We start from the raw sequence: 115,343 nt of genomic DNA on the forward strand, positions 1-115,343 counted from the left end.
ACGAAGCAATCTTACTACTATAGGTTATAGCGATCGTTGTAAGATTGCTTCGTGCCTCGCAATGACGGTACAATACAGGTCTTAGTTATTTTTGCCACGGAAACACAGAAATCACGGAGACCAGCCTAAAGCTTAATCTTCACTGATAACTTATAAATATCATAAGCCACTTTCTGGATCAGGTCGAATTGTTCAGGGATCAGATCTTCACCTTTTTTTATTGCTAAACTGGTATCATTTAGCCTGATTAATGGCACATTATCGATTGTACTGGTTCCCTGCACCAGATTTTCAATAGCTGTATCCAGCAAATAGTTGGTGTTATTCGCAATCGGTTTTAAAGCCTCGAAACTTTCAAAAATAAATTCATGTTCCTTATTATACAGCGAAAGGGTGGCTACATATGAAGATAATAAATGGCTCAGCGCGGTAAACTGATGGACTTCTTTAATAAATAACTGTTTGCTTTTCGGCTCTGAAAACATCCGCTGAAATAAGGAAGCCAAATTTGCGGTACTCACATAAACTTCTTTCCGGGCGAGTTTATATTCCGTTCTGTTGTAATTTTTTTCGAAATACAATTTGGTTACCTGCTCATAATAAGCCTTATTGGCTTTCAGGATATTGAGCATGGCCTCCTTAAGCTTTTCATACTCCCAGGTCGGAAATAAAGAATAACTGGCCAATAAGGCAATGCCGGAGCCTATAAAAGTATCATAAATCCTTTCACGTGCCAGCGCGATAGATCCCATGCCCAGAAAATCGAAAAGGATGAGGATATATGGTGTCATAAAGAGTACGCTGACTACGTAGTTTTTCCTTTGGAAACTATAGCAACCGATCATACAGATCAGCAGGATGACAAACAGTGTATTTTTATCATCGATGTAAGTTACCACACCCATACCAATAAATGCACCAATGGTGGTGCCAATCAAACGCTGATAGTTCCGCTCTTTAGTTAAACTAAAGCCAGGTTTCGATATCACCAGAATGGTAAGGAGAATCCAATAACTGTGCGAAAAATTAAGCAGCTGTGATACCACAAAACCCAACAACATCACCACAGTAACCCGTAGCGAATGCCTGAAAGTAGACGAGCTATAAGTTAAATTCTCCGTAAAAAGCTTGAAATCAAATTTTTGCCGAGTAATAAATTTCTCGGTATCTACTTCAGCCTGACGGATATCTTTGCTGTTCCGCATTTTGAAATAGCTGAAAATGGTTTTTACCCTCGCCAGTATATTTTCAATATTAACTTCAATATTTTTTAAGGCTATAATGCCTAACGTATTGTATTCCTGATTTTGATTGTTTTTCTCCAGGTCATTGATTTTGATCTTCAAACGTTCTATTTCAATCAATAAACGCTTCGAAATTACTGGTGTCCGGCCACTTTTTAAGCCAAAAGCAATATCATCCAGGGCATAAGAAATCCGTTTAATGGCCATTTCATAATCCGATAATATGCCTGCTTTATCAAACTGATCATGCAGCTGCTGATAATTGTAATAGGTCGACATTACCTGTTCAAACAGATCGACCATATCTACAAACACCAATAAAAGAAAACGGCCTTCAGGCGTAGAATCCCTTACAATTTCGCGTGTTCTGAACAGCAATTCCCTTACGGCATCCTGTTTCTCATGAACTGAAACCTGAAGCTGTAATAAATCAGAATAGGTTTTATCGTAATTATTGTTCTGATGATAAAATTTGGCTTTCTCTCTTAAAAACTCTGCCACCTCTAAAATAGAATCGCTTAACGATTGCTGTACAATGCGGAAGGGGCGGAGGCGGTACACAAAATAACTTAATCCAGTGTACCAAAGACTACCTGCAAGTACCATTACGCCATGCAACAATACATCCTGCCAGGGCCTGATATCATCAATGCTCAGCACCATGATCAGCAAAACCGCAGTACCAACTGATGCTGCCCTGATGCCGTAAATGTAAAACATTGAAAATACAAAGCTTGATGCGGCCAAAAGAAAGCCGATAAAATAATGGCTTCTATTGGTTAAACCAGTCAGGATGGAAAAAGTAAAAATTAATGCGGTAGTAACCAGCATGGCATTTCTCCGGTGTACCATTGGCCCCGGACTATCAACCACGCTTACACACAATGCCCCAAGTGATAAGGTCATCCCGTACTTTAACATACCAAACTGGGCAAGAATTAAAGAGGGGAGCAGCACACCAATAGTAATGCGGAGACCGTCGGCAAAATACGTACTCAGTAAAAAGTCTTGTATATTTCTAATGGGTTGCCTGATCTGCATGTTACAAAAATAACATAATAGCGAAGTTTTTTGTTGCGAATAAAATTAAGTTTTTTGCTTTTTTTAAGTTTTCAAGCAGAAAACCACTAAATAACTGACTAACAAAACAATAGATAATGTTTATAAGTGCTCACAAGAGAATTGTTAATAAAGTTTTCCAAAGCTAAAACAAACGCTTAAAAATGGCTATTTAAAGAAATTAAGCTGTTGATAAACAGCTGTTTTAAGTTAACAACTTTGTTTATAAAAACGCATATTTTTCTCTTGACAAATGGGTGTTTTGGTGCTAAATTAGATTATATCAAATACGAAGTACTTTGAATTCTGATAAAACAATCCAAAAGAGATAAAGAACCGAAAGGGGAATTGTTTCGGATAGTTTACAGGGAAAACGATTAATTTCAGAAAGGGTTAAACCGAGTAAGAATATACATGACCACCGCAAGGTTGGAGCATAAGAAAATCGAACAGGCCCAAACAGAGCTTATGGAAAACTAAGAAGTTTACGGACGGAAGAGTTGGAAATAAATTTTCACGGATCGCAAAAGTTGCAAAACCTAACGAAAACGGAAAAATCAAAGTAACAAGAATTAGATGCTTTAAAATACAGCTATGGTTGTTTTTAAAGTTAAAACGGGGAACAGAATCGAAAGAGGATGGTCCCCGTTTTTATTTTGCCAAAAAATGGCTCCACTCTTAAATATTAAAATAATGTATATTTGTATATAAATACATCATTATGGAAAGCTTTGTAATACATATACCTTCTAAAAAAGCTAATTTAGTTAAAGAGCTTTTAAAGGAACTTGGGGTTACTTTAAAAGCATTAGACCCAAACTTAGAGGATTGCAATAAAAATCATGTTCCCAACGAGGAAACCATTAAAGCAATGACAGAAGTTAAAGAGGGTAAAGGCGTAAAATTCGCTACAACAAGCGATTTATTTGCAAGTGTTAAATAATGTATCAAATTGTTGCCTCTAACAAATTTATTAAAGATCTAAAACTACTCAAGAAAAGATCATTAAAGGATTTTGCCCTGCTGCAAGACGTTGTAACAGTGCTAACCTAAAAGGGACATTTAGGATTAAATAGAAAACATTTCGCCCATAAATTAACTGGAAATTTTAGCGGTTATTGGGAATGCCATATCAAGCCAGATTTACTTTTGATCTGGGATGAAAACGAAGCGATAAAATTGATAGAATTAATTCGAACTGGTACTCATTCAGATTTGTTTTAAACATTAGAACCAAAAAAGAATAGCCAAATCTTCTGCTAATTATCCCTAAAATATTAAATTTACCAAATGGCCAAAAAAGGTAAATCAATCTCCAATCCGTCAAAAAAGATATTCGTTTTAGATACCTCGGTTATTTTATACGATCATGATGCGATAAACAACTTCCATGAACATGATGTGGCCATTCCCATTCAGGTTTTAGAAGAGCTTGATAATTTCAAAAGCGGTAATGATACCAGGAACTTTGAAGCAAGAAGTTTTATCCGCCTGATTGATGAAACCTCTAAACAAAAACTCATCAGCGACTGGATTTCGCTAAAAAGTCCCGATTCGGGTAAATTTAGGGTGGTACTGAACGAAAAACCTTTAATTGTAGATGCAGAAGAAGTTTATGGCAAAGGCAAAACAGACCATAAAATTTTAAATGCCGCTTTAAGTTTAAAAGAAGAACATCCTGATAAAAAAGTAGTGCTGGTATCGAAAGATATCTGCCTGAGGTTAAAAGCAAAAGCACTCGATTTAAATGCTGAAGATTACGAAACCGGTAAAATAAAAAATGTAGATGAGCTTTATGCGGGCAAAACAGAACTGATTGATTTCCCTATCGAAGTGATCGAAGAAGTAAAAAAAGAGCGCTTTATCGATGCAACTGAAATTGGTTTACCACCTAAAAACGGCAATCACTTCTATGTACTTAAAAACAAAAGAAAAACAGCCAACGTATTTTACAATAACAGCTTAAAAACCGTTTCGACTGTTTCTACTGATGCCATTTTTAAAATCAAACCAAAAAATATTGAACAGGCTTTTGCCATTCATGCCCTTTTAGATCCCGAAATCAAGCTGGTAAGCATACAGGGTAATGCCGGAACTGGCAAAACCTTATTGGCCTTGGCCAGTGCCTTAGAACAGCGTAAAAATTTCAGGCAGATTTACGTTACCCGACCCATCGTTTCGCTGAGCAATAAAGATATTGGTTTTCTCCCTGGCGATGCCAAATCGAAAACAGATCCGTTTATGGCCCCGATCTGGGATAACTTACGTTTTATTAAAGAACAGTTTATAGGTGATGATAAAATGTCGGAAAAAATTGATGAACTGATTACTACTGAAAAAATAGCCATCGCTCCATTAGCCTTTATTCGTGGCAGAACCCTGACCAAGATTTTCTTTATCATCGATGAAGCACAAAACCTTACCCCACATGAGGTTAAAACCATAATTTCGAGGGCAGGAGAGCATACTAAAATTGTTTTTACAGGTGATATTTATCAGATCGATACACCGTACCTCGATTCAGAAAGCAATGGCTTGTCTTATCTAATCGAAAACGCTAAAAATCATCCATTGTATGCTCATATTACCTTACAAAAAGGGGAGCGGAGCGAGTTGGCTAATTTAGCGAATGAGTTGTTATAGCGAATGCTCCCAGCGTATCGTCATTTCGACCGCAGTGGAGAAATCTTTTAAATTGCATTTCAATAATTTGGTTCAAAGATCTCTCTCCCGAAAGTTTGGGATTGCCCTCCAGTGGATATGACGATTTTTCTTATTGGAGAAACAATCTCATTTGTAATTAATGATATTTCTTTAAACTTCTCAAACAAATAAACAGCCCAATCAACGTTAACACCGCGCTCAATATAAACGGTGCACCCGGAAAATAAACAGGTGCTTTACCTTCTATAAAATAAGCAAAAATATGTGTCATTGCCCAGGGCGCAAATATGGCCGCCAAACTTTGTAAACCTGTTAAAACACCTTGCATCTCACCTTGCGCATTTGCAGGAATCTGATTAGAAATTAAACCCTGCATTGCTGGTCCGCCTATGCCGGCCAAACCATAAGGCACCATAAAGGCAAACATCATCCAGCCTTTGCTGGCGAATGCAAAAGCAACGAAACCGATTACATATAAAATCAAACCAAAATAAACCGCTTTTTTCTCTCCAATTTTTGGCAGGATTACCCTGATTAATCCGCCCTGCACAATTCCGATCACCAAACCCACAAATCCTAACGAATAACCTACCCAGGATGCATCCCAGTTAAATTTTTCCATGGTATAAAATGTCCAGTTTGATTGAACCGAGTGACTGGCGAAATACAATAAGAACAAAGTAATCATCAACCCCAGTAAGGCCGGATATTTCCCGATGCTTACCAATGAACCAATTGGATTTGCCCTTTTCCATTCAAAGGCCCTGCGTTTTTCAACCGGTAATGATTCAGGTAATATAAAATAACCATAGAGCCAGTTGATTAAAGATAGGCCTGCAGCAATCATAAAAGGAACACGGGTACCGAAATGACTAAATGCACCACCCAAAACCGGACCTAAAATAAAGCCTACACCAAAGGCAGCACCAACCAAACCGAAATTCTGTGCTCTTTTTTCAGGAGGCGAAACATCTGCGATATAGGCCTGGGCAGTGGTAAAACTTGCTCCGGTAATTCCAGCGATAATCCTTCCTACAAATAACCAAACGATGGAGGGCGCAAAAGCCAGAAAGATATAATCAATCCCCAATCCGAATAAAGAACTCAATAATACTGGTCGCCGACCAAAACGGTCGCTTAAAGCTCCAATAATCGGAGAAAAAATAAATTGAACGGATGCATAAGCCAAAGTAAGCCAACCTCCATATTCTGCTGCCAAACCAAAGCCTCCACCGGTAAAATCCTGTATAAGTTTTGGCAAAACCGGAATAATGATTCCAAATCCTGTAAAATCGATCAGGAGGGTAACCATAATAAAACTCATAGCAGATTTTTTCTCGTTTGCCATCTTATAAAAGGTTGAAAAGCAAAAGTATCAGAATTACTTAAGAATATAAATTTTAGTTCAACAAACCTATTTTGTTTTTAAATCGGCATATAAAATACAGAACCCAAGTTTATAAACCTGATAAAGCGGAAAGCCCGCAACCCGATTTTTCATCGGGGAGGACTTGCAGCGATAGCAGGACTGCAAACTGCCATTAACACTGAACCCATCATTTCCAAAAAAATATCAATCCAATCCGGCAAACCTATCAGGTTTAAATCACCATATAAATACAGAACCCCAGTTTATAAACCTGATAAAGCGGAAAGCTCGGACCGAGGAACGAGGGAGGACTTGCAGCGATAGCAGGACTGCTAACCTGCCATCAACACCGAACCCATCATTTCCAAAAAACATAATTATCATTTATTTTCATTATAACGAAATGCGTTAAATTAGCCTTCAATAAGTTAAAATCCCATCGAATGTAAAAAACCTATAACTAAGGTCAAAAATTTTCCACAATGCCTTAATTCGGCATAATTTTGCTAAATTCGCAAGGTTATAGTAATACCCTTTTTTAATATCGTTTTAAGTAGCGAGAATAATAATTTATGGCAGAAGATTTAGAAAATCAGCAGAACGACAAAATCATTCAAATTAACATAGAAGAGCAGATGAAATCGGCCTACATTGATTATTCAATGTCGGTAATCGTATCAAGGGCTTTGCCTGATGTACGCGATGGATTGAAACCAGTACACCGCCGTGTGCTCTACGGCATGTTGGGTTTAGGTGTAACCAGCGGAAAACCTTATAAAAAATCAGCCCGTATTGTGGGGGAGGTTTTAGGTAAGTATCACCCACATGGTGATGCTTCCGTATATTTTACGATGGTTCGTATGGCTCAGGATTGGAGTTTACGTTATCCGATGGTAGATGGTCAGGGAAACTTTGGCCATATTGATGGTGATTCGCCGGCTGCAATGCGTTATACCGAGGCACGTTTTAGCAAACTTGCTGAAGAAATGGTTGCAGATATTAATAAAGATACGGTAGATTTTCAGTTAAACTTTGATGATACCGAGCAGGAGCCAACAGTTTTACCTGCAAAAATACCTAACCTTTTAGTTAACGGTTCTTCTGGTATTGCCGTAGGTATGGCCACCAATATGGCACCGCATAATTTAACTGAAGCAATTGATGGTGTTATAAACTATATCGACAACAGAGATATTACCATAGAGGAATTAATGAAGTTTGTAAAAGCTCCCGATTTCCCTACAGGTGGTATCATTTATGGTTATACAGGCGTAAAAGAAGCATTTGAAACCGGTCGCGGACGTATTGTAATGCGTGCAAAAGCCGAAATTGAAAACATTAAAGACCGTGAAGTAATTATTGTTACCGAAATTCCTTACCAGGTTAACAAAGCACAGATGATTGAGCGTACTGCTGAATTGGTTGGTGAGAAAAAACTGGAAGGTATTTCGAATATCAAAGATGAATCGAATAAAGATGGTATCCGTATCGTTTACGAAATCAAACGTGATGCAAATGCCTCTATCGTTTTAAACAATCTATATAAGTACACAGCGCTACAAACTTCTTTTAGTGTAAATAACATTGCATTGGTAAAAGGCCGTCCACAGATGTTAAATCTTAAAGATTTAATTGTGCATTTTGTGGATCACCGTCATGATGTAATTGTTCGCCGTACCAAATACGAATTAGCAGAAGCTGAGAAACGTGCACACATTTTAGAAGGATATTTAATTGCTTTAGATCATTTAGATGAGGTAATTAAACTGATCCGTGCATCCGAAACACCAGAAGAGGCCCGTTTAGGCTTAATTGAAAAATTCGGATTAAGTGACCTTCAGGCACGTGCCATTCTGGATATGACCTTGCGTCGTTTAACTGGACTGGAGCGCGATAAGATTAAAGAAGAATATGCTGAATTAATGAAAACCATCGAATACTTGAAATCTATTTTAGCAGATGAAGGTTTGCGGATGAAAATCATTAAGGATGAGCTGGAAGAAGTGAAGCAGAAATTTGGCGATGAGCGTAGAACTACGATCGTTCACTCGGCTGAAGATATGAGCATGGAAGATTTCATCGACGATGAAGAAGTTGTGATTACCATTTCTCACGAAGGTTATGTAAAACGTACTCCGGCAAGCGAATTTAAAGCACAGGGCAGGGGTGGTAAAGGATCTAAAGGCAGTAACTCAAGAAATGAAGATTTTATTGAGCACATGCTGGTAGCCACCAACCACAACTATATGTTGTTCTTCACCGAAGCCGGAAGGTGTTTCTGGCTAAGGGTGTACGAAATTCCTGAAGGCTCCAGAACCAGTAAAGGAAGAGCCATCCAAAACATCATTAATATCCCGAAAGAAGAGAAAATTAAAGCCTACATTAAGGTTAAAAATCTTAAAGACCAGGAATATTTAGAGAACAATTTCATTATCATGTGTACTAAAAAAGGTACCATTAAGAAAACTTCTCTTGAAGCATATTCCCGCCCACGTGTAAATGGTATCAATGCCATTAACATTAACGAAGGTGATATTTTATTAGAAGCTTGTTTAACCAACGGTGAAAGCGAAATTGTAATGGCTTTACGCTCAGGAAGGGCTATCCGTTTCAACGAAAAAACCGTTCGTCCGATGGGTAGAACAGCTACCGGTGTTCGTGGTGTAAGGCTTGCACACGATCAGGATGAAGTTGTTGGCATGATTGCTGTAAACAATCCTGAAGTTACCGTGTTAGTAGTATCAGAAAAAGGTTACGGAAAACGTACCGATATTGAAGATTACCGTGTAACCAACCGTGGTGGTAAAGGGGTAAAAACAATTAACGTTACTGAAAAAACCGGACAATTAGTATCAATTAAAGATGTTACCGATAACGAAGATTTAATGATCATTAACCGGTCTGGTATTGTAATCAGAATTCCGGTATCGGCTTTAAGGGTAATGGGACGTGCCACACAGGGGGTTCGCTTAATATCTTTAAAAGGTGATGACGAAATTGCATCGGTTACCAAAATTGACCACGAAGAGGACGAAGAAGAAACAGTAGATTTAACAGATGTTGTAGTTACAGACGGCGAAGAAATAGAAGCCGATACCACTCCGGAAGCTGATGACACTGAAGAAGAAGGCGAATCAGATAATGAAACGGAAGAAGAAAATTAACTAAAATTAAGATTAGAATAAAAATTATGAAAAGAGTATTTCTAAGTATATTTCTAGCAGGTGCGGTAAGCGCTGCTTTTGCTCAGAAAAGTGAAATAACCGCGGCAAAAAACGACTGGGGTTTATTCCAGCTAACTTCTTCAAGCGCAACAACACCGTTGGCAAAAAAACTTGAAGCACTAGCTAAAGGCTTGGCCCATACCGATAAAGCCATTGCTGATGAGAAATCTAAAGTAATGCCGGAAGCATGGTCGTACCGCGCTTTATTTGCTTCTTCTGCAGCCATTTTAGATTCTACCAGCACCGCAAATGCTGATGCAAACCTTAAAATTGCACAGGATGCCATTGTTGAAGCTAAAAAACTGGATACCAAAGGCACTGAAAAAGACAACATCAATTCAGCTGAAACCAACATTATCAATGCAGTTAGAAACGGTGGTGTAATTGCTTACAATAAAAAAGATTACAAAACTGCTTACGAAAAATTTGTTGCAGCTACTGTAATTAACCCACAGGATACCGCGATGTATTTAAACGCTGGTATTGCAGCAAGAAATATCGAAGATTATCCAGGTATGATTACCCAGTTTAAAAAAGTAATTTCTTTAAACTCACCACAGTCTAAAGATTTATATTCTGAAATCATTAACGCCGCTTTAAGCAAACAAAAAGATACAACAGCAGCCTTAGCAGTGATCAAAGAAGCTTCAGCAAAATTCCCGGAAAATACTGACTGGATTAAAACTGAAACTCAGATTTATATTGATAGGGGTGATGCTGCAAAATCTGAGCAAATGTTGGTTGCTTTAGCTGCAAAAGAACCAAACAACCCTAACTATCAGGTTTTATTGGGTAACATTTACTTCAGTCAGGCTTTAAAATTACAGGCCGACAGAAATAAAATCGATCCTAAAAAAGTAAAAGAATTTAACGAAGTAACCGGTAAAATGAATGCTTTGTTAGATAAATCACTTCCTTTTTACAAAAAAGCCTTAGAAGTAGATGCTAAAAACCAAGGTGCATTAGAAACCTTAAAAACCATCTACGCTTTTAGAAATGATACTAAAAACTACGACGAAATAAAGAAACGTTTAGACGCATTGCCTAAACAATAATTTATTCACCACCAATCTAAAAAAAGAGCCCTGAAATTTCGGGGCTCTTTTTTTTATGTTTATTTTTATGGTTTATTACGGTTTTATCACATTAATACATTATGCAGAATTGCCTTAAAATATCTTTAGCCGCCTTAATTTTTGTCTCTTTTAATGCTGTAGCCCAAAAAAGTCAAATTTTGATTGCGAGAAATGCTGTTGGGAAACTTCAGGCGTCTATAGCCAATAAAGAAGATGAGAAAAAGCAGTTAAGTATTATTACAGAAGGTTTAAAATCAATAGAATCTGCCGAAAAAGACAATAAATCTAAAAACTGGACCGAAACCTGGTCGATAAAATCTTACCTTACTTCATTTGCATCACTGATTGATACCGACCCAAATAATGCGAATAAGTTTTATGATAGCGCTGTAGAGGCGGTTGCCAAAGCAAAATCATTAGACCGCTACAACGATAATGGGGGGCTTATTAAAGCATCCGATCATAACATTCTGATCAAAAAGCAGGATAAAGGCAATGAAGCCTATTTTAACAATGAATTTAAAGAGGCATTTGCTGACCTTAAAGAAGTATCAGATAATTTTCCTGCCGATACCACTTTGGCGTTAAATACCGCAATATGTGCGTTAAACATTCAATCTTACGATGAATCTTTAACATATTTTAAACGTGCAAAAGAAAATGGTATTAAAAATCCATCTGTTTTTCAGAAAATGGCGCAGATGTATGTGGTAAAATCAGAGAATGAAACGGCCATCAAAACGTTAGAAGATGGATTATTGCTGAATCCATTTAACCGCTTTCTAACAAACGATTATATCAATCTTTTATTAGATACCGAAAATTACAGCAAAGCACAGGGATTGATTGAAAATAATTTAAAAGTTGAAAAAGGAAGTAAGTTGCTTTATTTTCTATACGGTTACCTGCAACAAATTGGTGGAAATAACGCCACTGCAATATTAGCTTACGATAAAGCTTTATCTACCGATCAAAATTATTTCGATGCATTGTACCAGTTGAGTTTGGCTTACATTAATACAGCCAACGAAACCTTGAGCAAAAACGATGCAGATAAAACGGAAAAATATAAAGGTTTAATTAACCGTGCACAATTTGCCTTACAACGTGCCAATGAAATTAATCCAAACGATAAAAAAACTGTACAGTTGCTGATTGATATCTACAACAAAAAGGGCGCAACAAACAAAGTACAGGAACTTAACCGCAAACTTCAGGAACTATAATTTTATAGGTAAATTGTAAGAATAGGATAGTGTTGGGAAATACAACTTAACATAATATTAAATAATAGAATAAATTTCTACTTATGTTAAGTTGGGAGGAGAGATTTTAATCTAAAAGGTTTTGGTTTGATGATAATTTTATTTGCCTGTTTTTCCTTATTGATACGATTGGGTCAACTTTAGTCAACATTTCTACAATCTCCAACAGTGTTTTTTTACAGGTCGCTTTGCGCACCAGTCTCAACTGATCGTCAAGGGGTAGGCGGTTAAAAGTCGTAACCATTTTTTTTAGAAAATCTTAAATAAATAATGAACGTGTCTGTTTGTTGATCAAAAGTAGAAGATTGTTTTGATATAACAAAACTTTTACAGAAATATTTTATTACAAAAAAAATGCGGAATAAATCCGCATTCCTGTAAGTTTTAAATTACTAATATAGTCTTTTATTAACAATACACTTAATTAAGTATCTCGAGATAAAGAACGTCACAGTTAAGGGGATCAATAAGGTAGGTAAAAAGTTTATCAAATTGCTTTTAATATCATTCTTATAATTAAAAAGATTGGCAAAAAGATACTCCATTCGAATAATCAACCAATTGAAAGTAGTAGTAAATGTTATAAGAATAAACATTAATCCAACGTAAAACCAAGGTGTTTTAAATAATTTCATAGTGCGTTTTATTTGTAACGAAAATATAACTTTTTCCGATTAAACAAAATTAATTTTTTATAGCTTTTATGATATTTACAAGGGCAAGCACAACGCCCGTGATCACATCAATAACCTGTAATGATTTCAGGGTTTTACCTGTTTTAATTTTACGGGCTTTAGCCAATTCGAGGCTATCAGCCTTAATAAAATCCGATGAACCATCGGTAAAAGTTCTTTTAATTTTCATAATTATAAACTAAATTGTAAATAGGAGATAACAAGAGGAATAAAGTCGCTAGTGCTTTTACTTTCTGCAACAGCAAGCTGAAAGCCTTTAAAAACTCTGCTTTTCGCCTGAACAACATCTAAAACACTATACTGGTAATCACTGGAATTGAAAGCACGGCATGCAAGTTCATATGGAAGCAAGTTGGATTTATTTAATATCTCCTCAACTTGTTTAGAACCCTCCGGCAAAATTATACCAACAACTAGATGAGGATTACCAAATGATGTTTCAATGATATCGTCATTTTTAGACAACTCAAAATATTTAGTTTTTAAAACAGGGTATTTATCTTTCATTATTATAAATTTTAAGTCTCTCCGCCATCCAAAGGAGGATTAACGGGAGGATTAGGTGCAACAATAGGGGGGATAATAATCGTTTGTGTTTTATGTAGGTAATCAACAAATTGCTCGGCATCATCATACAAAGTTAACGAGCCAGTTGTCAAAACATCCGCAGGAATAGCCACAGAATAAGCATACTTAATAAATATTTTTACATACTTAGAAGTCCATTCAACTGGTAACGCAACAGTGATAAATGGCTGAAAATAACTATTCAAAGCATAACCGTAAAACGGGCTACCGTGCTCACAAGAGGACATTGAAGAATTTACCAAAGCAGACCAAATTTGCGTATAATTATTATAATCTGCTCCGTCTCTTAATGGGAAAAAAGTCCAAAAATCATTAATACTTAAAGATATTAACTCATTCGTTCCATCAACTTTAACACAGTCAAATAGAAAATTCTTTAAAATAAACGGTGTGGCATAAAATTGCTGATTTGCATCATTTACAGCCTGATTTTTATACTCGGTAACACCATTTGAAACAAGAACCTCCGTTAAAAGCTGAATGTAATGAAGAGTCTTAACGTGCCCACCATTGGCAAGTATATTTAATGAACCTTTCATATTAATTAATAAAATATTTGGTTAAATTATTATCCCAAGCAGAACTACCTGCAAATCCAGTTAAAGCAGCCCTTACATCCGTTTGCAAACTCCTATTATCCGTATAAACAGTTCTATAAACCTCCTGAACATAACGCCTGAATGAAGCAGGGTAATTTGGGTTTAGTATACGCTTCACACGGGAAACACTGCCTAATCCAAAAAATGAAACAGTCATACTATACCACTTTGCCCCCCTGTATGTTTTAAGTAATGCACTTAAATCTTCCGCATGTTGGCGAGCCTGTGTAATCCTGTATTTGGTTTTTTGACCCAAGCCATTGAGGAAATAACCGTCCGAAGTAATAGACTTACTATTCAAATAAGCCTTATTGGTGTTGGTAACCTTGATAGCTTCGTCTTTCGCAGTAGGATCACTTTTGAAAATGGCAACGATTTTTGACCAAAAGTAAATCACAGTAATTAGAAATATCGAAAAATAAAGGAATACAATAGGGTTTATCGTAGCAATACGATTGCCAATGTTATTGGCATGCCTTTTTAAATTATCTATCATTATTTAACCTTTGTAGTGTCAATTGTTAATGAAAAAGTTTGCAATAAAGTCTTAAACCAACCCGAAGAGGAAGCCGTAAGGAGTGGAGCCTCCAATTTAGGAATCAGTTTTTTTTTTAATTCGTCATCCAATTTGGTGAGATTATAAGTAGTAATTTGACTGTAGACACGGGAAACATATTGAACATCAGTTGCGTAACCTGCCTTTTTCAATGCTACAATTTGCTCATAAGGCATTTTAGCATTAAAAACACCTGCCTTATCATAACCACGATTACGTTTTAAAAAGATTGTACGCCACTTTAAGAAATCCTTAAAGTCAGAAAACACACAAAAATCAGCCTGTATAACATAAGGAACACCGTTCTTTGTGTCTTCACCAGTCTTCATCTTTACAGACGAGCCACTATAACCCGACCATTTTTTGATACCACCATAGTTATTATACTTATAAGCCAAATAACTCAAACCATAATCACCATACTGGCCGCTACTTTCCTGAATCAATTGCCCCATCAATACAGACGGAAACAATCCGGTACCCACACAAGCCGAAACAATATCAGCACCGTTCAACTCCAAAAACTTCTTAATATTTTTCATTACCCCTTATCCTTTTTCTGAAATTTAGCCGATATATAAGCTACCGAAATGGTAACAACCGCAGTTATCAAAGCATTCGTTATATCAACTACCATTTTTGAGTTAACTACCTGTACAATAGGTGTAGCCTTACCGAATGCAAACAACGCCCAGTTAACAGCCGCAAAATTTGTAGTAATGAACTTAAACATTTTCTACAGGTTTTTCGGTCGAATCGTTAGAGGTAGCAATGCCACGGCTTTGGCACTCATCCTGAAAGTATTTCAGCGTATCAACAATCAGAGACAATAAAAGGGCAATTTTTGCAACCCTTGCCGAACCAGTTAAAAGTTTTTGAAACATGATCTTTTTTTAAAAAACACCCCCTTTCCGAAGAAAGGGAGCATCTAACCTAAAACAAAATGAAAATATGAACTAAGAGAAAAAGAATTAATTACCCCACTTACCGCAGTAACCCCCGTTTGGGGCTTTGGGATTGATAACAATACCCAATTCTTTTACGAATACCCTGCCAGTGTGACGTTCCATAAGACCCGAAACAAGTTCATCTTTTGACATAGCCTTACTGATCTTAACCATAACATTAAGATATTCGACACCTGCCTTTGAAGTATGTACTGATGTCGCTTTGGTAGTTACACAAAGAAAAGTAACAAGTCCATGCCTACGGGAATAATTCCATCCAGTGGTAACGGGAGTGCCATTTTTGCTTGTAGCTTTATATTTCGCTCCACTATGTTTTTTAGCAGGACGGTTATTGTTGCTGTTGTTGTTATTGTTGCTATAACTCCTAGAGTTATTAGAACGTGAATAGCTACGACCAGCCATTACTTAACGAACTTTGCTTTAACCGTTGCAAACCACGCTTTACCTTTTGCGGTAAAAAACGTCCATGCAATACCGCCACCGATAACAACCAACGCAGCTACTGCGTAAAGAGTTGTATTTTTGTTTTTATTGTAAGCCACTTTAAAATCTTTTTTTATTGTTTTTTTTAGATTGTTTATAAATAAAATAACCGATAGCAACAACCACCACGATTACCCCAATGATTAACCATTTTTTACCAAAGGTTACAGGGTGATCTATCAATTGTGCAGGCATAGCCTCCGCACCAAGTTCTGAATGGTCTATAGCCATATCATTAACATTATAGGGTTTAGCTTGTACAGCCTGATCGGCATCGGAAACGGTTAACATCATATTATTGTTATTTAGTGCAGGCAGTTCGTCTGATACCGTAGATAACCCGCCACCACCACCCGTAGGAACATCGTAAATGTTACTATCCAAAGGCCTCATGGTATCGTCAAATACTGCAAGCATTTTAAAATTTCTTTTTAAATAGTTTATCCTTAAATAGAACTAATAGCAGGGCTAAACCGCCAACTATCCAACCAACGGCACCCCCAATACCCTTATTAACCAATGTGGGATTTGCATTTAATAACGCTGAATCACCAATTGCCCCACCAGCCCTAGAAGCTAATTCCTGCTGTTGACGGGAAATTTGAGCCTGTAAATCTGCGCTTTCTTGAGCCAATTGAGCATTGGTTTTAGTTTGGCCTAACTCAATACGGTTTGCACCCGTACCAAGCATACCGCCTGAAGCCTTATTTACAGCACCACGCAGAAGGTTTCCAAAGAACGTACCGCCTGGCTTTTTACTGAACAACCCCATCTTAGTAAGCGTATTTGTTTACCGTGATAAAGGTTAATTCAATACCACCGTTGGTAGTTAATTCGAAGCCTTTATAAGCTTGGGTTGGCAACCAAAAAAATTCAGAAGCACCGCCAGAAAAAGCTTGATTAATCGTATCTCCCTCAATTAATTTATCAGGGCCGATAGTCATACCATTAATCTCTCGGGCAATGGCAGATAGTTCGTCCGTTGTGTACGAAACTTCTTTACCATTGTAACCGAAAAGGCGGATTTTCTTTAAAGCACCGTTGTTGCGGATAGACAACGAAACAGAGTTATCGCCTAAATTGTACATTTTCTGTTGACTTTCAGAACCTACGATTTGAGTGGAAACATACTTGATATACTCACGAGCCTCTTCCAAAACCTCAACACCGAAAACTTCGTATGTTGCAAGTTTTTCCAAACCGTCCAAACTTACAGACAGATACGTCGAATCTACCAGCTGTAAAGCAGCACCGGTAGAAAGTTCAATCATAAACGCACACTCAATAGTCGCATCGGCAAGTAATTGCTGCAACATATATCCGTTTTCAAACTGGGATAAAATTGCAAAGTCACGGATTTTACCTAAAGGCAATACAACCTGTTCGTTTGATGCAGTTTTCAAAACAGCAGAAATCTGTTCGTTTACGATAGGGTTTGCAGTACCTTTTTTGGTTACTAATAAATGGGAAACGGCTTTCTGTACCTGTAAATCCGATACGCCTAATGAGTTTGTAAGACTTTTAACAATTTGCATTTTCTAAAATGATTTTTTTGTTTATTTCGAAGATTTTTTCTTGCGTTTTTGTATAATATTTAAGCAAGTTTACAAACATGGAGTACCCCCCGTCAAGGGATAGGGTTATAACACGATGGGTTTGCTCCCTTAGGGTAGCATAATAATCTTTAGCGCATACAATTGCTCCCGTCCATAGTCGGGAAATGTTTTTGCTACAGTTCCAAACTGTGGTAAAGATTTTACTTTCATTCTTTGTTATGTATTTGGTTACATACCTAGAGACAGCCTGTAAATTGTAAATGGTTTCAACGTCGCACGGATTAGGTTTGTTAATGTTTTTGGTCGGTTTAACGAATTTGTTTGTCTTAGGGTTTACATACCCTGAATTGCCTTTATAAGTTTCCGCTGATCTATAGCGCCTCATTGCTTCGTTTACGCCCACCTGTTCCGTTACCTCGGTAACATAATCGTGAGAGGGAAATGTATAACCGTTATCGCCCAATATTTTACACCACACAGAATTACAGCGCTCATAATTGATATACTGATCGATAATGATATGCGCATGAATATTGTTTGTCTTTTTAGTCTGCCTTTCGAGAACATACAGATAGTTTTTAAGGCCGCAGTATTTGCGGAGGTAGGTAAAAAACACATTAAGCATTTTGGTAAAATCCTTATCAGTACCAATCTGTTTAGAGGTAAGTGTCAGCGTGATAAAATTGTACATGCCTTTATGGCCGTTGGCCTTATTTGCCCTTATCCATGCAGTTATTTTATTGGCAATTTTGGTTTTACTTTTTTTACTTAAAACATGTTCAATTTCTTTAGAATCCTTTTTAGGCTCGGGGAATATCTGCCTATCGTAAACCGCCTCCTTTGTGAAATCTGATAGTTTTTTACTTTTTCTCTGTAAGCTTGAACCGATATAGGTTGTGCCACGGTGTAAAAGGTCTGTTGTATAGTCAGGGTTTACAAAATCGTGAAATTCCAATGTATCGCCATTTTGATACGGTAGAAGATTGATTTGGTTATCATACCGCTGTTTAGGTTCGTAAGTTCCGTTTAAAAGCGCAGTAAGTTCAGGCTTCGCAATAACGAAGCAGTTCTGTTTTAAGATCATGGTTTGAATTATATTCGGCAGAAAGGGGAGGGGGTTTATTTTGCAATCGGCAAAAAACCGCCTGAACCAATGCAAGAGGGGTTAAAAAGGGTAGAGTTTGAATTGTTGCATACTTGATAAATCCATTACTTTCTATAGTATTATAGCAAGTTTTGAGAACGGACTAAATCGTCTATGTTAGTAGACCTTGCTTCAAGTTTTTTTAATTCAATAGACTTTTTTTTGTCGGCAACAGAAATATTAACCTGATGGTTATATTTTCCACCATAAACAAAAGAACGCATAAGATTGCCGAAGACAGTACCGCCCGGCTTTTTCGTAAATAGTGACATAGCAAGAAAATGTTTGTTTGGTTATTTGATGAATGGTTTAAAAGAGATGTATAGCAGGTTTAGGACTTTAGTCTGTAGCCCGACTTGTGACTGTAAGAGCCAATTTGATCGTAAGGGGATATTCGGGCATAGTAATTAAACCACCTCCAACCGCTATAGGTGCGGTCGAGGTAGTTAATCATTGAATTAAAGTTAGTTACACCACGCCATTTTATAAAATGAGTATCGTTAACCTTAACAATCACATTGAACGAAGGCTTTTTAGTAACAACTGATGTTTGTTTATTCTGCTTTGACACTATGGTAAAAATGAGGCCACAAAAAGCGCAGAGAATAGCACACAGACAATAACAAAAATCAGCAATGCTAAAGCAGGATAAACTATAAACGCCATTAATAAGCGTTTAGGTAAGCTTAAAAGATACGTTTTCATGCTTCGCTTTGCTGATAGTTTCAAATACATTATCATTAGCCCAAATGGCATAGGTTTGACTACAAAAACCAATTTGAGCGAACATTAAGCCCAAAGTGTTATCCGGCTTTAGAGTACGTTTATATTTCTTTTTTAGAAGCATGTTTGTTGAGTGTTTGAGGGTTTAGAAATAGGCTTTTGATAGGGGGTGTTGTTGCCCCCATAAACCGGAATAGTTTTGATTGTAAACAAACCGAGTTCATTGATTTTAAAATGCAATAGACGATTGCAATTTGTGTGAACGGTGTAGTTGAGGAATGGAGCGGTAAACTCCAACTGCACGACAGTTTTAATTGGGTAGGTTCTAAAAATTGTTCGTACGGCAGCATCTTGCAAAGCAGACCGACCATCAATCATAGATACACCATAAAAGGCGTTCCGCTTGGCTTCACAAGCCGCATTAAACGCAGTTGTGATAATTTTAGCCATTGGAAGCGAGTTTTTTTAAAATCCTTACATAATTAGCTTCACTAAGAATATGGTATTTGTGAAGCTTAAATAAGAACACTTCAAAGGAATAATTTACTTCAATATCGAGTGATATATGAACCTTATCCCAATCATGTTGCCTTTTTAGTACACAGGCGTATGTTTTATCAGGGATGATAGTAACACCATTAAGAAAACCACTTGTAACAATAATGTGTTTACTGTTAATGGTGATAAATTCAATTTCGAGACGTCGAAACGCTCGGGTGAGGATGTTAAAGAATGCCTCTTTCTTTGTTTTTTTCATTTTAATCTCTAGGTTTAAAAAACCTCAAGACTAAAACCTAGCCAATCAACTTAACATAATATTAATTATAAGACAAACGAATAAGTACAAGCTTAGAACAAAAAAGTCAGATGGATTATTATTTCAAACTATCTCTGGGAATTGTTTCAATATTGAAATCCCTGTAGTAAGTTGGATTTGTAACCCTCATGTTTTCTAATTGAATATAATAAGGCCTTGACGGTATAAATTTTACAGTCCCGAAACTGCTGTCTATTTCTTTCCATTTACCATCTTTTTTAACATAACTAAAACGAAACAACATACCTGACTTATAATAAGATACACCAACCCTTGCGGTATCATTTTTTATGTTTAAGGCAATCGAATAAAATTTGGTATTTCTGTCTTTCAACAGTTTTTTTGCAGATAAAAACTGAGTACAAAACATTTTGTAGTCTATCTGTTTTCCATTAATCTCATTATATATAGTCCTATTTAAGCTTAACGAGAATAAACTAATTTTCTTCGATGAAAGTGCTCTAGAGATAATTTCCTCTTCATCACTTTTGGGGTTAAATACTATCGCCGTGGGAAAAAAGCACAGCATCAATATTGATAGTACAAGCAACACTAAAAGTATTTTTAATGTTTTTTTCATTTCTCAATAAGGCAGATCTTTATTACAGGCTGCGATAATGAACAGCATGCTTAGACAAGTTGCCCCTATAATCTTTAAAGGAGCATAAAATGCATTAATTTTTTTAATCATCATTTTAGAATTAGGTTGAAATTATTCTTATTTTAGGGATGATGATTACACGAATGTATTTCTATAAATTGGTAAAACAAAATTTATTTTTATCAAAGCGTATATTTATGAATACATAACACTAAAAATATCTGTGTATATCTGACCTCAAATAATCTTGTCATAAAGTCATGTACGACCATTATAGTTTCGAAGATGCCGCTGCTTATCAGATTGAACTTGCCAGGCAATTAAAGTTTCAGCCGCTGGATAAAATTGAAACAATTGCAGGCGCTGATATCTCTTTTAACAAAAACAGTTCAACCATGTATGCTGGAATTGTAATACTCACATATCCAGGCATGGTTTTGAAATCATTTGCATTAGAAACTTACGAAACCAATTTTCCATATAAAGCCGGATTTTTGGGCTTTAAAGAAGTTCCCGCATTATTAAAAGTGTGGGAACTCATCAACAATAAACCAGATGTTGTGGTGCTTGATGGGAATGGAATTTTGCATCCCCGGCGCTTGGGCGTTGCTTCTCATTTTGGGATTCTGGCCAATCAAGCTACCATTGGCTGCGCTAAAAGTCTTTTACACGGCAAAAACCATATTCCTGAAAACATAAAACTGAAAACCACAGAAATTAAAAATAACGCAAATGAATTGCTCGGTTTTGCATTTAGAACAAAAATTAATTGTGCACCGGTATATGTATCAGCAGGCCATTTAATTACTGCAGAACAAAGCCTTGATATTATTAAAAACTGTGTTGGAAATTATCGCATTCCTGAACCTACACGCATGGCTCACAATATTGTGAATGATTTTAGGATTGGCAAATTAAAAGCTGGTTTTCATGAGGTATCAACACCATTAACTTTGTTTTAGAGCTTGCTATATTTACATATGAACGCTTATTTAGTAATCCTCGCCATTATCGTAATGTTTATCATGTTGGTAAACATTTATGTTATTTTAGAGATCTCTAAATTTCCATATAGCAAAAGAAGGCAAAAATGGATGTGGACCAATTTGGTGTTGTTTTTGCCGCTTTTTGGTTCTTTGATTTACTTTTTGATTGGAAAAAAAATGCTGAGAGAAAATTAAACCCGACTTAATTTAAACTGCAATGCGCCAAATTACCGTCCCAATTTTCTTTTTCGTTTGTTAAAATTTCTAAAAAATCTATTTTACCGTTTGTAATGTCCAGGCAATAAGTTAATTCCTTTTTGAGGCTCGGATTAGTTAGCTTAGGTTCAGCACTGAGTAAACCATTGGCAAATTCTTCCTCTTCAAAGTCTTTTAAGTACACAAAATTTATATACAAACCTGTACCTGTTAACCTGGTAGTTTCAATCCTTATGAAGTCTAAATGCGTTAGCAAATAATTAAATTTATCTGAATTATCATTTATTATTGTTTTAAGCAGCAATAGCTCAAATTCGCTTAATTCAGTCATTTAAACCCAGTTAATTCCTTTTTTTAATAGTTGCACTGTTTTATATTCCTCCGAATCAACTTCCGGCTGAACATTATAACCCCAGTTGGCCTGTGGCGGCAAACTCATTAGAATAGATTCAATCCTTCCATTGGTCTCCAAACCGAATTTGGTTCCCGAATCGTAAACCAGGTTAAACTCTACATAACGGCTACGGCGTTGGTATTGCCATTCTTTATGCGCTTCAGTAAATTCTTTATCGCGGTTTCGATCAATCAGTTCGGTATAAACAGGTAAAAATGTTTCGCCAACATTCGCAGAGAAATCTAAAATCTGCTCCCAGGATAAATTGGTATTTTCAGGCTTTAATCTGTCGTAAAAAATACCACCAATGCCACGGGTTTCTTCACGGTGTTTGATGAAGAAATAATCATCGGCATGTGTTTTAAATTTTGGATAAAAATCAGCGCTGAAATCGTCGCAAGCCTGTTTTAATTTGTGGTGAAAAAAACGGGCATCGTTTTCGAACACGTAATGCGGGGTTAAATCGATGCCACCGCCAAACCATCGGGTTTCTTCGTTTAATTCGAAATAACGGATATTCATGTGGATAATCGGAACCAATGGATGGTTTGGATGGATCACAATGGAAACACCCGTTGCAAAAAAATCATCTTCAGTAACATTAAAAGCTTTTTTTACGGCTTCAGGCAATTTGCCATGTACTGCAGAAAAATTAACACCACCTTTTTCGATAATGGCGCCATTTTGCATGATCCGCGTGCGGCCGCCTCCCCCACCGTTTCTTTCCCATAGTTCCTCTTCAAATTTTCCTTTGCCATCGGCAATCTCCAATCCACGGCAAATTTCATCCTGAATTTGCTTATATCGCTCTGCTACTTCTTCTTTAAACATGATGGCTCTTTCTAATTCATACAAATTTACGCCTATTGAAGCAGCTATATTGATTTATGTTTAGATAGTACATTTTATTGACATTATTTTTTAGTCCGGAGTCAAAAGTCGTGAGTTTAGCGTTCGAAAAACTTCTAATTCTCTAAATAATCAAGGTCTTTATTGAAACTTTCCTTTAAATAAGATACCGAAATCATGGCAATTACCGTTACAATCCCCATTACAATAAATCCGGCTGAAACAATGTTATAACGGTGAACAAAAAATTCGAAAACAAATGTGATTGGAATTAAAGCACCGCGTACAAAGTTTGGTGCTGTGGTTGTTACGGTTGAACGGATATTTGTACCAAACTGTTCGGCTGCGATGGTTACAAATGTTGCCCAATAGCCAACCGCAAAGCCCATAAATAAACAAATCAGAATAAAACTGCTTTCGGTTAAACCTGTACTGGTTAAATAAACAATTACAGTAATTACAGAGAGACTTTGAAAAATGAGTACCGTTTTCTTACGTGATTTTAAAACCTGTGCCAGAAAACCACACACTACATCGCCGATGGCAATGCCAAAATAAGTGTACATAATTCCCGTACCGGCATTTAATAAATCTTTTGCACCCAATGCCTTTCCTATTTCTGGCGATTGGGTTACCAAAATACCCACAATAAACCAAAGAGGGAGACCCAAACATATACAGGCAAGGTATTTTAAAAACCGTTTTCTATTGGAAAAAAGCATAAAGAAATTGCCTTTGGATACTTCTTTACTCTGCTCAGCATGTTTGAACATCCCCGATTCGAAAGTACCAACGCGTAAAAGCAATAGCAATATTCCCATTCCTCCACCTACAAAATAAGATGTTTGCCAGGTAAAATGTTTTCCTATCGTTGCCGCTGCCGCTGCACCTAACAATCCAATTCCAGCAACAACCATGGTTCCATAGCCACGTTTTTCTTTATCCATGGTTTCAGTAACCAATGTAATTCCGGCACCAAGTTCACCTGCCAGACCAATACCTGCTACAAATCTGATAATTGCATAAGTATGCACATCTGTAGCAAAACCATTGGCTATATTCGCCAACGAATACATCAATATTGACCCGAATAATACCTTAATACGGCCAAATTTATCGCCGATAATGCCCCAGAGTAAACCTCCAAGTAATAAACCGAACATCTGCATATTAATCACATACTCCCCTTCGGTTCGCATGTGCTCGGCAGAAACACCGATATCAGTAAAGCTTTTAAGACGGACTACAGAGAATAAAACAAGATCGTAAATATCAACGAAATAGCCTAGAGCGGCTACGATGACTAAGAAAATTACATTACGGTTGTTGGTTTTTGCTTGATGATCCATTTAATTATTTGGTTTAAATGCTGAAAGTACGCAATAACACAAATATTTAAAATAGATTTTAAAAATAAAAAGCCACCCTGTTTAGAGTGGCTTTTAGGATCCTACATAGGAGGATTCTTTTTTGTTGTGTCAGGTGGCATTTTCGTTGTCGTGTCTGGCATCTTTTTAGACGTTGTATCCATCGGTGCCGTAGTTGTTGAATCCGCCTTAGTACTGTCTGAAGAACCAGCCATATTTTTTGACGAATTGCATGCTGATGTGGCTATCATAAGAGAGCCTGCAAAAGCAAGACTTAAGATTATTCTTTTCATAGTTTTTATTGTTATCTATCAACCTAACAACCTTATAATCATTTGGTTTTATTTTTTTTCTTCAAAAAAGTTTTTATTTCTTTGATTACCTTGATTATTAAGCTTTTGCGAGGATTAACAATAGACTATTCGTGATGGATTTTTAACTTATTCAATAATTCCGGAGATACATTTTCGGCGTATACCCCATAACCATCAACTAAAACACCTTTCAGATTGCCAACATTTGATGAAATGGCATAAACTACCGAACTATCCGCAGGATCGGTCATGCCTTCAAAACGGTAAACCTCCTCAATTTCAAATTCCTCGGGCATCAGGAACAGATCAATTGATTTGCACTCCAAACCATCAGGTGTCAAATTGAAATCCAAATTGTAACCGCGACTATCTAAATCTGTTAAAGCGCCGCTAATCGTATCGTAAACATGCATAACCTAAATTACGGAAATATTACTAAAACAACATGGCCAAAACTTTAAAAGGTGATAAAACTTTCTGATATTAGTAAATATGATTATTTCTCAAAACACCCTGAAATGGGTAATGCGCTTTTACCCGCCTTTGTTTTTCCAGCGCATTTGGGTTCAGAAATTTGAAAATGAATTTAGAAGCTGTACGGTTAAGCTCAGCAAGAGTTTACTAAATAAAAATTATAATGGTTCTATTTTCGGTGGGACTATTTATGCTGCTACCGATCCTTTTTATGCTTTATTATTCGATCAGTTAATGCAACGGCGCGGTTTTAAAGTTCGTGTATGGTTAAAAAGTGCCTCTATACAATATTTAAAACCCGGACGTTCTACCTTATATTTTACCATCACGGTAACCGAGGAAATGCTTAACGAGGCCGAACATGCACTAAAAACCGTTGGGAAGTTTGTAAAAGCCTACCCTATGGAAATTACCAACAAGGATGGTGAGTTGTGCGCTACCGTAATGAATGAAGTATATATCCGAAACCTGCACCAGGGCGAAACGCCCAGGGTTGCCTACTAATTTTTAGATTATGCCGAGTATTAAGAATTTAATTTTGCAGGGCGAGGGTGTGATGCTCGATTTTAAAAAAACCATTACCAGTACCGAAAAAATTGCTAAGAGCCTGGTGGCTTTTGCCAATAATAAAGGCGGTAAGTTGTTAATAGGCGTAGCCGATGATGGTTCGATAAAAGGTGTAAAATCGGAGGAAGAAGAAAAATACATGATTTTAACCGCTGCGCATCAATGCTGTAAACCGGCAATTGAACCTTATTTTGAGGAAATTTATGTAGATGAAAAACTGGTTTTGGTGGTAAACATCCCTGAAAGTGACACCAAACCACATTATGCGTTAGATGACCAGAAAAAATGGTGGGCCTACATCCGTATTGATGATAAAAGTGTATTGGCTAGCCGCATCATCGTCGAAGTATTAAAACAGGAATATAAAAACGATGGCGTGCTCATCTCCTATTCTGATAACGAAAAAAAATTGCTCGAATACCTGGAACAAAACGAAAAAATAACCCTGAAAGAATTCAGCAAGCTGTTGCGAAGTTCTTACCGAAAAGCCCAAAAGGTTTTGGTCAATTTAATTTTAACCAACGTAATCAAATCGCACACCACTGAAAAAGAAGAGTATTTTACAGCGGTGAGATAGTTAAAATATGACTATAACAGGATTTAATTAGGATGGTCGTCATTCCCGCGCAGGCGGGAATCTTAATCTTTAGGCTTATTGCATTAAAATTCCCAATCGACCCGATAGCTATCGGATGAAGCGCAATCCGGAAAGTTCGAGAGAAAGATTTAATTCTGTAGATTTCTCGGCTCCGTTGCACTACGCTCGAAATGACGATAACTTGGGGAATTGTAGATTAACTTTTCTACATTCCTATTTTTTGAGGTTTAAAAACCCGACCTTTGCAAACTATGTTTTCTAAAATTTACACCAGGTATAAACCATATTACAAAGAAAATCTTCATTTGGCGCTGCCGATTGTAGGTTCGCAGGTAGGTCATACACTGGTGCACATGGCCGATAGTATTATTGTTGGTCATTTTACCGATACCATTCAATTAGCAGCAGTTTCGCTGGTTAACAGCATATTTATGCTCATTTTAGTGATTGGTTTGGGCATTTCCTATGGCTTAACACCTTTGATTGCCCAGGAAAATGGCCGTCAGAATTACGATGAATGCGGAAAACTCTTATCAAACAGTTTAATCATTAACATCTGTGTTGGATTATTCTTATACATATTGGTGCAATTGGGGATATTCTTTGTAATCGATCACCTGGAACAAACACCGGAAGTGGTGTGTTACGCAAAACCTTACCTCAACCTTTTATCTGTCTCCATTATTCCTTTATTGGTTTTCCAGACTTTCAAACAATTTGCAGAAGGCCTTGGCTTTACCAAACAGGCCATGTTCGTTTCTATCTGGGGAAATGCTCTCAATATTATTTTGGGGATCATTTTCGTTAAAGGCATGTTTGGCATTAAATCAATGGGTGTGAGTGGTGTAGGCTTAAGCACCCTGATCGACAGGATTCTGATGGCGACGGTAATGTCATTTTATGTGTTGCGCTCAAAACATTTTAAAAAATACCTGATTAGTTTTAAAGCTACATTTTTCGATAAATTAAGGGCCATTAAAATTGCAAAAATCGGAATGCCCGTTGCCATGCAATATTCTTTCGAAATCAGTGCTTTTAGTGGCGCTGCTGTACTGATTGGTACCATTGGCGCAGTAGAACAGGCAGCACATCAGATTGCAATCAGTCTGGCTGCCATGACCTACATGATTGCCAGTGGTGTGGCTTCTGCAGCGACAATTAAAACCGGGAACAACTTTGGTAAGAATAATTTCGACGATTTACGTAAATCAGCAATTGCGAGTTATCATGTAATTTTGCTGTTTATGTCGTGTACCGCAGTCATTTTTGTAATCGCTAACAACATCATGCCCTTTATTTATACCGAAGATGCAGCCGTAATTCCCATAGCAGCGCAGCTATTAATTATCGCAGGCTTTTTTCAACTGTTTGATGGTACACAGGTGGTGGGTTTAGGTGTGCTGCGTGGCATAGGCGATGTAAATATTCCAACTTTTATCACATTTCTGGCCTATTGGGTTGTTGGAATCCCTGTGGGATATTTATTGGGATTTCAGTTTGGTTTGGGCGTTAACGGAATCTGGTATGGCTTAACATTAGGCTTATTGACTGCCTCTATCCTTTTATTTATGCGTTTTCAGAATAAAACGAAGAGTTTGAAGGCTGGTTAATTGTCATTCTGAGCGCAGCGAAGAATCCCTAACCTACATAACACCCGATGAACGATAACCGCAGGTTTAATAGTAGCGTTAAATTAATGCATATTGCTTAATCAAGACAGATTCTTCACTGCGTTCAGAATGACAGCACCTGTTATTTCCCGCCAACATTCACCACAACACCAATAGTGAAGATAGAATTGCCCGCAGACATGTATTTACGCTTCTTTAAGCCAATATTACTACTGGTGGTGTATTGTAGCTGAAAAGTCTTACTAAGCGCCATACGTGTAAAAAACACAGGCTCAAAGAAAATATTATCTTCTTTTGGTTGCACCACGCCATTTAAAAAGAACCGATCCATTTTAATATGACTAATCCTTAATGCCGTACCGTAATTGATCGGAAAGTCAGTTCCGAATAAACGCAGGTTATTTTTCTTTTTAGAGCTGTAGTTTACCTGTAAAAATGTTTTTCGGTAATCTACATCCTGAACCTCATTGCTAATGAGCACGTCATCTTTAAAGTCACGGAAAGTGATATCGCTCCAGCCCTTGCCTACTCCCGCATAAACTTCTATGATCCGGTTATTATCCGGTCCGAAGGTATCAAAGTAACCGCCGCCGATCTCAATTAATTTGTGACCAAAATCTTTGGTTCTCCTTTCACTGTTCATTCTTGATCCACTAAACAGCAATCCAATGTGATCTGAAACGGCATATGCGCCGTTCACGCTGGCGTTGCCTTTTAAAGAAATGTGCGCACCTCCACTAAATTCGCCTTGTTTGCTTAACATGGGCGTATTTGGAACATTTGGCATATAAACAGAAGAACAACTGGCTGCAAAAAGCGCTAAAACTGGGAGTGTAAATCGTAAGTATTTAATCATAGATGCTATATAAACAGATTTTGATGACAAAAATTGTGTTAGTGTTCCATTTTCATGAAATCCATTACCCTTTTAAATTCGTCGTGTAAACCGGCTCTTAAATGTATTTTTTCTTTAGTAACGGGGTGAATAAACTCCAGCTCAGAGGCGTGCAACAACATGGTCGTCATGTCCCATTGCTCTTTGAAAAATTTATTCTGTTTGTTGCAACCGTGAGTGCGATCTCCAATAATCGGATGAAGAATATGACTGAAATGCCTTCGTAGCTGATGCATTCTTCCGGTTTTAGGTGTAGCTTCTATCAATGAATACCTGGAAGTTGGGTGTTTACCAAAAGCCACTTCAACTTCTGCCCGTTGGAGCGTTTTGAATGATGTAAAAGCATCCTGCATCGTTCCGTTCTCTTTGGCTAAAGGATAATCGATATCCATTGCATCAGGTGTAAAACCCCGTAATATGGCTAAATATTTTTTATCGGTTTCTGCATTCATAAATTGCTGATGCATAGCAACTTCAGAATGCTTATCAAAAGCAAACAATAAGATTCCGCTGGTTTTCCGGTCTAACCTATGCACCGGGCTAACATGTTTCCCCACCTGATCCCTAAGCAGCTGTAATGCAAATTCAGTCGCATCCCTTGCAATTGAAGATTGATGAACCAAAAGGCCATGCGGCTTGTTAATTGCAATTAAATGCTCGTCCTGATAAATAATTTCCAACATATTGCCGCGAAGATAAGGATATTATGTTTTTAGCGTAATGGCTTATGCAAATAAATCAAAAGCCAGGCGATAGGTATTGCAATGTGCATCAACAATATCTTTAATATCAGTTGAGTAACCCCCACCCATACTTACCTGTAGCGGCAGGTTTTTATCTTTACAAGCTTGAAGTACGACCCTGTCACGTTCCCTGCAAGCGGCTTTGCTTAACGATAGCTTACCCAGCTTATCAGTAGAAAGCACATCTACACCTGAAAGATAAAATACAAAATCAGGTTTTGATCTCTCGAATGCTTTTTTAAGATTGATGTTCAGAATCGATAAATACTCCTCGTCTTGCAGCCCGTCATCCAATGGCACATCCAAACTTGAGATTTCTTTTCTGAAAGGAAAATTTTTATCGCCATGCATCGAAAAAGTAAATACACACGGCTCATGTTGAAAGATTTCTGCTGTACCATTGCCCTGGTGTACATCTAAATCAATAATTAAGATACGCTTAGCTAAACTATTATTTAATAAATAGTTAGCAGCAATAGCCTGATCATTTAACAGACAAAATCCCTCACCCCAATTGCTACCTGCATGATGTGTTCCGCCGGCTACGTTAAACGCAATCCCATTCTCCATGGCGAAATGAGCGCCATCAATTGTACCTTGTGCGATCCTCAGCTCACGTTCTACAAGTTGAGCATCTAATGGAAAACCGATACGCCTTTGGTCTTTAGCCGAAAGTGTCAGATCCCTCAACTGTTCCCAATAAGCTTTTTGGTGTGTCAGCAGCACAATTTCTTCCCTTACCGGTTCGGAACTGAACAAATATTGCTGTTCTATAGTACCTTCATGCAAAAGCTGTTCGGGTATCAGCTCATATTTTAACATAGGAAACCGATGCCCCTCAGGTAAAGGATGTGCGTATATCGGATGCCAGGCAATTTTGATCATTAGCCTAAAATCTCTCCAACATGTTTTTCGATATTGTTACAGATCTGGTCTACCGGAAGATCATTTGCATCATAGCCAAACGGGTTCTCTATTTCTTCAGCTATCAGCTCCAAACTCGCTAATACATAGAGGATAAAAGGAACGATTGGCACTACAAAATAACCTAAACTAAATACCCAGCCAAAAGGCAAAGTGATCACATAAACAAAAATAAACTTTTTAATAAATGCGCTGTAAGAAAACGGAATCGGTGTGTTTTTGATCCTTTCGCAGGCACCACAGATATCGGTAAACTGATTAAAGTCGCCCGAAAGAACAATAAACTGCTCCTGCGAAATAGAACCCTTCTCCAGCAAGCCGTAAAACCGGTTGATTAAACTGCCTGCTATCTGGTTAGGAACGTGTTTACCTTCTTCAACTTCTATCAGCAGGCTGTTCTTGCCAAAATACATCTTTTCCCGTAAATGTTCTTTTAACGCAAAAGCATATTTCGGGATGCCATATTCAAAAAAGCGGACGTCATCTTCTTCCAGCTTAAGTGCTTTAATTTTTATGGCCAGGTTACGGCTTACATTGGTTAGCGATCCCAGCAATTTCCTGCCTTCCCACCACCTGTCATAAGCCGTATTGGTTCTGAAAACCAACAACAAAGACAAAACGAAGCCCAATAAGCTGTGCATCATGCCAATATTGGTTACATTACTGGTTTTAGAAAGCTGAAAGTAATTTAGTTCGGCATAGGCCACTAACCCCGAAAAGCCAGCCACTCCAAGCATCAAAGGCCAAAGTTTTCTAAAGGTATCGCTTTTATCAATATGAAAAATGAAGGTACTCCAGTCTTTAGGGTTGTAGTTGATCATTTTTTTATTTCTTCTTTACTTATAAAATATCTTTACTCACTTTTAATAATGCTTGTCCGGCCAGATAAACATCCTCATAAGAATTATAAAGAGGCACGGCACTTAAACGGATTACATCTGGTTCGCGCCAATCGCCGAGTACATGATTAGCCATTAATCCATCAAAAATCTGCTTACCATTGCGCTCGGCAATGATGGATAACTGAGCGCCTCTATCATCAGGATTTTTCGGCGTTATAATTTTGTATTGATCCAAACCTAAATCCTTATTTACTTCATTTATAATAAATTCAAGATACTTAGTTAAAGTAATACTTTTATTTCTGAGGGGTTCGATAAAACCAGCCTGTTCAAAAATTTGAAGAGATGCGTGATATAGTGCCATAGGCATTACCTGTGTACAGCTTACCTGCCAGCCATCTGCTCCAGCCTCGGGAACGAAACCCTTTTCCATTTTAAAACGTTTGCTTTCCTGATAACCCCACCATCCTGCAAAACGGTTTAAACCGGTATTATTAAAATGTTTTTCATGAACAAAAATTCCGCTTATACCGCCCGGACCTGAATTTTGGTATTTATAAGAGCACCAGCAGGCGAAATCAACACCCCAATCATGAAGTTTCACGGGGACATTCCCGGCAGCATGCGCCAGATCCCAGCCAACAATGGCTCCAATTTCATGACCGGCTTTGGTAATGGTTTCCATATCGTACCATTGTCCCGTATAATAATTAATCCCACCAAACAACACCAATGCAATTTGATCTGCATTTTCTTTGATCTGAGCAACGATATCCTCTGTGCAAAGCACTTCTTCGCCCTCACGAGGAAAAACCTCTATAATCGCTTCTTTTGGATCAAAACCACGAAACCTCACCTGACTCTCTATAGCGTATTGATCAGACGGGAACGCACCGCCTTCCATAATAATTTTAAAGCGTTTGCCTTTAGGCTGGTAAAAACTCACCATTAAAAGGTGAAGGTTTACAGTTAAGGTATTCATCGGACAAACTTCAGCTGGTGACGCGCCAACAATTGGCGCCATTAACTTTTTGAGTTCTTTATGATAGAACATCCAGGGTTCATTTCCATCAAACCAGCCTTCAACAGCATAGTTTGCCCAATTATCAAGCTGACGCTTTAAAACTTCACCTGCTGCTTTAGGTTGAAGCCCTAATGAATTACCACACAGATAGATAAAATCTTTCCCGTTATGGCTTGGAAATAAAAATTGAGACCTAAATTGATGGAGCTGATCAGCCTCATCTTGTGCTTTGGCAAATGAAAGGGAGTTTTCGAAATTCATTGCCCCAATATTACAAAAAAAGCAGGCATTGTTTCCAATCCTGCTTTCCAATTTATTGCATTTTGTTAAAATTTTATGGTGTCGTGCTTACCTAAATCAGGTGTATCACCAGTTACCACTGCTTTTAACATACTGAACAACACTACAATTTTTGAAGATGATGCATCCCAATATTCCGCTTCTTCTGGTGTAACTTTTATCAGAATTAATCTCGGATCTTCAATGCCATCCGGAAACCAGGCTTTAACAAAGGGCGAGAAATAAGCTTCTTTACGCACTTTGTCATCTACAAGCTCTGCTTTACCCTTAACGGTTAAATAAGTATTTTTAGAAGGATCGCTATAGGCCAGCAGCACATTATTTTCTTTTGAGATCTCTTTGGATTTAGGCGAATACTCATTGGTGTAAAACCACAAACTGCCATCGTCTTCTATTTTTGCAGTGCCCATTGGTCTGCTTCCAAATTCGTCTCCCGAAGAAAATGTAGTGAACATACAGGTTCTAACACTTTCTGCCATTTCTTTAAGGATTGCTATATTTTTCTCGTTTTTCATGATTTTTAGTATATGAAAGAAAAACAGGAAGCAACCTAAAAGGTTTGCATGAATTAAATCTTATTTGGTTTGCTTACATATTTATTACCTTTTACAAAGAAACGCCAGGGCAGCAAGGCATGTTCTTTCGCATAGGCAATACCCACACGGGGTGTTGCAGCAATATCTTCTTCTTTATATTGGATATGATGATCTTCAATCCAGATATCATCACCAGAAAGATTTTTTGCATTAAAGCTTTTATCGATCCCTAATGCTTTTGCCGCAGATCCCGGTCCAGCCGAAATAGCCCCCTTTGTATGAGGCATGTTTCTCCGTTCTTCAATAATTTCTATACCAATCAGTGGCTCTATCCCCCTGATCAAAACTGCATGAGGATCATTTTTAACCGAAGTAACCACATTAAAAAGATGATGCATGCCATAACAGAGGTAAACATACGCAATGCCACCAGTACCATACATGGTTTCGGTGCGGTTGGTGCGGCGACCGCCATAGGCATGAGATGCTTTATCTTTTATTCCGAAATAGGCTTCCGTTTCTACAATAATACCAGCAGTGATTTCATCGCCGATTTTAGTGTATAAAACCTTACCAAGCAAATCTTTGGCAAGACCTACTACATCTTCATTCAGGTAATATTCAGGGTTTAATTTCAATATTTGATATGAATTATCTGTTTAATAAAATATTGATAACCTGCTCTAAATAAATATGATCTGTTGAATCAAATTTATTAAACACTTCACTATCTACATCAAGCACACCAATTACTTCATCATTAACAATTAAAGGGAGAACGATCTCAGACTTTGAAGCTGATGCACAAGCAATATGCCCAGGAAATTCATCCACATCGGGAACGATGATGGTTTGCGCTTCAGCCCAGGAAGCACCACAAACACCTTTTCCTTTTTTAATCCTTGTGCAGGCCACCGGACCCTGAAAAGGACCAAGCACCAGCTCATCCTGCTTAACCAGATAGAAACCTACCCAAAACCAACCAAACTGCTCTTTAAGTGCTGCAGCAACGTTTGCCAGGTTAGCGATAAAATCTGTTTCGCCACGCAACAAAGCTTCAATCTGAGGAATAATGGATTGATATTGTTCTTCTTTCGAAGTATCTCTGGTAATAACTAAATCTTCTGCCATTTTATTTTTTGTGTAATTCAAAGTTAATCATGATTTGTGAGATGTACAGAAACTTTGGTTTTAATGACGAAAATTTGAACGATAAGCTATCTTTAAATTCCTTAGTTTTGGCAAATCAACCACTAATTTATGATTGTAGCATTAACCATTACCAAATTCCGTGGCTTCACCATCCCTTTTGCCTTTATTGGGATGGCGATTCTCAGGATTCCATTATGGCTAAACAAACGCTGCAGATTTTGGAAACTGATGGGTAGCGGTAAAGATGCACAGGTAGACCTGCCTCCTGACTATAAACACTGGGCGATATTAACTACCTGGGATAACCGGGAAGATTACAACACCTTCTATCATGAGTCATTTGCAATGAAATGGTTTAATTTCTTTAGTATTGAAAGCTTTACGATCTTACTTAAGCCTTTATCAAGCCATGGCTTATGGTCAGCAAAAGAACCATTTAAGGTACAAAAAACAGATCAAAACCATAGTGGTAAAATCGCTGTGATTACCAGGGCTGCCATCAGGTTTAATAAGTTAAAAGAATTTAGGCACAATGTGAAAAGGGCAGCGGACGCCATGAGAAACGCTCCTGGTTTTATTCTTTCGGCTGGCATTGGCGAAAATCCATTTTTTGACCAGGCTACGTTTTCCATCTGGGAAGATGCGGAAAGCATGAAGGCTTATGCTTATCAATCACACGATCATTCAGATGTTATTAAACTTACCAGGGAGCGCAAGTGGTATAAAGAAGAGCTGTTTGCCCGTTTCGGGATAATCGATAGCTGGGGATCATTAAACGGCGTTGAAATCAATACAAATAATTAAAAATAAAACTAAAGCATGAGAGTAGTAGCAGAACTTCCACACCCGGAATGTAAGATTACCATTTTTTCGATGAACCAGAAATTTATCATCAAGTTTGAACAGGGCACTTTTGAACAAAGTTATAAATTGGCAGAACTAGACCTGAGTGGAGGAGGTGTAAATGATGTGTTCGAAATTTTGGATGAAGAATTTATTCAGACTGTTATTGCAAAGTTTAAGATTATGCGTACTGACTTTACAGCGGCATACAAGAGGCATCAATATTAGAGAATAAATGCGTAATTTCCTGATATTAAGTTAGTTAATTATTAAATCAGAATTATATTTTGAATTTTAAGGTATTTTAGGACAATTAATATGACCTTATAAAGAGTTTTTATTTATACAAACAAGCATAACTCACTGATATATTGGTTTTTAAAATCATTCACAAAATATAATTTCGCACTGTGATTTCGCCAAATAAATGGGAGGTTTAGTGATTTTAAGATGAAATTATGATTAGAGATAAGCTTAAGATCATTCACCTAACAACAGCTTGTCCTGCCTTGTAAGCATTAGCAAAACTCCAAATTAGAAAGATCGTCATTGCGAGGCACGAAGCAATCTTACAACGACCGATACTAGCGCCCGCATTAAGATTGCTTTGTCGGCTGAAAAAGCCTTCTCGCAATGACGATCCATCGAAACGTATCATCGCCTTAAATCAGTGTATTATTCCAATTGATTTTTGATGCAATAAATCATCCCTCAGATAACATTACTAAAAACCTAAACAGTCGGTCGTTCTAATTAACTAAATGAGCTTTAAACAGAAACTACCGTATCGTGCACCACTACCCTGTACCAGTTTTGAGAGAATTTTTCAACCGCATCTAAATGTGTTTTATCTTCCTGATAAGCATTGTGATCTGCAATGTTTGCAAAAGTAATGGTAAGCGAATAGGTAAATGAATTATCGGTAACTGGGCGCACAGGCGTATTGGCAGCTAGACCATAACTTAGGGTTTTAATATATTTAATCGGTTTTAAGCTTTCGAAAAAGTTAGCAAAGTTTTCTATTTCATCTTTGGTAAGTTGTGGTTTTAACCAGAACATTACAAAATGTTGAATCTGGCCTTTATCTGCGGTTTCTGTCATGGGATCTTTTTTCGCTAATATATTAAACCTTTTTTACTGGGCATAAAAAAGTCCCGATGTAAACCGGGACTTTAATATTTTGATTAAAACTTATTAGTTTTTAGGTTGCACACGGCCAGATTTTCTGTCTTCGCCTCTACCGATTAAATAACCGCCACCAGCTCCAACTAATCCGCCAATAATAGCACCTCTGCCTTTTTTCTTATCGATTAAAGCACCACCAACAGCACCACCAACTCCACCGATTACTGCACCTTTAGCAGCATCACTCCAGCCTTTTTTCTTTGCAGTTGGTTGCGTACCACCATAAGCAGCACTTGAACTACCACCCGAACCCGAGCTTGCATAAGATCTTGACGATGCTGCTCCTGCTCTTCTTGCTGCTACTAATTCTGCCTGGTGTTTAGCTTCTTTTTCCTGCTCTACTTTTGCTGCAGCAGCTTTATTAAAGCTATCTAATCTTAAACTATCTTTTACGGCTTTAATAGCTAATTGTTTTTCTGCCTGTTGTTGTTTTAATGCTGCTTCTTCTTTTGCTTTATTGTTACATGCAAACAAAACAGATGAACTTAATGCGATTACTACCAATATCTTTTTCATAACATTTAATTTTTACATGACGCTTGTTCAGCTACCTAACCTCGCTAAACAGGTTTCATTTGGGATGTGTGATTTAGTTAATTATATGTAGTAAAGAAAAAATGATGCCAAAATGTTTTGAAAATGAAAAATTATGGCAATAAATCGATATACCAGAAGCCGGAAAGTGTTGTGGATGAGCAAGGTGAATCATCATCCGTTGTTTTTTGGGCAGGTGCATTATAGGTGCGGAATACCTGCTCTCCGATGGTGAATGGCATTTTATTCTTGAAAACAGGTCCTTCAAAAGCGAAAGTATGAAACTCTCCGTTTTCGCCACAAGGGTCGATATCTGCAGGAAGTTTGCTGATTAAATCCATACTGATTACTTTTCCACAAATGCTTTCCAGATTTTGTTGTACGCAGACTATGATGGTTTTATAGCGCAGGTTTAAGAATTCTTCTATCAGATTTTTCGTGTTTTTCTGCCATAAAGGGAAAATTGCCTGAAGGCCAATTTCAGCCAGTTTATTTTCGCGGTATTGGCGAAGGTCTTCTAAAAAGATATCGCCAAAAATAGAATGGGTAATACCTTCTTCTTTGAATTTTGTTAAATGCTTCTTCATGGCACTATCATAAGTATCCATATCAGGCATTTCGCCCAGGCGGATCTGATGCAATGGGATACCAATGCTTTCGGCCTGTTTAATTAACAATGCTTCTCTAACACCATGCATGGAAACACGGTTATATTTTTCAGTAACTGTAGTAACAAGGTAACGGATTTCGATGGTTGGATCCTGTAAAACATAATGAAGTGCCAAAGTACTGTCTTTACCTCCGCTCCAGTTAAAAATACAGATTTTTTTATCGGGCATTGGCTAAGATTGCTTTAAGTTCGGCTACACCTTCTACGGCATTTTTTTCAATATTGATCACGTTTTTATACCGCTTTACATCTGGTATGCGGGGATCGATGATGTATTTATCTACAACAGAGGGCACAAAATCGATTAAGCCCGCAGCAGGATAAACAGCTAGTGAAGTGCCGATCAGCACAAATATGTCGGCCTGTTTGCAAATTAGTGCAGCCACATCGATCATCGGTACAGCTTCGCCAAACCATACTACATGAGGCCTGAGCTGAGATCCCAATTCACATAATTCGCCCATTTTGATTTCTGTTCCTTCTATGGGATAGGTTAAATTAGGTCGTAAATCGGACTGTGATCTGGTAATTACCCCATGGAGATGGGTAACTTTGGTAGAACCAGCCCTTTCGTGCAGGTCGTCAATATTTTGGGTGATGATCTCCACGTCGAAATCTTTTTCGAGTTCAGCCAGTAATTGATGGGCTTGATTAGGCTGGGCAGCTAAAACCTGTTTTCTTCGCTCATTATAAAACTGCTGAACCAATTCCGGATCTTTTTCCCAGGCTTCGGGGGTAGCAACATCGTAAACATTGTAACCTTCCCATAATCCATCGGCATCCCTAAATGTTTTTAACCCACTTTCGGCGCTGATCCCTGCTCCTGTTAAAACAACCAGTTTTAATTTCATTATTTAATATTTTTAATTCCTGCTGATCTGAAAAGCTTGGCAAGAAGTTCGTATTTCCCAAAACAGGTATCGTATAAAGACGGTCCGTGTGTACCCTTATATCTGTCATTTACCCATGTACTATATCCTGTTTGAGAAAAACAAATGTTGATTGCGGCAATTGCATTATTATTCTCATCGAGATAAACAATTGCATTCTCAGCTGTTTTACATTCGAAAACTAAAATCTTTATCGGATAACCTTTATATTTATAATTAAAGAGCGTTTTGTTCAATGAATCAGTTTCCTGACTTGACAGCAAGTGTTTTTCTTTTATAACTTCATCGTTCAACAACCCGTTTTTAAAATATGGTGTATGATTAGATGTGTCAGTATTCTTAAAAGATATGTATAAAATTTTCTTCGCGAAATTATAAAAATCCGTTTTTCTAATCCGTTTAAAATCAGTTGCTTTTCCATCATGTGATTTCAACACACACTTACAAGCTTCTATATATTCTGCTACTGCAGAATCTGTATATTTTTTATCCTGCGCTTTACCAAATGAATAAATAAAAATACTAATAAGCGTTAAAAAGAGATATTTCATTTTTAGGACTGGTAGTCTTTTACAGTATCTAGTTTTACAAATTTTTCAGCAATATTTTCCTCAGCTTTAAAAATTTCCGGATGGAACATACAGGCTAAAGCTTCAATACCTTCTACCAAAGTGCCGATGCTTGGCTGAGTAAACATATCGAAATCGGCAATATAAACCTGATTGCTTTTTACCGCTTCAAGATTATCCCAACCTGGTTTTGATGTCAATAGTTCCATTTCTTCCATGCTTCTTTTCTTATCGAAACCACATGGAGCAATCACCAAAACTTCGGGATTGTATTTTAAAATTTTATCCCATTGGGTAACAATAGAATCACCGGCAGGATTTGAAAGCATATCTACCCCACCCGCAGCAGCAATTTGAAAAGGAATCCAATGACCACAATTATAAATCGGTTCGATCCATTCCATCAGCATCACCCTTTTTAAAGGTGCGCGGTTTGCCCTGAGTTGATCTAAAATACAATCAGTTTTCTTTTGTAAACCTGAAAGATAATTTAAGGCCACTTCTTCTTTGCCTAAAGCTTTTGCAATCGTAATGGCGCATTCAAAAACATCCTGAAGGTTATTGGGTGATAGAGGAACGAGCGTAGGCTGCTTGCTAAGCTTCATTACGGCAGTTTCGGTGCAAACGGTATCGATGTTGCAAACCTCGCAGATATCTTGTGTAAAAACCACATCGGGTGAAATACTTTCTAAAAGCTCATCATCTACCCAATACAAACTTTTGCCCTGTGCTTTCGAGGCCGAAAATATACGGTCGATTTCGATACTGGAATAATTTTTACCCTCTAATATGCAGCGAACAACCTTTGGCTGATCGGCAGCTTCTTTAGGACATTCGAAGGTTACGCCATATAGGTATTCTTGTAAACCCATATCGTAGATCATTTTAGTGGCAGCGGGTAAAAAGGAAACGACTTTCATCTCAATATTTTTTATGCGTCATCCTGAACTTGTTTCAGGATCTATTATTCTTAACGTCGGATACCCTTACGGTAAATCCAAATCGTTTTTATAAGAGCCTCCTAAGATAAATAAAATCTAATCGTCATGTTATTAAGATACTGAAATAAATTCAGCATGACGACTATTTCTAGGTTAAAAAAAATCCCCTTCTGAATTAAATCAAAAGAGGATTTCTGTTTATCTTTTATTTTGATTGGTGAGCCACCAACCAGGTAATTATAATTTTTGCGTTTGCAGTTTTAATACCGGGTATTTTGCTTTTAAGATTTCGAAAGCACCGAAAAGCAATGCGCCGTAGATTACTGTTCCTTCTAAGAATCTGATTTCGAATGGAATTGCTTTAACCAAACATGCCCAAAAACCTGCTAAATCTTGTGTATAGGCTGGATTTTTAAACCAAACACCGATGTCGCTCACAATCCAGTGGATTAAAACAATCACAAGGGTTGAAGCCAATAAATTTACCACGTTCACTTTTTTAAGCAATATCCTACCCACTAATACCATTAACGCGAATGCAATATAGGTCCAGTACCAGCCTTCGTATAAAAAGCCGCTGCTGTATTTACTAAAAATAGTGATTGATAAAATGAAATCGCTTAAAAACAAGCTCAATATTGGAAAGGCAAAAGCTTTAAGATGATCTTTAAAATATGCTCCTCCAAATAAAGCTACAGCTCCTATTGATGAGAAATTGGCAAACTTTAATTCATCAGAGTTGAATGTTACCAGCAAACGGAAAGCCGTTATGGCCAGAATCATCAGCAACAAAATTAAAGTGCGTGGATTAAATTTTAAATGAGACATTTTATTTTGGTTAATATTTATACTGCAAAGTTAAATTTTATTAGTGTATATTAAAAATTACGCCGGTATTAAAGTTGAAACCTAAGCTGTTGTAACCAATAATCTCATTGTATTTTTCGTTCAGGATGTTTTTGGCATCGAAAAACAGCTTTATGCGTTTTTTAGCCAAAGCATATTCTGCGTAAGCATTCAATAATTTATAAGCAGGTAAATTATCTACTGTATAGGTGGTAAAATTACCATCGGTACGCTTACCGAAATAACGATAGTTGGCGCTCACATATAAATTGCTGGTCGCTTGTGCACCTGCGGTGATTCCGAAAGTATGTTTTGGTCTGCGGAAAAGATAGTCGGCAACAGCATTATCAACAAAGTTGAATTCATTACCTTCTACATAAGCATAATAACCATTGATGTTAAACACACTGAATTTAACTGCTGGTTCAACTTCGAAACCTTTGGTTTTCTGACTTACCTGGTTAATGTATCCGTTAGGGTAAGCATAAATGATAGCATCGGTTAAATCGCGTTTATAACCTGCTAAACGTAAGCTAAATTTATCATCAGCCAAGCTAAAATTAACACCAGCTTCATAATTCTGAGATTTTTCAGGCTTTAAGTCCAGATTTGCACCAAACTGACCAAAAAGCATGTTCAGCGTAGGAACTTTAAAAGCTGTTGAAACCGTTCCGAATAATTTTATTTCTTTAATAATGTTGATGCTTGGGGTAACTGAGTAAGTATAGTTTTCGCCATATTGTTCGTGTTTATTGTAACGTCCGCCAACTTCAAGATTAAATACACTTAAATCGTGTAAAAACAATGATCCGTAAGCGGCAAAAATGTTGGTTTCCGGTTTATTGGTTGCCGATGATAATTTCATTACACGGTTATCGATACCCACCAATAAATCGAGTTTATTGCCCAATTTTTGGTTGTAGAATAAATCCAATAATGATACACGGCCTTCGTTAACACTAGGGTATTGGCTGTGCGCATCATTTCTTGTACTTTCAAAACTATAATTCAAGGTTACTTTACCGGTTGCAAATTCATATTTGGCATTGGTACCTGCAGCAAAGTTTTTCAGAATCGAATAATTGTTTGCATCGGTAAAAGCGCCTCCATCAAACTTGTAATTGCCATAATAATAACGCACAAATGGATTTACAGAAAAGTGATTATCCAGTTTGATCCCGAAATTTGCATTCAACGCATCGGTTTTAAATCCGTCTTTATCAAATGCCGCTGTACTGCCTACTGGTGTAGCCGCTTCAGAAATTCCATCGGTTTTGGCATGGGTATAGTTAATGTTATACGAAAACCCCTCAATACCACCATTTAATCCAATGGTTCCTTTGTAGGTTTCGTAACTGCCTGCACTGGCCACACCATATATAGTATTTCCTTTAGGTCCACCTTTTTTAGTGATGATATTGATTACCCCAGCAACGGCATCAGAACCATAAATGGTAGACTGACCGCCCCTTAAAATTTCGATGTGATCAATCTGATCGATAGAAATCAATCTTAAATCGAATGCGCCTCCGTTTCCTGATGGATCGTTTTGCACAATACCATCAATTAAAACCACGGCATAAGCACTTCCTGCGCCTCTAAAAAACACCGATTTGTTTAATCCCGGATTGCTGCTTGAGCCTGCTACAATAATCCCTGCCTGCTCGCTAATAAGTTCAGGCAATGATTTACCATTACTGCGATCCAATACTTCGCGACTGATGATGGTAACCACTTTACCGGTTTGTGATTGTTTCTGGTCATTTTTAGTTGCGGAAATTACAACATCTTTGAGCTGCAAACTGTCTTGAGTTTGAGCATTAGCCACCTGGCCAATCATTAACTGTGCGAGCCCCAGCCCTGCTACAGTTAGCATACTTTTTTTGTTCATTTGATTGTGAGTTTTGCCCACAGCCAACAGATTAGAAAAGGAAATGAAAATACGAACAACGTTAATATCTCAATCCTAGCTTCAATCCCCGAAAGCTATGAAATTAAACGCTAAAGGCAGGTCTTCTGACTTACTCCCGGTTTTCTGTCTTCCCGCTCAGTAGTTACTTGGGCAGTGACTTATAGATTGAAAAACGTTACAGAGCTTACAGCTGCGGGACAGTTACAGATTTTCACTGTATTCCCTTTTAATCCCGGTTGTAAGGCCGGAAACCAAAAGCAGTGCAAAGGTAGTAAAAAGAGCTGATAGCGGAAAGCGACGGGCGAAGAGCGAATTGAAATACAATTTAGGGGATAATACCTAGCGAGGCATTCCAGTGGCGTAAAATAATTATTAGATGGACTAAGAAATTAAAGATTTTTTTTTGGAAATGAAGGTTGGTAATCCTTTGGAAACAACAGTCCCGTTATCCGCTGTAGCTCCGATAAAAATCGGAGGCTGCCGCTATTACCGGGTTTATGAACGAGGGCTTGTAGTATTAAAATCAAGCGTCATAAAAAAGGCCTGCAACGATGATTTGCAGACCTTTAACATTTGAGGCATTATAATATTTTAATGGAAGATGGCTAAATCATTAAAAAATATCTTTGTAAAATCGGTAGTAACGCCATCTCCGCCATATTTAACTTTTTTAACTAAAGTACCTGTTGATGCATTATAGATTAGTAAGTAGTTTACAGTAGAAGCTGCTCCATAGCCCTGAATTCCGTTTACCACAATATAATCTTTGTTTTTATCGTAACGGATAGCGCCGTAAACCATAAAAGGATTTTCGGTAATGGTGATGAAAGGTTGCGCTAATGATGATACATCACCATCTACATATTTATAGATTGTTTTTCCTGAATGATAAAAAATTGCATTTTCTTTCGTTGAAGCCGTAATGCGGGTTGGTTCATCAAAAAGAAAGATACCTATTGGCACTTTTAAGGCAACACCTGTTGTATCCAGATTTTTATCGATGGCTATTAAACGACTACCAGTGGAAGTCCAGACTTTACCGTTTGGTGTTTGCGCAAAACCACGATTAATATTCGAAAAACTTTTTATTAGTGAATAGTTATTTGCAGATACAATTTTAGCACCATTACTCTGCAACAGATAAATATAGTTGTCTCTTTTCCACATCTCACTCGTATTTAAAGCGCCAACACTCGTAAGTTTATTTTGCACAGCCAATGTATTCAGATCAATCTGGTAAACACCATCATTTGCACTCACAAGACCCCTATTTCCATCAACTTGTATGATACTTCTCCAGTTGCTGGCTTCCTGTACATACCTTGCTTCTTCTTTTAAGGTATATTCATTTATTTTTACAATCGGGCCGTTAACCTTGCTCATTAAATAAATGCTTCCGTTTATTATCGAAGCGAACTGCAACGTACTGGTTTTAGCCGCATTTGATAATATTTTACCTGGGTTTTCCTTTTCATAAGCCCTGATATTAAGCGTATCATCACCATAACGGTAAAAGCTCACTGCACCTGAATTCTGTGCATAAGAACCCTCTCCGATTACAAAAAAGCCGTTATCATATTTACCTGCAACCGGATCTATCTGCAGGTTTTCTACATTGTCTTTTTTACAAGAATATAATCCTGTAGTTAAAACGAATGCCCCGATCAGTAGTTGTTTAAAGTTTAATTGTTTCATTCTAATATGGTGTTATTTATTTCTTTAAAAGTTTAAGGTCTATCGCTCCACCGAATTCTGTTGAAATTTCACCCAGGTATCGTGAACGATCATTATTATTATCCGGACTAAAAGGATTTCCATTACTATTTTGCCCGGTGTACACTTTTACAAAATCAATAGCAGTGAGATTTACTTTTTTTCCCGCGGCATCAACTGCCCAATCAATGTCAAAGGTGTTGTATCCCCTTCCCAGCGACTCTTGCAAAGCGATGTACTCACTTGATCCATTATCCGAATAGCCAAAAGCGAAAGGTTTGTTGGTGATGATTTCGCCAGGGTTAAGTGTGTTTTTAAGCAAAGTTCCGGTAAAAGAAATTTCATTAGCAGTTGCCCATGAAGGAAAATAATCCTGTGCATGGAACTGATTTCTCAACACCAATCCTTCTTTTCCCTGATTATCCGTCCAGCGGATATCATCAGTTATTTTTGAGGGTTTGTAATAGGTAATTTTATAGTTTTTGATGCTGGTTGAGGCATTGTATTCACTTCCGGCAAGTTCGTACCAAATATCATCAGGTAATCCATTTTTGTTTACATCCTGCATTACAGACACAATGCCTGGTTCTGAGAATTCCATATCTACACCAATTAACGGATTACCGTAAATGCCAAGATCGGCTCCGGCTGCATTGGTAACGCTATGATCGAAACCAAATACGATAAAACCTCCATAAGCACCAAGTGAAACCAGGCCATTACCGGCACTACCGATTAGTATATCGGTTTTAACAAGATCGTTGGTAAACTGCCCTGGCGCCTGCTTAAATTCGTATATTTTGCTTAAATAAGGTGATTGAGTAGCAACAGGCTTTTCCCCATCGCCTTCTTTTTCAACTGCACTTTCTTTTTTACACGAAAAAAGCACAGCTGATAAAAATGCGAAGGTTATTATAAATTTTGTTTTCATATTAAGATTATTGAATTAGAGAGCGTTAATTCAGTATAATCTTTTTCTGCGAAAGCTATTTGATGCCTAAATCCATTGCACCTTTAACTTCGGTGGATATTTCTCCTAAAAGTGTGTTTCCTTTTTCCCGCTGACCAGTGTAAACCTTTACGAAATCAATGGTATTTAAAGCGATTTTCTTTCCGTTTTTATCAACTGCCCAATCTAAATCGAAGCTATTATATCTTTTAGTGGCATAATCATCATCTATCGACCAGCTGTCGGTATAACCCCACGGAAAGGCGCTATTAATAAAAATACTTCCGTTTTTACCCCAGGTAGATGGAAGCATGGTTCCTTTTAGTGTTAATTTTTCCTGGTCGGGTGCAAATTCAGGGTAAAAATTATGTTTGTGAAAATTGTTTACATCATAAGTGCCACTATTGCCTTGATTATCTGTCCAGCTTACATTGGCAAAACCTTTCGGATTGGTATAAGTGATTTCGTAATTTTTAATGGTTAATGGATTGTTGTATTCGCTACCGGCCAATTCATACCATTCATCATCAGGTTTACCGTTGCCGTTTACATCCTGGCTTACCATCACGATACCTGGCTCGGCCCATGGGGTTGTACCACCGATTGGGTTACCGTAAATGGCCAGATCGGCACCGGTATTGTTTACTACAGAGTGGTCGAAGCCAAAAATAATGTAACCACCAAAGCCACCTAAGCTGATGAGACCGGTTTTGCTTACATCGCCAATAATTTTTTGTGCACCTGCAAGGCTTCCTAAACTTTCGTTAACAAACTGGCCTGGAGCTGGCAGGTAATCGAAAACCGTGGTGATAAATTTGGTACTGTTTGGCGTAATCTCTACCACAGGAACTGGAACAGTAACGGTATATTTATGAGAAAATGAACCCACACTATTGCTCGCCTTATATTCAATTACATAAGTGCCGGCTGTGGTTGGAGTAAAGCTATAATTGTAAACTTCACTTACCACTTTACCATCAAGTTTCCATTGATGGTTAAATCCTTTACCGTTATTTGTTCCGGCGGCAAAAGCAACTTTAGTATTTACTTTAGCCGTCATGGTTTCCCCTTTAATAGCGAGATTTACATCAGGAGCCGATTCATTATCTTTTTTACAACTGTAGATCAGGGTTGCAATACCGAGCATTACTATTAGATAACTTTTTTTCATGTGTTATTATTATATATTGTTATTTAGATGTTTCTATTTATTCTTACTTATAATTGTAGTTGAATACAGCATGCTGTGGTAATCCGGCAGTTTCGAAACTGAATTTTACCTTTCCATCTGTCCCGATACAATAAGCAAATCCCTGGCTATTGTTGTAATTATTGGCATCAGCTACTATTACCTCTTTGTTAAATGGATTAATGGTAATTCCATAAATGGTATTGATTACTTGTCCGCTGGTGATTAAACTTGCACCAAGTGCCCCGCTGGTGGTATTTAGTGCTTTGATATCAGGGTTACTGTATACATCTTTTGATACATAAGCTGTGGAACCGCTGATAACGATAGCGCCCAGATCATAATTGTAAGAAGCAGTTTTAGTGTCGCTGGTACTGTTGATCCTATCAAGCGAAGGATTATTATTGATGATATAATCGTTCCAGCACACCACGAATAAATCACCATTATCAGCAGTTTGTATTCTTACCGGATTATTGTTTACGGTAATATCTTTTGTTTTGGTAAAGGTTGCGAGATCGATAACTGATACTTTATTTTTAGCACCGTTCTGGTAATATGGATGTGATGAATTGCATACATAAAGCTTTCCATTAGCTACAGCCAGTTGCTCCAAACCTTCTGACAACATAATTTCTCCATCAATTGCCATTGATGCGGTATCGATACGGCTTACTTTTCCATCATAACGCGATACGTAAGCCTTATCTTTATAAAAAGCTACAAATCTTGGGATATAACCATCGGTGGCCGAATTGAATGAAATTCTTTTTAGTGATTTACAGGTTTTGGTATCGATAATATCCAGAAAAGATTGTTTGCTCCCTTGAATACCTGCCACAACACAGTACATCTTACTTCCATACTGCTCCAAATCATTTGCAGTTTCTCCAAGTGATACACCGTTTACCTGTTTGTAGTAATCGGCAACCGTAGTATTGGCGGCAATATCATGGTAAGAAATTGCACTGTTACCATTACCCATAAGCCCTTCGCAAAGCATATAAACGCCTTTAGTGCCAGAGATTACTGGAACTTTTGCTACCGGTATTTCCGGTTCTTCCACGCTTTCCTTTTTACACGATGAAACGAGCAAAACTGCCGTGACCAGAATAATTAAACTGTTGTTTTTGTAAAGATTTCTCATATGATTAGATTTAATTTGTAAATGCAATGTGAGCTGGAATGTCGCCCGTTGTAACCGACCATTTTAAGCGACCACCCGGGCTGTAGCAATGTAATTTGCCAGGTGTTACATAATCTTTGGCATCGGTTACATACACATCTTTACTGTTGGGGTTAACTGCAATGCCGTATGGAATTTTAATATTCTTTTCAGTACCATCAATAATAAATTTACGGTCCATCAATGTTTCATCTTTTACGTTGATCATTGAGTAAGTAATGGTATTTTTCTGTTCAATATAATTCCATTCGGTGGCGTAGATGTAAGCATAATCATCATCTATGGCCAAATTGCTCGCAGCAATGTCGAATACCTTTTTAATTTGGTCGGTTTGGGTATCAATTACAAAAAGCTTTGAAGGGATATTGTAGTAATCGCCACGCGAGGTAACATACAAATCACCATAACGGTCGGCCTTTATGCGGTGAAGGTTAATGGCCACTTCAATCCGTTTAATTTCTTTAAAACTAGGCAGATCAATCACTGAAACAGTATGTTCATAATCAGGCGGACTGTAACCGCCAGAATTGGCCACATATAATTTGCTACCAATAATAGCCATTTCTTCAGGTTGCCTACCCACTTCAACAGTACGATTTACACTTAAAGCCGTTGTATCTATTTCGGCTACAATACCATTTGGTGCTTTAGGATCGCCAACTTTACCCAAATAGGCACTTACGTAAGCCTTTCCATTACTAAAGGTAACATAGCGACAGTTGGTAATATTGATCTGACCGATTTTTTTACCAGTTTTAACATTTAAAACTTCTACTTTATTGGATACGTTAACCACAACATAAAGTTTGGTTCCATAACGGCCAATATCATTCCCAACATCACCTAAACCTTTGGTTACTTCCGGATTTACCTGGTTGTACAAATTGCGGGTATAAATGCCATTCACCAGATCAAGGTAATCTAACGAGGCTTTATTCATATTCATATTGCCCTCATTAACTAAGTAAAAACCTTTAATGGCCGAAGTTGGCTCTGGCTCTACCTTTGTGACTTCGGAAGGCAAAGGCTTTGGATCTTTTCTGCAGGAAGTAGTAATTGCCCCTAAAAAAGCTAATATATATATCGAAAATTTTAGCGACCTCATAATTTATAATTTAAGGTTAACCTGTAGTTTCTTCCGGGCATAGGGAAATTCGGGATAATATCAAATTGCTGATTAAGCAGGTTATTTACCTCGCCATTCACACTTACGCTTCCTTTTTTCAGTTTAAATTCATAACCAATTGCAGCATCATGGGTATACCACGGTTCCATATAGTTTTCTATAATATTTGCTTTTTGATTGTAACGAAAACCGGTGTAAATGAAACTATAGTTTGCCCGCCAGTGGTGATAATCCAGCCTCGTTAAAAAAGAGCCGCTGTTTTCTGGTATGTAAGGAATCTGGTCTTTATACTGATCCTCTAATTTTGAAGTAATATCTATGGCTTTTTGACAGGTGTACGTAAGGCCAAGGTTCACCATCAGATCGGTAAAAGGTTCAAATGCTGTTTTTGCATTGATTTCTAAACCACGGATATCAACCAGACCAATGTTGTACATAATCCATCGGTATAAGTTTGCACCTGGTTGTGCTACAATTTTGTCTTTTACACGGTTATAATAAACATCAGATTGGATATCGATAAACTTTAATTTCTGGTTTTTAAAGTTTTTAAAATAGGTTACACCAACATCATACTGTTTGGCATACTCAGGCCTTAATAAAGTATTGCCGATGAAAGTATAGTACAGATCGTTAAATGTTGGCATTCTGAAGATATCCTTATAAAAAGCGCGGATTCTGATGTCCTTATCTTTTAGCAGTTTCCAGGAAAGCATAACCGTTGGACTAAAAACCTGTTTATCACCTGATGAAGAATAAACTTTTACCCGGTCAATTACGGTGGTACTTAATATACTTGCCTTTACATTAAGCTGATCGAACGTTAACGATGAACTTAAAACATTTAAAAAGGTATTTCTGGTGGGATAAGCAAACCTGTAAATATTAGCATCTAAAGTCTGGTAAGTAAAATCAGATGCGTAAGCGGCTTCCCATATCGAATTGATTTTATATTTACCAGAAACGGAGAAGTAAGCTTCCTGTTCTTTAAAACGGTTATCTAAAAGTCCTGTGGTAGTTACAAAATCAGGATCCAGGTAGCGTTGGTATGCATAACTGTATTTTCCATTAACAAGAATTCTCAGTTTACTGGAAAGTTGTTTTTCTGCACTTCCCTGAACAAAAAAGTCACGGTCCCAGATTCTCTGTGTAAAATCAAACCTATTGGATACAATCGCACCGGGCAGGCCTCTCTCTGATAAAAATGAGTAAGCCTGTGCCTGCCATTTTCCATCTTTAAATTTACCAAACAATGCTGCCTGAAGGCGAAAACGTTCTACGTCAGCATTATTTCTTACCGCTGTTGTATCGTAAACCCCATTGGTGGATCTAAATTTGTATTTTCCGTCAGCATGTATATATTCGGTATTGATACTGGCGTTCAAATGGTCATTAACCTGATACTGATAAACCAATGTTGGATTGATGAGACCGAAGGATCCGCCTTTTAACCCCAATTCTAATTGTTGATGCTGATTTTTTTCAAATTCAGGTACCCTGGTTTTTAGGTAAATGCTACTGGCCGAGGCATAAGCCCTGGCCGGCAGAAGCAGTTCTGGCTTTTGTCCACTATATAAAGAAATTTCTTCAAGGTTGTTCAGTGAGAATTTCCCCAGATCTACCTGACCGTTCTGCGCATTGCCAATCTGGATCCCATCTAAAAAAACAGCGGTATGGTTGGTACCTAAACTGCGCACATTAACGGTTTTTAAACCACCTATGCCTCCATAATCTTTTAACTGTAAACCCGAAAAATAACGGAGGGCATCGGCAACCGAAAGGCTGTTCATCCTTTTAAGGTCTTCGCCCGATAATATCTGGAGCGGTGTAGGTGATTTACTCTGCTCAGTTAACCGGTATTCCCTAATCCGGATCTCCTTAAGTTGCGTGCTTTTCTTTGTGCTATCTGTTTGTGCCCAGGTATTTAAAGGCAATAAAAACCCTGTCCACAGAATAGAAGAAAATATAAAAAACCGCATTGTGCCCATATAGGCAGAATGTTTTTTAATCATTTTGATTGTGAGTTTAACCCACAGCCAACAGATGGAAAAGAAATGAAATACGAAAATACGCTTTACTTCACCCCTAGCTTCAATCCCCGAAAGCTATGAAATATAATGCTAAGGCAGGTCTTCTGACTTACTCCCGGGTTTCCGGCCTTCCCATCCCAACAAGTTGGAACAGTGGCAGATTGATTGGAAATCCGTTAAGGAGCTTACAGCTGCGGGACAGTTACAGATTTACACTGTATTCCCTTTTAATTCCGGGTGTAATGCCGGAAACCAAAAGCGCTGCAAAGGTAATAAAATTAAGCAACATGTAAAATGGATGATGGAAAACGGTCTTTATAACAGAAAAAGCTAAATTAGGAAACAAATTTTCAACCATGAAAGGGATTTTAATTATTGCATTTTCTTTGATCAGCTTATCTGTTATGGCGCAAAAAACCGATACCGTTTTCCTGAAAAAATTGATGGAAAGCAAACCTGAACTTTTTTCTGCTGTGCTCAATCATCCGGATCATAACCAGGTGCAGATTCTTTATACTCAGGTAAACCGCGATGCGAGGAATAACCCCACATTTAAAACCTTCAGTTATCAATTAGATCCGCATCACTATTTTTATCCTGCCAGCACGGTTAAGCTTGCTGCGGTAATTTTCGCCTTAGAAAAGGTAAACCGGTTAAAAGGTACTGGCCTGACCGTTAAAAGTACCATGATTACCGACAGCACCTATAAAGGACAGACCAAAGTTTTAAAAGACAGCAGTGCTAAAAACGGTTTACCTTCTATTGAGCATTATGTTAAAAAGATCCTGCTTACCAGCGATAACGATGCATTTAACCGTTTGTTTGAATTTATTGGCCGGGCAGAGATTAACGAAAAACTAAAAACAAATGGTTTAAACGATAGCAGGATCTTGAACCGTTTGGCCATTGGCGATGCCGGCGAATCGGCAAAACACACTAACCTCATTAAATTTTATAATAACGATAAGTTAATATACGATCAACCGGCACAATATGATCCAAAAGAATATGAACTGCAATTAAGCAACCTTGTTATGGGTAAAGGTTATATGGACAGCACCGATAAACTGGTGAATAAACCATTCAGTTTGGCAGGAAAAAATGCATTCGCCATAAACGATCAACAAAAGTTAATGCAGAAACTGATTTTCCCGGAAGCTTTCGCAGTTAAAGAAAGATTTAACCTTACTGCAGATGATTATAAGCTGATTTATACCTATATGAGCAAATATCCAACAGAAAGCGATTTTCCTAAGTATAATCCTAAAGAATTTTGGCCTACCTATGCAAAAATGCTTTATTATGGACGCGAGCAGGTAACACCGGATCCAAACATCAGAATTTTTAATAAATATGGCGACAGTTATGGTTATATCATCGACAATTCTTATTTCGTCGATTTTAAAAATGGAATAGAATATTTCTTAACCGCAGTGGTGCAAAGTAATGAAGATGGCATTTTCAATGATAATAAATACGAATATGATGCGGTTTGCTTTCCTTTTATGAAAAACCTTGGCCGTACCATATACGATCTGGAGTTAAAAAGAACCAGAAAACATAAACCAGATCTGAGCAAATTTAAAATGGATTATAATCATTAAAACCTTTCCCCTACTTAATGGTTTATAGCCTATAAATTGTATAAAAAACTATACATTAATTAAAAAATAATATATTCGCATCTGAAATAAAAGAATACATCTCTAATGGCTAAACTATTAATAATTGACGATGAACGTGCGATAAGGAGTACCTTACGCGAAATTCTGGAATATGAAAATTACGATGTTGAAGATACCGATAACGGTATTGATGGACTCGAAATGATCAAAAAAGGAAATTTCGATCTGGTACTTTGCGATATCAAGATGAATAAAATGGACGGGATGGAAGTGCTGGAACAGGCACAGATTATTAAGCCTGATCTGCCTTTCATTATGATTTCCGGTCATGGAACAGTTGAAACCGCCATCGAAGCCAGTAAAAAAGGAGCTTTCGACTTTATTTCGAAACCACCAGATTTAAACCGTTTGCTGATCACCGTACGAAATGGTTTAGACCGTGGGAATTTAGTTACTGAAACAAAGGTTTTAAAACGTAAAGCCAGCAAAACCCGCGAAATTTTAGGCGAATCAGAAAGCATTTCTAAAATTAAGGAAACCATAGAACGTGTTGCTCCTACTGAAGCCCGGGTATTAATTACCGGAGCTAATGGTAGCGGTAAAGAATTGGTAGCCCGTTGGTTACACGAAAAATCGAACCGTGCCGATAGCCCTTTAATTGAAGTAAATTGTGCGGCAATCCCTTCAGAACTAATTGAAAGTGAATTATTTGGCCACGAAAAAGGTTCATTTACCTCAGCTGTTAAACAGCGTATCGGTAAATTTGAACTGGCAAATGGTGGAACTTTATTTTTGGATGAAATTGGCGACATGAGCCTGTCAGCCCAGGCAAAAGTTTTACGTGCCTTACAGGAACATAAAATTTCGCGTGTAGGTGGTGAAAAAGAAATTGAAGTAAATGTGCGTGTTTTAGCGGCGACCAATAAAGATTTATTAAAAGAAATTGAAGATGGTAATTTCCGTATGGATTTGTACCACCGGTTAAATGTAATCAATATCCATGTTCCGCATTTAACAGAACGTACGGATGATATTCCTGTAATTGCACAGAACTTTTTAGAGAGTATTTGCAGCGATTATGGAATGCCGGTTAAGAAAATAAATGATGGTGGAATGGCCGCATTACAGGCTTTACCATGGACAGGTAACGTACGTGAATTGCACAATATGATTGAGCGATTGATCATATTGAGCGATAAGGTAATTACCGAAAATGATGTACGTGCATTTGCCAACCCAGGCGGCGGAACAAATATTGGTGCTGCAACCAGTGCGCAGATTGCCGGAGCAGGTGGTTCTGCATTAACCTCTTCTTTTGATTCATTTAATAATTTCCAGGATTATAAAGACCACGCAGAGCGTGAATTTATCAAATTTAAACTGGAAAAAAACAATTGGAACGTATCAAAAACTGCTGATGAAATTGATATTCAAAGAAGTCACTTATACAGTAAAATAGAGAAATTCGGCTTAAAGAGAGCGGAATAAGTTGAAAAGTTTGAAGGTTAGAATGTTTAAAGGTTCTCCGGACAACATTCCAACCTTTTTTATTTTAGCTGAGATGTTTTAAAGGTTGAAGGTTGCAAGGATTTCCGAGCTAGATTAAACGTTATAACACAACATTTCAACTTTACAATATTCAACATTCCAACCCTTCTTACCCCATATAATCATTCTGCCTCATCAGCAATGCCCTGTATTTATTAAAGATTGCTGTTTTAGAAACAAAACCCAAATATTGGTTCTGCGCGGTTAATACTGGTAAAATCCATACATTATCCTGTTCCATTTTCTCCAGTACCATTTTAAGATCATCATTTTCTGTAATCGTATTTGGTGCAGGCTGAACCAAATGAGCAGCCATTAAGTTTCCTTTATCCGGATGATTGATCATCTCATTAAACAGCTCTTCAATATAGATAATACCTTTAAAATCACCCAATTCATCGGTAACCGCGCAAATATTTTTATGCGATTGCAAAATTTCATTCATTTTAACCGAAATCAGGTCATTCATCTGTAACTGAGGATAACTTTTCTCGATCAGGTATTTCAGTTTCATCTGGTTTAAAACCGTGGTATCCTTATCTTCATGGGATAATAATTCTCCTTTATCGGCCAGAGCTTTGGTATAAATGGAGTGTTTTTGCGAGCTTCGGTTAATGGCGTAAGAAATTGCAGTGGTAATCATCAATGGCACCATTAAAATATAGCCACCAGTAATTTCGGCAATCAGAAAAATACCCGTTAAAGGGGCGTGCATAATGGAACCTAAAGCCGCAGCCATACCAGCTACAATAAAATTAGATACGTTTAACTGAGCTATCCCCGAGAGGTTTACCACATAAGCAAAAATAAACCCGATTAAACCACCCATAATTAAACTGGGTGCAAACGTTCCACCATTACCGCCCGCGCCTAAAGTAACCAGTGTAGCGATCGATTTCATAAAAATGGTGACTACTGTAAATAGTATAACCACAGCTGAAATAGAGTTATAATCAGCAAAAATACTATTGTTGATTACCGTATGATAGTCACCTTTTAGCAAGCCTTTTATTGTGATGTATCCCTCACCATACAATGTTGGAAATAGGAAAACCAAAGCACCAAGCATTAAACCGCCTACAATAACCTTAGTATAAGGATGTTTTATTTTGTAGAATAATCCTTTTACAGCATAATTGGCTTTGGTAAAATAAATTGAGAATAAACCAATAAAACAGGCCAATATTACATAATAGAATAAAGCGTTTACTTTCCAACCTTCTGTAACTAAAAAGAAAAGCTGTTGGGTGTAAAATAACCTCGCCACTACTGCAGCTGTTGCGGCTGATAATAAAAGCGGTATAAAGGCTGGAATGGTAAATTCTGGCAATAAAATTTCGATGGCGAAAACAATCCCGGCCACAGGGCTATTAAATGCACCTGCTATACCTGCCGCAGCACCACATGCTACCAGCATGGTAATTTCCCGATAAGATAAGCCCAATAAACGACCAAGGTTTGAGCCTATTGCCGATCCACTGGTAACAATTGGCGCTTCCAATCCCGTCGATCCACCGAAACCAACGGTAACGGCTGCCGTTATGATCTGCGAATAAATATTATGGGCTTCTACCTTACTCGATTTTTTTGAAATGGCATAAAGGAGCGGTGTTAAGCCAGTTTCGAATTTTGTTTTGCGTATAAAGTATTTAATGTACAAAACAGTTAAAAAGATACCAATCATTGGAAAAATGAAATACAGGTAGTATTTATATTTCCAATGCCAATCAGACTGAAGAAATTCTTCGATGTGGTGGGTTAAACTCTTTAAAACTGCGGCAGCCAATCCGGCTAAAATCCCGACAATTACAGCAAGGATAATTAAGAAATTACGGTTTGATATTTTAGATTTTCGGTACTGGTTTATCTTATCAAGGTAATTTACAAATCTGATGTACATTCTATTGTTTTTTAATAGAGGGCGAATAACCCAAAAGTAACAAAAACAAAGCGATAAGCCAATTTAAAGGCTTCTTTTATGCATCAAATTTATCCAATAGCTTAATTAGGGTAGCAAAATCTTTTGGGTACGGTGCGTCGATTATTATATCCTGATCATCTAATCCTTTAAAAACCAAATGACGGGCATGTAAAGCAAAGCGTTTCATAATGGGTTGCTCCTCTTCGCCTTTGGTTAATTTATAACCTCTCTTAATTGAGGAAAGAAAAACTGGTTTTCCTTTGTACATATCATCACCAACAATGGCGGCCCTTTGCGTAGCCAGGTGAATTCGGATCTGGTGCATCCGGCCGGTTATAGGCTTACACTCTACCAAAGTATAATGTTTGTAATATTTTAAGGAGTCGAAAATGGTTTCTGCTCTTTTACCTTCTGCCCTATCAATGGTTACATTTTTATTGCCATCATTTAAGATTGGAAGATCAACCGTTAACTGATCAAAAATTACATGACCATCTACCACTGCATGGTAGGTTTTATTAACCTTTCTTCTTTCAAATTGCATGGAAGCATGACGATAGCCTTCAGGATTTTTTGCAATAATTAAAGCGCCAGAAGTTTCTTTATCCAAACGGTGACAAACCTGTGCATCATCACTGTATTGTTTCGCTAAGCGCAATACATTGGTTTCTCCAGACCCACCACGTTCATCGAGCGAGGCTAAAAATGGAGGTTTATTGATAACAATAAAATCGTTGTCTTCGAAAAGAATAAGGTCTTTAAAATTAGGAAACTTCAAACTGTGTGTAATTAATGAAGCGCAAAAATACGATTTTATTTTTTATTGGTTCAGAAATTAACCAAAGATAAAAAGGATGAACACAGATACGGAAAGGGAAAGATCCGCGATAGCATGACGGTTTTGACTTGAGTGCCGTCTTCCTGGCGCATTTTGTCATTCTGAATGCAGTGAAGAATCTTCAAGACATAGAATGTGTTGTAAAATAAAAGCATCGGAAAAAAGCAGCGGTATTTTAGCGGCAGAGCTAAAATGTAAGAGATTCTTCGTACCTCAGAATGACAGCATAAAAAAAACACAGATTAAGCACCAGAAAAAATCTGTGTTAATCTGTGTTTATCTGTGGTAAAAAAATTAAGACAACTCAAACTTATAACCTACTCCTTTTACAGTAGATACATAAGTTTCGCCCAATTTTTCCCTTAGTTTACGGATGTGAACATCAATGGTCCGGTTGGTTACCACTACCGAATCTTCCCAAATATTTTTAAGGATCGATTCACGGGTATAAACCTTTCCAGGTTTTGAAGCCAGCAGGTACAACAGTTCGAATTCTTTTTTAGCCAATACTACTTTATTTCCGCTTTGAAAAACCAGGTAAGCTTCGCGGTCGATTACTAAATCGCCGATTTCCAGTTTATTTTCAGATACTTCTTCTGTTCCGGTGTTTCTTCTTAATATCGCATTAATGCGGCTAACCAAAGCGCGTGGTTTAATTGGTTTTGCGATATAATCATCCGCACCAACATTAAAACCTGCTATTTCAGAATATTCCTCACTTCTGGCAGTTAAGAAAACCATAAAAGTGTTCTTAAATTCAGGAATTGCACGCATTAAACGGCAAGCCTCAATCCCATCCATTTTAGGCATCATAATATCCAGGATTATTAAATCCGGATGAACCTTTTTCGCAACAGTAATTCCTTCCTGGCCATTGGTAGCTGTGAAAACCTGATAACCTTCTTTTTTTAGGTTATATTCAATAAGCTCCAGAATATCTGTTTCATCATCAACAATTAATATTTTCTGACCTGCGTTGTTCATAGTTAAATATTTGTTACGAAAGTAGTGTCTATGATGCAATATTTAGTTAAGCCTAAGTTAAGAAATTGTTAATTACTTAAATTAGTTTAACATGGAATTTGTTTTAACGTAACGTTTTAGCTAAAAACGCTTCCAATTCGTCGCCACGCAGGTTTTTTGCTACAATTTTTCCTGATGGATCAACCAGGTAAGAAGTTGGGATGGCTTGTACCTGATATTTTTTAACCGTTTCGCCATTAAAATCTTTCAATTCCGAAACATGTGTCCAGGTTAATCCGTCTGCTTTTACCGCACCTAACCACGCTGCTTTGTCGGTATCCAGCGAAACACCAATGATATCGAAGTTTTTGCTTTTGTATTTATTGTAAACTTTAACTACGTTAGGGTTTTCCTGACGGCAAGGCTGGCACCACGAAGCCCAAAAATCGATCAGCACATATTTTCCTTTATAATCTGATAAACTTACTGGTTTATTATCTGCAGTATTAATAGTGAACGCAGGCGCAACCTGACCTACCTGAACAGCCTTTAATAAAGCCATCTGCTTTACAAAAGCATCAACTGTGGCATTACCTTTTATTTCTTCTTTAACTTCATCTGCAAACTGCACCAGTTCGGCTTCAAACTCCTGTGGACTTAAAGTATTCATCGCATAAAAACTTGCAAGTGTTCCTTTATTATCTTTCGCAAATTTAATGATCTGTGTATTTAGCTGATTGATATAAGATTCGTACTGTGGCTTCATCGATTCTAACACAGCAGCTCTATTTTGTGGTTGAGTTGCTACTTTTGCTTCAAAATCTGCCTGCAATTTTTCTACTTGCTTTGCAAAATTGTTTCTAATGCCATTTAATTCTGATAGTTTATCTACCTCATTTGCGCCCGAAATTTTGTAAGCCATCGTTTTATCTGCTATATCAGCTTCAAGTTTAATGTCGTCACCATTTTTTGCAATCAGCATAAATTCATGGTTACCTAACGATACCCTGAAAAAATCAACTGATGGAGTTTTACGTGTAAACTTAAATTCTCCCTTTTCAGATAAATTGGTCGAATCAATTGCAACCATATTGCTGTTTTGCATGCCATATAAAAACACTTTCTTCTCCGTTCCGGGATTTTTGAAAGTTCCATCAATGGTAAAGCTGTCTTTTGGTTTACATGCAGTGAAGGCAATCGCGATCAGCATGATCAGGCTCAATTCTTTTAGTCTCATTATTTCAGTTTTTCAAGTATTAATTCATTTAATTTTTTAGCATCGGCTTTACCTTTAGCTAGTTTCATTACATCGCCAACAAATAAACCTAAAACGCCTTTTTTACCTTTCTTATATGCATCTACCTGTTGTGGATATTTATTTAACACTTCATCAATAAAACCACTCAATTCATCTCCATTTTCAGAAATAAGCAAGTTCAATGATTGAGCAAGATCAGTAACATTTGTATTGCCCTGCTGTTCTAAAGCAGGTAATAATTGTTGAATAGCAATTTGCTGGGTAATTTTTTTATCATCAACCAGGTTAATTGCCTCAGCCAATTGTGGAGGATTTACATTAAAATCAGTGATGGCAATTCCTTTTTCATTTAAAACAGCCCTTATTGGACCAATTAACCAGTTGATCAGGCTTTTTTTATTGTTTACAAGAGATTGCGCTTCGTTAAAGTAATTTAGCAGATCCAAATCCTCTGCAAATAATGCTGCATCGGCCTTGCTGATTCCAAATTCAGCAATCATTTGCTTGGAAATTTCATTTGGCAGAGCCGGCATTAACGATTTGATCTCTGCCAGCCATTCATCCGAAATATGAATAGGCTGTAAATCAGGATCAGAAAAATAACGGTAATCGTTGGCTTCTTCTTTCGTACGCATTGGAGAAGTAGTGCCTTTATCAGCATCAAAATTCAAGGTACTCTGGATAATCCGTCCACCATTATTGATCACCTCTACCTGACGGCCAAATTCAAAATCCATAGCCCTACGTACGTTGCGCATTGAGTTTAGGTTTTTTACTTCGCAGCGGGTGCCAAACTCAGTAGTACCCTGCGGACGTATTGAAATATTGGCATCGCAACGCAAACTGCCCTCTTCCATGTTGCCATCACTCACATTTAAATGCCTTACCAGTTTCCTGATTTCGCTCAGTAATACCGAAGCTTCTTCCGAACTGCGGATATCTGGCTCGGTTACAATCTCAATCAAAGGTACACCGGCACGGTTTAAATCAACCAGCGAATAGTTATCATCCTGATCGTGGATGCTTTTACCAGCATCTTCTTCTAAATGGATCCGGTTAATACCGATCTTTTTTGTAGAACCATCAGCAAGCTGAAGTTCCAAAAAGCCATTTATACATATCGGCTGATTGTCCTGTGTAATCTGATAGCCTTTTGGCAGATCGGCATAGAAATAATTTTTTCTATCGAAATGGTTAACCTGGTTGATGTTGCAATTTAAAGCCAGACCAATACGGATGGCTTTTGCTACCACTTCTTTATTAAGCTTAGGTAATGCACCAGGCAAGGCTAGTGAAACAGTTGATATATTTTGATTAGGCAAAGCCCCGAAAGATGCACTATCAGCAGAAAATATTTTAGTGTTTGTATTTAACTGAACGTGTATTTCCAGTCCTGAAACGAGTTCGTAATTGTTTTCGGATGTTCCTAAACTCATATAAAAATGATGCCTTTAAATGTATTATGCAGGCAAATATAGTTAAAGAATGTTAAAAGAGATTGCCGCAATTAAACTACGCTGTAATGGAGATGTCTATTTCAGTAATTAAACACACACAAGAAACCTTTAATTAAAAAAACGTATGAAAAAGTTAGTTTTATTTGCCGCAGTTTTGATGGTTTCATTATCCGGCATAAATAGTGCAAAAGCCCAGGTTAGCTTAAATATCAATATCGGTTCGCAACCAGTTTGGGGCCCAACAGGTTATGATCATGTAGATTATTATTATTTCCCTGATATAGATGCTTATTATTATGTGCCTTCTGGCCAATACATCTATGCCAACGGTGGTCGCTGGGTTTGGACAAACAGTTTACCTGCACAATATGGAAACTTTGATTTATACCGCGCTTATAAAGTGGTAATTAATGAGCCTAAACCCTATTTGAGAAATAACATATATGTAACCAGATATAGTAAATATAAAAACTATGGTGGCCGTCAAACCATTATTAGGGATAGTAGAGATACTAAGTACTATGTTGTAAAAGGACATCCAAATTATAATCAAAGGCCTACAGTTGTAGTACGTAATAACAACCGTCCTACCCGTGTAGTGGAAAGAAATGTTACAAGACCCGCTCAAAACGGTCGCCCACAACGTAACGATAATAAAAATAACCGCCCTGAAAGAAACCGTGGAGAAGGTCGTGGGAACGAACGCCATTAAATTAATATTTAGTTTTGAGAAGGGAGTGCCGGGAGGTACTCCCTTTTTTCATATCTCTGTTACAATAGAAGTTTTGGCACAGCGTTTGAATTACTGAAGTACACACAAATAAAATAGATTATTATGAAAAAGCTATTCATCATCTCCGCGATTTTAGGTATCGTGGCTTTAACATCTAATCAATCTAACGCTCAGGTAAGTATTAATTTAAATATTGGCGCACAACCTGCCTGGGTTCCTGCAGGCTATCAGAGCGTTGATTATTATTATCTTCCAGAAGTACAATCCTATTATTATGTTCCGCAAAGACAATTTGTTTATTTGAACGGAAACAGGTGGACACGTTCGAGGTACTTGCCGGCCAGATACAGAGGTTATGATTTACATCACGGACGAAAAATTGTAATGTATGGCAACAGCCCCTACCGCAACTATAATTCGCATAGGGTTACTTACGCGAGCAGAACCAATTACTATCGCTCATCTTATGGAGGCGGTGATAGGATCAGATACCGCGCACCAAGAAATAATTATAGATCTTATCATGTAGATAACAGGCATCACGACAGAAGGGTAAATTCAAGTTTATTCTCCAGAGGACACCGAGAAAAACATGGCAGACATTAAAATAAAAAAGAGGCTTTAGGGCCTCTTTTTTATTTTAAACACATTTGATTTATTTCAGTGATCATTAATTATGTGGAATAAAACTTTCTGCTTTTTCCAGAACGACTTTTAACCCTGCCGGATTTTTACCCCCTGCGGTAGCATAAAAAGGTTGTCCACCGCCGCCGCCCTGAATTTCTTTACCCAATTCGCGGACAATATTTGAAGCGTTTAATCCTTTTTTAACCAAATGATCAGCAAGCATTACAGTTATGCCTGGCTTACCATCAATCTCAGTAGTAAAGACAAGGAATAGGTTGTCGATCATGTCTTTTAGAGAAAAAGCCAGGTTTTTAACAGCCTCAGCACTTTGCAGATCAATGTGTTTTGCAATTAAGTTGATTCCGTTAATTCCCCTTACATGATGTACAATTTCATGTTTTAAGGTATTTACGCGTTCTATTGTCGATTTTTCGATTTCCTTTTTCAGTTTCGCATTTTCATCCAATAAAGCCTGAACAGAAGCGGATAAATCCTTACTTCCGTTTAATAATGCTTTTAAATGACCTAATTCTTTTCTCTGATCCAAGAAATATTGTTCTGCTTTATCAGCAGTGATGGCCTCAATACGACGTACACCTGCGGCAACAGCACTTTCAGAAATAATTTTGAATGAACCGATCTGTCCGGTAGCTTTTACGTGTGTACCCCCGCAAAGTTCTTTAGAGAAATGATCGTCAAAAGTAATCATGCGGACAAAATCGCCATATTTTTCACCAAATAAAGCCGTTACGCCACTTTCAATAGCATCCTGATAAGGAACATTTCTTTGCTCCTTTAATTTAATATTCTGGCGGATTTTTTGGTTTACAATCACTTCAATCTGAGCCAATTCTTCGTCAGTTACCTTCGCGAAATGAGAAAAATCGAAACGCAGGTAATCAGCATTTACCAATGAACCTTTTTGGTTAACATGTTTACCTAAAACCTGTTTAAGGGCTGCATGCAATAAGTGAGTTGCCGAGTGGTTATCTTCCGTTAAAACACGTTTATCTTCATCTACAACTGCCCAAAATTTACCTTCTAAATGATCAGGCAATATATCTGTAAAATGAACCGTTAGTCCATTTTCCTTTTTAGTATCGGTAATATCTACCCAGAATTGACGGCTATGGTCTTCTAAACGGCCGGTATCTCCTACCTGACCACCACTTTCTGCATAAAAAGGTGTTTGACGTAAAACAATCTGATATTGTTCTTTACCTTTGGCTTTAACTTTACGGTATTTTAAAATCTCGGTTTCAATTTCTAAATCATCATAACCCACAAATTCGCTTTGATCTTCTGTATTAACCACAATCCAATCACCTGTATCAATGGCTGTTGCGGCGCGGCTATCGTCTTTTTGTTTTTTCAAAGCTTGCTCATAGCCTGTTAAATCAACACTCCAGCCTTTTTCTCTTGCCATTAACTCAGTTAAATCGATCGGGAAACCAAAAGTATCTGATAATTCAAAAGCAAAAGCGCCTTCCACTACATTATTAGCAGCCTGATATCTCTCAAAACGCTGGATTCCCATAGATAAAGTCCTTAAAAATGAGACTTCTTCTTCTAAAACTACTTTCTGAACAAAATCCTGTTGTGAAATCAATTCATCAAATACCCCTTTAAACTGCTCTGCCAATAAAGGTACCAATTGGTTTAAAAACGGCTCTTTAAAGTTCAAAAAAGTGTAAGCGTAACGTACGGCACGACGTAAAATCCTGCGGATTACATAACCTGCTTTATTATTTGAAGGTAACTGCCCATCGGCAATGACAAACGATATAGCACGGATATGATCAGCCATTACCCGCATAGCGATGTCTGTTTTTTCATCGGCACCGTATTTTATTCCCGCTTTGTCAGAAATAAACTGGATCATTGGCTGGAAAACATCAGTATCGTAATTTGAAGTTTTTTCCTGTAATACACGCACCAAACGTTCAAAACCCATTCCGGTATCAACATGTTTAGCTGGTAAACTTTGTAATGAACCATCTTTTAAACGATTGAATTGCATAAATACGTTGTTCCAGATCTCAATCACCTGGGGATGATCGGCGTTTACCAGGGTAGCACCATCAACCAATGCTTTTTCTTCATCGGTGCGGCAATCTACATGGATTTCGGAACATGGTCCGCATGGCCCTGTATCGCCCATTTCCCAGAAATTGTCCTTTTTATTTCCTGGTAAGATGTGGCTTTCATCCACATATTGTTTCCAAAGATCATAAGCTTCCTGGTCTTTTTCCAAACCTTCTTTCTCATCACCTTCGAAATAAGTAACATATAACTTTTCTTTCGGGATTTTATAAACCTCCGTCAATAATTCCCAGCTCCAGGCAATGGCTTCTTTTTTAAAATAATCGCCAAAACTCCAGTTGCCCAACATTTCGAACATGGTGTGATGGTAAGTATCAATCCCCACTTCTTCGAGGTCGTTATGTTTACCAGAAACACGCAGGCAGCGTTGCGTATCTGCAACACGAGAATATTTTACGGCGGCCTCTCCTAAAAACAAATCTTTAAATTGGTTCATACCCGCATTGGTAAACATCAATGTTGGGTCGTTTTTAACCACAATCGGTGCTGAAGGAACAACATGATGTTGTTTCGATTCAAAAAAACTAAGGAAAGCCTGTCTAATCTCTTTTGCTGTCATTTCAATATTATTGGAGGCAACAAAATTAAAATTTTATTGCGTTAATAAGGAAAAATCGAGCTACATTTGAATACTTTAATTAATCGATATAAAACACTCATAATCAAGCACAAGTTATGCCGTATAAAGAAAGAGACATTAATAAAATGTATTATACCATGGGCGAGGTGACTGAAATGTTTAACGTAAACGCATCTCAGATCCGTTTTTACGAAAAAGAATTCGATATCCTTCAGCCTAAGAAAAACAAAAAAGGCAACCGTCTTTTTACTCCGGAAGATATAGAAAACCTGAAAATTATTTTTAATCTGGTTGATGAAAAGGGTTTTACTTTAAAGGGTGCAAAAGAGTACCTCAAAAACAATAAATCGGATGTGAAAGAAAACCAGAAAATTATTGATTCATTGGAAAAACTGAAAGGTTTTTTAGTTAACCTTGCCGACGAGCTTTAATACCCCATATCACTAATCACAGCTTAATCATACAAAATAGTATTTTTATATTTATTTATTTTTGTAGTTTTTAAAATATATTTCTACATTAGTTTTAATTAATCAACCATCACCCTATTTTCTTTAACTGGCTTAATCTCCGCTTATGAAAATATGGTATTTGCTGTTGATCGATTTTTCCTTCAACTATTTTTCTCTCCAGAATAATCTGCAGACTAGCTTTAAACTAGTCTACAATGGCTGCGTGGCCATCACTAAAGTTCTGTTTTTACTGGCTAATCTTTCTACACATGCGCGCTAGGATCTTAATTATCGCTTTTGTGATGATAGGATTCATTGCAAATGCACAGCAGAACAACGAAACGGAAATTGATATCCGCGATATTCTGGAAAGTGTTACCGAAAGTTTGCCGGATGATTATGACATGACTGAATTGGTTGACGTGTTAATGAGGTATCGTAAACATCCGATTGACCTGAACTACACTTCTCCGGAAGAATTAAAAAGCCTGGTCTTCCTATCTCCTTTGCAGATCAGCAACTTTTTCTCTTATGTTAAAGAAAACGGACAATTTGTTGATGCGCTGGAATTACAAAGCGTTGATGGTTTTGATGTTAAAACGGTACAGAATTTATTGCCTTTTGTGGCGGTAAACATTCAACCAGAGTACCAGCAGCTTAATTTCAAAAACATTTTTAAGCTTGGCGAAAATGACCTGATGATGCGCTATGCACAGAACATAGAAAAGCAAAAAGGCTTTACAGATTTGCCTGGAAACCGATATTTGGGCACTCCGGAAAGATTTCAAACACGTTATCGGTTTAATTATAGTACCATACTTTCAGCTGGCATCACAGTAGACAAGGATGCCGGTGAAAAATTTATTGACAAACCTTTCGATTTTTACTCGGCCAATGTGGCCTTATTTAAATTAGGCAGGGTCAAAAAACTGGTCGTTGGCGATTATACTTTACAATTTGGACAAGGTTTAACCTTATGGTCGGGCTTTTCTTTTGGTAAAGGACCGGATGTAACCAGTGTAGCAAAAAAAGATCTGGGTTTAAGGCCATATAATTCTACCAACGAATATTCCTTTTTTAGGGGCGCATCGGCAACAGTTAACCTTTTCAAAAATATAGATATCACCCCATTTATATCTTTCAGGAATCTTGATGCAAGCCAAAAGACGGATAAGGAAGGAAATTTAGTTCAATCAACCATTAATCAGACAGGATTACACCGAACGCCCTCTGAAATAAAAAATAAAAATGTTTTAAAACAGCAATTATACGGAGCTGTTCTCCAATATACCAAAAATGAATTTGGTATAGGTGCAGTTGCTTACCAGAGTACTTATGGGAATGATTTTGTGGTACAAACCGCTGCTTACGATCAATATAGTTTTACAGGCAAATCATTAACCAATTTAGGGCTTTTTTATAATTACACCTATAAAAATATGTACCTCTATGGCGAAGGGGCCAAAGGTTCAGGTGGTGGCTTTGCTTATATCAATGGAGTACTCATTAGTTTATCAAAAGCGGTTTCTGCTGCTTTAACCTACCGCGATTACGCAAAAGATTATCATAATTTCTTTAATCAGGCCGTAGCCGAATCCAGCGAAGCGGTAAATGAAAAAGGTTTGTATGTAGGCTTAAATGTTAATCCAAATAAAAAATGGGCTTTTTCAATCTATGGTGATTATTTTAAGTTCCCATGGTTAAAATACCGTGTCGATGAACCCTCTAAAGGTTACGAAGCATTAGGACAGGCCATTTACACGCCCAGCAAAACCTTTAAAATTTTAGCCCGGTTTAAAATGGAAAAGAAACAGCAGAATACCGACCTGGATGTACCCATCAATTTTTTAGATGATGTAAAAAAACAAGGCTACCGCATTGAAGTAAATTGGCTACTTAATAAAAATTGGAGCTTCCAAAACCGAGCAGAAGTTTCTCAATATAAAAAGGGTGATGCCAATAAAGAATTCGGTTATCTCATTTATCAGGACGTTGATTATTCTCCCCTATTCTCTAAAATTACAGGAAATGTGAGATTTGCTTATTTCAATACGCCAAGTTACAACAGCAGGATCTACGCGTATGAAGATGATGTATTATACAGTTTTAGCTTTGGTATGTACAGCGGAAAGGGTTTTAGGACTTATTTAAACCTGAAATACAACTTGGCTAAAAAGTTAAATATCTGGATACGTTATGGTCTGTTTATTTATCAGGATGTTGAAACGGTAGGCACTTACCTGGACGAGATTAAGGGTAATCGAAAATCGGAGGTTAAAGTTCAGGTACGCTACCAATTTTAAGGAATGTTTAAAGCCGAATACGTTTTTGTAAGGATATTATTCCCTTTTCTGATCGGGATAGGTATTTTTTATTTTTTTCCTTCAAAAGTGTGCCTGCAGTTTTTGTCTATTGTAGTTTTGCTAAATTTTTCATGCATTTTGAGTTTAAATATTATCTATAAAAAGCTAAATATTTATCGCTACAAAGGAACAATTGGTATTTTACTCTTTATATTTTTCTTAAACCTTGGAGGCTTACTTTGTTTATTAAATAATCAGACACTTAAAAATAACTATTTCGGAAGCGGCAATTATACTTCCTTAAAAATTTGGGTAAAAGATGAACCGCAGCAAAATGGAAATATCATACGTTTTAAAGCAAAGGTAATTTCTGGTTATCAAAAAAATAAACAGCTCAGGCTATCAGGGCAATTGCTGGTGGCTTTAAGATTAGATAGCCTAAAACCAATTCAGTTAAGGTATGGCGACGAAATCATCATCTCTGCAAAATATGCGGAAATAGAGCCGCCATATAATCCGGCCGAATTTGATTTCAAGGCCTGGCTCTCCCATCAGAATATTTATCATCAGACTTTTATTGATCAGGAACACCTCATTAAAACCAAATATAACATCGGTAATCCAATTATCATGCAAGCTTTAAGCTTAAGGGAAAAACAGGTAGAAAAATACCGGAAACTGATTAAAAGCAACGAAGCTTTTGCAGTGGCTTCTACATTGATATTGGGTTATCGGGCCGATTTAAGTAAAGAAACCTTGTCGGCATATACTAAAACCGGAACCATACATGCTTTATCAGTTTCAGGTGCACATGTGGCAATTATATATGTGGTGTTAGATTTCCTGCTGATGTTTCTGAACAGAAAGCGTTCATTAAAAATTATAAAGCTTATACTGATCTGTACGTTAATATGGGGTTACGCTCTGTTAACAGGCTTATCTCCTTCTGTTGTGCGTTCTGCAATTATGATCAGTATTTTAATAACGGCAAAAGTTCTATCCAAAAATACCAACAGTTATAATATTTTGGCATTCTCTGCATTTTGCCAATTGCTTTATGATCCGTTTTTAATCTGGGATGTTGGCTTCCAACTCTCTTATCTTGCTGTTTTCGGTTTGATTTATCTCCAGCCAAAAATTTATAACCTGGTTTACATGAAGCACAAATGGACCGACAGGCTGTGGAGTTTTATCGCCATGTCGTTAGCTGCACAAATCGTCACTTTTCCTTTAAGTATTTATTATTTCCATCAATTCCCACTTTATTTTCTTTTCGGGAATCTTTTCATCACGATACCCTTGGTACTCATGATGTACCTGGGGATTGCTGTTTTGGTTCCATGGTTTAGTTTTTTAGCGCCGGTTTTTGAATGGCTCATCAACTTTACCAATTCCGTATTAAAATGGATTGCTGATTTGCCCTATGCTACTTTTTCATCAATATGGATCAATCTGCCCGAATTTATTTTATTGAGTTTAGCACTTGGCTTGTTTATATATGGTCTGGCAAATTTTAACAAGCACTTTATATTTTCATCCCTCCTGACTTTTGCCTGCTATCAGGTGTTAATTGCTTATGATGACCTGACTGCATTCCATCAACAAAAGATTATTTTCTTTACGTTAAGGAAAAACTATGCGGCTGCATTTATTACCGGAAAAGAAAGTATTCTGGTTACCGATTTAAAGATTACTGATAAAAATTATGACTTTTTTGTAAAACCGGCACTCACGCAACTACAAATAAATAACATCTGTTTTGTTAATTTAAAGAAAGATACAGTGCTTAAGAATTTCATTTTAAAAAATAATCAACTTGTATTTCATCATTATAAGATTCTCGTGGCTGATGAACGTTTAAATTATAAAAAACTGAGTGGAAGTGGTACATTTTCCAGCCTCTGGATTAGCGGTAATACAAGATTTAAGTTAGAAGGATTAGCTCCTGAAATAAAATATAAAAACCTCATCATTGATGCGACCAACAAAGATTATAAGATTGATATGCTAAAAAAAACTGCAAAGAATAATCATTTAGATTTCTATATTTTAAAGAAAAATAAAGCATATTTGGTGCAACTAACCCAATAACATGGAAAATCTGGTTTTATATCAGGTTGCAGAAAGAATTGCGACCATAACCATTAACCGGCCTGAAAAAAGAAATGCCTTAAATCCACAGCTCATATCTGCCTTAACAGCAGCATTTATTCGTGCAGCAGAAGATGACCTGGTTAAGGTAGTTGTGCTGAATGCAAATGGTGATTCATTTAGTGCCGGTGCCGATTTAGGCTACCTGCAACAATTACAGCACAATACTTTTGAAGAAAATGTTGCTGATTCTAATCACTTAAAAAAACTGTTTACCACCATTTACTACCTGCCAAAAGTAGTTATAGCGCAGGTAGAAGGACATGCAATTGCCGGTGGTTGTGGTTTAGCTACAATCTGCGACATTGTTTTTGCAACCCCCGAAAGTAATTTTGGCTATACGGAAGTTAAAATAGGCTTTGTGCCCGCTATTGTTTCCTGTTTTTTAAAACAGAAGGTAAGCGAATCTGTTGCTAAAGAAATCCTGTTAAGTGGAAAAATCTTTTCTGCCGAACAGGCACTGAAATATAATTTGATAAATTTTGTAACAAATTCATCCGAAATTCATCAAAACGTAAGAGAATTTGCATTAAGTTTGTGTAGCGGTAGTTCTGGTAATTCGTTAATGGTTACGAAACAATTGATTACGCAAACGACCAATCCCCTGCTTGAAAAATGCCTGGAAACTGCGGTACAGATAAATGCCCGTGTACGGGAGAGTGAAGATTTTAAAAAAGGAGTTTCTTCATTTTTGAACAAAGAAAAAATTAACTGGTAAATAACTAAACTGAAATAAAAAACATGTTAAAATCAATCAAAACAAGCGTTGTTGCTTTAATCTTAGTAAGTAGCGCGATTATCGCCCATGCGCAAAAGAAAATATCCGAAGGTACAATTATCTATGGCTTAGCGTATAAATTAACCGAAGAACAAAAAGCTGCAATGGGCGGACAAGAACCACCTGCAGAATTGAAAGTTAAATTTAACAATGGTTTAACCAAAATTGAAATGGAGCAAGGTCCTGCTTTAATTGGTATCGTATCTGATAACAATGAAAAAACAGGTTTGCTTTTAATTGATGTACCAGTTGCCCAAAAACAATTTGCGGTTAAACAATCAAAAGCTGATATCGAAAAAGCAATGGGTGCTATCCCTAAATATTCTGATTTCAAAGCTACAGGCGTAAAACAGACTATCGGTGGTTTTAGTGCTGAAAAATATTCTTATAAAGATGATAAAGGTACAACACTTGAACTGTGGGCTACAAAAGATATTGAACTACCAAATGTAGGTTCTCAAAACTATTTCCCTGGTTTAGCTGCTTTCCCTGTAAAATATACATTGGTTCAAAGAGGTGTAGAAACTACTACCACATTAAAATCAGTTGCAGAAGGTAAAGTTGGTGCAATTTCGAAAGAAGTTCCGGCAGGATACGAAGTGGTAACCATGGAAGATTTAGCAAAAATGCAAGGTGGTGGTGAATAATTAACCAATTCCTGCTAATTAATGGCTTTTTAACTGCCGGCTTTTTACTTAAATTAGCCGAAAAGTTAAAAAGCTTTTTTTATGCTATAAATTATATATGATTAAAAACTTATTATTCAGATTATCAATTGCCTGCATCGCATTATGTACGTTAATTGATGCAAAAGCCCAAAGTATCAACTGGGCAAAAGATGGTAACTCTTACTACCAGATAGCAAGCGGAGAAATTATTTCGGTAACCCTTCCTAAGAGCGATAGAAAAACAATTATATCAAGGGCGCTGTTAACGCCAGCCGGAAAAGATAATGCGATTGCTGTAAGAAGTTTTCAATTGTCTGATGATGGTACAAAAGCATTAATCTACACCAACAGTAAAAAAGTTTGGCGTTACGATACCCGTGGCGATTATTGGTTAGCTGATTTAACGGCTAATAAGATTACCCAAATCGGAAAAGATAAACCTGCATCATCTTTAATGTTTGCAAAGTTATCGCCCGATGGAAGTAAAGTAGCTTATGTAAGTAAACACAATTTATATGTAGAAAACATCGACGGAACCGGTGCTAAAGCTTTAACAACTGATGGTACAGACCGGATGATTAATGGTACTTTCGATTGGGTTTATGAAGAAGAGTTTGATTGCCGGGATGGTTTTAGATGGAGTCCTGACGGGAAATCTATTGCATACTGGCAAATTGATGCAACCAAGATCAAAAACTTTTTGATGATCAACAATACGGATTCGATTTATCCTTATACCATTCTGGTAGAATATCCAAAAGTTGGCGAAAATCCATCTGTATGCAAAGTTGGTGTGGTTGATGTTGCTACTGCAAAAACAAATTGGTTAAATGTACCTGGTGATAATATCCAGCATTACATTCCACGCATGCAATGGGTACCAAACAGCAATAACATCATTTTACAACAGCTTAACCGCGAGCAGAACGAAAGTAAAGTATTTATCTGCAATTCAAGCACAGGTGATGCAAAAGCCATTTATACTGAAAAAGCAAAAGCATGGATCGATCCACAGGATGAGTGGAAATGGTTAAACGACAATAAAGAGTTTACCATCGTATCTGACAAAGATGGCTGGAACCATTTGTACAGAATTAGTCTTGACGGAAAAAAAGAAACTTTGGTTACAAAGGGCAATTACGATGTAATTGATGTGAAATTAATCGATGTTAAAAACAATACCGTTTATTTCCTTGCCTCGCCAACAAATGCTACTCAGAAATATCTTTTTAAAACCAAATTAGATGGAAAAGGAAAACTAGAACAGGTTACTCCTTCTATCCTTCCTGGAACGCATAATTACGATATCTCTCCAAATGCAGCCTTCGCCCGCCATACCTATAATAGTTCGATTGTAAGGCCGATTACCGAATGGATGAACTTTACCACGGGCAATCCATTTACTATGGATGGAAGTATTACCACCCAGTTATCAAAACAGGAAGCTGCCAAAAATAAGGTTGAGTTTTTCAAAGTAACTACTGAAGATGGTATTGAAATGGACGGCTGGATGAAAAAACCAGATAATTTTAATCCTTCGAAAAAATATCCTGTAGTATTTTATGTTTATGGTGAACCTGCTTCACCAACAGCAGCAGATACCTATGGTGCCGGAAGAAACTTCTTATATGCCGGCGATATGGCTAAAGATGGCTACATCTATATTTCAATGGATAACAGAGGTGCACCTGTTCCAAAAGGAAGTGCTTGGCGTAAAAGCATTTATAAAAATATTGGTGTAATCAATATCCGCGATCAGGCCATGGCCGCTAAAAAATTATTGGCTACCAATGCTTTTATGGATAAAGACCGTGTTGCTGTTTGGGGCTGGAGCGGTGGTGGTTCGTCTACCTTAAACCTAATGTTCCAATACCCTGATATTTACAAAACAGGTATTGCCATTGCAGCGGTTGGCAACCAGTTAACTTACGATAATGTTTATCAGGAACGTTATATGGGTACGCCTTTCCCCAGCAAAGAAGCCTATGTTAAAGGTTCTCCTATTACCTATGCTAAAAACTTAAAAGGAAATTTATTGTACATACATGGTACTGGCGATGACAATGTTCATTACCAAAATGCCGAAATGTTGATTAATGAACTGATTAAAAACAGAAAAGTTTTTCAATTAATGAGTTACCCTAACCGTACACACAGTATCTCTGAAGGTGAAGGAACAAGCGAACACCTTTCGCTAACTTACACCAAGTTTTTAAAAGAAAACTGCCCTCCGGGAGCAAGATAGAAAATTTAAAAAGCAGCTTTAGGGCTGCTTTTTTTATGCGATAAACTTTTGGGTAAGTAGGATATGATAGTCTTGCTATTAAAGTTTTAGGCGCTATTGTTTCAAAACCAATCCCTAAAACTATTGTTTAGTAGCTATGGCGTTAATCGAATTTACCAAAAGGGGCATTTATTGTAAACAAGGCGATTTTTATGTTGATCCCTGGTGGCCTGTAGATTATGCCGTAACTACGCACGGGCACAGCGACCACGTGCGGTTTGGAAATAAATATTACCTCTGCCATACTTTAACGAAACCCATAATCAAACGCAGGATTAGCGAAGATTTAAACGTTGAGACATTAGAATATGGAGAAAGCATTACCCGCAACGGCGTAAACATTTCTTTTTTCCCCGCCGGGCACATTATTGGCTCAGCACAGGTACGCTTAGAATATAAAGGCGAAATCTGCGTAATATCAGGCGATTATAAAATTGAAGATGACGGCATTACCACACCTTTTGAACCTGTAAAATGCCATTCTTTTGTTTCGGAAAGCACTTTTGGTCTACCTATTTACAAATGGCAAAAACAGGAAATCGTTTTTAACGGAATCAGGAACTGGGTGAATGATAATATCAATCAACAGAAAACAAGCGTATTGATTGCCTATAGTTTGGGCAAGGCGCAGCGCTTAATTAAAAATTTGGCCGGCGATACCCCTATTTATGTACATAACAGTATTGCCAACCTAAATGAAGTGATTATAGAAGCTGGCGTAAAGCTTCCAGAAACCATCAGGATTACTCCTGAAACTACTAAAGATGAATTACAGAAAGGAATTGTGATTGTACCGCCTGCGATGCGTGATAGCCGCTGGATCAAGAATTTATCACATCCGGTTACTGGTATATGTTCTGGCTGGATGCAGGTAAGGGCACACCGCCGCTGGCAAAGTGCCGATGCTGGTTTTGCATTAAGCGACCACGCCGATTGGCCAGGTTTAATGGAAGCCATTAAGGCAACAAGTGCAGAGAAGGTTTATGTTACCCATGGTTTTACCGCTGCTTTTAGCCGCTTTTTAAATGATGAAGGTATAGAAGCCGCTGAAGTTTTGACCAAATTCGGTCAGGAAGACGATGAAGAAAACAAAGTGGATTTAGCAGAACAAAACGAAAGTAAATAGCCATGAAACGTTTTGCAAAACTCATCCAGCAGCTCGAACTGAGCAATAAAACCAACGATAAAATCGCAGCATTGGTTGATTATTTTAACCATGCCGATGATAAAGATAAAGTATGGGTAATTGCCTTATTTACTGGTAAAAAGCCTAAAAGACCGATTAAATCGGCCTTACTAAAATATTGGGCGATAGACATTACCGAAACACCCGAATGGTTATTTGCAGAAAGTTACGCCAATGTTGGCGATTTAAGTGAAACCATTGCGCTGTTATTACCTCCTGCCGAAAACACATCAGACTTTCAATTACATACCTGGATTGAAGAATTGCACGATCTGGAAGGTAAAGATGATGAAACCAAAAAAGATTTCATTTTAAGTGCCTGGAACAAACTCGAAACCCAGGAACGTTTTATTTTCAATAAGTTGATTTCCGGTAATTTCAGAATAGGCGTTTCTAATAAGATGCTGGTAAATGCACTGGCCAAACAAAGCAGTTTAGATAGTGCGCAGATTATGCATAGCATTATGGGTAAATGGAATCCTTACGAAATCACCTTTCATGAACTGATAAATGGCATCCATGTAAATACCGATAACTCCTGGCCCTACCCCTTTTGCCTGGCTTATGCTTTAGAACAGGAACCAGAAAAACTGGGCGATATTTCGGAATGGCAGGCCGAATGGAAATGGGACGGCATCCGTGGCCAAATTGTAAAACGGAACGGCGAACTTTTTATCTGGAGCCGTGGTGAAGAACTGGTTACAGAGCAATTTCCTGAACTCCATTTTATGATCGATGTGTTGCCAGATGGCGTGGTTTTAGACGGCGAAATTTTGGCAGTGCAGGATAAACAGGTATTGTCATTCAGCACCTTACAGCAGCGTTTAAACCGTAAAACGATTAATAAAAAGCAACTGGAAGATGCCCCTATAGGCTTTTTTGTTTATGATATTCTGGAATATGAGGCAAAAGATTTCAGGGAGGAACCATTAAGCGTAAGGCGAAAAATATTGGAGCAATTGATTGGCGGATTAGACGAAAGTCCGGTGATTATTTCTCCTGTAATCAATTGTAATACCTGGGAGGAACTGGCAGAATTAAGACAAACTTCGCGGTCGATCAACAGCGAAGGGATCATGCTCAAAAAGCTGAGTTCCCATTACCATAGTGGTAGGAAGCGCGGCGATTGGTGGAAGTGGAAAATCAATCCCTACACCGTTGATGCAGTAATGATATACGCGCAAAAAGGAAGTGGCAGAAGGGCGAATTTCTTTACCGATTATACTTTTGCTGTTCGCGATGGAGAAAACCTGGTAACCATTGCAAAAGCCTATTCGGGTTTAACAGATAAAGAAATAAAAGAAGTAAACAGCTTTGTAACCCGTAATGCAATTGAGAAATTCGGTCCGGTACGTACGGTAAAACCTGAACTGGTTTTCGAAATTGCTTTTGAAGGAATTGCGGAAAGTAAAAGGCATAAAGCAGGTTTAGCTTTACGTTTTCCACGTATATTGCGGTGGCGAAAAGATAAAAAAGCAGATGAAATTAACACTTTGGAAGACTTGAGGCAGTTGCTGCAATCTACCTTGTAATGCGATTCCATGGTTTGTGTCCTCACAGACCATTATGATCATAACTCAAAGATTTCGGTCTGTGGGGACACAGACCGAGGGAGATTTAATAGAATTGTTATTAGAAAAGCAGGTTTCTGTGTGCATCGGAACCGAAAGTCCTGCCATTCGCTTTATCCCGATGGAAAAAATCGGGATGCTCGCTACTGTCAGGTTTAGCCTAAATAGGTTTGCCTGGCGATTTTAAACCCGACAGCAGCGATACCCTTTTTTGCTGAAATATAATTAATGTTAAAAGAATAATCACAAAAAAGGTAAAGCGTATGGCGGGGCTGCTGTTATAGAAGACCTACCATTATTGCTTTTCAAAACTAAAACTTATCAATATAAAACCTATAAGGAAAGACATTAAGTATGGACCAAACCAAAACCAAAGGTTATAAAAAGATAAAAGCCTGGTTAAAGGCTAATAAACGCAGGCCTTTCCAGTTTCAGGAAGATGCCTGGCAGTATTATCTTAATGGCTATAGCGGTTTGGTAAATGCACCTACAGGCTTCGGAAAAACCTTTTCCCTATTTTTAGCGGTGGTGATTGAGGCTTTAAATGCATCAGAAGCCAGTAATAAAAAAGCAAAAGACCGCTTACAATTAATCTGGATTACCCCGCTCCGCTCCCTGGCCAAAGATATTGCAAGGGCCATGCGTGAAACTTTATTAGAACTGGAGCTGGATTGGCATGTAGGTGTACGCAATGGCGATACTTCTCAGGCAGAAAAAGTACAGCAAAAAAAATCGATGCCCGAAATTTTATTGATTACTCCCGAGAGTCTGCACCTGTTGCTGGCACAAAAGGGCTCTTCTACCCTGTTCAGAAACCTTAAATGTATTGTTGCTGATGAATGGCATGAACTTTTGGGCAGTAAGCGAGGGGTTTTGGTTGAATTGGCGGTATCGCGGATTAAAGGCTTACAAAAACTGGAAAAAAACCAGTTTTTAAGGATCTGGGGAATTTCGGCTACCATTGGCAATATTGATGAAGCTTTAGATGTGTTAGAACCCAATTTGGAAGCTAAACGTATCATTGTTAAAGCCGATTTAGAAAAGAAAATTATCATTAAATCAATTTTACCCGATGATATTGAAACACTGCCCTGGGCAGGTCATTTAGGTTTAAAATTGGCATATAAACTTTTACCGATCATTGAGAAAAGCAAAACAACCTTAATTTTCATCAATACCCGCGGACAATCAGAAATGTGGTACCAGCATTTACTGAATATCGAACCTGAACTGGCCGGTCGCATTGCGATACACCATGGTTCTATAGATTTTGAACTTCGTAACTGGATTGAGGATGCCTTGCATACCGGGCAACTCAAAGCAGTTATTGCCACGTCATCGTTAGATTTGGGCGTAGATTTTAAACCGGTTGATACCGTTGTACAGGTAGGTTCGCCAAAGGGCGTAGCGCGTTTTTTGCAAAGGGCGGGCCGCTCTGGTCACTCCCCTCACGAAACATCCAAAATATATTTCTTACCCACCCATGCGCTTGAACTTGTAGAAGCAGCAGCTATTAAAGAAGCAGCTAAAACTAATAATATAGAAAGCCGAGAACCTTTTATTATGGTGTTTGATACATTGGTGCAATACCTGGTTACATTAGCCATAGGTGATGGATTTGATGATAAAATTATTTATGAGGAAATTAAAAATACACATGCTTTCAAACTTATTCTCCCTGAAGAATGGACCTGGGTAATGCAGTTTATTACTTCAGGAGGCGATAGTTTAAGTGCTTATACCGAATTTAAAAAGGTAGTGAAAGATGAAGATGGCCTTTGGAAAGTAAAAAGCAGGCAACTGGCCATGCGCCACCGTTTACACATCGGTACCATTGTGAGCGATGCCATGCTGAAAGTAAAATTCATTTCAGGCGGATACATCGGCATGGTGGAGGAATATTTTGTTACCCGTTTAAAAGCCGGCGATAATTTCCGCCTGGCGGGAAGGGTTTTGGAATTTATCCAGGTGAAAGACATGACTGTTGTGGTGAGGGTGAGTAAGCAGAAAAATGCCATTTCTCCAAGCTGGAACGGTGGCCGCCTACCCTTATCATCCAATTTAGGTTCTGTACTACGTAAAAAATATAATGAAGCTTTGGATAAAACCCATCAGGACGAAGAATTGGATTCAGTATACCCATTGTTTTTACTACAGGAGAAACGCTCTCACGTGCCCAGAAACGATGAATTGTTAATTGAGCTGATCAATAATAAAGAGGGTTTTCATTTATTTGCCTACCCTTTTGAAGGCCGTTTGGTACACGAGGTTTTAGCGGCTTTGGTGGCTTATCGTTTAAGTAAATTGCTACCCATCAGTTTTTCTATAGCCATGAACGATTATGGTTTTGAATTGTTAAGTGAAACGGAAATCCCTATGGATGAATCGATTGCCTACGAAGTTTTTTCGCCTAAAAATTTAACGGAAGATATTACTTTGAGTATTAACTCCACTGAAATGGCGAGGCGGAAATTCAGGGATATTGCCTGTATTTCGGGTTTGGTTTTTCAGGGTTACCCAGGCAAATACGTCGCTAACAAACATCTCCAGTCATCTGCTGGTTTGTTTTTTAATGTTTTTAGTGATTACGACAAACATAATTTACTTTTGCGCCAGGCTTACGACGAGGTTTTTTATCAGCAATTGGAAGAACCACGATTAGCGGCAGCATTAGAACGGATTCAGAATGGAGCAATTATCATCACCAATCCGAAAAGTTTTACGCCACTGTCTTTTCCGATTAAAGTAGACAGTTTACGGGAGAATATGAGTTCGGAAGAGTTAGAACAGCGGATTGCCCGAATGAAGGCCGAATCAGAGAAAATTAAATAGATATACTATCTTGTGGCCAGTCAGAAATTAAAAGATCCTTCGACAAGCTCAGGATGACAATAGCAAGAAATAAATGACCATTACAAGCCAGGGTGAAGAACTGATTTTAGATAAAGAAAGGGCTTTATTTTTACCCAAACATCAACTTTTAGCGATTAGCGACCTACATTTGGGCAAATCAGCTCATTTCCGTCAGGCAGGCTTGCAGGTCCCTGCTACCATTGCTCAAACAGATTTACAGCGCTTAAGCCTGTTAATTAAGCAATATACACCTAAAACATTGCTGATTAACGGCGACATGTTTCATCATGGTTTAAATACAGATATTGATGAGTTTTCTACATGGAGAAAACAGTACGGGCAATTGGATTTTTTATTGGTAAAGGGTAATCATGACCGGCTTTCGGATGCGAATTATGCTGCAATGGATATAGATATACATGAACCAAGCTTTTGCTTAGGCCCATTCTGTTTTATCCACGATGCGCCAAATTGTACTGAAGAAGAATTGTATCCCATCAGCGGACACATTCATCCTGGAGTTACCATTGTGGGGAAAGCAAAACAACGGTTAAAATTCCCCTGTTTCTATTTTGGAAAGGATTATGCGGTATTACCAGCTTTTAGTTTATTTACAGGGCTTTATAATATAAAGCCAAAAGCGAGTGAACGTATTTTTGCGGTTACACCAAAAAGTGTGCTGGAAGTTTAGCCTTAAGTGTGTGCATCAATCACCTGCTTCAATTGCGATGCCTGTAAAACGCCACTTTGCCTCCAAACCTGTATTCCGTTTTTGAAAAGGATTAAAGTAGGAACGCTCTGAACGTTGAACGATGAAGCGGCAGGTTGATTCTTATAGATATCTACTTTAATAATGGAAACCGAATCGCCAACTTGCGACTTTAACTGCTCTAAAATCGGTTTCATCATTTTACATGGGCCACACCATTCTGCAAAAAAATCAACCAACACAGGCTTATCGCCATTAATTAAATCTGAAAACTTAGCCATGATATTTGTCTTTATTTAAAAACAAAGATTAACCCGATTGGTTTTAAACGAAAATTCGTCATTGCTGAGGAACGACGAAGCAATCTTCATATAGTTCTTAGAAACTTTCAATCAATAAGATTGCTTCGTCGGCTGAAAAAGCCTTCTCGCAATGACGAATATCTGAGTTTAAGCACTTACAGGAAGTTCTGCCGCTAAGGCAGTAACCCAATTATCAAATAAAGCTTTTTCGATCTTAATTACTTCGGCCGCATGATTTTCCCAATCATCAGAAAAGCTAACCAATTGGTTCATCATTTCTTCTAAATGACCTTCTTCTTCCAGAATGATCGATTTCACATTTACCTTGCTTTTCGCCTCATCTAAAACGGCTTGGTAAATTGGATACAGCTCATCAGCACGGACTTCGATGGCGTAGGTAACAAATAAATATGCAGCAAATTTTAAGTCGTAACCTGACAGATTAAATACAGCCTTTAAGTAACGACAAACTGCTATATCCAAAGCATGTAAATAGTATTTGGTATGGTTTGGAGAAAGCAGTTCAGCATTGGTGTAGGTTTTACAAAGTGCCTCATCAACCTTCGAAATCTGTTTTTTTAAGTAATAAGCGTGGCGGTGTTCCTCTGCCGCGTGTTTTAAGATGATCAGGTTTACATTTTCTTTATGTTCAGAAGCTGAAATCTTCTTTGCACCTGCATTTTCCATATATGACAAGGTATTTAACCATTTGGCATGCAATACATTATCTGAAACTATCGATTTTAAATTTGAAGCTAACATTCTTAATTGTTAAACTGGTAAATTGTTGGCGTACAACCAACTGAAAACTTTTAATTGAAAACTGTAAACTGATTAAATCTCTCTGTTCAGGTCCCAGCTTTCCAAATAGTCAGCTACCCTACGCACAAACATTCCGCCTAATGAACCATCTACTACCCTATGATCGTAAGATAAAGAAAGAAACATCATGTGCCTGATTGCAATTACATCACCGTGTTCGGTTTCTAAAACTGCCGGTTTCTTTTTAATGGCACCAACCGCTAAAATAGCTACCTGTGGCTGATTGATAATCGGTGTGCCCATTACGTTCCCAAAGCTACCCACATTGGTTAATGTAAAGGTTCCGCCCTGTGTTTCATCTGGCTTTAATTTAGAATTTCTTGCCCTGATGGCTAAATCGTTAACTGCTTTTGTTAGGCCAACCAGGTTTAGCTGATCGGCATTTCTGATTACAGGAACAATTAAATTTCCACTTGGTAAAGCAGCAGCCATGCCAATATTGATATTACCCTTTTTGATGATCTGTGTTCCGTTTACCGAAACATTGATCATCGGGAAATCTTTTATTGCTTTTGCAACAGCCTCTACAAATATTGGTGTAAAAGTTATTTTTTCATTTTCGCGTTTCTCGAAACTGTTTTTTACTTTATTACGCCATAAAACCATATTGGTTACATCGGCTTCAACAAACGAAGTGACATGTGGTGAGGTGGTTTTACTCATTACCATATGATCGGCAATTAGTTTACGCATCCTGTCCATTTCAATGATTTCGTCAGCACCACTTACGCTGGTGGTAGATGTTTTATTAGAAGAAGTTACAGCCTCAGAAGTTTGAGCAGTTTTAGGTACTGCTGTTTCGCTTACAGGAGGTGCAGGTGGAGTTAATATCACTGTCTTAGTTGCAGCAATTGCTCCTCCGTTTTTATTGGCAATATAATCCAGTAGATCGTCTTTATTTAAGCGGCCATCAGCACCTGAGCCTTTAATGGCATCCAATTCTGCTAACGGGATATTTTCCTGGGCGGCGATACTTTTCACCAATGGAGAATAAAAACGTTCAGAAGCACTAAAATCTGGTACTGTAGCTTTATTTTCTGATGGAAGCTGTTCAATTCCAGGAATAGTTTCTGCCTTTTCTTCAATTACCGGGGTTTCAGCAACAGGGCTTTCCACAATTATATCATCTCCGCCTCCGGTTTCTATTATGGCAATTACATCACCAACCTGGGCAACTTCGTCTTCCTTAAATAACTGTTTTACCAATTTACCGGCAACTGGAGAAGGAACTTCAGAATCGACCTTATCAGTAGCGATTTCCAGAATGGTATCATCTAAATCGATAGTATCACCCGGTTGTTTTACCCATTTAATCACCGTTGCTTCCGCAACACTTTCACCCATTTTTGGTAACAATAGTTCGTATTGAGCCATATTAAATTACAGTATTTTATATTGGTAACGCCACAAAAATACAGTTTTTATTCGTTCTAAACTGTTTCTTTAAGTAGATTTAATAGCATGGTTAATGCAGATGCTGCCGAACGTTCGATGTTTTGGATGCGTTTGTTGCTGAAATTAAACACCTTAGCTACCGTTTTATGTTTTGAAGAAATTGCAATCCACACCGTACCAACCGGTTTATCCTCTGTTCCACCATCGGGACCAGCTATGCCGCTAACAGCAATGGAATAATCGGTTTTGAAATGTTTTATTGCCCCTTCAGCCATTTCGGTAACTGTTTGTTCGCTTACCGCACCGAAAGTGGTTAAAGTATTTTCTTTTACACCAAGGATCGATTCTTTTAGCTCATAAGCGTAGGCTACTGCCCCGCCCCAATAAACTGAAGAACAGCCAGGATGTTGCGTAATCAGATGAGCAATGTATCCACCAGTACAGCTTTCTGCTGTTGATAAGGTTAAGCCTTTTTCTTTCATGATATTCAGAATGGCCTTCTCGAGTGCTATATCTTCATCAATCACTACAAACTTACTTACTTTAGCAATAATCTTTTTGGCGTAAACCTCAACCTCTGTTTTTATGTCAGTTTCATTATCACCCTTGGCTGATAACCGTAAACGCACCTGACCTAATTTGGGTAAATAAGCCAATTTGATATGTGCTGGCAAACTGTCTTCTATTTCTTCGATTTCTTTGGCTAAAAACGACTCGCCGATACTTGCAGTAAGGATGGTTTTATGCACGATAGCAGGAAGTTTAAACCTGCTGGTAATCCTAGGCAAAATTTCGTCGTCCATTAAATACATCATCTCGTAGGGTACACCCGGCATAGAAACAAAAATCCGGTCATTTTGCTCAAACCACATACATGGTGCCGTGCCGTTTCTGTTTACAATCACTTCGCAACCATCTGGAACATCGGCTTGCTGAATATTAACATCCAATAAAGGGCGTTTGAATTTTTCAAAAATCTGGCGGACCATTTCAAGTGCTCCTGCATCGTTTCGGAAACCCATATTAAAATATTTCGCCAAAGTTTTTTTGGTGATGTCATCTTTTGTTGGGCCTAAACCTCCGGTAATCAAAATAATATCAGCACGTTTTTCGGCCTGAGCTAAAGCTTCGAGAATATGTTGCTCCTCATCAGAAACAGATGTAATCTGTTTAACGGAAACGCCAATCAGATTTAATTGTTTCGCCATCCAGGCAGAATTGGTATCCACTATCTGGCCTATGAGAATCTCATCGCCAATGGTAATAATTTCGGCTAGCATAAATTTATCGGTATGTGCTGTAAAAACCCTGTCTTTTGCTCAATTTCAAATCCTGCAATATTGATGCTTTAACTTTAATGGTTACCGAATAACTCTTGTAAGCGCCGTAAGGAACCCAGTTTACACTCATATCCCAACAATGCAAATCGCGGTATATGGCCAGATTCATCGGCGTTAAACCGTTATTCTTAAAATCATAACCGGAATTAAAGGTAACTTTCCACTTTGGTGTTAAGTTTACATCGCCATTAAAGTTTAAGGTGTTTGAAGTTGTAGTGGTGTTTCCATCATTTGTGTATTGGAAACTATAAGAGAACGAGAAATTCCATGGAATATTAAAATCAACAAAGGCATTCGGGTCGCGGCTAATGGCTGCCAGTTGCTCCGACTGAATATCAGTTAAACCTTTTTTATTTGCCGCTTCCCCCAGTTTGTCATTAGCATCATTTTTACGTTTTAAAGCTTCTGGATTTAAACTATAATCGAAAGAGAAACCAAAATTAGCTAAACGTGGCAAAAATTTACCAGTCTGCCAGAAATAACGGTCCTGCCTGATTTTTAATGTTGAACCCGGCAAAGTGTCGTTCCTTAATGAATAAGGATCTAAAGTTCCGTTATAGTTGATCCCTAATTTATCGGTAAACTGCGAACGCCCGCTGAAACCAATGTTTGATAATTTGTAAGAAGTAGCCAGGAAATTGTATGAACCGCTAAAACTTAAACCCTGAATGATCGGGATTTTTTTAGAACCTGTGCCGGTTGTATCGTTCTTATTCCGCACTTTCAACTCAACGGTATTATCCAAACCAAACCCAATGGAGGCATTAGGGCCACCAAACGATCCTGGCTGTGCCATCCCATCAAATATTGAATATTTTAAAGGTTGTCCGCTAATTATAATTGGGTCGCCATTTTGGTTTATCGCAGGTTTGTAAGGTCCTGAACCTGCTTGGGTAAAATCGGGAGAATAAGAGAATGAAACGTTCGGGGTCATTACATGTCTTAATGCCTGGATTTTCCCCTGTGGGTTAAAATCTCTTCTTCCGTAAATCTTAGTCGACAAACTGGTTGATAAACTATAACTGCCAGCTCTTTTAAAACCGCTCAATGTATCTTCTCTAAAGCTATAGGTATTATCAGCGAACTGGGTATATCTTCTGTTTACACTCTGGAAATTCCAAACCTCGTTATAAGTACCACCCAAACTAAAATTTAAATATTTTAGGGCAGTAAACGACATATTTACAGGAATGCTATGAGAAAAGCCACTTCTTAAACGTTTTAAACCATCGTTTTGGAAAAGTAAACTATCAAAAGTATCAATCCGGTTTGTTCCCTGCAAGCTATAGCCCACCGTTATTTTCTGATACCATTTTTGCTCCCCAACTGCATTTTTCGAGCTAAAAGGGTTAAAGGTAGGTACGTTGAATGTTACTTCAGGCAACCTTAAAGATATGGCCCTGGTACTTAAGGTCTGATCACTTGAAGCCGCCATAGAGAAGTTCATTCCATTTGAAAAGGCTTTGGCGTAACTCACGCTACTACTTGTAGAGTTTGTTGCAATGGTATTAATATCGTAAGTGGTTCCTGCTGCTGTGTTTTTGTAATAACCTTTTCTTCCGGTTGATACCAACCTTACACTTGCACTAAATGTAGTTCCGGGATTGGCGTTAGCATTTTGGCTGTGGCTCCAGTTAATGCTAAAGTTTTTGGTTGGGTTTGCAAATGCTTCGGTACCTTCTAAACCATCTTTAAAACTCGAGTAAGATAAATTAATGTTACCGTTATATTTATAGCGTTTAGTGTAATTACTCAGTACACTGGTTTCGTAAGAACCGTTCGTGTAGATTGAACCCATTAACTTGGCGTCCCAGTAATCGTTTAAACCAAGGTAATATCCACCATTCTGCAGGAAAAAACCCCTTGTGGCATCTTCACCCGGTGTAGGCAAAATAATACCTGAGGTTCGTTTATTCTGCTTGGGGAAAAATGCAAACGGAAGGCCCAAAAAAGTAGGAATATCCTCAATAATCATATAAACCGGCCCGGTGATGATCTGTTTTTCGGTTACCACACCTTTAGATATCATTAATCCAAAGTGTGGATGCGGCAAATTACAGGTACTGTACATTACATTTTTAATATGCAGTTCATCATCTATCTGCTTTTTACTTTGCCCTCCGGAGAAAAACCCACCCTCCTGTTCAGAAAAAACGCCATAAACTTTAGCTCTTGTTGTTTCAGAATTGTAAAAAATAGAATCGGCAATTGCAGTTCCGTCAGCGCCTGATTTAAAAATCGGCCTGCCTGTATATCTTCCGGTTTTTGGATCTTTAACACCTCTTGCAAAAATGGTGTTCTGCTTCTTATCGTATTTGATATAACTCGCATCCAGCTCAAAATCACCATAAATAACCCTGGCATTACCGTATAAATACACAATATTTTTATCGGCACTCATTTTTACGGAGTCTTCCGCTTTGTACTCCACTTTTTGATCGATACTGCTGTTATTCTTGCCCGTTTTTTTGGTCGTATCCTTTTTTGTGGTGTCTTGTTGAATAATCTGTTGCAATGAAAATCGCGAAAATGCGTTAGCTTTACCAACAACAAGTGTTAATAAAATGACAGAAATTAGTAAAATAGAGCTCTTAAGAAGTTTCAAATTCGTATTTGAATGTTATTTTTGCACAAATGTTTAATCAAAAACGTTCAAAATTAGTGAAAAATATACCATTGATGTATCTTAAATCCATTTTAACATTTATTATTTATTTAGTATTGTCAAATACAATTGATAATCAAGCGCTTGCGCAAGAATATAAAATTAAAACAATTGTAATTGATGCTGGTCACGGCGGCAAAGATGGCGCCACACATGGCGTCTATTCAAAAGAAAAAGACGTTGCACTTAAAACTGCATTAAATCTTGGAAAAGCGCTTCAAGACAGCTTAAAAGATATCAAGGTAATTTATACCAGGCAAACTGATGTTTTTATTCCATTGTATGAGCGTATCAACATCGCTAATAACGCTAAGGCAGATTTATTTATCTCTATCCACTTGAATGATATGCCTGTGCGGGTTTCAAGGGTGGTTGATTATTACAAAAAAGTGAGGGGCAGAAAAGTTCCGGTTTATACAACAGTTACTTCGAAAAGTACTTCTACAAGGGGCACAGAGACTTTCGTATCAGGAACAGGCCGCCTAGGCGAGCAGGATGAAGTAATTAAAAGGGAAAATGCATCCATGTTTCTTGAAGATAACTACCAGAAAAATTATGAAGGTTTTATAGCAAATACGCCGGAAAACGACATTATGTTATCTTTAATGAAACAAACGAACAGGGATAGGAGTTTAAAGTTTGCTTCTATGTTACAGCAAGAATATGTTAACGCAGGTCGTACCAACCGTGGTGTACAGGAAAAAAGTTTAGCGGTGCTGGCCAGGGCAGCCATGCCGGCAGTTTTAACTGAAATTGGTTTTGTGAGTAATCCTGAAGACGAAGACTATATGAACTCGCAGGAAGGACAGAACGAAATTGTAAGCGGTATCATCAGGGCAATTAAAAATTATAAACGCATAGCCGAAACATCATTTTAATATTTTATAAATGAAGATTAAACTTCTGATAACGATACTTTTCCTCTCAATTTTTACTGCTAAACAATCGTCTGCCCAAGGGTATAAAATTAAAACCATTGTAATTGATCCAGGACATGGGGGTAGAAAACCAGGTGCTTCGGGCAGTTTTACAAAAGAAAAAGATATTTCGTTAAAAGTTGGATTAAAGCTGGGCGAACTCATCAAAGAAGAGCTGCCTGACGTTAAAGTGATTTTTACCCGTAAAACCGATATTGATGTCGACCTCTACCGCCGTGCAGAAATTGCAAACGAGGCCAATGCTGATCTTTTTATTTCTGTTCATTGCAATTCGATGCCTCCGGGAAACAAACATATTAAAGGAGTAGAAACTTTAGTAGCGGGTTCGCACCGGTTAAAAGAGCAGGATGCTGCTATCCGTGAGAACGCCGATATTAAACTGGAAAAGAATTATAAAAGCAAATACGATGGTTACGACCCCAATAACCCCAGTAGTTTTATCCTTTTGTCGCTATTAAAAAACACCTTTCGGGATAAAAGCATTAAATTTGCGAAACTGATCCAGAATAGCTACATCAGCAGGGATGAAAGACTCAGTCGTGGTGTTAAAGAACAGGGGGTTCTGGTATTGCAACGTTGCGGTATGCCTGCGGTTTTAACAGAGGTAGGTTTTATCTCCAATACCGAGGAAGAAAAATATATTAATTCGCAAAAAGGTCAGAATGAAATTGCTAATTCTATTCTGGAAGCAATAAAAACATACAAAAAAAATATTGAAGTTAAATAAGTGGCATTATAAATGATAGTTATTTTAACTTTACAAAAAATATAAACAGATACCGAACAAAACAATTGCGTAAGCTTTGTGTATTTATAAAGTTTAACGTTACAAAAAAGAAATTACGCTCCAGCGGGTTTTAAAAACAAACTGAAATCTGCAGCATTAAATAACAACACTTATGAAGATTAAGAACGAAACCAAAGTAGGTATTTTAGCCGCATTTGCCATAGCTTTATTAATTATTGGATATAATTTTTTAAAAGGTAATTCCATTTTCTCAAACGAAACAACATTATATGCTAAATACACCAGGGTTGACGGTTTAACCGTATCAAAACCGATACTAATTAATGGTTATCAGATAGGGCGTGTTGCTAAACTGGAATTACAGCATGATGGTACCGTTATTGCAACCCTAAATGTAAACAGCAAATACGAAATTCCTGAAAACAGTATTGCCCGTTTAGAGGGTACCGACCTTTTAGGCAGTAAAGCGATTGTAATGTCGTTAGGTAACTCTAAAAAAATGGCTGAAGATGGTTATACCCTAAATGCCAATGTAGAAAAAGGATTGATGGAGCAGGTTCAGCCGGTACAGAAAAAAGCTGAATTAATTATCGGTAAAATGGATTCTATATTGAGCAGTGTAAATTCTATTTTGAATCCTAACTTTCAGAAAAATGTGGATAAGAGTTTTAACAGCATTGCAGGTACTTTAGCATCATTAGAAACTACCTCTAAAAAAGTTGATGGTTTGGTTGGTTCTGAAAGTAAACGTATTGAAGCAATCTTTAAAAATGTAGAAGGCATTACCGCTAACTTAAATAACAACAATCAGAAGATTAGCGATATCTTAACCAATATCAATACGGTTACTGATAAGTTTGCTGCTGCTAATTTTAAACAAACCTTAGATAATGCAAACAACGCCATTGCCGATTTGCAAAGTGTAATTTCGGGCATTAAAGGTGGAAAAGGTAGTTTAGGTTTATTGCTAAATGACGATAAAATGTATCAGAATTTAACCAATGCATCAAAAAATCTGGATGAACTAATGATCGATTTAAAAGCAAATCCTAAACGCTACGTTCACTTCTCGGTATTTGGAGGCGGAAACAAAAAAGACAAGTAATCAATTTTAATAAATTCGGAAGCCTTGCAGTTTTAAATTGTAAGGCTTTTTTTATGCGCTATTTTTTGTCACAGAGGCACGGATAAACAGAGAATTTCTCTTTTAGCTGTCATCCTGAACGCAGTGAAGAATCTTTAATCAGGTAAGAACTTTTTTTTGACACGGAGGCACGGAATGTTTATTCGATCGTCATTCCAAACTTGATTGGGAATCTTAAAACACCTGTATTAAGATTCCCGCCTGCGCGGGAATGACGACACGTACTAAGTGAATTTGATCTATGGTAGCGGAGTGCAACATAGTCGGGAGCACAAACCATTCTATGGGATGGAGCTTTTAAAAAAATTAAAGCTGGAAAGTCCTGCCCTCTACAGCCAACTCGGTATTTTCAAAAACTGATTGCGCTTCTTCCAAAAGCATTTGTAAAGTCTTGTAACGCGAAGAAAAATGTCCGATGAGTAATTTCTTAGCTCTTGTGATTTTGGCCACCTCTCCTGCCTGTAAAGCCGTGGTATGGTGTGTTTCATTAGCCCTATCTAAAAGGTCATGCATAAACGTAGCCTCGTGATATAATGTATCGCAGTCTTTTATGGTAGAAAAATAACTTTCATCAAATAAAGTATCAGAACAATAAGCATAACATCTTGGCGCATCAGCCTCAGTGGTGTAATCCGCACTCCGTAAAATATCGCCATTTGGCAGTTCTACATCATTCCCTTTTTTTAGTGTAGTATAATAAGCCATTGGCACTTCATCAGCTTTTTCTTTGATTAATTTGCGTTGCCTTTTCTTTTGCTGAAAAATAAAACCAGTGGTTGGGATACGGTGATTTAAAACAATGGTTTTAACTACCAGATCGCTGTTTTCGAAAATCTGGGTAGATTGATCTGCTTCGATCGGGAAAAACTCTATTGGATACCTTAATACTGTATCAGAATATTTAAACTGAATCTCTAGAATCTCCAGTAAAGGTTTTGGACCAAAAATCTGCATGGGTTTTATCCTGCCATTTAAATGCAGACTTGATAACAGCCCGATCAAACCAAAATAATGATCACCATGTAAATGACTGATAAAAATATAATCAATTCGGGCTGCCTTAAGGTTAAACCTGGTTAATTGTTGTTGTGTACCTTCACCACAGTCGATCAAATAGTATTTTTCGTTACAATTTAAAAGCTGTGCTGATGGATTCCTGTTAAACACAGGTGTTGCAGAACTGCTTCCCAAAATGGTAACTTCAAATTTCATCATGATCAGATATAAAAAGCCCCGTAGATTTTTAGAAACTACGAGGCCGTAATGTTATTTAAATTATTATATTATTTAGCGCCTCTAAACTCTTTTTCCAACTCATCCATAAAGATGAAATCTGTTGCTTCGTCTAATGTATTAACAAACGTTACAGATTGAAATATGTTTGATAATTCGATAATTGAAGCCAGCTCATCGTTAATCCCGGTTACGATAAATAATCCACCTGCCGATTTGCAAAGCCTGTCGCCAACCAATAAGCAGCTTAAATCCTGTGCATCATTACACTCGGTAACATGACTTAAATCAACAACAATATTTTGAAAGCCCTCTGCATTAAGTAAATAGAATTCTGATTTTAAGCCTGGGGCATTATCATTTGTAAACTTAGTTTCTTCTAACTTTAAGGTTACATATTTATCGTGTTTATCTACTGAAAATTTCATCTCTCTAATCTTTAATTTTACTAATGTATAAATTTCTTTCGAATTTTATAAGGTTTCTAAAGCCTTTAAAACATTAGCCTCAATACGGCTGGAAATTGCATCAGCATCAGCTTTTATAAATGTCTCTCCAACAATCTGTTCGTAAAGTTCAATGTAACGTTCAGAAATCGAGTTTACAATTTCCGGTGTCATTTCTGGCACAACCTGACCATCTTTTCCCTGAAAACCGTTTTCAATTAACCATTTTCTTACAAATTCTTTCGAAAGTTGTTTTTGAGGTTCATTGTTGTCCTGACGCTCCTGATAACCTTCAGCATAAAAATAACGGGAAGAATCTGGCGTATGGATTTCGTCGATCAGATAAATTACACCATCTGCCGAACCAAATTCATATTTTGTATCCACCAGAATTAATCCGCTCTTGGCTGCAATTTCAGTTCCACGCTGGTACAGTGCGTAAGTATATTCTTCTAATTTTTCGTAATCTGTAATCGAAACAATACCTTTTGCCAAAATATCTTCTTTTGAGATATCCTCATCATGCCCTACTGAAGCTTTTGTTGTTGGGGTAATGATGGGCTGAGGCAATTTATCATTTTCTTTCAATCCATCAGGTAAAGCCACACCACAAACGGAACGCTTGCCTTCGCTATATTCTCTCCATGCATGACCAGCTAAATAACCCCTGATCACCATTTCTACTTTAAATGGCTCGCAAATACGGCCTATGGTGACCATTGGATCCGGAACAGCTAAAACCCAGTTAGGAACGATATCTTGCGTTGCAGCTAAAAATTTAGCTGCAATTTGGTTCAACACCTGTCCTTTAAAGGGAATTGCCTCAGGCAACACTACGTCAAATGCAGAAATACGATCTGATACCACCATCACCATGGATTGATCAGCAATAGTATATACATCACGTACTTTACCTTTGTAAAAATTACTTTGATTCGGGAAATTGAAATGGGTTTCTTTTAGTGCTTTCATGAGGGCGTAAAAATAGGAAAAAAGTCGGAAAGTCCGAAGTCGGTAGTCAGAAGTCCGATGATATAATTTATTAAAAACCCCCGCAGTTAATAAGCTACGGGGGTTTGATTATTTTAATTTATTCAATACCTCTTTAAAAATTTTCGCTGAAATTGTGCTAATATTTTTATTCTTGATCTGAATTGTAATACGATCATCAATTTTAATCAACTGAAGCCTTCCTTTAAAGACGTGTGCCTGATCAATATTAACAAATTCGAACAGCTTTTTTAGTGTTTCCTTTTTACAAACCCATTCTTCATCAGTTTTTGAAATGATCAGCCGTATGGTATGAGGCAATTTTTCAAAAGAAAGCTTCAAATCATTTTCTAAATTAATACTTTCCATAATATTCAATCTGAATCATAACTTCGGACCTCTGACTTTCTGACCTCCCAACTTATTGAATATCGCCGTAAGCTTTCAGGATATCTTTTACCAGTTTATGCCTTACCACATCTTCTCCGCTTAGGTAAATAATATCGATTCCTTTAATATCTTCTAAAATTCTAAGTCCGTTAAATAAGCCAGACATTTGTTTTTTAGGTAAATCGATCTGCGTAACATCACCTGTAACAATAAACTTTGCGGTTGGGCCCATACGGGTTAAAAACATTTTTAACTGCATATCAGTCGCATTTTGAGCTTCATCTAAAATCACAAAGCAGTTATCTAAAGTACGGCCACGCATAAATGCCAATGGAGCAATTTCAATTGTACGGTTTTCGATATAGAATTTTAATTTTTCTGCAGGGATCATATCATCCAGCGCGTCGTAAAGCGGACGTAAATAGGGATCGATTTTTTCCTTTAAATCACCAGGCAAAAAACCAAGGTTCTCCCCTGCTTCAACAGCCGGTCGCGTTAAAATGATCCTTTTAATTTCTTTATTCTTTAAAGCTCTAACCGCTAAAGCAACCGCGGTATAGGTTTTACCTGTTCCGGCAGGACCGATGGCAAAAAGAATATCGTTTTTGGCAATACTGCTCACCATTTTACGCTGATTTGCTGTTCTTGCTTTTACCAGTAACCCGTTAGTACCGAAAACAATTACTTCTCCGCCACCTCCGGTTGGTTGTTCTACATCTTTTTTTGCAACACCAGCTGCCTTGGCACCCAATATCGTTTCTACATCATTATTGCTTAATGAGCTATATTTTTCGAGGTGTGCAATCAGTTGGTTAAACTTCTCCTCGAAAGCCTTAAGTTCCTGTTCATCACCGAGAACCTTAACATCACTACCTCTCGCTACCAGTTTTAACTTCGCGAAAGCACCTTTAATCATTTCGTAATTCTCATTGTTCGGCCCCCAAAAGTGAGCAGGATTTACGGTATCCAGAGTTAATTTTAATTCGTTCAAACTGTAGTATTTTAAAAAGTTATCGGGGTATATTAATTAAAATTTGAATATTTGCAGACGCTTAGGCCTGTACACAAGAATAAGCAATAATAATGAATTTTTAATGGGGATAATTACTTTAACAACAGATTTAGGTTCAAAAGATTTTTACCAGAGTGCTCTTAAAGGTAGTCTGTTGAGTCTTATGCCTAATGTTAATTTAGTTGATATTACCCACGAAGTTCCTTCGTTCAATATTTCATATGCCGCCTTCGTTTTAAAAAACGCATATCCTTACTTTCCGAAAAATACGGTGCATTTAATCGGTATTGATTCTGTGTATAGTGAAAACACCAAATACATTGCCGTAAAGCACCGGGATCATTATTTTGTTGGTGCAGATAATGGCATCTTCTCCCTTCTTTTTGATGATGTTCCTGAAGACGTAGTGGAATTGAATATTATGCAGGATTTAAAATACCTGCACTTTCCATTGGTTGATATTTTTGTTAAAGCAGCAACACATTTGGCTAAAGGAGGCAAACTAAAAGAGATTGGTTTACCTGTAGCAGAGATTGAGCAAAAGATGCTTTTGCATCCTGTTATAGAGCGCGATGTGATTAGAGGAAGTGTGGTATATATTGATACTTTTTGTAACGTAATTACAAATATTACCAAGGATCTTTTTACCAAAATCCAAAAAAACCGCGACTTCACCTTACACTTTAGAAAAAGCGAAACCATTACTCAATTGAGCTGGCATTACAATGAAGTGCAGGAAGGTGAAAAACTTTGCCTCTTTGGTATTAGTAACCACTTAGAAATTGCCATTAACAAAGGAAAAGCCAGTGGATTATTGGGCTTGCATCTTGGTGATATTGTGAGGGTTGAGTTTCATTCGTAAAAAGGGGAAAGACTAAAATAAAGTATCGTCATTGCGAGAAGGCTTTTTCAGCCAACGAAGCAATCTTACTACTATGGGTTATAGCGATCGTTGTAAGATTGCTTCGTCGTTCCTTCTCGCAATGACGACCGTTTTTATCATACGCTGCTATCGGAACGAGATGACGATCATTTTGCATTACCAATAAACCAATGCCTAATGACCCAACTAAAACAACTTCTACCCTTTTCGCGTTTATATCCACATGAAGAAATATTTTTATCTGCTCTCGGTTATCTTATTTAGTTTTCAAGCCTTTGCCCAACAAGATACGGCTGCTTATGCTGCACAACGGGTTAAAGTAAATTCATTACTTCAGGAGCGAAGTGCAAAATTTGGCCAATATGATGAAAGCTTAACACAGCGTTCGGGTATTTTTGGCTGGCAAACGAAGAAAGATATCAAAAATTCAAATGAAATTCTTCGTCAGGTGGTATTAACCGATAATAATATTTTTAAGGAACTGAAAATATTAATGGATTATAAAGACCTGCAAAACCAACAGAAAGTGGCCGTTGCAGATAACTCTCAGGAACGGATTGAAGCCTATATGGGAACCATTAAAAAACTTCAGGATCAAAATGCGCAGCTCAAAGAAGACCTAGATAAAAAGAACAAAGGAAGTTTATCAAACTACATCATTGCATTTTTGATTTTGGTGATGGCTGGCGGATTTTATTTCTTCAATAAAAAACTGCAGAATTATGAAACCGCGAAAATCAAGCCTTAAATTACAATAAGATTTTAGCAGCTTCACTACCTTTAAAAGCAATAACAAATTATGAAAAAAGGACTGTTTAAAATCCTGGCGAAGATAAACAAAGTAGTTTTGCCAAGTTTGTATAAAAAAGATCCGAATAAGCTGACTACTTTCCAAAAAGCAATATTGGGTTATCGTTACTGGGTTACAACGAACGCGTTAGATTAAAAATGTAAAGACCAATCAAATCAATCGGTCTTTACACTAAATCCGTCATGCTGAATTTATTTCAGCATCTATCTCGAGTGAAAGACCCTGAAACAAGTTCAGGGTGACGACATTATTTTATTTCTTAAAATGTTCAATAATTAACGTAGCCAATTCCGTACCAATACGTTCTTGTGCTTCGTTTGTTGATGCGCCGATGTGCGGTGTTAAAGAGATTTTAGGATGTGTTAAAATTTCTGCCAATGGCGTTGGTTCGTTATCGAAAACATCTAAACCTGCAAAAGAAACCTTACCAGAGTTTAAAGCTTCAATTAAAGCCGGCTCATCAATTGTTCCACCGCGTGAGCAGTTTACAATACCTACACCATTTTTCATCTTCGCAAATTCCTCAGCGCCTAAAATCGGTTTATCTGCAAATGGTGTGTGTAAACTAAAGAAATCACTTCCGGTAATTACTTCATCCAATGAAACCGTTTTAACTGGAATACTTACAGATTTTCCACCCTGGAACTCTAAAGTAATTTCAGATTCTGAAGGATATAAATCGTAAGCTAATACATTCATACCTAAACCTAAAGCCACTTTTGCAGTAGCACGGCCAATGCGGCCAAAGCCGATAATACCAATGGTTTTACCACTTAATTCAGTTCCTTTAGCATAAGCTTTTTTAAGGTTATTGAATTGCGTAGCACCTTCAACAGGCATTTTACGGTTAGCATCCTGTAAAAACCTGATACCGGTAAATAAATGAGAAAACACCAACTCGGCTACTGATAATGAAGATGCAGCTGGTGTATTTACCACTGCAACACCCTGACTGCGGGCATATTCCACATCAATATTATCCATACCTACGCCACCTCTACCAATTAATTTGATATTTGGAACCGCATCAATTAATTCTTTTCTAACTTTTGTTGCACTACGAACGGTAATGGCATCATAGTTTTTTAATGCTTCGGCTAATTTATCTTGCGGAATGGTTTCTGTATCAACCTGGAAACCTGCTTTTTCTAATAATTCTTTTCCGATCGGATCAATCCCATCGTTTGCTAATATCTTAATCATTGTATGTATGATTGCACAGATTTGATTGATTACACCAATTAAATAATCGCATAATCATCTGCGGTTATAATTAATTCTTAATTTGCTTTTGCTTGTTGTTCTTCAAATACTTGCATCGCCTCAACCAGAGCATGAACACTCGTAATTGGCAACGCATTGTACATCGAAGCACGGAAACCACCTACACTTCTGTGTCCTTTAATACCCACAATACCTTGCTCTTCGGCATACTTCAAGAATGGTTTTTCCAATTCAGGATTTTCCATTACAAAACAGATATTCATTCTGGAGCGGTCTTCAACTGCGCAAGTTCCTTTGAATAATGGATTACGGTCTATCTCTCTGTAAAGTGCTTCTGCTTTTTGTTTGTTTTCTTTTTCAATTTCGGCAACACCTCCTTTTGATTTTAACCAGCGAAGGTTCAACAATGCAACGTAAATTGAGAAAACCGGCGGTGTGTTATACATTGAACCGTTATCAATATGCGATTGATAGTTCAACATCGATGGAATTTTACGGTCAATTTTACCTAAAACTTCATCTTTCACAATAGCGATAGTTAAACCTGCAGGACCAATATTTTTTTGTGCACCGGCATAAATTAAATCGAATTGAGAAACATCGATTACACGGCTCATAATATCGGATGACATATCGCAAACTACTGGAACATCAGTTTTAGGCACTTCGAAAAGCTCAGTACCGTAAATGGTGTTGTTCGAGGTATAGTGGAAATAGGCACTATCAGCAGGGATTTCAAAATCTTTTGGAATAAAAGTATAGTTTGCATCTTTTGAAGAAGCAACCACATTTACATTACCAATAAATTTAGCTTCTTTTAAAGCTTTAGTTGCCCAAACGCCCGAATCTAAATAACTTGCAGTTTGTCCATCGCCCAATAAGTTCATCGGAACCATTGCAAACTGTAAACTTGCACCACCTTGTAAAAATAAAACGGAATAACCGGATGGCACATTTAATAATTCTTTTACCAACTTATCAGCTTCAGCAACAACTGCCTCAAATTCGGTTGTTCTGTGCGAAATTTCTAAAATTGATAATCCATCGTTAAAATCTAAAACAGCCTGAGCTGCTTGTTTAAACACTTCTTGAGGTAAAATACAAGGGCCTGCGCCAAAATTATGCTTCATCTTATTATATAATGTTTTATGGCGGTAAATGTAAAATTTTTAAAGCAGTTATGCCCATAAAATCGTAACCAAAAAAATTAAATTTTGTTAAAAAAAAGCCATAAATTGATTGATTTATTGCAGTTTTTGCAATTAAAACGTTTTACTAAAAATACCCTGTTCATTTTGGTTTTAGTAGCTTGAATGAATGCAGCAAAATAGATCCTGATACGGGTTTAAGATGACGATTCGATTTGAAAAATATACAGTGAACTTACGATTTTAAGAAACCTGCCGGGCTCTTGAACGCGGTAAGTCTGCGTTAGGGATTGTAAGGGTTCAGTGCCGGTTCTTCATCGGTACCGGAGTGAAGCGCAGCCCTGAAAAGCCTGCCCCTTTCCCGTATTTCACGGGATTGGGTAACGCCCAAATCAGTTTTGCAGTTCTCAGTTGGCAGTTTACAGTTTTCAGTTTACCATTAGCGGTTTACAGTTAACGGACACTTAATTTTTTAATTTCACAATCAATTTTAAATTAAACTGCCGGCCGGTTAAATAATTTGGAATGGCATACTGTACATTATCTACATCTTTTAACCAGAGATAAGAAACGGTATTATTGATATTCAACATATTAAAAACCTCGAAGAACAAAATAACCGAACTGAAGTTTTTATCCAGAAATTTTGGTTTATGCAAAGCTGCATCATCGAGAAAATCTTTTGAAAAACCGATATCTACACGTTTATAAGACGGGATGAAAAACTTATCCAAATACCTTGGTGCTTGCGACGGACCGATTGGCAACCTGGAACCGTAAAGGGCATTTAAGTGCACTTTATACGTTGGGCTATTTAACAGCTTATCCTGAAAAAATATAGAAAAATTTAAGCGCTGATCGGTTGGCCGCTTTAAATAACCAGGGTAAACCGTTGTACCATTTTCAATATAGCTATCTCCGATAATATCTTCATTAGCATGCATTACCGACATCCTGAAATAGGAAACAAGATCCTTTACAAATTCGCCGCCAATACTAAAATCCGCTCCATAAGCGTAACCGCGTGATACTTCGTTTGCGAGGTATTTAATCCTGAGGTTATCAATTTTATAAGGAATCAATCGGTCCGAATATTTAAAATAGGCTTCAGAGGTAAACTTCAACCTTGTGCCAAAGGCATCAAAAGCATATTCGTAACCCAAGGAGGTATTATAAGAACTTTGGGCCTTTTGGCTGATATTTAACTCCCCGGAAAAATCGCGTATGGTGCGGTATGATGGTGGTTGTTTATATACGCCTGCAGAAAACCTCAGTATCTTATTGTTCGAATTTGGCCGGTAAGCGATCAATAGCCGCGGGCTGATTAACAGTTGTTTACTTAAAGAACTGTAAGTTGCCCGTGCACCTAACTGTAATTCTGCTGAACTGGAAAGCGAATAACTATCCTGAATATAAGCGCTATAATTTCTAATATCAATATCGTTCTTTACATTGATTACGTTCTGTAAAACAATGTTTTTAGTGTTATTGGGTAGAATAAATCCCGCAGAGTCGGTGTAGTTATATTCGTTTAACTGATCGTTGTAACTGGATCTATCGAATTTTAAACCCCAGGAAAAAACGTGGTTATCAAAATTCTGATCAACCTTTATTTCTGAAGCGAATACCTGGGTATTCAAGCTGTTTCTACCATAATTATAATAGCTGCCAATCCCTCTATTTTTACTCACTGGCCCAAAATTCTCTCCTGGAAAGCTATTATCCACTTCATCAAAAATATAACTTCCGTTGATATCAAAACGTTCCCTTTCAATGGTATTAAAAAAGCTATTGATAAATTTGATGACCAAATTTGGTTTTGGCGAGTATGTTGCGGTAACAGCGCTACCTAAGGTTTGGTAATCATCAATTTCCTGTCCGGTATAATCGACATTTAACCTTAAGGTAGTGCTTAAAGTCCCAAATTGTGTTTCCCTGTTAGTGGGTACCAATTTAAACTGACCAAGATTGAAACTCCCTAAATAACTAATATTGAATTTTGGTGAAAAATCGTATTGATAAAGTAACTGGGCATCAGCAAAATTTGGGCTATAACTTCCTTTTTCGTCTTGTTTAATCAATACACTCGAATTGTTCTTGTAACGCAAACCTGCCAAGAGAAAACTGTTTTTAAACACCCTTTTAGTGGTTAATGAGGTATTTAAAAGGCTGGTGCTGAAAGTAGTTTGGTTACTATCGGGTTTATCGTATTTGATATCTAAAATAGAAGAAAGTTTATCGCCATATTTCGCTTCGAAGCCACCAGCTGAAAATTTTGCCTTACTTACCAGGTCTGAATTGATAAAGCTCAGGCCCTCCTGCTGCCCATTGCGGATTAGCACCGGACGGTTAATTTCTACATCATTGATGTAGATTAAATTTTCATCAAAATTACCACCTCTAACACTATACTGCGCACTTAATTCGTTATTGGTAGATACCCCGGGCAGGGTTTTGAGCATGGTTTCGAAATTACCCGAAACCAATGGCATTGATGATACATCGGCAATATTTATGGTAGTGGTATTACTTAACTGGTTCTGTTTATTGGTGATATTAACCTGTTCTAACTCATTAATATTGGCAATTAAGTTTACCTGTTTAATAATCCTGGCGCCCGAACGCTCATTAAATTTAATGGTTTGCGGCTGGTAACCCAAAAGCGAATATTTTATACTAAATGTTTTCGATTTTGAATAAATGGTATAAACGCCAAATTCATCCGTAACTGTAGATTGTGCCTGCCCTAAAACAATAATGGTAACCTGCGAAAGGGGCAGTTTTTCATCACTATAAACTATGCCCGAAACCCTAACTAAAGGCTGAGCCACAGCTAAACTGCAACAAGCCATTAGAAAGAATAGGATTAGCCGAAATTTGAGCATTTTTAGTATCTAGATGTAGTGTATCAAGATAAAAGTATTAAGTATCAAGATAAAAGTACGGTATAAGGGTATTATGTATCGAGAAAATTATAACGTTATACTCCTTATCACTGGAACAATTTAGCAATAAAACAATTAAATGCTTATACTACTGGTTAACTGTTTCATCTTAGTAATCGTTTCCGTTGGATTATCTGTTGCAAAAATCGCATTTCCGGCAACGAAAGCATTGGCACCTGCTGATACTAATGTAGCAATATTTTGTAAACCCACACCACCATCTACCTCAATAACCAAATTTTCATTTACACCTTGAATTAAGCCTTTTAAATCTTTAATTTTCTTGTAGGTATTATGGATAAAGGCTTGTCCGCCAAAACCCGGATTAACCGACATAATCAATACCAGGTCCAGATCTTCAATCACATCCTGCAGTAAGGTTACAGGAGTATGAGGGTTTAAAGCAACACCTGCTTTACAACCAGATGCCTTGATCAACTGGATAGTTCTGTGCAAATGTGTACAGGCCTCGTAATGTACGGTGATCCGGTCTGCCCCTGCTTTAGCAAAATCCTCAATGTATTTATCAGGTTCTACAATCATTAAATGTACATCCAATGGTTTGGTAGCATGCTTTTTTACAGCTGTCATTACCGGGAAGCCAAAAGAAATATTCGGTACAAAAACACCATCCATCACATCAACATGAAACCAATCGGCTTCACTTTGGTTAATCATTTCAATATCGCGTTGTAAGTTGCCGAAATCAGCAGAAAGTATGGATGGGGCAATAATGTATTTCATTTAATTATTTCTTAGTTTCTTAATATTTTCCAGTTCAATGATATCAATCTGATCTTTTGGTCGATTAGCTGCCTTTTTTGAATCGATTAGTTGATTAATATGTAGGAACGGTATTTCCAGTTCGTAAATTGTTGCAGTAGAGGCATACTCTAAGCATTTATCAAAACCAAAATCCTCTAATCCTTTTACTGAGGTCATGATATCCATTCGCAAGCTGTTATCAAGATAGAAATCTGTCCAGCCTGGGATAAATTGAATAGTTTCCAAGGCTTCAAAATCTCCAAGGCCATATTCTTTAAAAGCATTTCTCAAGTTTTTTCTGTTTTCGAGGTTATCTTTTATCCAGATATCAATATCATCGGTTGTCCGATGAAATCCATGCAGATTTGTTGCCACTCCACCTATCATGATAAACATTACCTTGTTTTTCAAGAGGGAACGCCACAACTTTAGTATTTCATCATCAAAAACATCCATTTATTAATCTATTTTTTTATGGACAATGGTTGCTGATTTTAAGATCATGTTTAATTTCATTAATCTCGCCATGGTATGAAAACGCTCTGTATATGAACTGGATAGCGCTTTTTTCAACAGATCTTCTTCAGCTTTTAGATAATTAGCAGCTGGTTCTTCAACAATATGATTTCCTTTTTTCATAGCAATACTGCAAGTTACAAAAGAACTGCGAAAGTTTTTAGTTAGAAAGGCCGAAGTTATTTTTTCTACAAACAAAAAACCCTTCCAGTAAACTGAAAGGGTTTTATATATTTCCGGACTTCCGATTCCGGACTTTTTCTATGCTTGTGGCGCAGCTGGTTTTTCTGGTCTTGGCAATAAAACTTTGCGAGAAAGTTTCATTTTACCTTGTTTATCGATGTCTAATAATTTAACCTCGATTTTATCACCTTCTTTTAATACACCATCCATGGTTTCTAAACGTTCCCATGAAATTTCAGAGATATGTAATAAACCATCTTTACCTGGCATAACCTCAACAAATGCACCAAACGGCATAATCGATTTTACTTTACCTTGGTAAACTTCACCAATTTCTGGTTTCGCAACAATGTTACGGATACGGGTAACTGCTGCATCAATAGCTGCTTTGTTATCTGCAAATACTTCTACAATACCTTTACCATCAACTTCTTCGATTGAGATTGAAGCACCGGTTTCGCGTTGCATTTCCTGGATAATTTTACCTCCAGGGCCGATAATGGCACCGATAAATTCTTTATCGATAGTTAAAGATACGATACGTGGAGCATGTGGTTTGTAATCTTCATTAGGCGAGCTAATGGTCTTCTTCATCTCGTTTAAGATGTGTAAACGACCATCTTTAGCTTGTAATAAAGCTTTTGTTAAAACCTCGTATGATAAACCATTGATTTTTAAGTCCATTTGACAAGCAACAATACCATGTTCAGTACCCGTTACTTTAAAGTCCATATCACCTAAATGATCTTCATCACCTAAAATATCAGAAAGGATTGCATATTTACCGGTTTTCTCATCGGTAATTAAACCCATTGCAATACCTGAAACAGGAGATTTAATTTTAATACCCGCATCCATAAGTGCCAGTGTACCTGCACAAACAGTTGCCATTGATGATGAACCGTTAGATTCTAAAATATCAGAAACGATACGGATGGTATAAGGATTTGCTTCACCTTGAGGCAATACTTTTTTCAATGAACGCTGTGCTAAAGCACCGTGACCAATTTCGCGACGGCCAGCGCCTCTGTTTGGTCTAACCTCACCAGTTGAGAAACCAGGGAAATTATAGTGCAATAAAAATTTGTTGTAACCATTAAAGAAAGCACCATCAATCATTTGCTCATCATCTTTGCTACCTAAAGTAACCGATGTTAAAGATTGAGTTTCGCCTCGTGTAAACACAGCAGAACCGTGAGCAGCAGGCAAATAACCAACTTCGCTCCAGATTGGACGGATCTCAGTAGTTTTACGGCCATCTAAACGAATACCTTCATCTAATAATAAATTTCTGATGGCATCGTACTGAACATCATGGTAATAATGTTTAGCCATTGCTTTGGTTAAATCAGCAGTATCTTCTGGCATCGCCTCGAAGAATTCGTTAATGATTGCTGTAAAACCTTCTTTACGAACATCTTTATTGCCACCAGCTTTTGCTACAGCATAAACTTTATCGTAAGTATCAGCATAAACTTTAGCTTTTAAATCAGCATCGTGGTCTTCGTGGTTATATTCACGTTTAACGGTTTTGCCGGTAGCTTCAGTTAATTCAACCTGAATGGCACATTGAACTTTAATTGCATCATGTGCAAATTTTAAAGCTTCAACCATTTCGTCTTCCTGAATTTCATCGCACTCACCTTCAACCATGCCTATATCATTGGCCGAACCAGCAACCATGAACTCTAAAGTTGCGCGTTCTAATTCGCTGGCTTTAGGATTGATAATTAATTTACCATCAATTTTAGCAACACGTACTTCAGAAATCGGGCCATTAAAAGGAATATCAGAAACTGATAATGCAGCAGATGCTGCTAAACCTGCCAAACAATCTGGCATAATATCTTTATCAGCAGAAATTAAAGAAATCATCACCTGCGTATCAGAGTGATAATCACTTGGGAACATTGGACGTAAAGCTCTATCAACTAAACGAGAGATTAAAACCTCATAATCAGATAATCTTGCTTCACGACGTAAAAAGCCTCCTGGGATACGGCCTGTAGCCGCGTATTTTTCCTGATAATCAACCGATAATGGTAAAAAATCAGTACCTGGTTTAGCACCAACAGTAGATACAACAGTTGCTAACAACATGGTATCGCCCATTTTTACCACAACCGAACCATCAGCTTGTTTAGCCAGTTTGCCAGTTTCAATTTCTACAATTCTGCCATCGCCCAAATCGAACGATTTTTTTATTACATTCATTTAATTAGAATTATGGTGTGTTTTCCTCTTTCTACACACCGTTGTTTATATATGTTTTTGTTTTTGCAAACGAAGATAAGATTAAAAAAGCCTATCTATAATAAAACCCGTTAAAAAAATTAACAGGGAATTAAAAAGCCATTCCCTAAAGAATGGCTTTCGCTGATAAAATTCGCTTATTTTTGTTTAATGATATCACGAAGCGATAAAGCTTTGATGATAGCACGATAGCGCTCAATATCTTTTTTGTATAGGTAAGCCAAAATACCGCGGCGTTTACCTACCAATTTTTGAAGTGACAACTGAGTAGAAAAATCCTTACGGTTTTTCTTTAAGTGTTCTGTTAAGTGCGCAATACGGTATGTAAATAACGCTACTTGACCTTCTGCAGAACCAGTGTTGGTTTCTACTTCGCCGTGTTGTTTAAAGATTTCGGCTTTCTTTTCTGGACTTAAATACATTTCTTGAATAATATTAAAGCAATAAAAATTAATTAATTGTGGCGCAAAGATAAGGTTATTATTGGTTAAAAACAAGTATTATTAACCGATTGATTATTTGGAAAGCAAAGTCTCGTTTTTATCGGTTGCTTCACTCCCGCCCTCGCTGCAATCTTTTAAAAACACCTGTCATTCTGAGGCACGAAGAATCTGTTTTATCGGCTGCACATTCTTCGTGCCTCAGAATAACAGCTTATTCAAGGTTGCTGCATATTTTAAAAGGATTTCCGCTAAGTCGTGTTTAGAGAACTTAAGACGGTGCAATAGACCTAGTTTTTCTTATTAATACGCTCCAAATTAACCTGCTCAAATGTTTCCAGCAACAAAAGCATTTCAGGATTTTCTTTATCAAAAGACATAAAGCAATTATATGGCTGGCTTACGGATTACAAGCCCTTTGCCTTGCGGAAATTTTAATGGCTTGCCGCCGTTCATGGTAACCGAAATTTAATTAAGCTGTAGAACGCTAAAAAAACGCTGTTCAGGGGTACGGCTCAAATAAACAGCATCACGTTCCTCAACAATTGTTTCGCGTGGAGTATTAATATCATATAATTTGAGTTTTCCCATTTCATATCAAAAATACGAAAAATCAGCAACTAATACATTACATTTTTTAAGCATTAAGCAGGTAATACTTTACAATCAAGCTTTATTTATACTTTTGCTGAAAACATTTTACCATTGGAAAAGAATCAATATAGCATTTTCGAAAGCAAATTACGTGTCCGCCCGGATGATATAGACATGTTTAACCATGTACATAACAGCAAATACCTGGATTATGTACTGGCTGCACGTTATGAACAGATGGAAAAGTTTTATGGTATGCCCTGGGAGCATTTTACCAAACAAGGTTTAGGATGGGTAGTGAGCCATGTAGATATCAATTTTAAACGTCCATTATTGATAAATGACTTAATGCTGATTAGAACCGGGATCTTAACCATGAATGATAAAGGTTGTTCAGTACAATTCGAAATCATCAATCAAAAAACAGGTAAAGTAGCATCAGATGGTATTTTTGATTATGTATTAATTGATTTAAATACCAGTAGAGGTACAAAAGTTACCGAAGAAATGATTAAAGCATACAGCATTTAAAAGTGATTACACCGGTTTGGGAATTACACAGATTAATGAGATTATAAATCCGTAAGTTCCGTGTCTCCGTGGCAAACATTTACCATATAAAAATGGGTCTTAGCGAGACGCTAAGACCAGACTAAGCCTACAGCATTTAAAAGTGATTACACCGGTTTGGGGATTACACAGATTGATGAGATTATAAATCTGTGAGTTCCGTGTCTCCGTGGCAAACATTTACCATGTAAAAATGGGTCTTAGCGAGACGCTAAGACCAGACTAAAGTGATTTCCGTATCTCCGTGGCAAAAGATCTCGCGAAAAATTAATCGCTTTCACAAAAATTGGTCATCAAAATTTGACAATTCAAAATTTTACCTATATTTGCATCATCAAAAAGACCAGAGCCATGATAGTATCTGCAATCCGTTTGAGGTTTTAAACAACCAAGGATTCCCTCCATCTTAATTTTAACTATATACGCCTAACAGCGTACTATTTGGTTTATACATCACATTTTATTTATACTATATGTCACAGTCTTCAAAGGCAAAGGGCAAACTATCGTCATTTTTCGATATTCTGGTCCAGTCTTTAAAAGGTCACGAAGTTGACCTAACTTCAATCAGTATTAAAAGGGCAATTGTTTTATTGGCTATCCCGATGATGTTGGAAATGGCGATGGAATCGGTTTTTGCTTTAGTCGATCTATATTTTGTAGGTCATTTAGAAAATAGCAGCCATGCCATACAAACGGTTGGTTTAACCGAATCTGTTTTAACCATCATTTATTCATTAGCCATTGGTTTAAGCATGGCTGCAACTGCAGTTGTTGCACGCCGGGTAGGCGAAAAAAATCCGGAAGCAGCCGGTAAAGCCGGCATGCAAACCATCATCATTGCTGTAATTATTAACCTGATGATCAGTGTTGCAGGTTTTATCTACGCACGGGATATTTTGTTGATTATGGGCGCATCTAATGAAACAGCAGATCATGGCATCACTTTCGTCCGCATTATGATGGGTGGCAGCATTATTATTGTATTGCTGTTTTTGATTAATGGTATTTTTCGAGGTGCTGGTAATGCAGCTATAGCCATGCGCAGTTTATGGATCGCAAATATTGCAAACATTATCCTATGCCCTATTTTTATTAACGGCCTCGGTCCTGTGCCTGCATTTGGTTTAACTGGTGCAGCTATTGCTACTACCATTGGTCGTGGGCTTGGTGTGAGTTATCAGATTTATCATTTGTTTAATGCCAAAAATACGCTAAAAATCAGGTTAAGCTTTCTTATACCCGAATGGGAACAGATAAAAGCCATTATTAAAATTGCAGCGCCGGGTGTCTTACAATTTGTTATTGCAAGCTGTAGCTGGGTATTTTTGGCACAACTGGTAGCTAAAACAGGTGGAGATCATGGTTCGGCAGGTTATCAAACTTCATTGCGCTTGATGATGTTCTTTATGCTTCCGGCCTGGGGACTGAGCAATGCAGCTGCAACATTGGTTGGACAGAACCTGGGTGCAGGAAGCACAGAGCGGGCCGAGAAATCTGTATTTCAGACCATGAAATATACCGTTATATTTATGGCGGTAGTAAGTGTGTTATTTTTAACCTGCGGACAATTCTTTGCTGCATTTTTCACCAAAGATCAGGAAGTGATTAAAGTAGCCAGCAAAGCACTGAAAATTATGAGCGGTGGCTTTATTATTTATGGTGCCGGGATGGTATTTACGAGTGCATTTAATGGTGCAGGAGATACCTGGACACCCACCAAAATAAATGTATTCGCCTTCTGGCTGTTCCAGATTCCCTTTGCTTACTTTTTGGCAAAATATTTAGAATTGGGTCCAACCGGTGTTTTTATTGCTATCCCAACCGCAGAAGCAGGAATTGCAATAGCAGCATTTATCCTTTTTAAAAAAGGGAAATGGAAGAAAATTAAGGTTTAATTGTTTTACCACAGATAGACACGGATGAACACAGATAGAATAATGTTATCCGTGTTTATCCTGTTAATTTAGCTTCTGTAGCTTCCAACTTCACGTCGGAAAAGCATTAAACCAACATCGGGATAAAGTGAAAGCAGGGCTGTAGTAACCGGAAAACTGCTGCTTTTGCTTTTCAAAACAATAAAAATTCAGCCCTAGCAGCATTCCACTTTCCCTCTTACATTTTCCATTAAAAAGCATATCTTTGCGCAAAGATGAAGCATATACGTAATTTTTGCATTATTGCACATATCGACCACGGTAAAAGTACTTTGGCTGATAGGTTATTAGAATACACCGAGACAATTTCTAAGCGTGAAGCACAGGCACAATTGCTCGATAACATGGATTTAGAGCGTGAGAGAGGTATAACGATTAAAAGTCATGCCATACAAATGAACTATAAAGTTGGTGATATTGAATACAACTTCAATTTGATCGATACACCAGGACACGTAGATTTCTCATACGAGGTATCTCGTTCCATTGCTGCCTGTGAAGGTGCTTTACTTATTGTAGATGCTTCGCAAGGTATTCAGGCTCAAACCATTTCCAATCTATATTTAGCTTTAGAGCACGATCTTGAAATTATCCCGATTTTAAATAAAATGGACTTACCGGGGGCAATGCCTGAGGAGGTAAAAGACCAGATTATTGATTTAATTGGCTGTAAACGTGAAGATATTATTCCAGCGTCGGGTAAAACCGGAATGGGAATCCCCGATATTATCCAGGCGATTGTAGACCGTGTTCCAGCCCCGGTTGGCGATCCGGAAGCACCACTGCAAGCACTAATTTTCGACTCTGTTTTTAACTCATTCAGAGGGATTATTGCTTACTATAAAGTAGTAAACGGCGAGATTAAAAAAGGTGATAAAGTAAAATTTATCAATACAGGAAAAGAATACCTGGCTGACGAGGTTGGTATCTTAAAGCTTGATATGTCGCCACGTAATGTGGTTAAAACCGGTGATGTGGGTTACATTATTTCTGGCATTAAAGAAGCCCGGGAAGTAAAAGTTGGTGATACAATTACGACTACTGCAAGACCATCATTAGATTCTATTCAGGGATTTGAAGAGGTAAAACCAATGGTATTCGCAGGTATTTACCCTGTTGATACTGATGAGTTTGAGGAACTTCGCGAAGCAATGCACAAATTGCAACTAAATGATGCATCTATTGTTTTCGAACCTGAAAGCTCTGCAGCGTTAGGCTTTGGTTTCCGTTGCGGTTTCCTGGGCATGTTGCACATGGAAATTATTCAGGAACGTTTAGAGCGTGAATTCGACATGACGGTAATCACTACCGTTCCCAACGTATCGTACATTGCTCATACAACCAAAGGCGATGAAATTTTTGTAAATAATCCATCTGATTTACCCGACCCAAGTAAATTAGATTCTGTTGAAGAACCATTTATTAAAGCTAACATTATTACCAAAGCTGATTTTGTTGGCCCTGTAATGTCACTTTGTATTCAGAAAAGGGGAACGATTATAAATCAATCATACTTAACATCTGATCGAGTTGAGTTGGTTTTTGAAATGCCAATGGGCGAAATTGTATTCGATTTCTATGATAAATTGAAAACGATTTCTAAAGGATACGCCTCTTTCGATTACCATCAGATTGGTTACCGTAAATCGGATTTGGTTCGTTTAGACATGTTAATAAATGACGAGCCTGTTGATGCATTATCATCTTTAATTCACCGCAGTAATGCTTACGATTTCGGAAAGAAAATCTGTGAGAAATTAAGAGAATTAATTCCACGTCAACAGTTCGAAATTAAGATTCAGGCATCTATCGGTGCTAAAGTTATTGCCCGCGAAACACTGAGTGCTTTACGTAAAGATGTTACTGCAAAATGTTATGGTGGTGATATTTCCCGTAAACGTAAATTATTGGAAAAACAGAAAAAAGGTAAGAAACGCATGCGCCAGGTTGGAAATGTAGAAATTCCACAAAGTGCATTTATGGCGGTTTTGAAATTAGATTAAAATAAGATTTGAGATGTTAGATTTGAGACGTGAGACTAGAGCCCTCTGATCCCAAATCTAATATCTAGTATCTCTCATCTCAAAAAATGAAACTATTAGACGGTAAATACGTATCAGAAAAAGTTAAAGTTCAGATTGCAGAAGAAGCTGCAGAATTTTTAAATAAAACAGGCCGTAAGCCACACCTGGTTGCCATTTTAGTGGGTAACGATGGTGGTAGCGAAACTTATGTGGCCAGCAAGATGAAAAACTGCGAAAAAGTAGGTTTTAAATCTTCGCTTCATCGCTATGATAATTCGGTAACCGAAGCAGAATTATTGGCTAAAATTGAAGAAATCAATCAGGATGATGATGTAGATGGATTAATTGTTCAGTTGCCTTTGCCAAAACACATCGATCCGGAAAAAGTTACCGAAAAGATTGATCACCGTAAAGATGTAGATGGTTTTCACCCGGTAAACCTGGGCAGAATGATGCGTAACTTACCTTGCTTTATTCCGGCTACACCTTATGGTATTTTGTTGATGTTGCAAGAATATGGCATCGATACTACTGGTATGCATTGTGTAGTGGTTGGCCGTAGTAACATTGTGGGCAGTCCGATGAGTATTTTAATGGCACGTAATGCTAATCCTGGTAACTGTACGGTAACACTTACCCACTCGCGTACCAAAGATTTAAAAGAACAGGTATTACAGGCTGATATTGTGATTGCTGCAATTGGAAAAAAGAACTTCGTTACTGCTGATATGGTTAAACCTGGCGCCATTATTATTGATGTAGGTATTAACCGTGAAAATTCAACAGAAACAAAATCTGGTTTTAAGTTATATGGCGATGTAGATTTCGAAAACGTAGCTCCAAAAGCCTCTTACATTACCCCTGTTCCAGGTGGCGTTGGTTTAATGACGATTGTTGGTTTATTGAAAAATACATTGGCATCAGCCAGAAAAGAAATATATTCTTAAGGTTGAGGGTTTAAAGGTGTAGGGTTGAAGGTAACCCAAAGCCATAAAATATTTAAAAAGCGGTTCAAGAAATTGGATCGCTTTTTTTTGTTTAGTGCTTGAAAGCCACCTGCCTATTTGAGACCACATAGGTTCTAGACCACAAAGGCACGAAGGCACAAAGAGAAGGTTTATACTGCCCTATCTGTAATCCTGAACACAGTAAAGGATCTTTAATGATAAAAATAGAAGATAAACAAATAGATCTCTCCACTCCGCGATGCTCCGGTTGAGATGACGTTTTTTTTGTTGAGTATTTGAAAACAGTATTTAAACAATTAACCAGTTAACCAAAATATACTAATCAACTCCACAATTTACTCCACCAGCTTTCTTCAAAACCGATGTACAATCCATCTTCACATAAGTCTGTTGGGTAGATATTGATATAATCTCCCTGACCTTCAGCCCCTCTTCCATTCGTTAAACTATACTCATAGCGATGGATCGGGCAAACCAGGTTTCCGTTTTTGCACCAGCCACCACTAAAATGGCCACCAGCATGCGGACAATATGATTGGGTTGCAATAATTTGATTTGCATTATTAATAATGCAAAGTTGTTTTCCATTCACCTCAATTGTTTTAATTGAATCAGGAGCTGGAATTTGAATCTTATTTAGCGCTTTAAACCACTTCATAAAGCTAAAATACAGCAAATAAATATCAGTCTTATTTCATCTTTCCATTAAATTTCCAAAGAGGAACCACATCACCATATTTTTTTAGGATATTTGCATCCTCAAAAATGAAACAAAACATACCAGAAGACGGCACATTACTTCCTTTAATGGAAGAATTTTATACCATACAGGGCGAAGGATTTAATACAGGAAAAGCAGCATATTTTATCCGCCTGGGTGGTTGTGATGTAGGTTGCCACTGGTGCGACGTAAAAGAAAGCTGGGATGCCGAAATGCACCCACTTACGCCAGCTGATGTAATTGTAGAAAATGCTGATCAATTTCCTGGTAAAGCTGTTGTGATTACCGGAGGAGAGCCGCTTATATATAACCTGGATTACCTGACTAATAAATTAAAAGAAAGGGGCATTTTAACTTTTATCGAAACCTCTGGTGCCTACCCCCTTTCGGGCAACTGGGACTGGATCTGTTTGTCACCAAAGAAATTTAAAGCACCAAGGCCAGATATTACACCTTTTGCGCATGAGTTAAAGGTAATCGTTTTTAATAAAAGTGACTTTAAATGGGCAGAAGAATATGCGGCTATGGTATCGCCTACCTGTAAACTTTATCTTCAGCCAGAGTGGTCTAAATCAAAAGAAATTACACCTTTAATTATAGAATATGTAATGGCAAACCCAAAATGGGAAATTTCTTTACAAACGCACAAATTTTTAAATATTCCTTAAAAACAATACATTAGCTTTATAACCAAATGTTAATGTAATGAAATTTCGTTTAGTCCTCTTCTTTAGCATATTGAGCATTTATTGTTTCGGGCAAAGTTCCTCTAACAAAAAAGCACAGATTTCTTTTGAAAAAGCAGGTCCACTGATTGATAAACTGGATTATGTTGCTGCCGAGCAAGTATTAAAAAGTGCTGTAGAAATCGATCCTTTATTTCAGAATGCCTATATCGTACTTGCTGGCGTTTTTAAAGCACAGAAGAAATATCCCGAATCCAAAACTGCTTACGAAAAAGCCATATTAATTAATAAAACGGTAGCTCCTGCTGTAATTTATGGCCTGGCCGAAACCGAATTTGCTACACAGGACTACCTAAAAGCAAAACAGCATTTCGAAGAATTTTTAGCTCAGGATGCTTCCTCTGATCGCACTAAAAAAGCAAAAAAATACCTTTTAGATTGCGACTTCGCTTCCACTGCGATAAAGAAACCAGTAAAATACACACCAACCAATTTGGGCGAGGGTGTAAATACAACAGATGCTGAATATTTTCCAGCTTTAACGGCCGATGGAGAAACCTTGGTTTTTACCCGCCAGATGAATGGAAATGAAGATTTCTGGACCTCGCAGCTTAAAAACAATAAATGGGAGGCCGCTACTCCTTTATCTAGCAAAATAAACACTACCCGGTATAATGAGGGCGCACAAACAATCTCTCCAGACGGTAAATATTTATTCTTTACCGGTTGCAACCGTCCGGATGGCTTAGGCCGGTGCGACATCTACGTTTCGCATCGTGAGGGAAAAGATTGGGGCGAACCTTATAACATAGGGAAGCCTGTTAATTCAGAATATTGGGAATCGCAGCCTGCAATCAGTCCGGATGGAAGAACATTATATTTTATTAGTAACCGGCCAGGCGGATCGGGCGGTTATGACATTTGGAAAAGCACCATTACTGAGGATGCCAAATGGGGGCCAGCAGTAAACCTTGGACCAGACATCAACACCATTTATGATGAGAACACCCCTTTCCTTCATGCTGATGGGCGAACCTTATATTTCTCTTCAGATGGATGGCCCGGTTTTGGGAATAAGGATATCTTTTACAGCCGGATGGATAATGATGGTAAATGGCAAAAACCTGTTAATATTGGTTACCCGATCAATTCTTTTGAAGATGAAAGTGGTTTGGTGGTCAGTGCAGATGGAAATTTTGGATTGTTCTCTTCAAATTTAAAAGGTGGCTTTGGCTTGCAGGATATCTATAGTTTTGGCATTCCTGAAACAGCCAAGCCGTTAAAAGTTTCTTATGTAAAAGGAATTGTAAGAGATAAGGACACTAAAAAGACCATTGAAAGTAACGTTCAGGTAGTAGATTTAAAAACCAATAAAACGGTTTTTGATGACTATACCGATCCTGAAACCGGTCAGTTTTTAGCTGTAATGCCAGTGGGTAGCGATTATCTTTTTAATGTAAATGCTGAAGGTTATATGTTTTACTCCGAAAACTTCGAGCTTAAAAGCGGAGATATCAATAAACCTTATCAGATTGAAGTATACATCGAAAAAATAAAACAGGGCGGAAATGTTACGCTGAGAAATATATTTTTCGACACCAATAAGTTTAACCTTTTGCCTGCTTCTATCCGGGAACTGGATCTACTAATTGATTTCCTGCATCAAAATGAAACTGTTCAAATCGAAATTCAGGGCCATACCGACAATGTTGGAGATGATAAGTTGAATCAAAAACTCTCATTTAACCGTGCAAATGCGGTTTATGAATACCTGATCAAACACAATGTTGATGCTAAAAGACTTACATTCAAAGGTTTTGGAGCAAGTAAACCTATTGCTGATAATAAAACAGAGTTAGGGAGAAAAAATAATAGGAGAACTTCTTTTGTGATTACGAAGATATAGCATATTCATTTATGGAAAAAGAAATTGAAATAGAAGATTACGACATAGAAATTATTATGATGGAGCAGTATGAGCACCTCAATATTATATTAGAAAATTCGTATTGTACTACATGCAAAAAGACTTCTACTATCACAAATTATAAATCTTATTTAAATAATTTGAATGATATCATTTTGAGAGGCTTTTGTCTTAAATGTGGAGGTCCGGTAAATCGATATATCGAAACTGGTGAAAATCTTCAAAGTGCAGAGGTTGCAGTGCACATCAAAAATGTGCTTCAAATTTCTAGAAAGAAAAAGAAGTAATACAACTTAATAAAAATGTTTCAGCATTACGACAACCATAAAAGATCATAGAATCTACCATGGATCTCTCCACTACGGTCGAGATGACGGTTGCTTTTATAGAGGTTTTTTTATTAAGATGTCATTCTGAACGTAGTGAAGAATCTCAACCAATGGAATACAGTCCAAAATATAAAAGATTCTTCATTGCATTCAGAATGACAATAACATTACAGTATCGCTTGTCTGATCCTGATCAGTTTGGTTAAAGTTTCTTCCAACAGATCTAAGTGCAACATATTAGCTCCATCTGACTTCGCATTTGCAGGATCAGGGTGAGTTTCGATAAATAAACCATCAGCGCCAACCGCAATTGCTGCTTTAGCAATGGTAGAAATTAATTCGGGTTTACCACCGGTAACACCACTGCTTTGATTAGGTTGTTGTAAAGAATGCGTACAATCCATCACCACAGGAACACCAAAACTTTGCATTTCGGGTAAACCACGGTAATCAACAATTAAATCCTGGTAACCAAAGGTATTGCCTCTATCCGTTAAAATTACTTTGTTGTTGCCTGCTTCTTTTACTTTTTCAACGGCGAATTTCATCGAACCTGCAGAAAGAAACTGCCCTTTTTTAACATTCACCACTTTTCCGGTTTCGGCAGCAGCGATCAATAAATCTGTTTGGCGACACAAAAACGCAGGTATCTGCAATACATCTACATAAGCAGCAGCCATTGCCGCTTCGCCACTTTCGTGAATATCGGTAACGGTTGGCACGCCAAATTCTCTACCGATTCTTTCTAAAATGCGTAAAGCTTTCTCGTCGCCAATGCCTGTAAAAGAACTTCCTTTACTTCTGTTTGCTTTTCGGTACGAACCTTTAAAAATATATGGGATCTGAAGTTTATCGGTAATGGTAATAATCTTTTCAGCAATTCTCATGGCAATATCCTCGCCTTCAATAGCGCATGGACCAGCCATTAAAAAGAAATTTCCTGAATCTGTATTTTTTAATTTATCTAAATAGTTTAGCATAGTTGAGATGTGAGACATGAGATGTGAGACATGAGATGTGAGACATGAGATGTGAGTTTATCTCAAATCTAACTTCTCATATCTCACGTCTAATTTTTAATTTCCTAGTTCTGACATGAATTTAATCCGCATCAGTTGAATTTCTTCGCGGGTATAATCGGTTTCGCCTAATTCGTTTAGTGCTTCGTCGATAGAATCGCTTTCTGCTGCCCTGAAATAATCGAAAACTTCATCCTGGCGATCATCATCAATTACTTCGTCAATGAAATAATTGAGGTTAAGTTTAGTACCAGAATTTACAATTGATTCTACTTCTTTAAGGATTTCTTCATAAGTAATGCCTTTTGAATCCGCAATATCTTCTAAACCAATCTGTCTGT

At 37.5% G+C, this 115,343-nt stretch carries 112 protein-coding genes, 1 pseudogene and 2 riboswitches (1 of these 115 running past the window's edge); of the genes and pseudogenes, 40 read left to right on the forward strand and 73 right to left on the reverse strand.

The window, feature by feature from the left end:
• Positions 1-125: 125 nt before the first annotated feature.
• Complete coding sequence (locus U859_RS0125965; RefSeq protein ID WP_029986188.1) at positions 126-2,285, reverse strand: FUSC family protein; 2,160 nt, start codon at positions 2,283-2,285, stop codon at positions 126-128.
• A gap of 739 nt (positions 2,286-3,024) precedes the next feature.
• On the opposite strand from U859_RS0125965, the gene U859_RS0125970 reads away from it, so the two are divergent.
• The 3 genes and pseudogenes from U859_RS0125970 to U859_RS0125980 all read left to right on the forward strand — a co-directional run bounded on the left by U859_RS0125970 (position 3,025) and on the right by U859_RS0125980 (position 4,946).
• Positions 3,025-3,246, forward strand: a complete 222-nt coding sequence (locus U859_RS0125970; protein ID WP_025146166.1) for a hypothetical protein — start codon at positions 3,025-3,027, stop codon at positions 3,244-3,246.
• 137 nt (positions 3,247-3,383) lie between these two features.
• A pseudogene (locus U859_RS32740) lies at positions 3,384-3,527 on the forward strand (type II toxin-antitoxin system YafQ family toxin); the annotation flags it as partial.
• Positions 3,528-3,593: 66 nt separating this feature from the next.
• Positions 3,594-4,946, forward strand: coding sequence for a PhoH family protein (locus tag U859_RS0125980; protein ID WP_025146167.1), 1,353 nt, complete (start codon positions 3,594-3,596; stop codon positions 4,944-4,946).
• Positions 4,947-5,103: 157 nt separating this feature from the next.
• On the opposite strand, the gene U859_RS0125985 is transcribed toward U859_RS0125980, so the two are convergent.
• Entirely contained in the window at positions 5,104-6,315 is a 1,212-nt protein-coding gene (locus tag U859_RS0125985; RefSeq protein WP_025146168.1) for a TCR/Tet family MFS transporter, read from the reverse strand.
• Between the two features lie 593 nt (positions 6,316-6,908).
• On the opposite strand from U859_RS0125985, the gene gyrA reads away from it, so the two are divergent.
• From gyrA to U859_RS0126005, 3 genes are all read left to right on the forward strand, one after another.
• Positions 6,909-9,500 carry a DNA gyrase subunit A gene (gyrA, locus tag U859_RS0125995; protein ID WP_025146169.1) on the forward strand — a complete coding sequence of 864 codons (2,592 nt, stop codon included), beginning with the start codon at positions 6,909-6,911 and terminating at the stop codon, positions 9,498-9,500.
• Between the two features lie 26 nt (positions 9,501-9,526).
• The gene (locus U859_RS0126000) at positions 9,527-10,615 is read left to right on the forward strand and encodes a tetratricopeptide repeat protein (protein WP_025146170.1); all 1,089 of its coding nucleotides are present in this window, start codon (positions 9,527-9,529) and stop codon (positions 10,613-10,615) included.
• 179 nt (positions 10,616-10,794) lie between these two features.
• On the forward strand, positions 10,795-11,862 hold the full coding sequence (locus U859_RS0126005; RefSeq protein ID WP_240183100.1) for a tetratricopeptide repeat protein: 1,068 nt from the start codon (positions 10,795-10,797) through the stop codon (positions 11,860-11,862).
• 723 nt (positions 11,863-12,585) lie between these two features.
• On the opposite strand, the gene U859_RS0126010 is transcribed toward U859_RS0126005, so the two are convergent.
• From U859_RS0126010 to U859_RS0126095, 17 genes are all read right to left on the reverse strand, one after another.
• Positions 12,586-12,765, reverse strand: a complete 180-nt coding sequence (locus tag U859_RS0126010; protein WP_025146172.1) for a hypothetical protein — start codon at positions 12,763-12,765, stop codon at positions 12,586-12,588.
• Between the two features lie 2 nt (positions 12,766-12,767).
• A complete protein-coding gene (locus tag U859_RS0126015; protein WP_025146173.1) occupies positions 12,768-13,103 on the reverse strand; it encodes a hypothetical protein in 336 nt (111 codons plus the stop codon).
• Between the two features lie 11 nt (positions 13,104-13,114).
• Complete coding sequence (locus U859_RS0126020) at positions 13,115-13,723, reverse strand: hypothetical protein (RefSeq protein ID WP_025146174.1); 609 nt, start codon at positions 13,721-13,723, stop codon at positions 13,115-13,117.
• 1 nt (position 13,724) lies between these two features.
• Entirely contained in the window at positions 13,725-14,279 is a 555-nt protein-coding gene (locus U859_RS0126025) for a hypothetical protein (RefSeq protein WP_025146175.1), read from the reverse strand.
• Positions 14,279-14,881: a glucosaminidase domain-containing protein gene (locus tag U859_RS0126030; protein ID WP_025146176.1), complete on the reverse strand. Its 603-nt coding sequence runs from the start codon at positions 14,879-14,881 to the stop codon at positions 14,279-14,281. The genes U859_RS0126025 and U859_RS0126030 overlap by 1 nt, the downstream gene beginning before the upstream one ends.
• Entirely contained in the window at positions 14,881-15,072 is a 192-nt protein-coding gene (locus tag U859_RS0126035) for a hypothetical protein (RefSeq protein ID WP_025146177.1), read from the reverse strand. The genes U859_RS0126030 and U859_RS0126035 overlap by 1 nt, the downstream gene beginning before the upstream one ends.
• Positions 15,065-15,223, reverse strand: a complete 159-nt coding sequence (locus U859_RS32105; protein WP_162800055.1) for a hypothetical protein — start codon at positions 15,221-15,223, stop codon at positions 15,065-15,067. The genes U859_RS0126035 and U859_RS32105 overlap by 8 nt, the downstream gene beginning before the upstream one ends.
• Before the next feature lie 87 nt (positions 15,224-15,310).
• A complete protein-coding gene (locus tag U859_RS0126045; protein ID WP_025146178.1) occupies positions 15,311-15,709 on the reverse strand; it encodes a hypothetical protein in 399 nt (132 codons plus the stop codon).
• The gene (locus U859_RS32110; protein WP_162800056.1) at positions 15,709-15,849 is read right to left on the reverse strand and encodes a hypothetical protein; all 141 of its coding nucleotides are present in this window, start codon (positions 15,847-15,849) and stop codon (positions 15,709-15,711) included. The genes U859_RS0126045 and U859_RS32110 overlap by 1 nt, the downstream gene beginning before the upstream one ends.
• 1 nt (position 15,850) lies before the next feature.
• The gene (locus U859_RS0126055) at positions 15,851-16,207 is read right to left on the reverse strand and encodes a hypothetical protein (RefSeq protein ID WP_025146179.1); all 357 of its coding nucleotides are present in this window, start codon (positions 16,205-16,207) and stop codon (positions 15,851-15,853) included.
• Position 16,208: 1 nt separating this feature from the next.
• Positions 16,209-16,556, reverse strand: coding sequence for a hypothetical protein (locus tag U859_RS0126060; protein WP_162800057.1), 348 nt, complete (start codon positions 16,554-16,556; stop codon positions 16,209-16,211).
• Positions 16,557-16,563: 7 nt separating this feature from the next.
• Entirely contained in the window at positions 16,564-17,325 is a 762-nt protein-coding gene (locus U859_RS0126065; protein WP_025146181.1) for a hypothetical protein, read from the reverse strand.
• Entirely contained in the window at positions 17,312-18,430 is a 1,119-nt protein-coding gene (locus U859_RS0126070) for a hypothetical protein (protein ID WP_025146182.1), read from the reverse strand. Before U859_RS0126070 ends, U859_RS0126065 begins: the two co-directional genes overlap by 14 nt.
• A 140-nt stretch (positions 18,431-18,570) precedes the next feature.
• Positions 18,571-18,762 (reverse strand): hypothetical protein, encoded by a 192-nt coding sequence (locus tag U859_RS0126075; protein WP_025146183.1) that lies wholly within the window; start codon positions 18,760-18,762, stop codon positions 18,571-18,573.
• 565 nt (positions 18,763-19,327) lie between these two features.
• On the reverse strand, positions 19,328-19,663 hold the full coding sequence (locus U859_RS0126085; protein ID WP_025146184.1) for a hypothetical protein: 336 nt from the start codon (positions 19,661-19,663) through the stop codon (positions 19,328-19,330).
• The gene (locus U859_RS0126090; protein ID WP_025146185.1) at positions 19,656-19,970 is read right to left on the reverse strand and encodes a hypothetical protein; all 315 of its coding nucleotides are present in this window, start codon (positions 19,968-19,970) and stop codon (positions 19,656-19,658) included. Before U859_RS0126090 ends, U859_RS0126085 begins: the two co-directional genes overlap by 8 nt.
• A 118-nt stretch (positions 19,971-20,088) precedes the next feature.
• Positions 20,089-20,610 (reverse strand): hypothetical protein, encoded by a 522-nt coding sequence (locus U859_RS0126095; RefSeq protein WP_162800058.1) that lies wholly within the window; start codon positions 20,608-20,610, stop codon positions 20,089-20,091.
• A 281-nt stretch (positions 20,611-20,891) separates the two neighbouring features.
• Here U859_RS0126095 and U859_RS0126100 point away from each other — a divergent pair, with 281 nt between their 5' ends.
• Together U859_RS0126100 and U859_RS32745 are read left to right on the forward strand one after the other, a co-directional pair.
• Positions 20,892-21,593: an endonuclease V gene (locus U859_RS0126100; protein ID WP_025146187.1), complete on the forward strand. Its 702-nt coding sequence runs from the start codon at positions 20,892-20,894 to the stop codon at positions 21,591-21,593.
• A gap of 63 nt (positions 21,594-21,656) precedes the next feature.
• A complete protein-coding gene (locus U859_RS32745) occupies positions 21,657-21,812 on the forward strand; it encodes a PLDc N-terminal domain-containing protein (RefSeq protein ID WP_410477235.1) in 156 nt (51 codons plus the stop codon).
• A gap of 7 nt (positions 21,813-21,819) precedes the next feature.
• Here U859_RS32745 and U859_RS0126110 read toward each other — a convergent pair whose 3' ends face one another.
• The 4 genes from U859_RS0126110 to U859_RS0126130 all read right to left on the reverse strand — a co-directional run bounded on the left by U859_RS0126110 (position 21,820) and on the right by U859_RS0126130 (position 25,170).
• Positions 21,820-22,164, reverse strand: a complete 345-nt coding sequence (locus U859_RS0126110) for a hypothetical protein (RefSeq protein ID WP_025146189.1) — start codon at positions 22,162-22,164, stop codon at positions 21,820-21,822.
• Positions 22,165-23,058 carry an oxygen-dependent coproporphyrinogen oxidase gene (gene hemF / locus U859_RS0126115; protein ID WP_084153159.1) on the reverse strand — a complete coding sequence of 298 codons (894 nt, stop codon included), beginning with the start codon at positions 23,056-23,058 and terminating at the stop codon, positions 22,165-22,167. It abuts the gene before it with no gap.
• A 134-nt stretch (positions 23,059-23,192) separates the two neighbouring features.
• A complete protein-coding gene (locus tag U859_RS0126120; RefSeq protein ID WP_025146191.1) occupies positions 23,193-24,425 on the reverse strand; it encodes an MFS transporter in 1,233 nt (410 codons plus the stop codon).
• Positions 24,426-24,861: 436 nt separating this feature from the next.
• On the reverse strand, positions 24,862-25,170 hold the full coding sequence (locus U859_RS0126130; RefSeq protein WP_025146193.1) for a hypothetical protein: 309 nt from the start codon (positions 25,168-25,170) through the stop codon (positions 24,862-24,864).
• A 79-nt stretch (positions 25,171-25,249) separates the two neighbouring features.
• Between U859_RS0126130 and U859_RS0126135 the strand changes: the two genes are divergently transcribed.
• The 3 genes from U859_RS0126135 (at position 25,250) to U859_RS0126145 (ending at position 28,006) form a co-directional block, all read left to right on the forward strand.
• Positions 25,250-25,735: a PaaI family thioesterase gene (locus U859_RS0126135; RefSeq protein WP_025146194.1), complete on the forward strand. Its 486-nt coding sequence runs from the start codon at positions 25,250-25,252 to the stop codon at positions 25,733-25,735.
• A gap of 10 nt (positions 25,736-25,745) precedes the next feature.
• On the forward strand, positions 25,746-26,375 hold the full coding sequence (locus tag U859_RS0126140; RefSeq protein WP_025146195.1) for a helix-turn-helix domain-containing protein: 630 nt from the start codon (positions 25,746-25,748) through the stop codon (positions 26,373-26,375).
• Positions 26,376-26,647: 272 nt separating this feature from the next.
• Positions 26,648-28,006, forward strand: a complete 1,359-nt coding sequence (locus U859_RS0126145) for an MATE family efflux transporter (RefSeq protein ID WP_025146196.1) — start codon at positions 26,648-26,650, stop codon at positions 28,004-28,006.
• 142 nt (positions 28,007-28,148) lie between these two features.
• Here U859_RS0126145 and U859_RS0126150 read toward each other — a convergent pair whose 3' ends face one another.
• From U859_RS0126150 to U859_RS0126185, 8 genes are all read right to left on the reverse strand, one after another.
• Positions 28,149-28,883: a hypothetical protein gene (locus U859_RS0126150; protein ID WP_025146197.1), complete on the reverse strand. Its 735-nt coding sequence runs from the start codon at positions 28,881-28,883 to the stop codon at positions 28,149-28,151.
• A 38-nt stretch (positions 28,884-28,921) separates the two neighbouring features.
• On the reverse strand, positions 28,922-29,605 hold the full coding sequence (locus U859_RS0126155; RefSeq protein ID WP_025146198.1) for a pseudouridine synthase: 684 nt from the start codon (positions 29,603-29,605) through the stop codon (positions 28,922-28,924).
• Positions 29,606-29,647: 42 nt separating this feature from the next.
• Positions 29,648-30,550: a histone deacetylase gene (locus U859_RS0126160; RefSeq protein WP_025146199.1), complete on the reverse strand. Its 903-nt coding sequence runs from the start codon at positions 30,548-30,550 to the stop codon at positions 29,648-29,650.
• Positions 30,550-31,410: a bestrophin family protein gene (locus tag U859_RS0126165; RefSeq protein ID WP_025146200.1), complete on the reverse strand. Its 861-nt coding sequence runs from the start codon at positions 31,408-31,410 to the stop codon at positions 30,550-30,552. The genes U859_RS0126160 and U859_RS0126165 overlap by 1 nt, the downstream gene beginning before the upstream one ends.
• A gap of 19 nt (positions 31,411-31,429) precedes the next feature.
• Positions 31,430-32,716, reverse strand: coding sequence for a kynureninase (gene kynU, locus U859_RS0126170; protein WP_025146201.1), 1,287 nt, complete (start codon positions 32,714-32,716; stop codon positions 31,430-31,432).
• Positions 32,717-32,781: 65 nt separating this feature from the next.
• Positions 32,782-33,270, reverse strand: a complete 489-nt coding sequence (locus U859_RS0126175) for a pyridoxamine 5'-phosphate oxidase family protein (RefSeq protein WP_025146202.1) — start codon at positions 33,268-33,270, stop codon at positions 32,782-32,784.
• A gap of 53 nt (positions 33,271-33,323) precedes the next feature.
• Entirely contained in the window at positions 33,324-33,929 is a 606-nt protein-coding gene (locus U859_RS0126180; protein ID WP_025146203.1) for a DNA-3-methyladenine glycosylase, read from the reverse strand.
• A gap of 13 nt (positions 33,930-33,942) precedes the next feature.
• Positions 33,943-34,422 (reverse strand): GAF domain-containing protein, encoded by a 480-nt coding sequence (locus U859_RS0126185; RefSeq protein ID WP_025146204.1) that lies wholly within the window; start codon positions 34,420-34,422, stop codon positions 33,943-33,945.
• A gap of 129 nt (positions 34,423-34,551) precedes the next feature.
• Between U859_RS0126185 and U859_RS0126190 the strand changes: the two genes are divergently transcribed.
• Entirely contained in the window at positions 34,552-35,247 is a 696-nt protein-coding gene (locus U859_RS0126190; RefSeq protein WP_025146205.1) for a DUF3291 domain-containing protein, read from the forward strand.
• Positions 35,248-35,262: 15 nt separating this feature from the next.
• Positions 35,263-35,514 carry a hypothetical protein gene (locus U859_RS0126195; protein WP_025146206.1) on the forward strand — a complete coding sequence of 84 codons (252 nt, stop codon included), beginning with the start codon at positions 35,263-35,265 and terminating at the stop codon, positions 35,512-35,514.
• A gap of 540 nt (positions 35,515-36,054) precedes the next feature.
• On the opposite strand, the gene U859_RS0126200 is transcribed toward U859_RS0126195, so the two are convergent.
• The 14 genes from U859_RS0126200 to U859_RS0126270 form a co-directional block, all read right to left on the reverse strand.
• Positions 36,055-36,387 carry a Dabb family protein gene (locus U859_RS0126200; protein WP_025146207.1) on the reverse strand — a complete coding sequence of 111 codons (333 nt, stop codon included), beginning with the start codon at positions 36,385-36,387 and terminating at the stop codon, positions 36,055-36,057.
• A 93-nt stretch (positions 36,388-36,480) separates the two neighbouring features.
• Positions 36,481-36,987: a YMGG-like glycine zipper-containing protein gene (locus U859_RS0126205; protein ID WP_025146208.1), complete on the reverse strand. Its 507-nt coding sequence runs from the start codon at positions 36,985-36,987 to the stop codon at positions 36,481-36,483.
• 131 nt (positions 36,988-37,118) lie between these two features.
• Positions 37,119-37,844, reverse strand: a complete 726-nt coding sequence (locus tag U859_RS0126210; RefSeq protein WP_025146209.1) for a diphthine--ammonia ligase — start codon at positions 37,842-37,844, stop codon at positions 37,119-37,121.
• The gene (locus tag U859_RS0126215) at positions 37,834-38,526 is read right to left on the reverse strand and encodes an SIR2 family NAD-dependent protein deacylase (RefSeq protein ID WP_025146210.1); all 693 of its coding nucleotides are present in this window, start codon (positions 38,524-38,526) and stop codon (positions 37,834-37,836) included. Before U859_RS0126215 ends, U859_RS0126210 begins: the two co-directional genes overlap by 11 nt.
• Positions 38,526-39,116 (reverse strand): hypothetical protein, encoded by a 591-nt coding sequence (locus U859_RS0126220; protein WP_025146211.1) that lies wholly within the window; start codon positions 39,114-39,116, stop codon positions 38,526-38,528. Before U859_RS0126220 ends, U859_RS0126215 begins: the two co-directional genes overlap by 1 nt.
• 2 nt (positions 39,117-39,118) lie before the next feature.
• Complete coding sequence (locus U859_RS0126225) at positions 39,119-40,054, reverse strand: ABC transporter substrate-binding protein (protein ID WP_025146212.1); 936 nt, start codon at positions 40,052-40,054, stop codon at positions 39,119-39,121.
• 258 nt (positions 40,055-40,312) lie between these two features.
• The gene (locus tag U859_RS0126230) at positions 40,313-40,903 is read right to left on the reverse strand and encodes a DUF6580 family putative transport protein (RefSeq protein WP_025146213.1); all 591 of its coding nucleotides are present in this window, start codon (positions 40,901-40,903) and stop codon (positions 40,313-40,315) included.
• Between the two features lie 40 nt (positions 40,904-40,943).
• On the reverse strand, positions 40,944-42,812 hold the full coding sequence (locus tag U859_RS0126235) for a TonB-dependent receptor plug domain-containing protein (protein ID WP_025146214.1): 1,869 nt from the start codon (positions 42,810-42,812) through the stop codon (positions 40,944-40,946).
• A 97-nt stretch (positions 42,813-42,909) separates the two neighbouring features.
• Positions 42,910-43,104, reverse strand: a riboswitch (cobalamin riboswitch).
• Between the two features lie 320 nt (positions 43,105-43,424).
• Positions 43,425-44,528: a DUF5074 domain-containing protein gene (locus U859_RS0126245; RefSeq protein WP_025146215.1), complete on the reverse strand. Its 1,104-nt coding sequence runs from the start codon at positions 44,526-44,528 to the stop codon at positions 43,425-43,427.
• A gap of 16 nt (positions 44,529-44,544) precedes the next feature.
• Entirely contained in the window at positions 44,545-45,477 is a 933-nt protein-coding gene (locus U859_RS0126250; protein WP_025146216.1) for a hypothetical protein, read from the reverse strand.
• Positions 45,478-45,532: 55 nt separating this feature from the next.
• Positions 45,533-46,666 (reverse strand): PKD-like domain-containing protein, encoded by a 1,134-nt coding sequence (locus tag U859_RS0126255; protein WP_025146217.1) that lies wholly within the window; start codon positions 46,664-46,666, stop codon positions 45,533-45,535.
• A 43-nt stretch (positions 46,667-46,709) separates the two neighbouring features.
• Complete coding sequence (locus U859_RS0126260) at positions 46,710-47,831, reverse strand: YncE family protein (RefSeq protein ID WP_025146218.1); 1,122 nt, start codon at positions 47,829-47,831, stop codon at positions 46,710-46,712.
• Between the two features lie 10 nt (positions 47,832-47,841).
• Positions 47,842-48,975: a YncE family protein gene (locus U859_RS0126265; protein ID WP_051584785.1), complete on the reverse strand. Its 1,134-nt coding sequence runs from the start codon at positions 48,973-48,975 to the stop codon at positions 47,842-47,844.
• Positions 48,972-51,008: a TonB-dependent receptor gene (locus U859_RS0126270; protein ID WP_051584786.1), complete on the reverse strand. Its 2,037-nt coding sequence runs from the start codon at positions 51,006-51,008 to the stop codon at positions 48,972-48,974. Before U859_RS0126270 ends, U859_RS0126265 begins: the two co-directional genes overlap by 4 nt.
• 94 nt (positions 51,009-51,102) lie before the next feature.
• Positions 51,103-51,298: riboswitch (cobalamin riboswitch) on the reverse strand.
• 84 nt (positions 51,299-51,382) lie between these two features.
• Here U859_RS0126270 and U859_RS0126280 point away from each other — a divergent pair.
• Together U859_RS0126280 and U859_RS0126285 are read left to right on the forward strand one after the other, a co-directional pair.
• Positions 51,383-52,630 (forward strand): serine hydrolase, encoded by a 1,248-nt coding sequence (locus tag U859_RS0126280; protein ID WP_025146222.1) that lies wholly within the window; start codon positions 51,383-51,385, stop codon positions 52,628-52,630.
• A 105-nt stretch (positions 52,631-52,735) separates the two neighbouring features.
• Positions 52,736-54,139, forward strand: a complete 1,404-nt coding sequence (locus U859_RS0126285) for a sigma-54-dependent transcriptional regulator (protein ID WP_025146223.1) — start codon at positions 52,736-52,738, stop codon at positions 54,137-54,139.
• A gap of 169 nt (positions 54,140-54,308) precedes the next feature.
• Here U859_RS0126285 and U859_RS0126290 read toward each other — a convergent pair whose 3' ends face one another.
• The 5 genes from U859_RS0126290 to gatB all read right to left on the reverse strand — a co-directional run bounded on the left by U859_RS0126290 (position 54,309) and on the right by gatB (position 60,615).
• A complete protein-coding gene (locus tag U859_RS0126290) occupies positions 54,309-56,099 on the reverse strand; it encodes a chloride channel protein (RefSeq protein ID WP_025146224.1) in 1,791 nt (596 codons plus the stop codon).
• Between the two features lie 76 nt (positions 56,100-56,175).
• Positions 56,176-56,898, reverse strand: coding sequence for an RluA family pseudouridine synthase (locus tag U859_RS0126295; RefSeq protein ID WP_025146225.1), 723 nt, complete (start codon positions 56,896-56,898; stop codon positions 56,176-56,178).
• A gap of 354 nt (positions 56,899-57,252) precedes the next feature.
• Positions 57,253-57,942: a response regulator transcription factor gene (locus U859_RS0126300; protein ID WP_025146226.1), complete on the reverse strand. Its 690-nt coding sequence runs from the start codon at positions 57,940-57,942 to the stop codon at positions 57,253-57,255.
• Between the two features lie 103 nt (positions 57,943-58,045).
• Positions 58,046-59,158 (reverse strand): TlpA disulfide reductase family protein, encoded by a 1,113-nt coding sequence (locus U859_RS0126305; RefSeq protein WP_025146227.1) that lies wholly within the window; start codon positions 59,156-59,158, stop codon positions 58,046-58,048.
• Positions 59,158-60,615: an Asp-tRNA(Asn)/Glu-tRNA(Gln) amidotransferase subunit GatB gene (gene gatB / locus U859_RS0126310; protein ID WP_025146228.1), complete on the reverse strand. Its 1,458-nt coding sequence runs from the start codon at positions 60,613-60,615 to the stop codon at positions 59,158-59,160. The genes U859_RS0126305 and gatB overlap by 1 nt, the downstream gene beginning before the upstream one ends.
• Positions 60,616-60,760: 145 nt before the next feature.
• Between gatB and U859_RS31390 the strand changes: the two genes are divergently transcribed.
• Positions 60,761-61,348, forward strand: a complete 588-nt coding sequence (locus U859_RS31390) for a hypothetical protein (RefSeq protein ID WP_025146229.1) — start codon at positions 60,761-60,763, stop codon at positions 61,346-61,348.
• A gap of 123 nt (positions 61,349-61,471) precedes the next feature.
• Complete coding sequence (locus U859_RS31395) at positions 61,472-61,975, forward strand: hypothetical protein (RefSeq protein WP_025146230.1); 504 nt, start codon at positions 61,472-61,474, stop codon at positions 61,973-61,975.
• 64 nt (positions 61,976-62,039) lie between these two features.
• On the opposite strand, the gene alaS is transcribed toward U859_RS31395, so the two are convergent.
• Positions 62,040-64,658 (reverse strand): alanine--tRNA ligase, encoded by a 2,619-nt coding sequence (alaS, locus tag U859_RS0126325; protein ID WP_025146231.1) that lies wholly within the window; start codon positions 64,656-64,658, stop codon positions 62,040-62,042.
• A 116-nt stretch (positions 64,659-64,774) separates the two neighbouring features.
• On the opposite strand from alaS, the gene U859_RS0126330 reads away from it, so the two are divergent.
• From U859_RS0126330 to pdeM, 10 genes are all read left to right on the forward strand, one after another.
• On the forward strand, positions 64,775-65,110 hold the full coding sequence (locus U859_RS0126330; protein ID WP_025146232.1) for a MerR family transcriptional regulator: 336 nt from the start codon (positions 64,775-64,777) through the stop codon (positions 65,108-65,110).
• 323 nt (positions 65,111-65,433) lie between these two features.
• Positions 65,434-67,434: a helix-hairpin-helix domain-containing protein gene (locus tag U859_RS0126335; protein ID WP_240183101.1), complete on the forward strand. Its 2,001-nt coding sequence runs from the start codon at positions 65,434-65,436 to the stop codon at positions 67,432-67,434.
• A 3-nt stretch (positions 67,435-67,437) separates the two neighbouring features.
• Positions 67,438-69,525 (forward strand): ComEC/Rec2 family competence protein, encoded by a 2,088-nt coding sequence (locus tag U859_RS0126340; protein ID WP_025146234.1) that lies wholly within the window; start codon positions 67,438-67,440, stop codon positions 69,523-69,525.
• A 1-nt stretch (position 69,526) separates the two neighbouring features.
• Entirely contained in the window at positions 69,527-70,303 is a 777-nt protein-coding gene (locus tag U859_RS0126345; protein ID WP_025146235.1) for an enoyl-CoA hydratase/isomerase family protein, read from the forward strand.
• 23 nt (positions 70,304-70,326) lie between these two features.
• Positions 70,327-71,010 (forward strand): hypothetical protein, encoded by a 684-nt coding sequence (locus U859_RS0126350; RefSeq protein WP_025146236.1) that lies wholly within the window; start codon positions 70,327-70,329, stop codon positions 71,008-71,010.
• Positions 71,011-71,107: 97 nt separating this feature from the next.
• Positions 71,108-73,276, forward strand: coding sequence for a S9 family peptidase (locus U859_RS0126355; protein ID WP_029986196.1), 2,169 nt, complete (start codon positions 71,108-71,110; stop codon positions 73,274-73,276).
• A gap of 136 nt (positions 73,277-73,412) precedes the next feature.
• Entirely contained in the window at positions 73,413-74,441 is a 1,029-nt protein-coding gene (locus U859_RS0126360) for a ligase-associated DNA damage response exonuclease (RefSeq protein ID WP_025146238.1), read from the forward strand.
• 2 nt (positions 74,442-74,443) lie between these two features.
• Positions 74,444-76,033 carry an ATP-dependent DNA ligase gene (locus U859_RS0126365; RefSeq protein ID WP_025146239.1) on the forward strand — a complete coding sequence of 530 codons (1,590 nt, stop codon included), beginning with the start codon at positions 74,444-74,446 and terminating at the stop codon, positions 76,031-76,033.
• A gap of 393 nt (positions 76,034-76,426) precedes the next feature.
• Positions 76,427-78,904: a ligase-associated DNA damage response DEXH box helicase gene (locus U859_RS0126375; RefSeq protein ID WP_025146241.1), complete on the forward strand. Its 2,478-nt coding sequence runs from the start codon at positions 76,427-76,429 to the stop codon at positions 78,902-78,904.
• Positions 78,905-78,977: 73 nt separating this feature from the next.
• Entirely contained in the window at positions 78,978-79,616 is a 639-nt protein-coding gene (pdeM, locus tag U859_RS0126380; RefSeq protein WP_025146242.1) for a ligase-associated DNA damage response endonuclease PdeM, read from the forward strand.
• Positions 79,617-79,618: 2 nt separating this feature from the next.
• Here the strand turns inward: pdeM and trxA are convergent, their stop codons facing one another.
• The 5 genes from trxA to U859_RS0126405 form a co-directional block, all read right to left on the reverse strand.
• A complete protein-coding gene (gene trxA, locus U859_RS0126385) occupies positions 79,619-79,915 on the reverse strand; it encodes a thioredoxin (protein WP_025146243.1) in 297 nt (98 codons plus the stop codon).
• A gap of 168 nt (positions 79,916-80,083) precedes the next feature.
• Positions 80,084-80,698: a hypothetical protein gene (locus U859_RS0126390; protein ID WP_025146244.1), complete on the reverse strand. Its 615-nt coding sequence runs from the start codon at positions 80,696-80,698 to the stop codon at positions 80,084-80,086.
• A 72-nt stretch (positions 80,699-80,770) separates the two neighbouring features.
• Entirely contained in the window at positions 80,771-82,132 is a 1,362-nt protein-coding gene (locus U859_RS0126395; protein ID WP_025146245.1) for a dihydrolipoamide acetyltransferase family protein, read from the reverse strand.
• A 56-nt stretch (positions 82,133-82,188) separates the two neighbouring features.
• The gene (locus U859_RS0126400; RefSeq protein ID WP_025146246.1) at positions 82,189-83,433 is read right to left on the reverse strand and encodes a competence/damage-inducible protein A; all 1,245 of its coding nucleotides are present in this window, start codon (positions 83,431-83,433) and stop codon (positions 82,189-82,191) included.
• 4 nt (positions 83,434-83,437) lie between these two features.
• Entirely contained in the window at positions 83,438-86,098 is a 2,661-nt protein-coding gene (locus U859_RS0126405; protein WP_025146247.1) for a putative LPS assembly protein LptD, read from the reverse strand.
• Between the two features lie 74 nt (positions 86,099-86,172).
• Between U859_RS0126405 and U859_RS0126410 the strand changes: the two genes are divergently transcribed.
• From U859_RS0126410 to U859_RS0126420, 3 genes are all read left to right on the forward strand, one after another.
• Complete coding sequence (locus U859_RS0126410) at positions 86,173-87,036, forward strand: N-acetylmuramoyl-L-alanine amidase (protein WP_025146248.1); 864 nt, start codon at positions 86,173-86,175, stop codon at positions 87,034-87,036.
• Between the two features lie 10 nt (positions 87,037-87,046).
• Positions 87,047-87,823, forward strand: a complete 777-nt coding sequence (locus U859_RS0126415; protein WP_025146249.1) for an N-acetylmuramoyl-L-alanine amidase — start codon at positions 87,047-87,049, stop codon at positions 87,821-87,823.
• Between the two features lie 172 nt (positions 87,824-87,995).
• Positions 87,996-88,949 (forward strand): MlaD family protein, encoded by a 954-nt coding sequence (locus tag U859_RS0126420; RefSeq protein WP_025146250.1) that lies wholly within the window; start codon positions 87,996-87,998, stop codon positions 88,947-88,949.
• 345 nt (positions 88,950-89,294) lie between these two features.
• Here the strand turns inward: U859_RS0126420 and U859_RS0126425 are convergent, their stop codons facing one another.
• The 5 genes from U859_RS0126425 to U859_RS0126445 all read right to left on the reverse strand — a co-directional run bounded on the left by U859_RS0126425 (position 89,295) and on the right by U859_RS0126445 (position 93,038).
• The gene (locus U859_RS0126425) at positions 89,295-90,200 is read right to left on the reverse strand and encodes a ribonuclease Z (RefSeq protein ID WP_025146251.1); all 906 of its coding nucleotides are present in this window, start codon (positions 90,198-90,200) and stop codon (positions 89,295-89,297) included.
• A 71-nt stretch (positions 90,201-90,271) separates the two neighbouring features.
• Complete coding sequence (locus U859_RS0126430) at positions 90,272-90,649, reverse strand: STAS domain-containing protein (protein ID WP_025146252.1); 378 nt, start codon at positions 90,647-90,649, stop codon at positions 90,272-90,274.
• 45 nt (positions 90,650-90,694) lie between these two features.
• Complete coding sequence (locus tag U859_RS0126435; RefSeq protein WP_025146253.1) at positions 90,695-91,639, reverse strand: phosphoribosylaminoimidazolesuccinocarboxamide synthase; 945 nt, start codon at positions 91,637-91,639, stop codon at positions 90,695-90,697.
• A gap of 108 nt (positions 91,640-91,747) precedes the next feature.
• Positions 91,748-92,026, reverse strand: coding sequence for a hypothetical protein (locus U859_RS0126440; protein WP_025146254.1), 279 nt, complete (start codon positions 92,024-92,026; stop codon positions 91,748-91,750).
• A gap of 52 nt (positions 92,027-92,078) precedes the next feature.
• Positions 92,079-93,038 carry a PhoH family protein gene (locus U859_RS0126445; protein ID WP_025146255.1) on the reverse strand — a complete coding sequence of 320 codons (960 nt, stop codon included), beginning with the start codon at positions 93,036-93,038 and terminating at the stop codon, positions 92,079-92,081.
• A 103-nt stretch (positions 93,039-93,141) separates the two neighbouring features.
• On the opposite strand from U859_RS0126445, the gene U859_RS0126450 reads away from it, so the two are divergent.
• The 3 genes from U859_RS0126450 (at position 93,142) to U859_RS32300 (ending at position 94,888) form a co-directional block, all read left to right on the forward strand.
• Positions 93,142-93,921, forward strand: a complete 780-nt coding sequence (locus U859_RS0126450; RefSeq protein ID WP_025146256.1) for an S-adenosyl-l-methionine hydroxide adenosyltransferase family protein — start codon at positions 93,142-93,144, stop codon at positions 93,919-93,921.
• A gap of 244 nt (positions 93,922-94,165) precedes the next feature.
• Positions 94,166-94,690, forward strand: coding sequence for a hypothetical protein (locus tag U859_RS0126455; RefSeq protein WP_025146257.1), 525 nt, complete (start codon positions 94,166-94,168; stop codon positions 94,688-94,690).
• A 51-nt stretch (positions 94,691-94,741) separates the two neighbouring features.
• Positions 94,742-94,888, forward strand: a complete 147-nt coding sequence (locus U859_RS32300; protein WP_168202458.1) for a hypothetical protein — start codon at positions 94,742-94,744, stop codon at positions 94,886-94,888.
• A gap of 117 nt (positions 94,889-95,005) precedes the next feature.
• Here the strand turns inward: U859_RS32300 and U859_RS0126465 are convergent, their stop codons facing one another.
• The 9 genes from U859_RS0126465 to U859_RS32555 all read right to left on the reverse strand — a co-directional run bounded on the left by U859_RS0126465 (position 95,006) and on the right by U859_RS32555 (position 104,818).
• On the reverse strand, positions 95,006-95,956 hold the full coding sequence (locus U859_RS0126465) for a D-2-hydroxyacid dehydrogenase (protein ID WP_025146258.1): 951 nt from the start codon (positions 95,954-95,956) through the stop codon (positions 95,006-95,008).
• A gap of 77 nt (positions 95,957-96,033) precedes the next feature.
• Positions 96,034-97,107 carry a 3-phosphoserine/phosphohydroxythreonine transaminase gene (gene serC / locus U859_RS0126470; protein ID WP_025146259.1) on the reverse strand — a complete coding sequence of 358 codons (1,074 nt, stop codon included), beginning with the start codon at positions 97,105-97,107 and terminating at the stop codon, positions 96,034-96,036.
• Between the two features lie 482 nt (positions 97,108-97,589).
• A complete protein-coding gene (locus tag U859_RS0126480) occupies positions 97,590-99,977 on the reverse strand; it encodes a TonB-dependent receptor (protein WP_240183102.1) in 2,388 nt (795 codons plus the stop codon).
• A 168-nt stretch (positions 99,978-100,145) separates the two neighbouring features.
• Positions 100,146-100,814, reverse strand: a complete 669-nt coding sequence (gene rpe / locus U859_RS0126485; RefSeq protein ID WP_025146261.1) for a ribulose-phosphate 3-epimerase — start codon at positions 100,812-100,814, stop codon at positions 100,146-100,148.
• Positions 100,815-101,291: a DUF6036 family nucleotidyltransferase gene (locus U859_RS0126490; RefSeq protein ID WP_025146262.1), complete on the reverse strand. Its 477-nt coding sequence runs from the start codon at positions 101,289-101,291 to the stop codon at positions 100,815-100,817.
• A 3-nt stretch (positions 101,292-101,294) separates the two neighbouring features.
• A complete protein-coding gene (locus U859_RS0126495; RefSeq protein WP_025146263.1) occupies positions 101,295-101,474 on the reverse strand; it encodes a hypothetical protein in 180 nt (59 codons plus the stop codon).
• A 138-nt stretch (positions 101,475-101,612) separates the two neighbouring features.
• Positions 101,613-103,748 (reverse strand): polyribonucleotide nucleotidyltransferase, encoded by a 2,136-nt coding sequence (gene pnp / locus U859_RS0126500; protein ID WP_025146264.1) that lies wholly within the window; start codon positions 103,746-103,748, stop codon positions 101,613-101,615.
• Between the two features lie 176 nt (positions 103,749-103,924).
• Positions 103,925-104,209, reverse strand: coding sequence for a 30S ribosomal protein S15 (gene rpsO / locus U859_RS0126505; protein ID WP_025146265.1), 285 nt, complete (start codon positions 104,207-104,209; stop codon positions 103,925-103,927).
• 486 nt (positions 104,210-104,695) lie between these two features.
• Positions 104,696-104,818 (reverse strand): hypothetical protein, encoded by a 123-nt coding sequence (locus tag U859_RS32555; protein WP_262496824.1) that lies wholly within the window; start codon positions 104,816-104,818, stop codon positions 104,696-104,698.
• A gap of 114 nt (positions 104,819-104,932) precedes the next feature.
• Here U859_RS32555 and U859_RS0126525 point away from each other — a divergent pair, with 114 nt between their 5' ends.
• From U859_RS0126525 to U859_RS0126540, 4 genes are all read left to right on the forward strand, one after another.
• Positions 104,933-105,352, forward strand: a complete 420-nt coding sequence (locus tag U859_RS0126525) for an acyl-CoA thioesterase (RefSeq protein WP_025146266.1) — start codon at positions 104,933-104,935, stop codon at positions 105,350-105,352.
• Between the two features lie 512 nt (positions 105,353-105,864).
• Positions 105,865-107,289: an MATE family efflux transporter gene (locus U859_RS0126530; protein ID WP_025146267.1), complete on the forward strand. Its 1,425-nt coding sequence runs from the start codon at positions 105,865-105,867 to the stop codon at positions 107,287-107,289.
• A gap of 254 nt (positions 107,290-107,543) precedes the next feature.
• Positions 107,544-109,331, forward strand: a complete 1,788-nt coding sequence (gene lepA / locus U859_RS0126535; RefSeq protein ID WP_025146268.1) for a translation elongation factor 4 — start codon at positions 107,544-107,546, stop codon at positions 109,329-109,331.
• An 86-nt stretch (positions 109,332-109,417) separates the two neighbouring features.
• Complete coding sequence (locus tag U859_RS0126540; RefSeq protein WP_025146269.1) at positions 109,418-110,299, forward strand: bifunctional 5,10-methylenetetrahydrofolate dehydrogenase/5,10-methenyltetrahydrofolate cyclohydrolase; 882 nt, start codon at positions 109,418-109,420, stop codon at positions 110,297-110,299.
• Positions 110,300-110,642: 343 nt separating this feature from the next.
• On the opposite strand, the gene U859_RS0126545 is transcribed toward U859_RS0126540, so the two are convergent.
• Positions 110,643-110,978, reverse strand: coding sequence for a Rieske (2Fe-2S) protein (locus U859_RS0126545; RefSeq protein WP_025146270.1), 336 nt, complete (start codon positions 110,976-110,978; stop codon positions 110,643-110,645).
• A 107-nt stretch (positions 110,979-111,085) separates the two neighbouring features.
• Between U859_RS0126545 and U859_RS0126550 the strand changes: the two genes are divergently transcribed.
• The 3 genes from U859_RS0126550 to U859_RS0126560 are packed head-to-tail and all read left to right on the forward strand — an operon-like array spanning position 111,086 to position 113,941.
• Positions 111,086-111,709 (forward strand): 7-carboxy-7-deazaguanine synthase QueE, encoded by a 624-nt coding sequence (locus tag U859_RS0126550; RefSeq protein WP_025146271.1) that lies wholly within the window; start codon positions 111,086-111,088, stop codon positions 111,707-111,709.
• 37 nt (positions 111,710-111,746) lie between these two features.
• A complete protein-coding gene (locus U859_RS0126555; RefSeq protein ID WP_025146272.1) occupies positions 111,747-113,633 on the forward strand; it encodes an OmpA family protein in 1,887 nt (628 codons plus the stop codon).
• Positions 113,634-113,644: 11 nt separating this feature from the next.
• Positions 113,645-113,941 (forward strand): hypothetical protein, encoded by a 297-nt coding sequence (locus U859_RS0126560; protein WP_025146273.1) that lies wholly within the window; start codon positions 113,645-113,647, stop codon positions 113,939-113,941.
• 209 nt (positions 113,942-114,150) lie between these two features.
• Here U859_RS0126560 and kdsA read toward each other — a convergent pair whose 3' ends face one another.
• Positions 114,151-114,963 carry a 3-deoxy-8-phosphooctulonate synthase gene (gene kdsA, locus U859_RS0126565; RefSeq protein WP_025146274.1) on the reverse strand — a complete coding sequence of 271 codons (813 nt, stop codon included), beginning with the start codon at positions 114,961-114,963 and terminating at the stop codon, positions 114,151-114,153.
• Between the two features lie 96 nt (positions 114,964-115,059).
• On the reverse strand, positions 115,060-115,343 hold the end of the coding sequence (recQ, locus tag U859_RS0126570; RefSeq protein ID WP_025146275.1) for a DNA helicase RecQ. 1,906 nt of this gene lie beyond the right edge of the window; 284 of the gene's 2,190 nt are visible here — the last part of the coding sequence; the start codon falls outside the window, past its right edge — the gene reads right to left on this strand; it ends in the stop codon at positions 115,060-115,062.

It is taken from the genome of Pedobacter jeongneungensis, assembly GCF_000633455.1.
GTDB lineage: Bacteria > Bacteroidota > Bacteroidia > Sphingobacteriales > Sphingobacteriaceae > Pedobacter > Pedobacter jeongneungensis_A.

Excerpts from the sequence above, each read along its gene's own strand:
- U859_RS0125965 (WP_029986188.1), bottom strand. The coding sequence starts at position 2,285 with ATGCAGATCAGGCAACCCATTAGAAATATACAAGACTTTTTACTGAGT.
- U859_RS0125970 (WP_025146166.1), top strand. The coding sequence starts at position 3,025 with ATGGAAAGCTTTGTAATACATATACCTTCTAAAAAAGCTAATTTAGTT.
- U859_RS0125980 (WP_025146167.1), top strand. The coding sequence starts at position 3,594 with ATGGCCAAAAAAGGTAAATCAATCTCCAATCCGTCAAAAAAGATATTC.
- U859_RS0125985 (WP_025146168.1), bottom strand. The coding sequence starts at position 6,315 with ATGGCAAACGAGAAAAAATCTGCTATGAGTTTTATTATGGTTACCCTC.
- gyrA (WP_025146169.1), top strand. The coding sequence starts at position 6,909 with ATGGCAGAAGATTTAGAAAATCAGCAGAACGACAAAATCATTCAAATT.
- U859_RS0126000 (WP_025146170.1), top strand. The coding sequence starts at position 9,527 with ATGAAAAGAGTATTTCTAAGTATATTTCTAGCAGGTGCGGTAAGCGCT.
- U859_RS0126010 (WP_025146172.1), bottom strand. The coding sequence starts at position 12,765 with ATGAAAATTAAAAGAACTTTTACCGATGGTTCATCGGATTTTATTAAG.
- U859_RS0126015 (WP_025146173.1), bottom strand. The coding sequence starts at position 13,103 with ATGAAAGATAAATACCCTGTTTTAAAAACTAAATATTTTGAGTTGTCT.
- U859_RS0126020 (WP_025146174.1), bottom strand. The coding sequence starts at position 13,723 with ATGAAAGGTTCATTAAATATACTTGCCAATGGTGGGCACGTTAAGACT.
- U859_RS0126025 (WP_025146175.1), bottom strand. The coding sequence starts at position 14,279 with ATGATAGATAATTTAAAAAGGCATGCCAATAACATTGGCAATCGTATT.
- U859_RS0126030 (WP_025146176.1), bottom strand. The coding sequence starts at position 14,881 with ATGAAAAATATTAAGAAGTTTTTGGAGTTGAACGGTGCTGATATTGTT.
- U859_RS0126035 (WP_025146177.1), bottom strand. The coding sequence starts at position 15,072 with ATGTTTAAGTTCATTACTACAAATTTTGCGGCTGTTAACTGGGCGTTG.
- U859_RS32105 (WP_162800055.1), bottom strand. The coding sequence starts at position 15,223 with ATGTTTCAAAAACTTTTAACTGGTTCGGCAAGGGTTGCAAAAATTGCC.
- U859_RS0126045 (WP_025146178.1), bottom strand. The coding sequence starts at position 15,709 with ATGGCTGGTCGTAGCTATTCACGTTCTAATAACTCTAGGAGTTATAGC.
- U859_RS0126055 (WP_025146179.1), bottom strand. The coding sequence starts at position 16,207 with ATGCTTGCAGTATTTGACGATACCATGAGGCCTTTGGATAGTAACATT.
- U859_RS0126065 (WP_025146181.1), bottom strand. The coding sequence starts at position 17,325 with ATGCAAATTGTTAAAAGTCTTACAAACTCATTAGGCGTATCGGATTTA.
- U859_RS0126070 (WP_025146182.1), bottom strand. The coding sequence starts at position 18,430 with ATGATCTTAAAACAGAACTGCTTCGTTATTGCGAAGCCTGAACTTACT.
- U859_RS0126075 (WP_025146183.1), bottom strand. The coding sequence starts at position 18,762 with ATGTCACTATTTACGAAAAAGCCGGGCGGTACTGTCTTCGGCAATCTT.
- U859_RS0126085 (WP_025146184.1), bottom strand. The coding sequence starts at position 19,663 with ATGGCTAAAATTATCACAACTGCGTTTAATGCGGCTTGTGAAGCCAAG.
- U859_RS0126090 (WP_025146185.1), bottom strand. The coding sequence starts at position 19,970 with ATGAAAAAAACAAAGAAAGAGGCATTCTTTAACATCCTCACCCGAGCG.
- U859_RS0126095 (WP_162800058.1), bottom strand. The coding sequence starts at position 20,610 with ATGAAAAAAACATTAAAAATACTTTTAGTGTTGCTTGTACTATCAATA.
- U859_RS0126100 (WP_025146187.1), top strand. The coding sequence starts at position 20,892 with ATGTACGACCATTATAGTTTCGAAGATGCCGCTGCTTATCAGATTGAA.
- U859_RS32745 (WP_410477235.1), top strand. The coding sequence starts at position 21,657 with ATGTTGGTAAACATTTATGTTATTTTAGAGATCTCTAAATTTCCATAT.
- U859_RS0126110 (WP_025146189.1), bottom strand. The coding sequence starts at position 22,164 with ATGACTGAATTAAGCGAATTTGAGCTATTGCTGCTTAAAACAATAATA.
- hemF (WP_084153159.1), bottom strand. The coding sequence starts at position 23,058 with ATGTTTAAAGAAGAAGTAGCAGAGCGATATAAGCAAATTCAGGATGAA.
- U859_RS0126120 (WP_025146191.1), bottom strand. The coding sequence starts at position 24,425 with ATGGATCATCAAGCAAAAACCAACAACCGTAATGTAATTTTCTTAGTC.
- U859_RS0126130 (WP_025146193.1), bottom strand. The coding sequence starts at position 25,170 with ATGCATGTTTACGATACGATTAGCGGCGCTTTAACAGATTTAGATAGT.
- U859_RS0126135 (WP_025146194.1), top strand. The coding sequence starts at position 25,250 with ATGATTATTTCTCAAAACACCCTGAAATGGGTAATGCGCTTTTACCCG.
- U859_RS0126140 (WP_025146195.1), top strand. The coding sequence starts at position 25,746 with ATGCCGAGTATTAAGAATTTAATTTTGCAGGGCGAGGGTGTGATGCTC.
- U859_RS0126145 (WP_025146196.1), top strand. The coding sequence starts at position 26,648 with ATGTTTTCTAAAATTTACACCAGGTATAAACCATATTACAAAGAAAAT.
- U859_RS0126150 (WP_025146197.1), bottom strand. The coding sequence starts at position 28,883 with ATGATTAAATACTTACGATTTACACTCCCAGTTTTAGCGCTTTTTGCA.
- U859_RS0126155 (WP_025146198.1), bottom strand. The coding sequence starts at position 29,605 with ATGTTGGAAATTATTTATCAGGACGAGCATTTAATTGCAATTAACAAG.
- U859_RS0126160 (WP_025146199.1), bottom strand. The coding sequence starts at position 30,550 with ATGATCAAAATTGCCTGGCATCCGATATACGCACATCCTTTACCTGAG.
- U859_RS0126165 (WP_025146200.1), bottom strand. The coding sequence starts at position 31,410 with ATGATCAACTACAACCCTAAAGACTGGAGTACCTTCATTTTTCATATT.
- kynU (WP_025146201.1), bottom strand. The coding sequence starts at position 32,716 with ATGAATTTCGAAAACTCCCTTTCATTTGCCAAAGCACAAGATGAGGCT.
- U859_RS0126175 (WP_025146202.1), bottom strand. The coding sequence starts at position 33,270 with ATGAAAAACGAGAAAAATATAGCAATCCTTAAAGAAATGGCAGAAAGT.
- U859_RS0126185 (WP_025146204.1), bottom strand. The coding sequence starts at position 34,422 with ATGGCAGAAGATTTAGTTATTACCAGAGATACTTCGAAAGAAGAACAA.
- U859_RS0126190 (WP_025146205.1), top strand. The coding sequence starts at position 34,552 with ATGATTGTAGCATTAACCATTACCAAATTCCGTGGCTTCACCATCCCT.
- U859_RS0126195 (WP_025146206.1), top strand. The coding sequence starts at position 35,263 with ATGAGAGTAGTAGCAGAACTTCCACACCCGGAATGTAAGATTACCATT.
- U859_RS0126200 (WP_025146207.1), bottom strand. The coding sequence starts at position 36,387 with ATGACAGAAACCGCAGATAAAGGCCAGATTCAACATTTTGTAATGTTC.
- U859_RS0126205 (WP_025146208.1), bottom strand. The coding sequence starts at position 36,987 with ATGAAAAAGATATTGGTAGTAATCGCATTAAGTTCATCTGTTTTGTTT.
- U859_RS0126210 (WP_025146209.1), bottom strand. The coding sequence starts at position 37,844 with ATGCCCGATAAAAAAATCTGTATTTTTAACTGGAGCGGAGGTAAAGAC.
- U859_RS0126215 (WP_025146210.1), bottom strand. The coding sequence starts at position 38,526 with ATGAAATTAAAACTGGTTGTTTTAACAGGAGCAGGGATCAGCGCCGAA.
- U859_RS0126220 (WP_025146211.1), bottom strand. The coding sequence starts at position 39,116 with ATGAAATATCTCTTTTTAACGCTTATTAGTATTTTTATTTATTCATTT.
- U859_RS0126225 (WP_025146212.1), bottom strand. The coding sequence starts at position 40,054 with ATGAAAGTCGTTTCCTTTTTACCCGCTGCCACTAAAATGATCTACGAT.
- U859_RS0126230 (WP_025146213.1), bottom strand. The coding sequence starts at position 40,903 with ATGTCTCATTTAAAATTTAATCCACGCACTTTAATTTTGTTGCTGATG.
- U859_RS0126235 (WP_025146214.1), bottom strand. The coding sequence starts at position 42,812 with ATGAACAAAAAAAGTATGCTAACTGTAGCAGGGCTGGGGCTCGCACAG.
- U859_RS0126245 (WP_025146215.1), bottom strand. The coding sequence starts at position 44,528 with ATGAAACAATTAAACTTTAAACAACTACTGATCGGGGCATTCGTTTTA.
- U859_RS0126250 (WP_025146216.1), bottom strand. The coding sequence starts at position 45,477 with ATGAAAACAAAATTTATAATAACCTTCGCATTTTTATCAGCTGTGCTT.
- U859_RS0126255 (WP_025146217.1), bottom strand. The coding sequence starts at position 46,666 with ATGAAAAAAAGTTATCTAATAGTAATGCTCGGTATTGCAACCCTGATC.
- U859_RS0126260 (WP_025146218.1), bottom strand. The coding sequence starts at position 47,831 with ATGAGAAATCTTTACAAAAACAACAGTTTAATTATTCTGGTCACGGCA.
- U859_RS0126265 (WP_051584785.1), bottom strand. The coding sequence starts at position 48,975 with ATGAGGTCGCTAAAATTTTCGATATATATATTAGCTTTTTTAGGGGCA.
- U859_RS0126270 (WP_051584786.1), bottom strand. The coding sequence starts at position 51,008 with ATGATTAAAAAACATTCTGCCTATATGGGCACAATGCGGTTTTTTATA.
- U859_RS0126280 (WP_025146222.1), top strand. The coding sequence starts at position 51,383 with ATGAAAGGGATTTTAATTATTGCATTTTCTTTGATCAGCTTATCTGTT.
- U859_RS0126285 (WP_025146223.1), top strand. The coding sequence starts at position 52,736 with ATGGCTAAACTATTAATAATTGACGATGAACGTGCGATAAGGAGTACC.
- U859_RS0126290 (WP_025146224.1), bottom strand. The coding sequence starts at position 56,099 with ATGTACATCAGATTTGTAAATTACCTTGATAAGATAAACCAGTACCGA.
- U859_RS0126300 (WP_025146226.1), bottom strand. The coding sequence starts at position 57,942 with ATGAACAACGCAGGTCAGAAAATATTAATTGTTGATGATGAAACAGAT.
- U859_RS0126305 (WP_025146227.1), bottom strand. The coding sequence starts at position 59,158 with ATGAGACTAAAAGAATTGAGCCTGATCATGCTGATCGCGATTGCCTTC.
- gatB (WP_025146228.1), bottom strand. The coding sequence starts at position 60,615 with ATGAGTTTAGGAACATCCGAAAACAATTACGAACTCGTTTCAGGACTG.
- U859_RS31390 (WP_025146229.1), top strand. The coding sequence starts at position 60,761 with ATGAAAAAGTTAGTTTTATTTGCCGCAGTTTTGATGGTTTCATTATCC.
- U859_RS31395 (WP_025146230.1), top strand. The coding sequence starts at position 61,472 with ATGAAAAAGCTATTCATCATCTCCGCGATTTTAGGTATCGTGGCTTTA.
- alaS (WP_025146231.1), bottom strand. The coding sequence starts at position 64,658 with ATGACAGCAAAAGAGATTAGACAGGCTTTCCTTAGTTTTTTTGAATCG.
- U859_RS0126330 (WP_025146232.1), top strand. The coding sequence starts at position 64,775 with ATGCCGTATAAAGAAAGAGACATTAATAAAATGTATTATACCATGGGC.
- U859_RS0126335 (WP_240183101.1), top strand. The coding sequence starts at position 65,434 with ATGATAGGATTCATTGCAAATGCACAGCAGAACAACGAAACGGAAATT.
- U859_RS0126340 (WP_025146234.1), top strand. The coding sequence starts at position 67,438 with ATGTTTAAAGCCGAATACGTTTTTGTAAGGATATTATTCCCTTTTCTG.
- U859_RS0126345 (WP_025146235.1), top strand. The coding sequence starts at position 69,527 with ATGGAAAATCTGGTTTTATATCAGGTTGCAGAAAGAATTGCGACCATA.
- U859_RS0126350 (WP_025146236.1), top strand. The coding sequence starts at position 70,327 with ATGTTAAAATCAATCAAAACAAGCGTTGTTGCTTTAATCTTAGTAAGT.
- U859_RS0126355 (WP_029986196.1), top strand. The coding sequence starts at position 71,108 with ATGATTAAAAACTTATTATTCAGATTATCAATTGCCTGCATCGCATTA.
- U859_RS0126360 (WP_025146238.1), top strand. The coding sequence starts at position 73,413 with ATGGCGTTAATCGAATTTACCAAAAGGGGCATTTATTGTAAACAAGGC.
- U859_RS0126365 (WP_025146239.1), top strand. The coding sequence starts at position 74,444 with ATGAAACGTTTTGCAAAACTCATCCAGCAGCTCGAACTGAGCAATAAA.
- U859_RS0126375 (WP_025146241.1), top strand. The coding sequence starts at position 76,427 with ATGGACCAAACCAAAACCAAAGGTTATAAAAAGATAAAAGCCTGGTTA.
- pdeM (WP_025146242.1), top strand. The coding sequence starts at position 78,978 with ATGACCATTACAAGCCAGGGTGAAGAACTGATTTTAGATAAAGAAAGG.
- trxA (WP_025146243.1), bottom strand. The coding sequence starts at position 79,915 with ATGGCTAAGTTTTCAGATTTAATTAATGGCGATAAGCCTGTGTTGGTT.
- U859_RS0126390 (WP_025146244.1), bottom strand. The coding sequence starts at position 80,698 with ATGTTAGCTTCAAATTTAAAATCGATAGTTTCAGATAATGTATTGCAT.
- U859_RS0126395 (WP_025146245.1), bottom strand. The coding sequence starts at position 82,132 with ATGGCTCAATACGAACTATTGTTACCAAAAATGGGTGAAAGTGTTGCG.
- U859_RS0126400 (WP_025146246.1), bottom strand. The coding sequence starts at position 83,433 with ATGCTAGCCGAAATTATTACCATTGGCGATGAGATTCTCATAGGCCAG.
- U859_RS0126410 (WP_025146248.1), top strand. The coding sequence starts at position 86,173 with ATGTATCTTAAATCCATTTTAACATTTATTATTTATTTAGTATTGTCA.
- U859_RS0126415 (WP_025146249.1), top strand. The coding sequence starts at position 87,047 with ATGAAGATTAAACTTCTGATAACGATACTTTTCCTCTCAATTTTTACT.
- U859_RS0126420 (WP_025146250.1), top strand. The coding sequence starts at position 87,996 with ATGAAGATTAAGAACGAAACCAAAGTAGGTATTTTAGCCGCATTTGCC.
- U859_RS0126425 (WP_025146251.1), bottom strand. The coding sequence starts at position 90,200 with ATGAAATTTGAAGTTACCATTTTGGGAAGCAGTTCTGCAACACCTGTG.
- U859_RS0126430 (WP_025146252.1), bottom strand. The coding sequence starts at position 90,649 with ATGAAATTTTCAGTAGATAAACACGATAAATATGTAACCTTAAAGTTA.
- U859_RS0126435 (WP_025146253.1), bottom strand. The coding sequence starts at position 91,639 with ATGAAAGCACTAAAAGAAACCCATTTCAATTTCCCGAATCAAAGTAAT.
- U859_RS0126440 (WP_025146254.1), bottom strand. The coding sequence starts at position 92,026 with ATGGAAAGTATTAATTTAGAAAATGATTTGAAGCTTTCTTTTGAAAAA.
- U859_RS0126450 (WP_025146256.1), top strand. The coding sequence starts at position 93,142 with ATGGGGATAATTACTTTAACAACAGATTTAGGTTCAAAAGATTTTTAC.
- U859_RS0126455 (WP_025146257.1), top strand. The coding sequence starts at position 94,166 with ATGAAGAAATATTTTTATCTGCTCTCGGTTATCTTATTTAGTTTTCAA.
- U859_RS32300 (WP_168202458.1), top strand. The coding sequence starts at position 94,742 with ATGAAAAAAGGACTGTTTAAAATCCTGGCGAAGATAAACAAAGTAGTT.
- U859_RS0126465 (WP_025146258.1), bottom strand. The coding sequence starts at position 95,956 with ATGATTAAGATATTAGCAAACGATGGGATTGATCCGATCGGAAAAGAA.
- serC (WP_025146259.1), bottom strand. The coding sequence starts at position 97,107 with ATGAAGCATAATTTTGGCGCAGGCCCTTGTATTTTACCTCAAGAAGTG.
- U859_RS0126480 (WP_240183102.1), bottom strand. The coding sequence starts at position 99,977 with ATGGCTTGTTGCAGTTTAGCTGTGGCTCAGCCTTTAGTTAGGGTTTCG.
- rpe (WP_025146261.1), bottom strand. The coding sequence starts at position 100,814 with ATGAAATACATTATTGCCCCATCCATACTTTCTGCTGATTTCGGCAAC.
- U859_RS0126490 (WP_025146262.1), bottom strand. The coding sequence starts at position 101,291 with ATGGATGTTTTTGATGATGAAATACTAAAGTTGTGGCGTTCCCTCTTG.
- U859_RS0126495 (WP_025146263.1), bottom strand. The coding sequence starts at position 101,474 with ATGAAAAAAGGAAATCATATTGTTGAAGAACCAGCTGCTAATTATCTA.
- pnp (WP_025146264.1), bottom strand. The coding sequence starts at position 103,748 with ATGAATGTAATAAAAAAATCGTTCGATTTGGGCGATGGCAGAATTGTA.
- rpsO (WP_025146265.1), bottom strand. The coding sequence starts at position 104,209 with ATGTATTTAAGTCCAGAAAAGAAAGCCGAAATCTTTAAACAACACGGC.
- U859_RS32555 (WP_262496824.1), bottom strand. The coding sequence starts at position 104,818 with ATGGGAAAACTCAAATTATATGATATTAATACTCCACGCGAAACAATT.
- U859_RS0126530 (WP_025146267.1), top strand. The coding sequence starts at position 105,865 with ATGTCACAGTCTTCAAAGGCAAAGGGCAAACTATCGTCATTTTTCGAT.
- lepA (WP_025146268.1), top strand. The coding sequence starts at position 107,544 with ATGAAGCATATACGTAATTTTTGCATTATTGCACATATCGACCACGGT.
- U859_RS0126540 (WP_025146269.1), top strand. The coding sequence starts at position 109,418 with ATGAAACTATTAGACGGTAAATACGTATCAGAAAAAGTTAAAGTTCAG.
- U859_RS0126545 (WP_025146270.1), bottom strand. The coding sequence starts at position 110,978 with ATGAAGTGGTTTAAAGCGCTAAATAAGATTCAAATTCCAGCTCCTGAT.
- U859_RS0126550 (WP_025146271.1), top strand. The coding sequence starts at position 111,086 with ATGAAACAAAACATACCAGAAGACGGCACATTACTTCCTTTAATGGAA.
- U859_RS0126555 (WP_025146272.1), top strand. The coding sequence starts at position 111,747 with ATGAAATTTCGTTTAGTCCTCTTCTTTAGCATATTGAGCATTTATTGT.
- U859_RS0126560 (WP_025146273.1), top strand. The coding sequence starts at position 113,645 with ATGGAAAAAGAAATTGAAATAGAAGATTACGACATAGAAATTATTATG.
- kdsA (WP_025146274.1), bottom strand. The coding sequence starts at position 114,963 with ATGCTAAACTATTTAGATAAATTAAAAAATACAGATTCAGGAAATTTC.